This is a genomic window from Aeromonas enterica (assembly GCF_054052465.1).
Window position 1 is genome coordinate 282,632 of the sequence record NZ_JBSTYL010000003.1, and the last position, 101,229, is coordinate 383,860.

Below are 101,229 nucleotides of genomic sequence, written 5' to 3' on the forward strand. Positions count from 1 at the left end.
ATGCCTGCTGGTAATAGGAGAGCGCCTTGGCGTGCTCGCCGGCATCGAAGTGACGATTGCCACTCAGGGTCTGCACTTTCCAGTGCACCATGCTGCTCTCCGCGTCGCTCGAACCGACCCACCCCTTCACCCAGGTTCCCGTCATGATCCCCACCACTCAAATGATAATAATTATTATTTAACTTATGTGAGTGCCGAACACAAGGGATACTTGTGCCGGCACCGCCAACAGCCCTGCCCATATGGGTAGGGCTTTTTTGAATCTGTCTGTTTGGTGATCATTTGCACAGATGCAAACATCCCGCTCCGTCATGCTGGTCGGTACTGGCATGAGGCCGGTGGTTGTCGCTGCGGCAACCTTATTCACAAGGATGGACAAGATGAAAAGATGGCTATTGGTGCTGCTGTGTGCCCTGCCCATGCTGGGCCAGGCGGCAGGTTATACCCAGACCCGCTACCCCATAGTGCTGGTGCACGGGCTGTTCGGCTTCGACAGGTTGCTCGGGGTTGATTACTTCTACGGGATCCCCCAGGCGCTGACCCGGGATGGTGCCCGGGTCTACGTGGCGCAGGTCTCCGCCACCGAGAGCTCGGAGCTACGCGGTGAACAGCTGCTCAAGCAGGTGCAGCAGGTACTCGCCATCACGGGTGCCGACAAGGTCAACCTCATCGGCCACTCCCACGGCGGCCCCACCATACGCTACGTCGCCTCGGTCGCCCCCGAGCTGGTCGCCTCCGCCACCAGCGTGGGAGGGGTCAACTATGGCTCGGAGATCGCCGATCTGGTGCGCGCCAGGGTGGTGCCGGGCTCGGTAGCCGAGAAGCTGGCGGTGGCCGCCGCCTCGGCGCTGTCCGGCGTCATCTCATTGCTCTCCGGCGGCAGCCAGCTGCCGCAGGATCCCCTCGCCGCCCTCGATGCCCTGACCAGTTCGGGGGCCCAGCGCTTCAACCAGCGCTACCCCGAGGGATTGCCCACCCAGTATTGCGGTGAAGGGCCGCTGCAGGCCGCCAACGGTGTCTACTACTTCTCCTGGAGCGGGCGTGGCAACATGACCAACATACTGGATCCGGTGGATCCCGCGCTGGCCCTCACCGGCACCTTCTTCAGCGAGCCCAACGATGGTCTGGTCGGGGTGTGCAGCAGCCACCTCGGCAAGGTGATCGGCACCGGCTACCGGATGAACCATCTGGACGAGGTGAACCAGTCGTTTGGTATCCACCACCTGTTTGAAACCGATCCTGTAACCCTCTATCGCCAGCACGCCAATCGCTTGCAGGGGCTGGGACTATGAAAAGATCCCTGCTGATCGCCGTGCCCCTGGGGGCGGCTTTGCTGCTGGGGGCCGTCCTGTTCTGGCCCGACCCACCGCCAGATCTGACGGCAGCCCCCGAACAGGGGGCCCTGCGCCATCAGCTGGCCCAGCGTCTGGAACGGGGAGAGACGAACACGGAGGACGAGCTGCTGGCTCGCTACCAGAGCTTTCTGGCGGCGGAGGGCAGCCTGACGGTGCCGGCGGATCCCGGCCTCGCCAGCCTGCAGGTACTGTTCGACGAGCGTGAGCAGTTGCGCCAGCAGAGCTTCACCCCGGCCGAACAGGATCAGCTGTTTACCGAGGAGCGGCTGATGGAGCAGTGGACCCTGCGCCGCAAGGCGCTGGCGGAGGCTGACGATGCCGACAAGCCGCTGCTGGCGAGCGAGATCGAACTCTGGTTGGTGGAGCAACCCCAGTGGTTTCGGGACGCCGAGGCCAACAGCCGCCTGCTCGGTGATCTGCAGAGCCTGGACCAGCTGCCCCCGACCGAGCGCGACGCCGTACTGCGTGAGCAGCTGGGGCCCGAGGCGGCGGACCGGCTGCATCAGCTGGAGCAGGGCCGGCAAGGGTTCGAGCGGCAGCTGGCGGGCTATCTGGCCGAACTAAAACCCCTGCCCGCCCTTGATCGGGCCGAGCAGCAGCAGGAGATACTGGCTCGCTGGTTTCCCGCCGAGCAATGGCGGCGGGTGGAGGCGCTGACCCGGCTGCAATTCGGGGAATAACCATAAACAGCAAGGGGGCCCCGACGGCCCCCTTGCTTCATGCTGACCGCGCTTATTGCGGCTTGTTTGTCCCGGGCAGTGGCTGCCAGGTGAGGCGGGTCACTTGCGTGCCCTGCACCTCGCACTTGAGGCAGAGATCCTGCCACCCCTTGTCCTGGCGCAGGGACACTTCCCCCTCTACACCCTGTTCGGCAATCTTCAGCTTTGCCTGCTCGAAGATCACCTTGTCCCCTCTGGCGAGATCCATCAGCTTGCCATTGCAGAGCCAGTGGGCGAGATCCACCCCCTTCAGCTTGACGCCCCCCTTGGCCGCCTTCTGCTCGGCCGGGCTCTGGGCAAACAGTTTGGCCAGCTCGGCGGCCCGCTTGGTGAGCCAGGCTTCGCGCTGCTGCATGCTCATCTTGCTGACGAACTCGGCCGGCTGGCCCTTGTCATCCAGCCACTGGGTGAGCGTCCCCTTGTCATCGAAGGCAAACTGGGCCGCCGGCTCCTTTACCCCGAACAGCTTGCCGCCCTTGAAGTAGTAACGACTCTCTCCTTCGAGCTTGCCCTGCTCGTTCATGATGGGCACGGCTATGATGACGGGAGAACCATCGATCCAGGCCTTGATGTCGACGCCATCGTGGCTGAACAGACGAGTGTCGAGGGCGTTCTCGGCCCCCCGCTCCATCAGGGTGAACTGCTCTGCGAGGGAAGCAGCCATGGAAGGCAGGGAACAGAGCCCCAGCCCCAAGCCCAGACTCAAGGCGATCACGGTATTGCGCATAAGTGTCCTGTGATTGGCCGCAAGGCCAAGGTTAACTTTCTATCAACCAGGCCCGCAGCCCCTCCCGGTGGCGATCGCTCAGAGGGATGGACTGGCGGGTCTGGTAGTCAAAATGGATCAGGGTGGTTTCGGCGGTCACCGCCAGCTCGTCCCCTTGCCAGGCTTCCTGCCAAAGCGTGAAGGAGCTGGAGCCGATGCGGCGGACCCCGGTTTTGATCGATACCTGCTGGCCATAAAACAGCTCCCGTTTGAACTGCACCGTGTAGCCCGCGATGATCAGGTGCCAGTTGTGCACATCCAGCTCGGGGGAGAAGATGCGAAACAGGGGATCCCGGGCCGCTTCGAACCAGACCGCCGGCACCGTATTGTTGATGTGGCCGAGGGCATCAGTCTCTTGAAAACGGGGTTGGATCTGCATTTCCAGCATGGATATCGACTCCTTGTCGTTGGACCGCGCTCAGGCTAACGCGGCCCGCGTCAGGACTCAAGCTCCCCTGTCTCGGGGCGGGAGCTGCCGCCCGCTTTGCCCGCCTCGCTCCCGGCCAGCTCTGGCCTCAGCCAGGCACTGCGAAAATCGAACCAGCCGAGCGCCGTCATGCGCACCCCGTGTACGCCGGCCCGGCTCTCCAGCTCCAACCAGTGGTGGAACAGGGGCACGAACCAGCCCTGTTGCTGCACTCGGGCCAGCAGGGCGCGCGGGCCCGGCTCCTCGCCGCTGGCGCGCCACTGCGTCAGACCCTGCCACAGGGACCGCTGGCTTGCCCACACTTGGCGCAGCAGCGGCGTGCCCAGCAGCCAGGCATAGGGGGCGAAGGCGTGCTCGTGTTCCAGGTTGAGGGTGCCGAGCCAGAGATCCACGTCCTCATCCGCCCCGCTCACCCAGCGACCGTAATCAAGAGTGCGCACCTCCAGCTCAATTCCCTGCGACCCTAGCAGACTGGTCATGGCCCCGGCGCACTCGTTGAACTCCAGATGCTGGTTGAAACAGGCGAGCACCAGTGTCGTCGGCAACTGCGCCGGCTTTGGCAACGGCGCGGGCAAGGCCTCGCGCCAGTGGGGCAAGAGGCCCAGCGCGCTGGTCCAGCCCCGCTGCAACTCGGGGGCGACCCTCGCCATCAGGGCAATGGGGTTGAGCAGGTGGGCCAGCCACTGACGCAGGGCGGGATCCTGCAAGGATCCGGATCTGTCGTCCTGCAGCAGGAAGTAGCAGCCCGACTCCAGCTCGGACTCGCCACGCATGGTGCCGAGTTCGGGGCTGTCGCGTCCCAGCTGCAGGTGGCTCTCCAGCCGATCCGCCAGCTCAGGCAGCATCCAGATGTCGATCTCGTCGAGCAGGGCACGCAGGCCGAAGTAGTCGTCAAACGCCGCCAGACAAAGCTGCAGGGGATCGTTGGCAACCACCTTGTAAGGGCCGGTTCCTACCGGCTGCAGGGCAAAGCCCACCTCCCCCTTGAGCTCGCGCGGCAAGATGGCGGCCACCGGCTCTGCCAGCAGCTGGGGCAGCAGAGGATCCGGGCTGTCGAGATGAAGATCCAGGGTGCGCGGCCAGGGGCTCTCCAGCCGCGTCAGATGGGCGAACAGCGGGCGATCCCGCAGGGCCAGCAGGCTCTCCATCACATCTTCTGCCACCAGCTCGCGACCGTGGTGAAAACGCACCGCCGGGCGCAGGTAGAAGCGCCAGTGACAGGGGCCCAGACACTCCCAGTGGTGGGCCAGATCCCCCTCGATTTCCCCATTTTCCTCATTTCGCCGGGTCAGACCGTTGAAGATCTGCCGGCTCAGGTGAATTTCGGAGCGGCGCATCGGGCCGGTGGGCAGCAGCTGGGGCAACGGCCGGTAGTAAGGCACACGCAGGATCTGGCGCCCCTCCCGGGTAGCCTGGCCGAGCTGTTCGATCAGCAGCGGGGTGAGCAGATCCAGCCGTCCCTCCGCCAGCCGCACCGCCTGGGCCAGCTGGCCCTGACTCAGCAGATCCCGCAGCCGGCGCCGGGTCAGGCTCTCCTGGCTGTCGAGCAGTACCAACCGGGAGCGCCGCCCCCTGCCTGCCTCGGCCGACCAGCTGAGCCAGCCCTGATCCTGCATGCGCCGCAGCAGCAGGCGCGCGTTGCGCGGGGTGCAGCAGAGCAGATCCGCCACCTCGGCGAGACTTGCCTCCCGCTCATCGCAGCCAAGCTGCTGGGCGAGTCGTTGAAACTGCTGGTAGAGGCGACCGGTCGGCATAAAAGAGGAAATCCTGTTGCTGTAAGTCATCAGTTTTTACTTCCGTATTTTAGCTCAATACTGCTGGCGAACGTGAGAACCACAGCACAGGAGCACCATCATGAGCCAACCCCTCCCCCTCAAACCGAACCGGATCCAGCAGACCCTGCGTCGTTACTTCAAGCGCATCCTGCCCAGGCCGCTGACCCTGATCGAGGATCCCATGAGCCAGCTCAACCGCCTGATGCAGTGGGACATGCACCAGATAGACGATCGGGAGTATCGTCGCCGCCTCTGAGTGTCATCCCTCGCACGGGTCGCTCAAGGGAGATACATATCACCAGCGGCCGCAATTGCTTTGCCGGATTGGGTGGTTTACATCGGCGCTGGGCCTGATAGATTGGACGTCTATCCATCTATAACTGCCACAAGCAACATCCAACAAGGAGTGTGTGATGAAAGATGCGACCCTGGCCCTGCACCACGGCTTTTCCAGCGACCCCACCACCAAGGCCGTTGCCGTACCCATCTACCAGACGGTGGCCTACGAGTTCGAGAGCGCCCAGCACGGGGCGGATCTGTTCAATCTGGCGGTGCCAGGCAACATCTACACCCGCATCATGAACCCCACCAACGATGTGCTGGAGCAGCGGATGGCCGCGCTGGAAGGGGGCATCGCCGGTCTGGTGGTCTCGGCGGGTTCCGCCGCCATCACCTACGCCATTCAGGCGCTGACCGCCGCCGGTGACAACATCGTCTCCACCCCCCAGCTCTATGGCGGCACCTACACCCTGTTCGCCCACATGCTGCCGAGCTTCGGGGTCGAGGTGCGCTTCGCCAAGGATGACAGCGCCGAGGCCATCGCCGCCCTTATCGATGACAAGACCAAGGCGGTCTACTGCGAGAGCATTGGCAACCCGGCAGGCAACATCGTCGACCTGGCCGCCTTCGCCAAGGTGGCCCACGCCCGCGGCGTGCCGCTCATCGTCGACAACACGGTCGCCACCCCTGTGCTGTGCAAGCCTATCGAGCACGGCGCCGATATCGTGGTGCACAGCCTGACCAAATATGTCGGCGGCCACGGCAACTCGCTGGGCGGCGTTATCGTCGATTCGGGCAAATTCCCCTGGGCGGATCACGCCGAGCGCTTCCCCCAACTCACCCAACCCGAGCCCTCCTACCACGGGGTGGTCTATACCGAGGCCTTTGGCCCGGCAGCCTTTATCGGGCGGGTGCGTACCGTGCCGCTGCGTAATACAGGTGCGGCGCTGGCCCCCATGAACGCCTTCCTGCTGCTGCAGGGGCTAGAGACCCTGAGCCTGCGCATGGAGCGCCACGTGGACAACGCCCTGCGGGTCGCCCACCACCTCAAGCATCACCCCAAGGTGGCCTGGGTCAGCTACGCCGGTCTGCCGGGTCACCCGCACTACCTGCTGGCGGAGAAGTACATGGCCGGTCGCCCATCGGCCATCCTCTCGTTTGGCCTGAAAGACGGCTACGAGGCGGGGGTGCGCTTCTACGATGCGCTCAAGATCTTCAAGCGGCTGGTCAACATCGGCGACGCCAAGTCGCTGGCCTGCCATCCCGCCTCCACCACCCATCGCCAGCTGAGCGAAGCCGAGCAAGTCAGGGCCGGGGTCAAGCCGGAAATGATCCGCTTGTCGGTGGGGATCGAAGCGATCGAGGACATTCTGGCAGACCTGGATCAGGCGCTGGAAGCCTGAGTCAGCAAACAGAAGAGCGGGCATCAGCCCGCTCTTTTTTAGCTGCCGGTGAACCAGCCGCCGCACCAACGCGTATACCGACTCCTGCCACCGAATCGAGGTTTCAATGATAATCCTGCACCACCTGAACAAGTCCCGATCCCAGCGCATCATCTGGCTGCTTGAAGAGCTGGGGCTGCCTTACCAGATCAAGGCGTATCAGCGCGACGCCACCACCTTCCTGGCGCCGCCAGAACTCAAGGCCATCCACCCGCTCGGTAAGTCGCCCGTCATCGAGTTCGACGGCCGGGTGCTGGCCGAATCGGGTGCCATCACCGAGTACCTGATTGCCCGATACGCGGCCGACAAGCTGGCACCGGCCCAGGATAGCCCGGAGTACCCCGAGTACCTGCAGTGGCTCCACTTTGCCGAGAGCTCAGGCATATTGCCGCTGCTGCTCGACATGTTCGTGCGCAAGGACGGCAACCCGATGCGTTTCCTGCCGGACTACGCCAAGGCGGAGTGTGCCAAGGTGCTGGGCTACCTCAATGAGGTGCTGGCGACCCGCCACTATCTGGTGGGGGATCGTCTCTCCGGTGCCGACATCATGAACTCCTTCCTGGTGGATCTGCTGGCCCAGGGCGGCCAGCTGGCCCAGTTCCCGCACCTGCAGGCCTACTGGCAGCGACTCAATACCCATCCGGCCCGCCAGAAGGCGGCGACACTGGAGCGCGAGCTGGATCTGGGCGCCTGATCCTCTCTCCCCGGCGCCTCACCCCGGAATGCAAAACGCCCCGACAATCGGGGCGTTCTCTTTTCTGCTCGTCAGCCAGATGCTCAGAGTGCGTGGGGGAGGATCCGCGCCACTATTATTGCCCGGCTTTCTCTGTCGCCCGGAGCTGGCACCCCGGACTTAAAGGGCGTGGGAAAGGATCCTGGCTACCTTGTCCGGATCTATGTCCTGCTGCTCCCCGAGCGCCGTCAGGCCGAAGCGCTTGAGGTTGGAACAGATGCCAGGGATGCAGTTCTCGCTCAGGCCGTAATCGGCGAGACGGGTGCCGACCCCCATCTGCTGGAAGAACTGCTCGGTGCGGATGATCGCCTCCTCGATGCGCAGGGCCTTGTCCTCGCGGCTGGAGTGCCACACCCGCTCGGCGAACTGGGCCAGCTTATCCTGCTTTTGGGCAGCCTGTTCGCGCAGCAGGGAGGGCAGCACCACTGCCAGGCTCTGGGCATGATCCAGCCCATGCAGGGCGGTGAGCTGGTGACCGATGGCATGGGTGGACCAGTCCTGCGGCACACCGCGACCGATGAGACCGTTGAGTGCCAGACTGGCGGCCCACATCAGGTTGGCGCGCACCTGGTAGTTGGTAGGATCACGCAGCGCCCTGGGGCCATTGTCCACCAACACCTGCAGCAGTCCTTCCGCCAGCCTGTCCTGCACCTCGCCCCCTACCGGGAAGGTGAGGTACTGCTCGATGATGTGGACGAAGGCATCCACCACCCCATTGCCGACCTGGCGCGGCGGCAGGCTGTAAGTGGTGGTGGGATCCAGTACCGCAAACACCGGCTGCACCAACGGATTCATGAAGGAGAGCTTGGCCTCCCCCCGGCTCACCACGGCGGCGGGATTGCTCTCCGAGCCGGTGGCCGGCAGGGTCAGCACGCAGCCCAGGGGCAGCGCCGCCCTGATGGGGGCCTTGTGCAGCAATATCTCCCAGGGATCATCCCCCTCGAAGCAGGCTGCGGCGGCCACGAACTTGGTGCCATCCACCACGGATCCGCCACCGACCGCCAGCAGGAAGTCGATACGCTCGCGCTTGACCAAGGCCACCGCCTCCATCAGCTGATCGTACTGGGGATTGGCGCCGATACCGGGGAACTCCTGCCAATCCCTCCCCGCCAACGCCTGGGTCAGCTGCTCATAAACGCCGTTTTGCTTGATGCTGCCACCGCCGTAGAGCACCAGCAGGCGGCTGCCTGCCGGGATGAGATCGGGCAGGCTGGCGATCTGGCCTTCACCGAAACAGACGCGGGTAGGATTGGCATATTGGAAGTTGTACACGGCAGAGCCCTCGGTTGAATGCATGGGGGGAATTGTGCGCCTGTGGCCTCATGAGGTCAAAAAACGGGAGCTGGGTATCAAAACACGCATTGCGATCGAGTCCGGCCGGGTGGCCTGACGTGGCTCTGCTATGGTCTGTCAGGAAGGCGGTGCCATGCCCCATCAGGGCCAGCATGCCCACCCCCCTCTCATCCTCATTTTCCCGTCATAAGGTCTGAAACATGAAATTGAAGCATGCATGGATTGCCGGTCTGCTCTCCCTCTCGACCTGCCTGGTACAAGCCGCCGAGGTGGTCACCGAAGTCGCGACCGCGCCGGGCAAGGCCAACCTGGTGGAAGCCATGACCGCCCAGGCGACGGTGACCGCCATCGACATAGCAAGCCGCAAGGTCAGCCTGAAAAATGCCGCCGGTGAGGCATTTGACATAGTCGCAGGGGAACAGGTTACCAACCTGAAAAACCTCAAGGTCGGCGACACGGTAGCACTGAAATATCTGCAAATGCTGGACCTGGAGCTGCTCAAGGGCACGGCAGGCGTCAGACAGCGCGTCGTCGAGGTGGATGCGGGCAAAGCCGCCGCTGGCCAGAAGCCGGGGGCCGGCATCGGCAGAAAGGTGACCCTGTATGGTGACGTCATTGCCGTCGACAAGGCGCAGCAGACGGTCACCGTCAAAGGCGTGGATCACACCATAGTGCTCAAGGTGCACAATCCGGCGCAGTTTGACCTGATCGCCAAAGGGGACCAGATCAAGGCTGTCCAGACCCAGGCAGTGGGCATCGGCATAGTACCCGAAAAAAAATAGTACCCGAGAAAAAATAGTGCCCGATAAAAAGTGGCAAATCCCCCTGCCAGCACAACCTGAGCCGCGCTAGCAGGCTCGGGTAGATCAAAAAAGGGAGCGGCATCCGCCCTCCCTTTTTACTGCTTGATTTTTGTGGTGCCGATCGGACCATTCAGTGCCGGATATGCCACCCGGCCATGACGCCCAGACAGAGGCAAGTGCTTGCCCCCAGCGACCACGGATTGCCGTTCGAGTCACGCCGGCCATCACTCAGGCGCTCTTGGTCTCTTCCTTTGGCTCGCTCTTCTTGCCGGTGAGGCGATCCATGGCATCCTGCAGCATGGCGTCCCGCTGCTCGTTCAGTGGTTTGCTCTGCTCTGCCCGCTCTTCGGCACTCAGCTGCTTGTTGTCGGCGATCGTCTTGAGCTTATCTTCTATCTCGTTGAACTTCTTGCGATCAAACCCCAGCGCCTTGTCCACCAGTTGCTGCATCATGCCGCCCTTGTCTGAACTGATGTCCAGCGCCGGCGGCAGCTTGCTGTTCTTGGCCAGGTGTTCGTAGGTGAGCACCTGCTGGGCCTGACTGGTCATGCGCTGGGAGGAGAGGCTGACCATCTCCTCCCAGCCACCACCCTGGCCCCCCCCGGCACTGTTGAGGGTGGCCAGGGCGCGATTGTTGGAAGCACTCTGAGCAAGCTGCTGGCTGTAAGGTTTGATATCCATGGGGACTCCAATTCGGTACGCATACCCGGCAACGCGCACTGGCTGATCCGGTCACATGGGGCGTCAGGCCCCACCATTATCAATCAAACCAGCAAGTTACAGGCCAACTTGCCAGATGAGCCGGGATCCCTTATCCAGGCTGGTGCCACGCCCATTCCTCGCCGCAACCAGGCGTCAGAATCATGACTCCTGTGCTGCCCATTCATGACGCTGCGGCACATCTCTCTACACTCAGATGCCTCTGCCAGAGAAAGCCAAGGATTAGCGTGCAGATCACAAAATAAACAACTACAGAAGCATACAATTTTGGCGCACGATAGAACCAGCAAGCAGTGTTATGGATGAAATGTTTGCGGCATCAATGATCGGCAGACCAATCCACCGGCATACTTCACATGCCGCCGTCGGCCTGCGGCAGAGCGCATCCCATCCCACCGCCTGGCTTTCACTCACCGTTACGCTTCGGGCAATCCCATGAAAAAACACACCTTGAGTCTTCTCTCCGCCACCCTGCTCACCCTGCTTGGCACCAGTGCCGACGCCTGTACCGGCCTCATCGTCGGCAAGGGCGCCAGTGCCGATGGCAGCGTGATGATCGCCAGAAACGAGGATTTTGGCGTCAACAACTGGAACAAGTATTTGACCTTCCGACCCGCGCAACAGAACGAGGGCAAAAGCTGGAAACTGGGCAACGGACTGGAAGTGCCGATGCCCAAGGCATTCTTCGCCTACTCCGCCATCCATGACTGGGATGCCACCACCAGCGACCCGGCAGGCAAATATTATGAAGAGCGCGGCATCAACGAGTTCAACGTCGCCATCTCGGCCACCACCAGCGCCGAGGTCAACGACAAGGCCCAGAAAGCCGATCCGCTGATCGAGAAGGGGGTCATCGAGGCCATCATCCCGACCCTAATCCTGCCGCAGGTCAAGACGGCCAAAGAGGGGGTCGCGCTGCTCGGCCGCTATGTGGAGCAATATGGCGCCGGTGAGGGCAACAGCCTCTATCTGGCGGATGTGAACGAGGCCTGGCTGATGGAGATTGGCTCCGGCCACCACTGGATCGCGGTGCGGGTACCGGACGACAGCTACGCCATGGTGGCCAACGGCCTGCGCATCCACGGCGTCGCTCTCGACAGCGCCGATGTGCTGCACTCGCCCAAGCTGCTGGAGTTTGTACGCGAGCACAAACTGCTGGATAACGCCGATCCGAAGGATTTCAACTTCGCCAAGGCGTTTGGGGTGATTGCCGACCCCTACAACGTGGATCGGGAATGGCTCGGCCAGAAAATGCTGACCGCCAGCCAGAAGCAGCCGACCCGGCAGGCGCAATATCCGCTGTTTATGAAGCCGGATACCTCCATCGCCGTGCCGGACGTGGCTAGGGTGCTGAGCGCCACCTATGACGGCACGCCGCTGGCGGGCAAAGCGGAGCGGCCGATCCGCGTCGATCGCCAGCTGGAATCCCACGTTATCCAGCTGCGCAAAGAGATGCCCAAAGAACTGCAGGGGCTGATCTGGCAGAGCTATGGCGTGCTGGCCGAATCTGTAATGGTGCCGCTCTACAACACCCTGGAAAACTACCCCCAGCCCTATCGCAGCGGCAGCGATAGCTACTCCGACGATTCCGCCTACTGGCAGTTCCGCAGCCTGACCGCGCTGGCCAATACCAATCCGGACAAATACCTGCCGCTGCTGCGAAACGTCTGGAGCAAGGAGAGCGCCAAGCTCTACAAGGAGGTCGCCGTGCTCGACAAGAGCCTCAAGCAGACCTACGCCAACGACAAGGCCACCGCCATCGGGCTGGCCGCCGACTACTCCTACGGCCAGTTGGAGCAGGCCTATCAGATGGCCAAAGATCTGCGCTACAAGCTGATGACGGATCTGACCAAGCGCACCGAGAAGAAGTACTCGGAGGAGGAGTTCAAGAAGATCATGAGCCTCTGACCGGCTCTTCAAAGCAAAGAGGCACCCTTGGGTGCCTCTTCTCATTTCGTCAAACGGGAAGCTCAGCGACGGCTGATATTGAGCGGGCCGAAGGTCTGGGCCACCGGCATGATCTCGATGCTGTTGATGTTGACGTGGGCGGGCTGCTGGCTCACCCAGAGCACGGTATTGGCGATATCGTCCGGCTGGATCGCCTCCACCCCCTGATAGACGGAGGCCGCCTTGGCATCGTCACCGTGGAAGCGCACGTTGGAAAACTCGGTGCCACCGCACAGGCCCGGCTCCACGTTGGTGACGCGGATGGCGGTGCCCGCCAGATCGGCACGCAGGTTGAGGCTGAACTGCTTCACGAACGCCTTGGTGGCGCCGTAGACGTTGCCGCCCGGATAGGGGTAGGTACCGGCGATGGAGCCGATGTTGATGACGTGGCCGCGATTGCGCGCCACCATGCCCGGCAGCAGCAGGCGGGTGAGCAGGGTCAGACCGCTGATGTTGGTGGCGATCATCTGCTCCCAATCTTCCAGATCCGCCTTGTGGGCAGGCTCCAACCCCAGCGCCAGACCGGCGTTGTTGACCAGCAGATCCACTTCGCTCCAGGCGGCTGGCAAACCGGCGATCGCGGCGCGGGTGGCCGCCTTGTCCTGCACGTCGAACACCAGTGGCAGGAACTGCTCGCCCAGCTCGTCAGCCAGCGCGGCCAGCCGCTCGGCACGGCGACCGGTGCCGATCACCTTGTAGCCCGCCTGCACCAGCTGGCGGCTGATGGCTTCACCAAAACCGGACGAGGCGCCCGTTACCATCGCAATCATCTGAACCTCCATATCTACACCGATATTGTTATTTATCTGTCTGAATCTATTCAGATTCATTCATCGCTCAATTCACGTCCGGTCGCCTTGCGCCAGACAAATACCACCAGATGGAGCAGCAACAGTCCCGAGCCCCCCAGCGCAAACAGCAGGCCAGTGAGGGCATTGACCGAGGTGTCGGCGCCGCACCACCACCAGACCAGCCAGCCAATCAGGCCGATGACGAAGGTCTGGCCAGCGCAGACCGGGCAGCGCCCCAGCTTGGCCTTGATGGCGGTAGCCAGACAGTCATCACAGCTCATGCCGATCCTCCGGATTCATGGCCGCTCAAGGCGCGGATTTGACGGCGCCGGGCGGCTTGTGCACGGCACTGCGGCGCTGGCGCCTAAGGTTTCGAACCTCGTCGCTCACCAGCGGCAACACCAGCCGGTGGGCATGCTGGTCGCGGCCATAATAGTCCGGCAACCTTTGCTGGGGCCTGAATCCCAACCTCTGATAGAGGGCCTGCGCCTCTTCGTTGGCGTCGTCGACCTCGAGGCGGATCGCCCCCCAGCCAGCCTCGCGCCCCTCCCGGATCACCTGCTCCAGCAGACGACGGGCCCAGCCCTGGCGACGAATGGTCCAGCGGATGGCAAGAGTCTGGATCACCAGTCGATCCCAACCCTTGTGCTCCAGCAGGCTGAGATAACCCATCAGCTGATCCTGCTCATCCAGCACCAGCAGGGTGCGTCCCTTGGCGTGGGCAAGCAAATAGTGCCAGCGGCTGCGGCCAAAGGCGACTTCGGGGGGGAAACAGTAGCGTTCCAGCTTAACGATGGCGCCCAAATCATCGGTTCGGGCCGCTCGTACGGTCAACACGGGGAGTCCTTGTTCGGTTATTTATCTTCAGCACCAAAAATGCGACTTGTATCACAAGTTACCAAAGCGTCATATTAGGCACTGTAACCTCTTGTTTCCCCTCGCGCCATTGTCGTGCTTGTCGGTGCATCGAAGCCCACTGGGGATCCTGCCATTCAAGGCAGTCCTTTCTGTGGAGCCGAAAATATGAGTACCTACGTCATCGTCGAAGAGCCGGGCGACTGGCCCTGCCATGCCGATTATCTGCTGACCGCCCGCACCTATCTGCAACACGGCGTGCCGACTACCGGCGGCCGACCCCGCATCATCAACCTCTGCCGCAATCTGGAGCACCTGAGCGCGGGCTACTACTGCTCCCTGCTGGCCCAGGCCCGTGGCCACCACTGTCTGCCGGGATTGCAGGCCATCAGCGTGCTGCAACCCCAGCAGCCGCCAGCCAAGCTGTGGCGCAAGCTGCAGGGCTGGCTGGCCCAGCAGAGCGAAGATCGCATTCGGGTCCGCGCCATCTTCGGTCAGAGCGAGCAGAGCGAACTGGCGGGGCTGGCACGCTATTACTACGGCCTGAGCCAGCTGCCGTTGCAGGAGCTGACCCTGAAACGCGGCCGCCACGGCTGGTCGGTGCGCCAGCAGCAGAGCCTGTCGCCGCTGGAGTTGAGCCCGAGCGAGAAGGCGCTGATGCTGCACCACGCCCAGGCGCTGGTCGGTGCCGGCGACGAGGAGCACGCAGCCCCGCTCTATCAGCTCGCCATCCTGGTGGATCCTGAAGATGGACGCGCCAGCAGTGACACCCTGGCGCTGGATCGCTTCATCCAGGCCGCCGCCGGCCAGGGGATCCAGGCCGAGAGGCTGGCACCGTCCGCCATCGAGCGGTTGCCGGAGTTCGATACTCTCTGGCTGCGTTCCGAAACGGCGGTCGGCCACTACACCTTTGAATTTGCCCGCCGCGCCGAGCAGCTCAAGATGCCGGTGATCGACAGCTCCCGCGCCATCCTCGCCTGCAGCAACAAGCTCTACCTCTACGAGCTGATGGTGCGCAGCGGCGTGCCCATGCCGCCCACCATGGTGGTGACCCGTCGTGGTCGTCATCAGGTGGACGAGCTGGTGCAGCGGCTCGGCCTGCCGCTGATGGTGAAGGTGCCCGACGGCGCACAGGGGCGAGATCTGGCCATGGCCAGCGACGCGCAGCAGCTGGCTCGCCTGCTGGACGAGGGTCTGGACCGCTCCGCCCTGCTGCTGGTGCAAAGCCGGATCCCCGCCGAATTCGACTGGCGCATCGGCTTTCTCGATGGCTCGCCGCTGTTCGCCTGTCGCCGCTACCGGCCAGAACCCGGCAACCGCATCCGTCGCCGCAAGCATCCCCTCGACATGAGCCGGATAGAGGCACTGCCGCTTAATGAGGTGCCGGAGCGGGTGTTGCAGACCGCCAGACGCGCCGTGCACCAACTCGGCAATGGCCTGTTCGGGGTGGATCTGCGCCAGCAGGATCGCGACTGCGTGCTGCTGGAAATCATCGACAATCCCTGGATACGTGGCGATATTGAGGACAGGGAGGCAAAGGACCTCTACGAGCGCCTGGCCAGGGCCTTCCGGCAACGGCTGGAAAACCGGGGGCAGAGCGCGGCAGGATAACAAGCATCGGCAGCAGAGGTGATTATGATGACAACGGATTGGTGGGACATAGCGCCCCTTGGCTGGGAAAACATCCTGGTCTGCCTGGTGTGCGGCACCTTGGTGGGGCTGGAGCGGCAACTGCGCGGCAAGCCGGTCGGCATTCGCACCTCCTCGCTCATCATACTCGGCACCTACTGCTTTCTCGCCATCGGCGCCGCCGTCAGCCCGGAAAGTGCAGATCGGGCGCGAGTGCTGGGCCAGCTCATCACCGGCATCGGCTTTCTCGGCGCCGGCGTCATGATGACCCGGGATGGTCAGGTGCTGGGGGTCACTTCCGCCGCCACCGTCTGGATGCTGGCCGCCCTCGGCGCCCTCATCGGCATGCAGATGCTGCACCAGGCCGTGCTGCTCACCGGCGTCACCCTGGCCATCCTGGTGGGGGTGGATTATCTCGAAACCAGCTTCAAGAGCCTGCGCCGCGGCGTGCACAACCGGCTGGAGAGCTGGCGCCATGGCAATGGTCACGCCCCGGCCGCCAGCGCCCATCAGGACGAACTGGGCAGTGGCATCGAGAAGTGATCCCACCTCTGTTTGCCAATGAAAAGGGCTCCCGCAGGAGCCCTTTTGCTGTCAGACATCTTATTGCAACAGCAGGAAGCGACCGCTCAGCGGCGGCAAGTCCACCGTCACGCTGCTGCCACCTATGGCCAGGCTCTCGCCACTCTGAAGATCCAGCAGGGCGCTGCCGCTGCGCAGCTTGCCGACCGGCAGAGCATAGCTCTGGGGCGTACTTGAAACGTTGAGCAGGTAGACGATCTGTTCCGCCGCCGTCTGCTTGATGTCCCCATAGACGCTGCCATCGGCCACCAGCTTGACTCGCTCCCCCTGATAGAGGGCGGGATGCTTGTCGCGCAGGGCCAGCAGCTGGCTGAGCCACTGCTTGAGCTCGGCCTGCTCGCCGCTTGGCACGAAGCCGGTGGCAACCGGCACCTTGCCATCGCTGCGGGCCACGTGATCGTCACAGAGCCCCTGCGCCGCACAGTCACCGCTCACCTGCGCAGCAAAACCCGGCACCTCGTCGCCAAACTCCTCGCCGTAATAGAGGGTGATGGGGCCGGAGCGGGCCGCCAGGAAGCTGAAGGCCGCCTTGTGGCGCTGCCAGTAGTCCGCCGGATTGAAGTTGCCGCGCTCCAGCAGATCGCCGAAACGCACCAGATCGTGGTTGCCCAGCATCAGGTTGGGCATGGCGTGATCCGGGTAGTTCTCCACCTTGTTCCAGCTGGCGTCGAACACGCTGGCCCCCTGGCCGCCCTTGCCTGACTCCTCCACCGCCAGCGCCTGCACCAGGCCGTAACGCAGCGGGAAGTCGAACGCCGAGGAGAGCGCCGGATTATCGCTCGGGCCGTAAGCCTCTGCCCGGATCTCATCGGCCCCCTTCCACACCTCGCCCACCATGTATCCGAGCGTGCCCCACTGCTGACCGGCGGCCTTGCGCGTCGCACTGGCCTGCTCGACCTCGCCGCGAATGGCACGCCACTCGTCCAGCCCCAACTGATAGGCCTGATCGAGGCGCCAGCCGTCGATGCCGTACTGCTCGACCCAGTAACGCGCTACCTCCTTGAAGTAGGCCAGGCTCTGGGGCTGGCTGTAATCCACCAGTTGGCCCGGGTAGCCAGCACCGCCGCTCTTGAGGGCAGGCAGGCGCCCTTGAGGTGAAGACTTGCTCACCCCCACCTTGTTGACGTGACCGAACACCCCATCGAGGAAGACGTAGAGGCCACGCTGGTGCGCCGCATCCACCAGTTTTTTGAGCTGGGCATTGCTGCCGAAATTGGGATCCACGGTGAAGAAGTCGCAGGCGAAGTAGCCGGTGGCATCCAGTTTGTCATCTCCGCCCTGCCCCGCGCAGGAGTCGAATACCGGAGTGAGCCAGATGGCGTTGACGTTGAGACTCTTGATGTGATCCAGGCTGTCAATGATCCCCTGCAGATCGCCGTTGTGCTGGGAGGGGCCGTAGCCGACGCCGTAGTTGGCGGCGCTGTCGCCATCGACGAAGGACTCCACCATCACCTGATAGGTACGCAGGTTGCAGGCGGGCTGATCATTGCCGTAGCAAGCACGGCTGGCGGTGGCAGGCGGCGGATTGACCACGGGGGGCTGGGGCTCGCTGCTGGATCCCCCGCCTCCGCTGCCGCAAGCCGTCAGTAACAGGGCGGCCCCGAGCAGGCCGCCATAGCGCAACGTTCCTTGTTTCATTGTTATGTTCCCGCTGTGGTGGTATCGGCGCACAAGGCGCCGCAGTGAGGGCATGATAACGGCCCCGCCAGCACGGGTCTGTGACTGAAAACGTTACCTGCCTCAGTCGGCACACCCTCGTCTAGAGCACGCCGGCGGAGGCGAAACGGTAGTTGAGGGAGAGCCAGACGGCGCGACCCGGCTCCGGGATGCGACCCACCTGTTCATAGCCTAGCCCCGCCTGACTGGCGTGCACCGACTTGGAGAGGTGCTCGTAGTAGAAGGTGTCGAACAGGTTGTCCACCCCGGCCGACAGCTGCCACCCCTCTGCAAACTGCCAGGCACCGCTCAGGTTCAGGGTGAAGAAGCCGGGGGTTTCCCCCTGATCCTGACCGGCGACCGTGCCCGCGCCCACATCTACCCTGTCCTGCGCAGCGACGGCGCGGCCCAGCAGGGTGAGGTTCCACGCCTCGGCCGGCCGCCAGCCCAGCGCCAGCTTGCCATCGAGCGGCGGCATCTGGGCCAGCGGCTGGTTATCGCTCTGGTTTTCGCCATAGACCACCGCCAGGCCGCCATCAAGACGCCACTGCTCGGCAAACTGCCAGCGCCCTTCCAGTTCGCCGCCCCGGGTCTGGGCATCGATGTTGCGAACCTTGTTCGACTTGTTGCTGTAGAGCAGATAGTCCTTGATGTCGGCGCTGAACAAGGAGAGGGTCAAGTCCAGCTCGCGACTGCGCAAAGCCAATCCCGCATCCCACTGACGGCTGCGCTCGGGGTTGAGGGTAAAGGGCACGCTGTCCTTGCTGCGCTCCCAGTAATCCGGTGCCCGTTTCGCCTGACCCCAGGCCAGATAGCTCGACCAGGCCGGCGACCACTGGTATTCGTAGCGGCCAAAACCGCTGTCCAGGGTCAGGGTATCGCTATAGAGGGTTTGATCCCCCGTGCCATAACGGGTGGTCTCGACCCTGTCCTGCCGGTAACCCCCCTTGTAGCTGTGGGCCCCCTGCTGGCGGCCCAGTTCGGCAAAACCGCCCTGCTGCTCGAAGCGCAGGGTGCGCTGGCGCGGCTGGCTGGCGTAATCGACCCCGCTGCGGGCCCTGTGCTGATCCCGGTTGGCATCGAGCCCGGCGGTCAGCAGCCAGTCAGCCGGCAGGACTATGTCATTGGCCCAGCGACCGCCGGTGTTGCGCCGATCCGGGTTGGAGAGCATCTTCATGCCGCTGCTTTGCCGCAAACTGAAGTTGTCCATGATGTGGTCTATGTCGTTGTCCCACAGGGTCAGCTCGCTGCGCCGCCAATGACGGCTGATCTGCTCCTGCCTGAGCTTGATGCCGAAGGACTCCCGATCAAACATGGGGCCATCCATGGTGCGATCCGCATAGGCGGCGCGGGCGTTGCTGCGCTCGGCGGTGAGTTCGAGCCAGGAGTGCTCACTGGGCGTCCAGCCGAGCTGGGCGGTGCCATTCTCGCGCCGGTAGAAGGAGCGCACCTTGTCGCCGTGGCCGTCGCGATAGTCATCGCTGTCGGAGTGGGTGAACTGGCCGCGCAGATACCCCTCGGGGGCACCGACGGTAGCATCCAGCATCTGGTCGTCGCGCCCGAAGCTGCCATAGAGCGCCGAGGCCTCGGCCTTGACGCCGGAGGCGGTGAACTCGGGCCTGTCCCGCTCGAACAGCACGGTTCCCGCTAGGGTCGCGCCCTGCTCGAGGGATTGCGGCCCCTTCAGCACCCGGATCCGGTCGAAGGATTGGGGAAACACATAGGCGGTGGGCGGATCCATGCGGCCGCCGCAGCCACCGGCCAGCATGCCGCCATCCATCTGCACGTTGAGGCGAGACATCCCCATTCCCCGCAACACGGGATCGCCCCCCAGCCCTCCCTTGCGCACCATGCTCATGCCGGTGACGTTCTTCAGATAGCCGGCACCGTCGGCCGCTGGCATGGGTGAGCCCGGTTTCTTGGGATCCAGGGTCACCTCCAGGGTGCTGGCGGGGCGGCTGGCGACCACCACCATGGGCTCCAGCTGCTGGATCTGCTCCTGACCAGCGGCGCCGTGACAGACGAGACCACCCACCAGCAGGGCGAGCGGGGTGCGCATATGACAAGCCATGTTTATTCCTTATCTCTGTTTATTTTTGTTTTTCTCATCTCACCCAACAAACCTTTCAGCTAAGGGAAGGTTTGCCATCCGGCCGCAAAAAAGGCCTGCGGCGGAAAGCGGCAAGCCTTGACGGGCAAAGCTGGGAGAGGGGTTGGCAAAATGTTGCGCAGGTTTTACCCAAATTGGGTAGAGAAGGCAAATGAACAAACATTCCTGCTACAGGAATCTTGGGGTGGCTCACAAAAACAGGGAGTTAGCTGAAAGCTTCCCGCTCATTGATGGGTTTGATCAGGTGATAGACCTCGTGGGCCGACAAGGTGCAGCCGGCAGGCCACTCCAGCTGGTGGTGGCGATTGATGAAGACCCGGGCGCAACACCGCTCCGAATCCAGCGCCGCAAACAGCGGCTGAGTACGCCAGGGGGTCAAATCCAGCGCTCCCGTGGTGCCGTCCGAGAGCACCACAAACAGGCGCCATTCCTGCAAATATTCCACATCGATAAAGACCGGCATCCCTTCGGCTCCGATTGAAAAATTCGGCGTCATTATAAATAAGCTGCCAGCACGGCTTTGCAGGGAGGATCACAGTTTCTCCAGCCGTTTATGCTGTCCTGCCTCCTAGAGGCCCTTATATAAAAGTCATAAATCGTGCCAAAACATCCTTTTAAACGGCACCTATACGCAACCTTTCCCCGGACCCGCTGTCATAACTCAGCAATATAAAAACAATGTGCCCGAGGACGGGTGCAAACAGGCTTGTAGGAACAACAATGACCACTATTAGACAATGGCTGGGACCGTTTTGGCCCATCGCCGTTTTTTCATTGATCGCGCTCGTCTCTCTCTCCGTCAGCCGACTCGGCCTCGGCTTCTGGCAACTGGAACGGGTCGACGCCGTCGCCGGCTGGCAGGAGATGCTGCTGCAAGGGCTGCGAGTCGATTTCGCCACCCTCTGCTGGCTGTGGGGCGTCCCTGCCATGCTGACCCTGCTGCTGGCTGGGCCCCACCCCATAGGTCGGGCCTGGCTGCAGATCATCCGAATCTGGCTGACTCTGGGGCTCTGGCTGATGCTCTTCCTGGAGATCTCCACTCCCTCCTTCGTAACCGAATACGGTGTCAGGCCCAATCGCCTCTATGTGGAGTACCTCATTTATCCGAAGGAGGTACTCTCCATGCTGTGGGCCGGCCGCAAGGGAGAACTGCTGGCCGCCGTGCTGTTCAGCCTGCTGACCCTGGGCGGTGGCTGGTGGCTGAGCGGGCGCCTGCTGCGCGATCTCACCTTCCCCCGCTGGTATCTGCGCCCGGCCTTCGCCCTGCTCATTCTGGCCATAGGCTTTCTCGGCGCCCGTTCCAGCCTGGGCCATCGCGCCCTGAACCCGGCCATGGTGGCGTTTGCCAGCGATCCCCTGATCAATGCACTGACCGTAAACTCCTCTTACTCCCTCTTTTTCGCCATCAAACAGATGGGGGCCGAAGAGGATGCCAGCCAGTTCTACGGCAAGCTGTCCCGCCAGCGCATTCTGGAGCTGGTACGCCAGGAGAGTGGTCGCGAATCCCACGAATTCAGCTCGGAAACCCTGCCCAGCCAGACCTTCAACGAAGCCAGCTATATCGGTAAACCGAAGAATCTGGTGATCCTGCTGCAAGAGAGCCTGGGCGCCCAGTTCGTCGGCTCCCTCGGCGGCCTGCCGCTCACCCCCAACATCGATGCCTTGTCGAAAGAGGGTTGGGCGTTCGAGCAGCTCTACGCCACCGGCACCCGCTCGGTGCGCGGCATCGAGGCGGTGCTGACCGGCTTCACCCCCACCCCGGCCCAGGCCGTGGTCAAGCTTGGCAAGAGCCAGACCAACTTCTTCACCATCGCGGATCTGCTCAAACAGCGCGGCTACGACACCAGCTTCATCTATGGCGGCGAGAGTCACTTCGACAATATGCGCAGCTTCTTCCTCGGCAACGGCTTCACCACCATCGTCGAGCAGAAGGACTTAAAGAACCCCGTGTTCAAGGGATCCTGGGGTGCCTCTGACGAAGATCTGATGGCCAAGGCCGACGAGACCTTCCAGGCGCTCAGCAAGCAGGGCAAACCCTTCTTCAGCCTGGTGTTCAGCTCGAGCAACCACGATCCGTTCGAATTCCCGGACAACCGCATCGCCCTCTATGAGCAGCCCAAGCAGACCCGCAACAACGCGGCCAAGTATGCCGACTACGCCATCGGCGAATTCTTCAAGAAGGCGAAGCAGTCAGCGTACTGGAAGGACACCCTGTTCCTGGTCATCGCCGATCACGACAGCCGGGTCGGCGGCGCCAGCCTGGTGCCCATCCCCCGCTTCCACATTCCCGGCATTATCATCGGTGACGGCATAGCCCCGAAGCAGGATCCCCGCATCGTCAGTCAGATCGACATGGCGCCGACCCTGCTCTCCCTGATGGGGATAAGCGCCGACTACCCCATGCTCGGCAAGGACCTGACCCGGATGCCCGCCGACTGGCCGGGACGCGCCATCATGCAGTACGACAAGAATTTCGCCCTGATGCGGGGCAAGGACGTGGTGATACTGCAACCTGAGCGCCCGGCGGAGGGCTTCATCTACGAGGACGCCACCGAAACCCTCACCCCGGCGGCGCAGCCGGATGCCATGAAGGATGCCGCGCTCGGGCTGGCGCTGTGGGGCAGTCTGGCTTATCAGAAAGGGCTCTACCAGACGGCGCCGGATACCCAGACAGCGCTGAACTGAACCCGCCGCCGCAATAACATAAAACCCGCCGATTGGCGGGTTTTATGTTGGGCGCAACAGGGGATCAGGTGTGGAGGAAACAGGGCAGCGAGCGGCTGAACCTGTGCTCGAACACCAGCGAGGTCTCGAGGTGCACTACCTCTTCGCGGGAGGTGAAGTGATCAAACACGAAATTGCGCAGGTGTTCGGTGTCGGCGACGCACAGATGCACCAGGAAATCATCCTTGCCACCCATGTGAAACAGGCTGATCACCTCAGGCAGCGCCAGTATAGCGTCGCGGAAGGCATCGATGATCTGGCGGCTGTGACGCGCCAGTTGCAGCGATACCATGGCCTGAATATGGCCACCGAGCGCCTGGTGATCCACCTCGCAGTGCGCGCCCTTGAGCACCCCGTCCTGTTGCAACTTGCGCACCCGCTCCAGGCAGGTGGACGGCGCCACACCGACCAACGCAGCCAGATCCTTGTTGGTCATGCCCGCATCGCGAAACAGATGGGCCAGGATATCCAAATCCAGTTGATCCAGGTTTCTCATCTTAACTCCTTGAACCGATCAATTTTTTAGACTCTGCCCGTAAACCGGGCCGAACACAACGCAGATTGACATCGGGGCCGCGCCCCCTATGCTTTGGCGCACTCAGAAACCGGGTCATGCCCGGTTCGCCTCGCCCTTGCTGGCCTCATAAGGACCTTTATGCACCCGTCTCACCCCTTCTGGAGCCAGGAAGTACCCCGCGTCGATGGCCAGCTGCTGCTGACCCCCTGCCCCGGCACCCAGCAGGTGGCGCTGTCACTGGCACTGGATCAGCTCAGGCTGGCGGGTGCCCATGGCGTGCTGACCCTGATGACTGAGGCTGAACTGACCCGGCTGGCACTGAGCCAGCTTGGCCCACGGGTCGAGGCGAGCGGCATGCGCTGGTTCCACCTGCCCATCGAAGACGATCAGGCCCCCGATGCCACCTTCGAGCAGGCCTGGTCACAGGCACTGCCGCAACTGACCGGACTGCTGCGCGAGGGCAAACACCTGGTCATCCACTGCAAGGGGGGCAGCGGCCGCACAGGCCTGATCGCAGCCGCACTGCTTGTCTCCCTCGGCCAGCCACAGCAGGAGGCCATGGCCGCCATCCGGGCCCACAGGCCCAAAGCCTTCACCCTGGCGGTGCATCGCCAGTGGCTCGATGCCCTGACCGCCCGACGGGAACAGGCCGGCTGAGCCCAGCCACTCGGCTCCTTACTTGGGCTGCTGGTAGGTAAACACCTTGCCTATGTCTTCCACCCGATAACTGGTGAGCTGATAGACGTAGTAATTGAGCCAGTTGGAGAACAACAGGTGGCCGTGACTGCGCCAGCTGGCGCGTGGCGGCCGGCCGGGATCGTTGTTCGGGTAGTAGTTGACCGGGATGACCGGCTCAAGCCCGGCGGCCAGATCCCGCCGGTACTCCCCATCCAGGGTCAGCACATCGTATTCAGGGTGACCGGTGACGAACACCTGGCGACAATCCTTGGTCGCCGCCAGATAGACGCCGGCCTCTTCCGATTCGGCAAAGATCTGCAGGTCGGTGTGAGCGCGGATGAGATCCCCGTCGAACGCCGCATAGCGGGAGTGGGGCGCCACGAATTCGTCATCAAAGCCGCGCAGCAGCGGCTCGTGCTCATCAAGCCTGTGGTGGCGATAGACGCCGGAGAGCTTCTCGCCATGGGTCTGCTTCTCCATGCCATACAGGGCTTTCAGCGCCGCCTGCACCGCCCAGCAGAGGAACAGGGTGGAGGTCACGTGCTGATGGGACCACTCGATGATCTCGACGATGCGCGGCCAGTAGACCACCTCCTCGAACTCCACCAGCCCGAGCGGCGCTCCCGTGATGATCATGCCGTCGTAGTTGTTGCCCCGCACCTGTTCGAAGTCGTGATAGAAGTTCTCCAGGTGCGCCTGGGGCGTGTTCTTCGACTCCCGATCGTCGATGCGCAGCAGATCCACGTCCACCTGCAACGGCGAGTTGGAGAGCATCCGCATCAGCTGGATCTCGGTTTCAATCTTCTTGGGCATCAGGTTGAGGATCAACACCCGCAACGGGCGTATGTTCTGGGTGACGGCCCTGGATTCCGTCATCACGAAGATGTTCTCCTGCCCCAGCACTTCGGCGGCGGGTAACTGATCCGGGATCTTGATCGGCATGCTTACTCCCTGTACTGCATCGGTAAATATGTCTGGACATCCAGAAGCCTATAATAAAGCGCCCACCCTGTCATCAGATACCTTTTGTATTCACCCCCACCTTTGACTAGCATACGGCTCAGTGTGTCTCTCGCATCCAAGACAATGACAGGTATCAAGATTTCAGTAGACCGGCTGCAAGTCGGCAATTATGTTTCTCTGCCACTGGGTTGGCGCGAACACCCCTTCCTGTTTTCCAGCTTCAAGCTCAAAAATGAAGAGGAGATCGAGCTGATCCGCCGGCTCGGTCTCAAGCTCGTCACCATCATCCCCGACAAAAGCGATGCGCCGCCCAAGCCGCTGAGCCAGATCCAGTCGCAGCCAACCGAAACGCAGGATGCCTCCCAGCGCCAGACCGAGATGCAGCAGGAGAAAGAGCGCCGCATCGAGCAGTTGCAGCAGTATCGCCGCGATCTGCAGCAGTGCGAGAAGCAGTTCCAGCAGTCGCTGGCGCAGGTGCGCAACGTGATGAGCAAGATCCAGTCCCGCCCCCTCAACGCCATCGGCGAGGCGCAGGAGCTGATCAACGCCATGACGGAGCAGCTGCTGTCGGTGGACGAGATGGTGCTGCATCTGGTCTCCGACAGCGAGGATGGCAACAACCTTTACTTCCACTCCCTCAACGTCAGCGTGCTCAGCATGCTGCTGGCCAAGGAGTGCAACATGTCGGCCGACGAGATCCGCCAGGTCGGCATGGGGGCCCTGTTCCACGACATCGGCAAGCTGAAGATCCCGAGCCAGATCCTGCGCAAGACCGAGCCGCTGACCAAGCCGGAGCAGAACCTGATGGCCCAGCACCCGCGCTATGGGCTGGATCTGCTCAATCTGGCCAAGGATTTTCCGGCCGGGGCCAAAGGAATCGTGCTGCATCACCACGAATACCTGGATGGCAGCGGGCCCGAGGGGCTCAAGAAGGGGCAGCTCGATCCACTCACCCAGATGGTGTCGCTGATCAACGAGTACGACAACCTCTGCCACTTGCAGGCCAAGGTGCCCTACTCGGCCCTGAGCGGCCTCTACAAGCAGCGCAAGGCCCAGTTCAACCCGGAATACCTCAGCATGCTGATCCGGCTGATGGGCATATACCCGCCGGGCAGCGTGGTGCAGCTCTCCAACGGTCAGGTAGGGCTGGTGATGTCGGTGAATGCCTCCCGCCTGCTCTACCCCTCCGTGCTGGTGTACGATCCCCGCATCCCGCGCCAGGAGGCGGCCATCATAGATCTGCAGCAGGCCGAGCTGTCGATCGCCAAGGTGATCCACCCCAAACGACTGCCGCCGGCCGTGTTCGAGTACCTCAATCCGCGTACCCGGATCAGCTACTACTTCGAACACACCAAGCCCTGATTGACCCGGCCACACAGGTGGCCCACCCTAGCCCAGCCGTCAGCCCCGAGGAGCCCCCATGCGTATCGAGATCATCAGCACCGGAGACGAGATAGTGACGGGTCTGGTAGTGGACACCAATGCCGCCTGGCTCAGCGCCCTGCTGCTGGAGCAGGGCTGGCAGGTACGCCGCCGCATCACCGTGGGGGACAACCTCAAGGACTTGAAGGCAGTGCTCGCAGAGAGCAGCGAGCGCGCCGAGGTGGTACTGGTATGCGGCGGGCTCGGCCCCACCGCCGACGATCTCACCGCCCAGGCGGCGGCTGAAGCCTTCGACCAGCCGCTCACCCTGTTCCCAGACTGGCTCGCTACCATCGAAGCGCGCTACGCCAGCCGCGGCAGGTCCATGCCCGCCAGCAACGCCAAGCAGGCCTGGCTGCCACAGGGGTGCGAGATCCTCGACAACCCGGTCGGCACCGCCTGCGGCTTTGTGGTCACCCATCCGGCCAACCATGGCAAGAGCCGGCTCTTCTTCACCCCGGGCGTACCGTTCGAGTTCAAGCAGATGGTGCGCGAACAAATCATGCCACACCTCAAAGCACTGGCTGGCGCACAGATCGATACCGAACTGCGCCGCTGCTACAGCTTCGGCATCTCGGAATCGGCCCTCTCCGACATGCTGGATGCCGCACCTTGGCCCGCCGGCATCGAACTGGGCTACCGCTCCTCCATGCCGCTGATCGAGCTGAAACTCATAGGCCACGGCGCCAGCGCCGCCGACATGGACGCTGCCGAGGCGCGGCTGCTCGCGGCGATCCAGCCCTGGCTGGTGGGACGGGGAGATGAAGAGCCTGCCCGGCAGATCCTGACCCTGCTGGGGGATAGGCCGCTGACGCTGCTGGAGGGGGAGAGCCGGGGTGCTCTGCTCGCCCTCTGCCACGAGTATCCCCAACTTGAGGCCGGTTTTCGCGGCGACGTTGCCAGCCAGCTGGCGCAGTTGGAGGCAAGGAGTGAGGGGCTGAGCCTGACCATAGGCTGGGAAGGACCGGACGGCGTGCCACTGCTGCTCTGCGCCGACGGGCAACAGATCGGCCAGACGCTGAAGGCCAGCCACCCGGATCCCGATAGCCGGCGCAAGATCCTCGCCTTCGCCGCCCTCGACATGCTGCGCCGCCACCTGCAAGGCTTGCCTGTGCTCGGCAACTACCTCACCCTGACCAGAACGGCGCAGCGCGGCAGCTAGGCATCAAACGCCGGTACCCGCAAAATCGGACACCGGCAAACGCCTCAATCCAGACTCTTCTTGAACCTGTGGGCGGCCAGGGTCAGCATCAGCAGCGTGAATCCCATTAGCCAGAGCACGTCCGGCAGCAACTCAGACAGCTCACCACCCCGCAGCACTATGCCCCGGATCAGCCGCATGAAGTGGGTAGCCGGCAACACCTCGGCAATCCACTGGGCTGGCACCGGCATCCCCTCGTAGGGAAACATGAAACCCGATAACAGGATGGATGGCAGCAGGATGAACACCGTCATCTGCATCGCCTGCAGCTGGGTCTGTGCCAGGGTGGAGATGAGCAGCCCCAGGGTCAGACTGGCGGCGATGAACAGCAGGGTCGCCAGCAGCACCTGGCTCAGGGCGCCGTTGATGGGCACATCGAAGATGAGGTGCCCCAAACCGAGTATGATGGCCACCTGGATCAACCCCACCCCGATATAGGGCAAAATCTTGCCCAGCATCAGCTCCATCGAGCTGACCGGGGTGGTGATAAGCAGCTCCAGATTGCCGCGCTCCCGTTCGCGCACTATGGCCGCCGAGGTGAACATGATCATGGTCATGGTGAGGATCACCCCGAGCAGGCCGGGCACTATGTTGACCGCCGAGCGGCGGGCCGGGTTGAAGTAGAGCACCGTCTCGAAGGTGGGCGGCGCGGATTCAAGCCCAGGTTTCAGATCCGACAGCGGCATGTTGCGAAGGCCGAGCAGGGCCCCGGCTATCATGGTGTCCGAACCATCCACCAGCCACTGACCCGCCGTCTCGCCGGCACTGAGCCGGCGGCTCAAGTCGGGAGGCAGCACCAGCACGGCGCGCACCTCGCCCCGGGTCAGCGCCGCTTCGGCCTGCTGCACACCCACGTACTGCTGTTCGATGCGCACCACCTGGCTCGCCTTCACCGCCTCCACCAGCAGCCGTCCCGGCACGCTCTGGCTCATCTCCACCAGCCCCACCGGTATGTGCCGCACATCCGTGTTGATGGCGTAGCCAAACAGCAGCAGCTGGATCAGCGGGATCATGACCACCATGCCGAACGTCAGCCTGTCCCGCGCCAGCTGCCTGAGTTCTTTCTGGGTAATGGCCCAGAGCCGTCGCAGACTGTTCATGCCCTTGGCTCCTGTCCGGTGCAGCTGACGAACACATCCTCCAGGCTGGGTCTGACCAGCGCCATGGCGGCACCGGCCAGCGCCGGGCAGGCCTGCTGCAACCAGGTCACAGGCTCGGCCAGCTCCTTGTCCACCAACACCCGCAAGCGCTGACCGAGCTGGGCGGCGGAGCGCACCGGCGCCAGCTGCACCAGCTGCTGCTTGAGCAGCCGCAAGTCGCTGGCCTGCACCTCGACCACCCGGGTGCTCATGGCATCCATCAGCGCCTGGGGCGAGCCCTGGGCCCGCACCCGCCCCGCCTCCATGATGGCCAGCGCATGACAGCGCTCCGCCTCGTCCATGTAGTGGGTGGTGACCAGAATGGTGGTGCCCCCTTCACTGAGATCGAACAGCTTCTCCCAGAAATCGCGCCGGTTTTGCGGATCAACCGCCGAAGTCGGCTCGTCGAGCAGCAGCAGATCCGGGCAGTGGATCACGGCCGCCGCCAGCGCCAGCCGCTGCTTCTGGCCGCCGCTCATGGCGCCGGCCCGCTGCCGGGACAATGCGGTCAGCTCATAGGTGGCCAGCAGTTCGTGCAGCCGGGCGCCGAGTGCGGCCCCCCCCATGCCGTGAATGCGGCCCATGAATTCCAGGTTTTCCCAGGTCGTCAATTCGTCGTAGAGGGAGAACTTCTGGGTCATGTAGCCGATCCGCCGGCGCAGGGTTTCGGCCTGGCGGGGAATGCTGAGCCCCAGCACCTCCACCTCTCCCGCCGAGGGAGTCAGCAGGCCGGTCAGCATGCGCAGAGTGGTGGATTTGCCGCAGCCGTTGGGGCCGAGAAAGCCGTGGATCTGCCCCCTTGGCACGCAGAGATCCAGCCCGTCCACCGCCAGAAAATCGCCGAAGCGGCGACTCACCCCCTGCGCCCGGATCGCCAGTTCACTCATTGCCTGCCCTCTCATCGCCGGGCTCCGCCTGCAACGGCAGGCCGCTCGGCAGATCCTGCGCCCCGTTCGGCAGATCTATCTCGGCCAGATAGACCAGCCGGGCTCGGTCCTGTTCATTGAGGGCATAGTAGGGGGTAAAGGCGGGCTCTTTCGATATCCAGCGCAACCGCCCCATGAGCGGCTCGGCCACCCCGTCCACTCGCACCTGCACCGGCTGGCCGAGGCGGTAGCTGGCGAGGGAGGGTTCGGGCACATAGACCCGGGCGTAGGGGGCCTGATCCGCCTGAATGGCCGCCAATACGGCACCGACCGATACCCGCTCTCCGAGGTGATAGGGCAGGCTGTCGAGCCGACCGCTGCGAGTCGCTATGATGGAGAGATCCGCCAGCTCCCGCTCGGCCAGCGCCACCTCGGCCCTGGCGGCTTGCAGAGTCGCATCGGCTTCGTCTATCTCTTCGCTGCGCACGCCCCGGGTCAGCTTGTCGAGCTGTTGGCGCGCCCCGTCCTGTTCGGCCAGGGCGCCGTCACGCAGGGCGCGGGCCTTGTCGAGATCGGCCGGGCTCACCAGCTTCTGGCGCACCAGTCGATCGATGCGCACGAAGTTGCGTTCGCTCTCCCTGACATTGGCCTGCGCCTTGTCGAGGTTGGCACGGGCGGCGGCGATATCCTCCGGTCGCTCGCCATTGGTCAGCCGGGCGAGGGCCGCGCGCGCTTGCGCCTCTTGAGCCCGAGCGCGGGCCAGCACCGCCTGCTGACGCCTGTCGTCGAGCCGGGCCAACAGGGTTCCCTCCTCCACCCGGCTACCCTGCGCCACTGGCAGGGTGCGAATGATCTCGCTGGCGGTAGCGGTCAACAGCACCCGATCCCGCTCCAGAGTGCCGAGTGCAATGGTGGACACCTGTGGCTGACAGGCGGTGAGCAGGCCCGTCAGGGCCAGGGGCAGCAGCAAATGACGCAACGTCGACACTCCTCTCGCGGTGGGCCTGTTCGCCCCCAGTGCAACACATACGCCCGGCGGACAGGGACCTTTCCCCTGAGCAAGCCGGCTCATGGTGCCGTCAGCATACTCCCTGTTACTTTTCATTTCCTCGTTCCAGTTCACCCATTTGTGCTTAGCTCATTGACCAAAAAGGAGAAATGTCTGGATACTGCAGACCAGCACTGTGTTGATGATTCGCATTTTTAACAAAATGCCGATTAACTGAAAACAAGCAGCTATTCCGATATGGATGCGGACGAAGGAAGGGAGCCGGGTGTTAAGCAAAGAGTGGTTACTGTTGTCAGCCGATATGGAATACGCCTGCCTGCGCATCGTGCCGGGGCTGACCAAACCCATCTCGGAGAGCGATATCCAGACGCTGCTGCTGGCTTCCAACTGTCGCCGTTATCAGCCGCTGACAGAGGGGATCAAGCAGGCCATCAGTTTGCTCAACACCCTGTTGAGCAACCCGGCCGCCCCCCTGCCCGGCAATCCGGTCCCCGTTGCCCAGCGCCACGATGCCAGCATCCTGTTGGTGGTGGAGAAGGACCGGATGAGTGCCACCGCCCAGATCACCGCCGATTGGGGCGGCAAATACCTCACCAGCGAGCGGTTGGAGCAGGCGATCCAGTCCAGCGAGATCAGTCAGGGCGTGCAGGCGCAACTCATCGCCGCCGCCGTGCTGGCCGCCAAGGAAGCGACGCCGGGCGCCCAGCTCAGGCTGCCGGTGGCGCATGGCAAGGCCGCCGTCAACGGCCAGGACACCCGCTTCGAGCGACTGGTGGAGACCCCGGCCGAGCGCATCCTCAAACCCCAGGAACTGGATCATGGCCGGGTCGACATGCGCGACCTCGGCACCATGCTCACCGTCAAGGCCGGTGCCCAGCTGATGCGCCGCCATCCTGCCACTCAAGGTGTACCCGGCTTCACCGTCACCGGTCAGGAGCTGCCAGCCAAACACGGCAAGGACAGCCCCATGGTCGCCGGTGAAGGCACCTTCGTCTCGCCGGACGATCCCGATCTGCTGCTGGCCAGTCGCCCCGGCCTGCCGCGCCAGGAGAAAAACGGCATGAAGGTGGACGACGTGCTGAGCGTCAAGCAGGTCGACATCCGCCACGGCCACGTCATCTTCGAGGGAGCCCTGATAGTGGCGGGAGATGTCACCCCCGGCATGAAGATAAAGACCAGTGGCGACGTAGTGATCGGTGGCTTCGTCGAGGGGGGCTACATAGAATCGAGCGGCACTATCACGGTGCGCAACGGCATCATAGGCCGCAAGAGCGAGCAGAGTGACGAGTACCTTTGCCACCTCAATGCCCAGGGCGAGATCCACGCCAGCTATGCCCAGTACGCCAAGCTGGAGGCCGGTGGCGACATCCAGATCCAGAGCCAGCTCAGCCACTGTTACAGCCGCAGCGGGCAAGACATCAAGGTGGGCGACAGCGGCATGCGCAAGGGTCATCTGCTGGGGGGCATCAGCATCGCCAATCGCCTCATCATGGCCCCCATCCTGGGGGCCTCGGCCTACAACCAGACCCGGTTGCAGATCCTCGGTGGCTACTTTACCCACAAGGAGCAGGAGCAGGCCCTGCGCCAGCGCAAGCAGGAGTGTCGTGACCAGCTGGACAAGCTGCAGGATCTGCTGCTCAAGCTGTTGCAGCTGCCAGCGGACAGGCGCAATCCCCAGACAGTGCAGAAGATCAAATTGATCCGCACCCAGCATATCGACGAGAGCAAGCTGCTGGATGAACAGCTGGAGGCGGCGCAGGAAGAGCTGCAGAAACTGATGGCGGAGATGGACATCATCGCCACCCAACGCGTCTTCCCCGGAGTCGAGGTGGAGATGGCCCATCACCACTACCGGGTCGACATAGAGCACGGCCCCATCCACTTCGCCATCCGCGAAGATCAGTTGCAGCTGACCCCCTACGAGCCCCACAAGTGACAGCCAGCGAGCCCTGAGGCTTGCTTCCCACCGGCAATATTCCCCCTGCCGGCGCCGCCTCTCGCCGCCAACCCGTGATCCTGGCGGCGAATTTCGCTACACTCGGCCTCCCATTGGCCCCATAGGGCGGGCCAGCCAGACTTCAGGTAGTGAGAGATGTACAAGCTGATCGCATTGGATATGGATGGCACCCTGTTGAACTCCCAGGGCCAGATTTCACCCCGCACCCACGCCGCCATCCAGGCCGCCCGCGCCCGGGGAGTGACTGTGGTGCTGGCGTCAGGCCGCCCGCTGGAAGGGATGAGCCACTACCTGGCCGAGCTCGGCCTCACCGGTCAGGATGACTACGTCATCTGCTACAACGGCGCCCTGGTGCAACAGGTGGCCGATCAGCGCATCATCCGCAGCCAGCTGCTGACTGGCAGCGACGCCAGCGCCATCGCCAGGCTGGCAACCGAGCTGGAGGTGAACGTACACGGCTTCTCTGTCACCCGGGGCCTCATCAGCCCCAGGGTCAGCACCTATACCGAGCACGAATCCCGCCTCATCGGCATGCCCATCAATCTGATCGATTTCGCCACCCTGCCCGCCGACGAGCAGATCCTGAAGGTGATGATGATCGACGAGCCGCCCCAGCTCTCCCGCGCCATCGAACGCCTGCCCGCCGATCTTCATGAACGCTACACAGTGGTGCGCAGCGCCCCCTACTTCCTCGAGTTCATGCACAAGAACAGCAACAAGGGGACCGGCGTCGCCGCCCTGGCCGAACATCTGGGGCTGGACGCCTCCCAGGTGATCGCGGTGGGGGATGCGGGCAACGATCATCACATGATCGAATACGCCGGGCTTGGCGTGGCCATGGGCAACGCCACCGACGAGATCAAGGCGCTGGCCCAGCACACCACGGCGCGCAACGATGAAGACGGGGTCACCCTGGTCATCGAGCGTTTCGTGCTGAACGCCTGAGTCGACAAAGGGGCCTGCGGGCCCCTTCTGCTATCCGGTTACCCCGGTCAGATGTTTAATATATCCACCACAGACCATATCCCTCATCTCGCCAACATCCCCCGCAGGCCCCTTAAGAAGGGACTAAAGACAGCTCTCCGCTTAAAACAGTTAACATTTCAGCATCATTTCGTTTGACATATTGAACGGCCTTGGCAGACTGGGATCAGGATCCAGGCTGTCGTTGCCCAGGCTGACCGACGATTCTGGTACTGCGGCACGACCCTGATCCCATGACCATGCCTTGAGGCATGCCCTTGTCCTTTCAGCGGCAGCAAGGGCCTTCCCAAGGCGCAGGATTGCAAAGGATAGCAAGGTGAATCATGACAACTCGCAACCCCCACACCCCGCGTAAACCCGTCGTACTCATGACCATGGGTGCCCAACCCCGCAATGGTCACGCCTATCAGGTGATGACCCACAAATACATAATGCCGCTGGTGGAGATCAGCGGCTGCGTGCCACTGCTGGTGCCGACCTGCTGTGGCACCGAGGATCTGGCGCAGTATCTGGATCTGGCGGACGGCGTCTATCTGAGCGGCGCCGGATCCAACATAGATCCCGCCCTCTACGGCCAGGAGAACCTGACCCCGGAGAAGCAGCAGGACAGGGACAGGGATCTGTTCGACATCCCGCTGGTGCGCGCCGCCCTCGATCGCGACCTGCCGATCCTCGGGATCTGCCGCGGCATGCAGGAGATCAACGTGGCCCTTGGCGGTGACATTCATCAGAAGGTCTACAACGAGCCGGGGTATGACGATCACAGGGAAGATTCAGACGATCCGGTCGACGAGCAGTACGGGGAGAGTCATCAGGTCGAGCTGGTGCCCGGCAGCTGGTTTGCCGAGCTGATGGGGCAACCGTCCATCCCGGTCAATTCGCTGCATGGACAGGGGATCAAGACGCTGGCCAAAAGGCTGGAACCGCTGGCCCATGCCGAGGATGGGTTGATCGAGGCGCTCCACGCCCCCGCCCTCGCCTCCTTCCTGCTGGCGGTGCAGTGGCACCCGGAGTGGAAGGCGAACGAGAATCCCCACTCCATCAAGATTTTCGAGGCCTTCGGCGACGCCTGCCGGGCCCGCCTGGCCGGCGCCTGACCCGACCGGCTAGTCGCCAAACCCTCGCGCCTTGAGCTTGGGCAAACCACCCCGCTCGGGGCGCAGGGTACGGCACACATCCAACCCCTTGAGCCCGCGCTGGATGTGATCCGGCGTGTGGCCAAACACCATGCCGTTGCTGCGATAGAGGGCGTCATCATCGAGCTCGAACAACTCGCCCCCGATGAGCAGTTGCTCGCGACCATTGACCGTCTTGCCCCGCTTGAGCGGCAGCGTCATGTCGGTCAGCACCTCGCCGGTGGCACAGCCCTCACGCCAGCGGGCCTCGTCGGAGAAGGGGGTGATGGCAATCTCGCGCCAGGAGCCATCGCGAAACTCGACCCGATACTTGTCGGCCAGCTGATCACAACCCACCAGCAACCAGGCCCCTGCGATCCAGACCATCTTGTTTAACTTGCGCACTCCCACCACTCCCTTGTCAGACTGGCGCCCAGCATAAATAAATTGCCCTCACCCCGCACCCATTTACCGGTTCGAAAGCAACTATGCTGGAAATAACCAATGATAAGGGGCTGTTATGTTTAGCGATCACCTCATTGCGCTACCTACCCTGCTGTGGATTGGTGAGCACCCGTTCTGGACCCTGCTGACCCTGTTTTTACTCGCAACCCATTTCTGGCGCTCCCCTGGCCGGCGGCGGGAGCTGCTCTCCGAGCTGGGCTTCGTGATGATAAGTCTGGTGCTGATCCTGCTGATCCAGTTCGAGGGCGGCTGGTTTCGCCTGCCCCTTCCCCATCATTGGCTGGTGGAGATCTCCAGCCTGCTAGCCGGTCTGGTGCTGGTGAAGGTCTGGGGGATACTGTTGTTCCAGTTTCTGCTGCCCCTGTGCCAGATCCGCATCCCGCGCATCATTGCCGACATCGTCATCACGGTCGGCTATATCGGCTGGTGCCTGTTCCGGCTCTACGCCTCCGGCATGGCACTCGGCGAGATAGTCACCACCTCCGCCGTCATCACCGCCGTCATCGCCTTCTCCATGCAGGACACTCTGGGCAATCTGCTGGCCGGGGTCTCCATCCAGCTCGACAACTCCATCGCCATCGGCGACTGGCTGCAGGTCGACACCATCCAGGGCCGGGTGGTGGAGATCAACTGGCGCGCTACCACCATAGAGACCCGCAACTGGGAAACCGTGGTGATCCCCAACAGCCACCTGCTCAAGCAGCGTTTCACCGTGCTGGGACGGCGACAGAACGCCCCCCTGCAGTGGCGGCGCTGGGTCTGGTTCGATATCACCCTGGACACCCTGCCGACCCAGATCATAGCGCTGGTGGAACACTCCCTGCGGGAGACCCGCATCCGCCATGTCTCCGCCAGCCCCCAGCCTGACTGCCTGCTGATGAACGTGGAAAATGGCATCGCCCGCTATGCGGTGCGCTACTGGCTCACCGATCTCGCGGTGGACGATCCCACCGACTCGGCGGTACGCACCCTGATCGATGCCGCCCTGCGCCGCAACGACAGGCGTCTCACCCCTCCCATCTTCAATGTCTTCATGACCACGGATCAGGATCACAAGGATCAGCGCCACAAGCGCCATACCGCCGAACGCACCGACACACTGCGCCGCCTGCCGCTGTTCGCAATGCTACAGGAGGAGGAGCTGCTGCGGTTGGCAGATCAGGTCAAGTTCGCTCCCTTCGTCAACGGCGATCGCATGCTGAGTCAGGGAGAGGTCTCGGGTTGGCTGTTCGTGTTGGTGAAGGGGGATGCCCAGATGCTGGTGGAGGTGGAAGGGCGCGAGCTGCCGCTCGGTACCCTCAATGCCGGCGACTTCTTCGGCGAGCTGAGCCTGCTCACCGGCGAGCCCAGCCCGTTCACCGTGCGGGCCTTGGGGACCGTCGAAACCTATCGCATCAATCAGGCCATGTTCCAGGAGCTGGTGGCCCAGCGCGGATCCCTGCTCGAGCCGCTCTACAAGGTGTTGAGCGCCCGTCAGCTGGAGCAACAGTCACTGCTGGCGCGGGAGGCGGAAGCCATGAAACAGATCGCACCGCCGCGAGATCTGCTGGACAAACTGAAGGCGCTGTTTGGCGGCCGATGACGTAGCATGGCGACTCAGGCTTTCTACCAGAGACCGACTTCATGCTGTTGACCGCACTGGCCCTGAGCGCCACCCTGCAATTTGACTGCCCACCCAGTATCGAGACCCGCCAGCAACTGTTGACTACCCCAGAGGGCTGGCAGGGTCTGAGCCGGGATCCGGAAGGAAAACCGAGTCAAAACCTGAGCCACCGGCTGGCAAACCTGGCGCTGTTTGATGGTGAGCCGGGTGAACGGGTTCAGCTCAAACCGGACAATGGCGACAGCGACGAGATCCACTACTGGAGCCTGCTCGGCAGCCGCCTGCGCCCCCTCTATCTGGTCTGCCACTATCAGGATACCGCCCTCGCCCTGCAGCAGGCGCTGCCCCCCGGCATCAGCTACTGCCGGGTCAATCAGGGCGACTCTTACGATCTGCGCGGGCTGATCTGCCGCAAATAACGCAGTGAAGGGCGGCCAGCAATCGCCGTTAGAGCAGCAAGTCGTCCAGCTCGCCGAGTGCATTGAGCTCCACATCCGGCAACAGTTGCAACCCCTGCCAGGGCTGCTGGCGATCGTTGAGCCAGGCGGCCCGAAAACCGTGCAGGCGGGCGCCCAGCACATCCGTCTGCGGGTGATCCCCCACATGCAGGATCTGGCCGGGTGCCAGCTTGAGGGCCCTCTGCGCCTCTACAAACATGTCCGGCGCCGGCTTCATCATCCTGCCAAGGCCAGCCTTGCAGACCAGGGTGAAGTAATCCGCCAGCCCGGCCTGCACCAGGTCCAGATTGCCGTTGGTGATGACCGCCAGCGGATAGCGCCCGGCCAATCGCGCCAGCAAGTCATGGGTCGCGGCGCTCACCGTTATCCTGGATCGCTCGGCGAGAAAGGCGGCGAATACCTGTTCGGCCTCCCGGCTGGCGGTGGCGGCCGTCATGCCCCCCAGCACCATGGCCTCATGAATGGTGCGCTGACGCGCCAGGCTGACATCCTGGCGCAACTCGGGATGGGCAAGCAGCATGGCGCGCTTGAGTTCCAGCCAGCGCGGCTTGTCCAGCATGGCGGTCGCCAGGTATTCGCTGCGCAGATGGGCCAGCATCCACTGCTCGGCCCGTTCAATGGCAGGGCCGTTGTCGTAGAGGGTGTCGTCAAGGTCGAACGAGATGGCGGCCACCGGCTGCCAGCGGCGATAAAAATGCATTCATGCTCCTTCACGGCGGGGTAACCAGACCCCGTTATTCATCTTCCGGGGTGGCGGGATCCCGCTTCGCCCGCGGGTGGGCGTTGTCATACACCTTGGCCAGATGCTGGAAGTCGAGGTGGGTGTAGATCTGGGTGGTGGAGAGATCGGCGTGGCCCAGCAACTCCTGCACGGCCCGCAGATCGCCGGACGACTCCAGCATGTGGGTGGCAAAGCTGTGGCGCAGCTTGTGAGGATGGATGTGGGCATTGAGCGCCTGCTTGTTGCCCCAGCCATCGAGCCGCTCCTGCACCGAGCGGGCTGACAGCCGTCGCTTGCGCTGGGAGACGAATAGGGCCTCGGCCTCGTCCCCTGCCAGCAAGGGTCGCACCTTGAGCCACTTGTGCAGCCACTCCACCGCCATCCGCCCCATGGGCAGCACCCGCTCCCGCGCGCCCTTGCCGGTCACCTTGAGCTGACGATCATCGAGCTTGATGTCCGTCAGATTGAGCCCCACCAGCTCGGCGAGGCGCAGGCCGGAAGAGTACATCAGTTCCATGATGGCGCGATCCCGCACCGCCAGCGGATCCTGCTCGTCGGTGATGTTGAGCAGCTGGTACATCTCGTCCACATCGAGGTTTTTGGGCAACGGTCGCCCCTGCTTGGGGGTCACTATGCCGCGGGCCGGGTTGGCGGTGAGCCGCCCCTGGCGCACCTGCCAGTCGCAGAAACTGCGCAGGGCCGACAGCTTGGTAGCGAGGGAGCTGGGCACCAGTCCGGCCTTGTGCATCCGGGTCACCAGGCTGCGCACCTGGCTCGCCTCGAGCCGGGCCCAGTCGCTCAGGCCAAGCCTGACCAGCTCGGCGGTCATGATCTCCAGGTGAGAGCGGTAGTTGCTGCGGGTATGAGGGCTGAGCTGACGCTCGACCCTCAGGTATTCGATGAAGGCCGCCAGCTCATCGGCCAGGCTGGCCGGCAGGGGCTCGGCGGCAGGAGACGGTGCCTTAGCCACGAACCAGCTCGGGCAGGCGCAGTTGCAGCAAGCGGCCCAGCTGACCCAGCAGCAGGGTGTCGTTGTGGGGACTGAAGTGGCTGGGATCCGAGCTGGCGAAAGCCAATACGCCGAGATCGCCAAGCCGCATCAGGGCGACGGAGTTGACCAGCACATCGTGGCCAAACAGCGCCTGCTTCTCGCTCTGGTTGAGTCGGCCGAAGTAGTAATCCTGCCCCGGCAGCCGCTGGCCCAGCAACTGATCGAGCTGCTTACCCTCCGCCATGAAGCGCAGCTCTGGGCCGCTCAACTGGAATTTCTTCGGGCTGAGCCAGAGCCGCAGGCCGGTCAGCCGCAGTCGCTGCACGAAGGCCTTGCCCATCACGGCACTCACCTCAAACAGGGTCTGGCAGCCGTAGAGATCGCCGTAGAGATCGGCGTAGACCCGGAAGATCCGCTCGTTCTCGCTGGCAATCCCCATCAACTCGGTGATCTCCTGCTCCAACTGCTCGATGCGCTCGCGCTGCCGGTCCATCTGGCGCTCGACCAGCGAAACCGAGCCTTTGCGCTCGTGGGGAATACGGATCCGATCCAGCATGGCCGCGTGGCGCTGGAAAAACTCGGGATAACGGGCCAGGTACTCCAGCACTGTGGCTTCATCCACCAGTGATTCCTGCCGTTTGAGTTCGCTCATAACTTGGTTGGTCCATTAGAAAAAGGGGCTCAAGGCCCCGACATTAGCGCTTGGCAGAGCGGCGTCATCCCCGCCCCATGCCTACAACTCTATCTGGCCGTCGAACACATGCTCGGCCGGGCCCGTCATATAGACCGGCTGACCCGGTCCCTTCCAGGCGATGGTCAGCTTGCCACCCGGCAGACTGACGGTGACCCGCTCCTTGAGCTTGCCCTGACTGATGCCGATCACCGCCGCCGCACAGGCGCCGGTACCGCAGGCGAGCGTCTCGCCCACCCCGCGCTCGAACACCCGCAGCTTGATCTCGGTGGCGTTGACCATCTCCATGAAGCCGACGTTGACCCGCTCGGGAAAGCGCTCGTGCCGCTCCATGATGGCACCCAGTGTCTCGACCGGCGCCTCGGCCACCGACGGCACTTCAATGACGCAGTGAGGGTTGCCCATGGAGACGACACCACACATCACAGTATGCTCTTGCGCCCGCAACAGATAGGTTTTTTCCGCCTTCTGGGCCCGAAACGGGATCTTGCCCGGTTCAAACTGGGGGACACCCATGTTGACCGTGACCTGATTCTCCCCTTCCAGCTGCAGGGTAATGCGGCCACGGGCCGTGCTGACCGCGATGCGATCCCGGTTGATCAGCCCCTTGAGACGCACGAAACGGGCGAAACAGCGGGCACCGTTGCCGCACTGCTCCACCTCGCTGCCATCGGCATTGAAGATACGGTAGTGAAAATCGAGTTCAGGATCATAGGGCGGCTCCACCAGCAGCAGCTGGTCAAAACCGATCCCGAAGTGGCGATCCGCCAGCTTCTTGATGACGTCATTGCTGAAAAACACCTTCTGGGTGACGCCATCCACCACCATGAAGTCATTGCCCAGCCCGTGCATCTTGGAAAATTCTATCAACATCGTGCGTTCCTGTACCCTTTAGGCAGTAAATGCTCGCGACACCGGCGATCGGTCAACTGCTCGCGCGTTCAACGCACACAGAGACGCGTCTGGACCATCCCATCGCCGTGGTGCCTTCCTGTTTTCAGGGCAGTAGATGCTCACCGCGCCAGAGATCGGCCAACTGCTCGCGCTCTCTGATGAGGAAGGATTGCGTGCCATCCACCAGCACCTCGGCCGCACGCGGACGGGTGTTGTAGTTGGATGACATGGTAAAGCCATAAGCACCGGCGGAGCGAACCGCCAGCAGGGAACCCTCACCTATGGCCAGGGTACGCTCCTTGCCGAGGAAATCACCCGTCTCGCACACGGGGCCGACCACGTCGTACAGCGCCGGCTCATGGGCCGTGCGGCTGTCCACCTCGATGATGTTCATCCAGGCACCGTAGAGAGAGGGGCGCAGCAGATCGTTCATACCGGCGTCGATCAGCGCGAAGTTACGGGTTTCTCCGGGTTTGAGATATTCCACCCGGGTCAGCAGCACGCCGGCGTTGGCGACAATGGCGCGGCCCGGCTCGAACAGCAGGGTCAGATCCCGGCCCGCCAGCTTCTGCTTGAGCGCCTCGGCATATTCGGTGGGGTGCGGTGGCTGCTCGGCGCCATAGTTGACCCCGAGCCCGCCGCCCACGTCCAGGTGATGGATCTGGATGCCTTCCGCCGCCAGCTCGTCGATCAGCCGCAGCAGCTTGTCAGCCGCCTCCATGAAGGGCGTCAATTCGGTGAGCTGGGAGCCGATATGGCAATCCACCCCCTTGATCTCTATGTTGGCCATGGCCGCCGCCTTGCGATAGATGGCGGGCGCCTGCTCGATGGGGATGCCGAATTTGTTCTGCTTGAGGCCGGTGGAGATATAGGGGTGGGTGCCGGCATCTATGTCCGGGTTGACCCGCACCGATACCCGGGCCTTCTTGCCCATGCTGCCCGCTACCCGGTTCAGACGCTCCAGTTCGGCTTCCGACTCCAGGTTGAAGCAGAGGATCTCTTTATCCAGCGCCAGTCGCATCTCGGCTTCGCTCTTGGCCACGCCGGAGAAGACCACCTTGGCCGGATCGCCGCCCGCCGCCAATACTCGCGACAGCTCGCCGCCGGAGACGATGTCAAAACCCGAGCCCAGGCGGGCCAGCAAATTGAGCAGCGCCAGGTTGGAGTTGGCCTTGACTGCGTAGCAGATCAGATGGGGAATATCGCCTGCGGCCTGATCGAAGGCATGCCAGTGGCGTTCAAGGGTCGCGCGGGAATAAACGTACAGCGGGGTGCCGTACTGCTCGGCAAGGAATTGCAGCGAGGTGTGTTCGGCCTGAAGCTGGCCGTCGGCGTCGTAGTTAAAGTGATCCAAGGGGCGGTTCCTTCCTGAATTATTGCGGCGCGGCCTCTGGGGCAGCCTCGGCGGTCGCAGGCGTCTGTGCTTGCGGTGTACTCTGGGTCTGAGGCTGCTCGGGGGGCGGCATGTAGAGCGGCCCCGTCAGGCCACACGCGGCCAAACCAAGAGACAGAAGAGTGGCAACAAGTAGACACTTGGCAAGCTGGGTAATCATAATGGTTCGCTGCGAAAAAATTTTTGGCCCTCTATAATCGCACTCACATTGTTAAAAGCAACAGGATAAACCGATGAAGGATCACGAGTATCACGCCCTGACCGACGCCTTTTTCCAATATGTGGAAGACACTGTCGACGCAGGATATCCGGATATTGATTGTGAACGCGCTGGCGGGGTCTTGACCCTGTCGTTCGAGAACAAGACCAAGGTCATCATCAACAAGCAGGAACCCCTGCATCAGATCTGGGTCGCCACCCGCGAGAACGGTTTCCACTTCGAGCTGCAAGGGGAAACCTGGATCGACAACCGCTTCGGCCATGAGCTCAAGGCCCTGCTGACCAAGGCCTGCACCACCCAGGCGGGTGAGCCAGTGGCATTCCCATGATCGATCTACATCCGCAGGGTGCCCGCCACGCCGTGATCTGGCTGCACGGGCTGGGGGATTCCGGCGCGGGTCTGGCACCGCTGGTGGATGCGCTGGACTTGCCAGCCGACCTGCCGGTGCGCCATCTGCTACCCGATGCCCCCGAGCGCGCCATCACCATCAACATGGGTTACAAGATGCGCGGCTGGTACGACATCAAGAGCTTCGACGACCCGGCGGACCGCGCCGTGGAGTCCCATGTGCGTGAATCCGCCGATCGTATCGCCGCCCTGCTGGATCAGCTGGTGACTGAAGGTTTTGCTCCCGAGCGCATCCTGCTGGCCGGTTTTTCCCAGGGTGGCGTCATCGCCTCCTTCACCGCCCTGCGCCATCCGGCACGGCTGGCCGGGCTGCTCTGCATGTCCACCTATCTGGCGGCGCCTGACGCCCTGCTGGCGGAAATGAGCGAGGCCGCCCGCAGCCTGCCTATCTGCTACATGCACGGCATCTATGACGACGTGGTGAGCCTCTCCATGGGCTGGGACGCCAAGAACCGGCTGGAAGCGGCAGGGCTGACCCTCGAGTGGCACGAGTACCCCATGCGCCACGAGATCTGTCGCCCGCAGCTTGACGACATCCGCAGTTGGCTGCTGGCCCGCCTCGCGGACTGAGCAGGCTCCAGATAGCCAAACGGCCTGCATCTGCAGGCCGTTTTTATTCAACAGGTTAGAGGATCCATGTCAGCAGGCGGGCCTTGTCGGCCACCCCATGCCGGCCCTGGCGCTACCCCGTCGCCGAGCCCAGTTCGCGGGCTGAGCCTGCACTGTCACGCAGCAGCCCCTGACTGCGGTAGGGGATCACCTCCAGCTCGCCATTGACCTGCACTATCTCGTAATACTGGGGCAGGTTGAAGTTGCTGAACTGACCCGCATCGCTGAAACGCTCGTGGCTGGAGGTGTAGAAACGGTTCACCCCCTGCACCAGCTCATCCTTGTTGCCGGCGAAATGCTGGTAGATCTCCACCCGGTTCGCCTCGTCCAGGATATAGATGTTGGTCCCCGCATCCCGGGTATCGAAGAAGAACTGCACCAGCCCTTCGCTGGCGTAGGAGTCGACGATGCCGGGCAGGTGCTGGCTGTGGGTCTTGTCGAGCCGCAGCGGCAGGTGATCCAGCTTGTTGTGGGAGATGTGACGGTAGAAGTCGATGGCGTTTTCCAGTTTCTTGACCGACACCCCGCGCCGCTCGAAGAAGATGCCGTACTTCTCTTTCCCAAGCGCCAGCGTCTTGACCAGCTGCTGCTTGTCACGGGCGAGGCGCAGCTCGATGCACTCGGCCACCAGCTGCTGGAAACGGGTTCGCACCAGGGAGCGGAAGTGCTGGCTGTAGCAGAACACCTCTATCATCTCGGGGGCGGCGGCATCCTGGTGCATCTTGCCGAGTATGGTGGTGAGGGCATCGACTACCGCTTCATCACCCTGGAAGTGCAGGGTGCGGATCTCGCTCCAGGAGTTGCGATAGACCAGATCCACGGATCCTACCAGGCACTCCAGATTGCGGCCGAACGAGAAGACATCGGCGGCATTGGCGTCGAATTCAATCACCTGACCCACCCAGTGGCTGGTCGGGTCGGTCTCCAGATTGAGGAAGATGGAGAGCTGACGGATCTCGCACGGACGGCTGAGAGCCAGGTTGGTGGCGCGGGGATACTTGACCGGGAAGGTACCGGACAGGTCACGACAGAACTGGTGCAGATTGTCGATGTGCAGATCCGAGCCCTGATTGAACAGGTGCACCCGGGACTGGGGCGTCAACAGGCCGTTGAAGTAGGCCCAGGAGACCAGCTTGCTGATGTAGCCGTTATATTCGAGCGGTGCCCGGCCTATGATGTCCGCCGGTTCGAGGGAGTGCTTGTAGAGATACCAGCCGGCGCGATTCAGCCGGCCGTGGGGCACCTGCACCAGGCTGAGATCCGGTTCGCTCAGATCCGGCGCTATGGTCAGATTGATGCGTTGCACCTTGCCCGGCAGGCTCTCGAACGCGGCGTAGAGCTTGCGCGACAGTATGCCGATGTCTTCCGGGTTGATGGACTCGCTGATGTTGTTGCGCCTGGCAAACTGGATCAGGTTGCGATAGCTCTGCATCAGGGCTTCCAGCAGCTCGGCGTGGGCCACCTTGACGTCCTCGACCTTCCACTCCTGGCGGTGATCCAGATGATGCAGCCGCTCCGGACTCCAGCCCCAGTAGCTCACCAACTGGGTCATCTGCTCGCGGCGCCAGGCCGGGGAGTGATCCTCCTTCGGATGGCTGAGGCCGTCACATACCTTGAGATAGAAGCAGCGTCGCACCAGATCCAGCCGCTGCATGTCGCCGATGGACTTGAGGTAATTGGTCACCTTGTCCAACATCAGGCAGTAGTTGTCGAGCCGGTAGTGCATGCCCTCGTTGTGCTGGAACCAGTCGCGGCTGGTGACAGACAGCAGGCGGGTGTCGGGATACTCGTGGGAGTAAGCCTCCATCAGCACCGACTTGAGCACGGCTTTGTAAGGGGAGTCGATACCCTTATAGAGCTGCCACAAGGCGGAGCCAAAATACTCCTCGGCGGGAATGCGGTTGAAACCGCCGAGATCGAGCCAGTCGTCCTGGCTCAGCTTGCCGTGGGCAAACAGGTCGTTCACATACTCGTCGTAACGATCGTCATACTCGGCAGGCACCAGATACCAGAGCAGGCGTTTGCCGGCGATCAGCATGGCGCTGCGGTAGAACTCGTCGAGCAGCAGCAGGTGCTGGGCGCTGCCGCAGCTCTCCCCCTGCATCTGGGCATCGTTGCGCTGGCGGAACTTGTCCTCGGGGATCAGGAAGAAGTTGAGATCCACCCCCCGCTGTTCGGCCCACTTGGAGAGTTGCTGGCACTTGAGATCCAGCAGCTCGAGCCGCTCCTGCGACAAACCGGCCACGTGGCAGACCCAGATATCGAGATCCGAGTGGCAGCACTGGCCGATGGACGAGGTGCTGCCCATGGAATAGAGCCCCTGGATCGACTTGTCGTGAGTCGTGAGGCCGTTCTGGCAGTTGGCGTTCTGGCACAGATCCTGGATGAAGGCCTGCTGGGCCTCGTTGGCGGTAAAACTCCAGATGCCGTGGGGCACATCACCTGCCACATAACCGGGCAACAGGGGATGATTGAAGTGCAGCATGACAGGCAGCAGTTGGAAGACCTGCTGCCCATAGCGACTCATGAGACCTAACGCCCGTTGCGTCTTGAGACGATTGAGTTCGTCGTAGCGCGCCACCAGCGTATCGAGTTTTACCAGCAATGCCCTGCCTATACCGAGATAAGAAATGACGCACCAAAACGGGGAGACGTCAAAAAAGTGTGATCATGTTAACAATGCAAACAGCGGTGGTAAACAAGCCCGCACTGAATCACCGGATTATTTATGACCCGCTGCTGAACAGTATCAACAGAAAGCAATAATAGTCATTAAATTCAATGAATTAATAAATTAATTCAACTTAATGAAAATCATTTTCAGCCCCCCTTTTTGAGCTTGGCCCCGCTTTTGCTGGCTGCGCCATGAAAGCCCCTGCAAAGGGTGGTAAGATCGTTTTCCTTCTAAAGATGAAACAACTGATTGATATGGCAGCCCGAACCCTGAAAATTGCCACTCGCAAGAGCCCCTTGGCCCTGTGGCAGGCCAACTTCGTCAAAGACCGGCTGGAAGCCCTGTACCCCGAGTTGCAGGTCGAGCTGGTACCCATGAGCACTCAGGGTGACAAGATCCTGGATACCCCTCTCGCCAAGGTGGGCGGCAAGGGGTTGTTCGTCAAGGAGCTGGAGACCGCCATGCTGGAGGGGCGTGCCGACATCGCCGTTCACTCCATGAAGGATGTGCCGGTGGAGTTCCCCGAGGGACTGGGCCTGCACACCATCTGTGAGCGCGAAGATCCACGCGATGCCTTTGTGTCCAACCGTTTCAGCCAGATAGAGGTGCTGCCGCAAGGGGCCGTGGTCGGCACCTCCAGCCTGCGCCGTCAATGTCAGTTGCGGGCCGCACGCCCGGATCTGGTGATTCGTGACCTGCGCGGCAACGTCAATACCCGTCTCGCCAAGCTGGATGCCGGTGAGTACGACGCCATCATCCTCGCCGCCGCCGGCCTGAAACGGCTGGAGATGGTGCACCGCATCACCGCTTTCCTCGAACCGGAACAGAGCCTGCCCGCCAACGGCCAGGGGGCAGTCGGTATCGAGTGCCGGCTCGATGATGAGGAGCTTCACGCCCTGCTGGCTCCCCTCGAACACGCAGAGACCCGGATCAGGGTGCTGACCGAGCGCGCCATGAACCGCGCCCTGCAAGGGGGCTGTCAGGTGCCTATCGGTGCCTATGCACTGGTACAGGGCGATGAGGTCTGGTTGCGCGGCCTGGTGGGTAGCCCGGATGGCAGTCAGGTGATCCGCGACGAGATCCGCGGCCCGCTGGCCGACGGCGAGGCGCTCGGTCACACCCTGGCCCAGCGCCTGCTGGCGGCGGGCGCCGACGTCATCCTGGCCGAGGTCTACCGGGCATGAGTGCGGGTCGTGCCGGGTCATGGCCACAACCACTGAGCGCTGCCTGATGGTCCCGCTGGTGGTACGCCCGGCCACTCAGGCCACCGAGCTGGTGCAGCTGTTACGCCGGCACGGCCACGCACCTCTCTGCTGTCCGCTGCTGGAAACCGTAGCGGGCAGCGAACTCTCTCGCCTGCCCGAACTGCTGCCCCAGGCGGATATAGTCATCGCCGTCAGCATGCATGCAGTTCATTTTACTCATCATTTTCTGTTGCAAACTGGTCTGACCTGGCCACATATTGACTACTTTGCGGTCGGTCATGCCAGTGCGGACGCCTTCGCCGATGCAGGCATAACGGCGAGCTGTCCGGACGACCCGCGCAGCGAAGGACTGCTGGCCCTGCCCGCCCTGCAACAGGTGAGCGGCAGGCGGGTGCTGATCCTGCGCGGCAACGGCGGTCGGGATCTCATCGCCCGGACGCTGGCCTCACGCGGTGCTCTGGTGCACTATTGTGCGGCCTATGAGCGCCACTACCCCGAGCTCGACGGGGACGCATTGACACGCCACTGGCAAGCGGCCGGGCTCGACAGCCTGCTCATCACCAGTGGCGAATTGTTGCAGCGGCTGCTGGAACTGGTGCCCGACCAGCAGCAGCCCTGGCTATATGACCGCCTGTTGGTGGTGCCCAGCCCCCGCGTGGCCGAGATGGCCGAGGCGGCGGGCTTTACCCGAATCACGATTGCCCAAGGTGCATCCAACCAGGCCCTGACGGCCGCTCTGGAACTGAGGAAGATGGAATGACTGAACAACAAGAAACCCAGGTCAAGCCCCAGCCGACCGCCGTGGTCGACAGCGGCAAGAGCCGTTCCGGCGCCCTGCTGGGTGGCGTGGCCATACTGCTGGCCCTCGGCCTGACCGGCGGTCTCTATCTGCATGGCCACCAGAGTGCGGTGGCCCAGCAGGACGAGCTGAACCAGCTCAAGCTGCAACTGGCCGAGACCATGAGCAAACTGGATCAGCGCAACAGCAAGGACAGTGAACAGCTGGCAGCCTTTGGCAAGCAGCAGCAACTGTTGCAAGATGAGCTCAAGGGCCTGCAGAACCGGGTGCTGGACCTCAACGACAAGCGTCCCAACGACTGGATGCTGGCCGAATCCGAATACCTGGTACGCATGGCCGGTCGCAAACTGTGGCTGGAGCATGACCTCATCTCCGCCATCACGCTGCTCGGCAATGCCGACGAGCGCATCAAGGCGCTCAACGATCCCAGCCTGATGCCCATCCGCAAGGCGCTGGCCGAAGATATCGCCCAGCTCAAGGGGATGCCGCGCATCGACCGTGAAGGGTTGACCCTGAAGCTGGCCGCCCTCTCCGATCAGATCGAGCTGCTGCCACTCTCCACCGTCAGCATGCCGGAAGCGAAAATCGAACCGGATCAGGCCGTCAGCACCAACCCGGACGAGTGGGAAAGCAATCTGAAGAAGAACTGGGTCAAATTCACCGAGAACTTCATCACCATCCGCCGTCGCGACGGCGCGGTGGAAGCTCTGCTCTCCCCACAACAGGAGATCTTCCTGCGCGAGAACCTCAAGACCAAGCTGCTGCAAGCCCAGCTCGCCGTCTACCGCGAGCAGCAGGCCATCTATGACGACAGCCTGGAGAAGGCGCAACGCTGGCTGACCCAGTATTTCGACACTGACAACAGCGCGACCCACTACATGCAGTCCGAACTGGACAAGCTCAAGGGTGAGCAGATCCAGTTCGACTATCCGGATCGCTTCAAGACCCAAGCCATGCTGGAAGAGGTGCTGACCGAGCGCCTGCAACGCATTCTGGCCAGCAACTGAGGAGGGCACCATGATTCGTCTGATTGTTCTGGTGGCCGTGATGGTGGCGGGGCTGATATTCGGCCCGCAAGCCTCCGGCAACAAGGGGTATGTGCTGATCGCCCTGGGTAACTACACAGTGGAGTCCTCGGTCACCAGTGCTGTGATCCTGGCCGTGCTCTTCTATGGCGCCCTGCTCATTGTCGAGTGGGTGCTGGGCCGGGTGTTCGGACTGCGTCGCAAGACGCTGGGCTGGTACGGTTCCCGTCGACGCCGCAAGGCCAACCAGCAGACGGTGGCCGCCACCCTGGCCATGGCCGAAGGTCACTACAGCCAGGCCGAGAAGCTGATGCTCAAGGGCGCCAGCAACAGCGACACACCGCTACTCAACTACCTGAGCGCTGCCAAGGCGGCCCAGGCCCGTGGCGATGACGTGCGCCGGGATCAATACCTGCAAAAAGCGCAGGAGGAGAACCCCAAGGCCGAGCTGGCGCTGACCCTGACCCAGACCCAGTTGCAGATTGAGCAGGGCCAGTATGACACCGCGCTGGCCATGCTGGAGTCCGTCTACGCCCTCAACCCGCGCCATCCCATGGTGCTGGACCAACTGCGCCAAGTACATCTGGCCCGCGAGGACTGGGTGGCCCTCATCGACCTCATCCCCACCCTGCACAAGGTGGGCAAACTGACCCCCAAACAGGAAGAGGATCTGCTGCATCAGGCCTGGCGTGGCCGCCTGAACGCCGCCAGTGGCGCCCTCGATACCCTGCGCCCGGTCTGGCAGGAGCTGCCGCGCAAACTGCGCCAGGATCCGGACCTGCTGGCCGCCTATGGCGATCGGCTGCGTCAGCTGGGGGCCGACAATGAAGCCGCCGAGCTGTGGCTGGATGCGCTGCGCAAGCAGGTCTCCCCCCAGTTGCTGACCCGTCTGCCGAGGCTCAAGCTCGACAACTACCAGCCCATGCTGACACTGTTGCAGAAGATCCAGGATCAACCGGGCGCCGACGCGGCGCTGGCCCAGGTCTACCTGCTGGCCGGCCAGCTGGACGATGCCCAGCGCCTGCTGGAGCAGGCGGTGGAGAAGGCACCGACTGCCGCCGTCTACCACGCCCTCGGCCAGGTGATGGACAAGCGCCGGCTCACCAACAAAGCCAATGAGTACTATCGGCAAGCCCTGCAACTGGCCGACGTCTGATCCTGGTCCCTGCGCCAAAGGCACCAACAAGAGAGGCCGCAATTGCGGCCTCTCTTTTATCTGTTCTGCTCTGATTGTACGCCGCAGCCCGCTTATGCCGTCAGCCGCTCCAGCTCACCGATGAGCCAGACGGCCTCCTCCCTGTGAGAGCCGCACACATCCGGCATGGGTCTAAAACCGCTGCACACCAGAGGGCGATCCGGCTGGTCGAAGATCTTGCAGCCCAGCCGTACATCGAGCTGGACGCAGGGCACCCCGGCCGGTTTGCCGGCGGGCATGCCCGGAATGGCACTGCTGATACTGGGGGCAATGCAACAGGCTCCACAACCTTGACGACATTCCATGTAACGCTTTCCTGTGCGTGGCGAACCAGTCTATCAAAGGGCCGCGATTCCCCTTAGCCTTATCCCCCGCGCCCGTGAAATAGTGGCCAGTCAGAGGGTGGTGTCAGCCCGCAGACAACAAAAAGCCCGACGGCGGCAGCGGTCGGGCTCTTCATGTTGCAACAGCAGGTTCAACGCACTCTCATCAGAGAATGATGTCGCGCACCACGCTGTCCTTGCGATCCAGGAAGTGAATCGACTTGATGCGACGGACATAGTGCGGGACTTGCCGCCACATCACTCATCCCCATTACAGGATGATGTCGCGCACCACACTGTCTTTGCGATCCAGGAAATGGATCGACTTGATACGACGAATGGTGCGTGACTTGCCACGGATCAGCAGGGTTTCCGTGGTCGCCATGACGCCATCACTGGTGATACCATCCAGCAGATCACCCTTGGTGATGCCGGTGGCCGAGAAGATGACGTTGTCATTCTTGGCCAGGTCTTCCAGCTTGAGCACCTTGCTCACGTCTATGCCGAGCGCCTCGCAGCGGGCAATTTCCTGCTCGCCCAACGCACGCACTTCCGGGCTATCACCCTTGACCTTGTGACGGGGCACCAGACGAGCCTGCATGTCACCATCCAGCGCGCGGATCACCGCCGCCGAGATCACCCCTTCCGGCGCGCCGCCGATGCCATACAGCATGTCGACTTCGCTGTCAGGCAGACAGGTGAGGATGGAAGCTGCCACGTCGCCATCAGGAATGGCAAACACCCGCACGCCCAGCCCCTGCATCTCCTTGATCGCCTTGTCGTGACGTGGCTTGGCCAGGGTAATCACGGTCAGGCGGGAGAGCGGCTTGCCGAGCGCCTTGGCCACGGCCTTGAGGTTCAGCTCGAGGGCCTGATCCAGGTCGATGGCACCCTTGGCCTTGGGACCCACGATCAGTTTTTCCATGTACATGTCAGGCGCCTTGAGGAAGGAGCCCTTGTCGCCGACTGCCAGCACGGCCAAGGCGTTGGCCTGGCCCATGGCGGTCATGCGAGTACCTTCGATCGGATCGACCGCGATATCCACGGCATCGCCCAGACCCGTGCCCACCTTCTCGCCGATGTAGAGCATGGGGGCTTCGTCAATTTCACCTTCACCGATCACAATCTCACCATCGATCTGGATCTGATTGAGAATATGGCGCATGGCCGCTACGGCCGCCCCATCGGCGATATTCTTGTCACCACGTCCGAGCCACTTGTAGCCAGCCAGTGCAGCCGCTTCCGTCACTCGGGAAAACTCGATTGCCAGTTCACGTCTCATCGCATATCCAACCTTTGGAGCTCGAAAACGGGCGGCATTCTATCACAAGGGCAAACCTTTGCGCGCAAAAGTGGCGGATCGTCACACAAATCACGGCCCTTCACCAAACTGACATCAAATCGCCACCGACACGTCACTTGAGTGTCACCCCGCTGTCATCCCCCTCGCCTAGCATGGCCCCGTCTTTAAAACAAAAGCTTGCAACACAAGGGATTAAGATGAAAAAGCTGACTGTAGTGGCACTGGCTCTCACCGCGGCCTTCCAGGCACAAGCCGTTGAAGTTTATAAAAATGACACCACCACCCTGGATCTGTACGGTCGCATCTACGCCGGCCAGTTCTTCGGTGACAAGAAGGAAGGGGTCGACAGCACCCATCCGAACGGCACCCAGGAGTACAGCGACAAGCAGGGCGCCAACCAGTTTGTCCGCTTCGGCGCCAAGGTGGATAGCCAGATCAACAGCCAACTGAAGGCGCTGGCCCAGTACGAAGTGCAGATGTACATCAACGACAGCGAGAAGACCATCAGCGAAAACTCGGACAACCTGCGCACCCGTCTGGCGTTCGCGGGTGTCGGCGCCGACTGGGGCAACATCACCTTCGGTCGCCAGAAGGGGGCCCCCGGCTTCCTGGCCGACTGGACTGACGTCTCCCTCTCCGATGGCTATGGCAACGACGCCCTCGGTGCCAAGACTGATACCTTCGCCACCAACCGTGCCGGTTCCGTGCTGAAATACTCGGGTCTGTTCAACGGCTTCCAGGTAGATACCAGCTACAAGTTCGATGGCGGTGACACCGAAGAGACCACCAGCAAGGACAGCGATGCCGCCTACGGCGCCGCCGTGGCCTACACCTTCCCGTTCAACCTGGCGCTGGGTACGGCCTACAACGTGGGTATCCGTGACAAGAGCGGGGAAGAGGATGCCAAGCTGTGGCTGCTCTCCGCCAAGTACGACAACAAGGCCGTCTACGCTGCGCTGAGCTATGCCGACGGCACCGACTTCCTGGCCACCGGCAAGGATCACACAGGTTGGGAAGGTGCGCTCGGTTACAACTTCGAGAACGGCTTCGGCCTGATGGCACTGTGGAACAAGCAGAAGGTGGAGCAGGAAGGCAAGAGCGATTACGACTCCATCGACTACTACACCCTGGGCGCCCAGTACAAGTTCAACAAGAACCTGCGGGTCATCGGCGAGTACCGCATCAATAACCTGGACAGCCAGGATAACGGCCAACTCAACGTCAAGGATGACTTCCAGCTGGCAGCCCGTTACGACTTCTAAGTCCGGCTCCAGACAAAACGGCGCGCAGATCCCTCTGCGCGCCGTTTTTATTGTGCCCATGAAAACCGGGCACTCAGCTCAACAGAGCGGCTTTTGCACCGACACCAGCAGCAGCATGGGACGCTCGGCCTCCTCCGCCAGAGCCGGGTTGGCGGCAATCTGACCGGCGCTCGGTCCCCACTCCTCCACGTGGCGGATCTGGAAACCCGCCCCAATCAGGGCATTGAGATAGCTCCCCAGAGTGCGGTGATACTTGACTACCCCGTCAGCCAGCCAGTTGCTGATCCGCTTGCCCTCGGCCTGATAGCCGTTGACGGACCAGGAACGGCGCCCCTCGCCATCCAGCAGCCAGCCCTGTGGCTGCGGGCAGGTAAAGGTAGGGTGTTCCACCGAGAACACCAGCCAGCCCCCGGCCACCAGAGCACGATGAATTTCGGCAAACAGCGGCGCCACCTCGGGCAGGTAGTGCAGCGCCAGGGAGCTGTAGATCAGATCGAAGGGCTTGTCCGGCAACTCGAGCCCGTCCAGATCGCCCTGCCGGTAGCAGATGGCCTCATCCTGGGTCAGCTCGGCGGCGCGGGCCAGCATCCTGGCGGAGAGATCGATCCCGAGCACCTCGGCGGCCCCCAGTTCTCGGGCGGCCCGGCAGAACCAACCATAACCGCAGCCCAGATCCAGCACCCGCTTGCCTGCCAGCGGCGGCAACATGGCCTGCAGAGCCGGCCACTCGGGTGCCCCAGCCAACCCCTGCAGCGAGCGTGGCAACTGGGCGTAACCCTCGAAAAAACCTTGATCATCATAGATATTTTGCGACATTTCACGCTTCCTCATTCGAATCAGAGCGACCCGGCAGCGGCGTTCTCCTAGAGCTTCTTCTGCCAGAACAGGGCCCGGCCCACCTCGGGTCTGAGCTCATAGCCTTCGAAACCGCTGGCACGATAGGCAGCCTGCGCCACCTTGTTGCCCTCCAGTACCTCCAGGGTCAGCTTGCAGCAATCGAGCTCGCGGGCGAGCCGCTCCACTGCGGCCAGCAACTGCTTGCCGATGCCACGGCCGCGATGGGCTGGGTGCACCGCGATATCATGGATATTGAGCAGGGGTCGGCAGGCAAAGGTCGAGAACCCCTCGAAGCAGGTGACCACCCCGACCGGCTGGTCATCCACCCACGCCAGCAGCACATGGGCATAGCTCCGCGCGGCCAGGGCCTGCACCAGATTGAGCTTCACGTCGTCAGGCAGAGCGGCCCCGCCGCCCATCTCGTCCCTGGCATATTGGTCGAGCAGCGAGACCAGCGCCTCGCCATGATGCCGGTTATGAAGATCTGCCCTGATAATCTCTGCCATGTCCCTCTCCCTTACTGTTCCATGAATGGAGCGCAACGGGCGCGCTGTCGCGATGGTAACCCTGCCGCTCACCGATACCAAGACTCGTCCGATCCAGAGCGTTCGCCCGGCGGGTGCCGTCTGACTGCACCGCCACATTGATGCAATTTTCTTACATCTTTCTCTTGCAAGGTAAATGAAAATCAATATCATTGCCGCCTTCTCGGCATGAGATAGCAAAATAATTACAAATAAATCAATAAGTTCAGACCATCAGGTCGCTTCTTCAAGAGTCAACACGCAACATGCACACACCTCACCACCCGCGCACTCTGTTGAGTGTCGCCCTGCTGGCCTGCTGTGCCGGCGCACACGCCGAAGACGAGACCATGACAGTGGTCGGCAAACGCAGCCAACATGAAGAGGTCGCCACCGCGACCCGTACCAGCACCCCGGCCAAGCTGGTGCCGCAGGCCATCGACAGCGTCAAGGCAAGCGAGCTGACCGCCTTTGGCCAGCCCACCCTGAGCGAAGCCCTGACCGGCATCCCCGGCGTCAACGCCAGCGGTGACACCCGCTTCGACGGGGTCAACATCCGCGGCTTCAGTGCCAGCAACGACTTCTATCTGGACGGTTTTCGCGACGACATGCAGTACACCCGCGACCTTGGCAACACCGAGCGGGTCGAAGTGCTCAAGGGGCCGGCTGCGGTGCTCTACGGCCGCGGCAGCACCGGCGGCATCGTCAACCGGGTCAGCAAGAAGCCGCAGAAGGGGCTGGAGTCCAGCGTCAGCGCCCAGGTCGGCAGCTTCGACAGCAGTCGACTGGCCGCCGACCTCAACGGTGAAGCGGGTGAGCAGGTGCAGATGCGCCTCAACCTGGCTCAGGAGGACAAGGACAGTTTCCGCAATGGCGTGACCAGCAAACGCACCCTGCTGGCCCCCTCCGTCAACTGGGAGATCAACGACAAGCTGAACTGGCTGCTGCAGTACGAGCGCAACGAGCACGACCGCACCCCGGATCGCGGCATCCCCGGCGTCAACGGCCGCCCGGCCGACGTGCCGAAGGAGTATGTCTACAGCGATACCCGCCGCGACTTCATCGACGACGTGGCCCAGTCCACCCGCTCGCGCCTTACCTGGGACATCAACGATCAGTGGCAACTGCGCCAGCAGTTGGGCTACACCAGCCTCGACAGCCAGTTCGACAACACCTATGTCACCAGCGTGAAGGGGGATCAGGTGACCCGCTCCCGCTGGCAGCAGGATCTCAAGGCCAACAGCCTGATCAGCAACACCGAGGCCGAAGGCCAGCTGCAGACCGGCCCCGTCGAGCACCGTCTGCTGGTGGGCTTTGAGCAGAACTGGCAGGAGCGCACCCCCAAGCTCTACCAGAACGCCACCGCGATCCCGGCCGGCAACCTCTATGATCCGGGCTCCCTGCCCACCTACGACGGCGCCATGAAGCTCTCCAGCGACGCCAACCACAAGGTGCGCGGCTACGGCCTCTATGTGCAGGATCAGCTCAGCCTGGGCGACTGGCACCTGCTGGCGGGTCTGCGCCGCGACGACTTCACCGTCACCAGCCGCCGCAACGACCTCAACAAGGAGGAGACCGTCTCGGTCAGCAGCCTGAGCCCGCGCCTGGGCCTGGTGTGGAACCCGATCGAGGAGCACGCCTTCTACGCCTCCTACAACAAGACCTTCACCCCGGTGGGTGGCGAGCTGATCGGCATCACCCCGGGCGACAAGAACAACAACCTGGATCCCCAGCACACCCGGCTGTACGAGACCGGCGTGAAGAGCGACTGGCTGGATGGCCGCCTGGCGACCACCCTCTCGCTCTACCGGCTGGAGATGTACAACAAGCGCAGCAAGGATCCGCTGGATCCCACCAAGGTGATCCTCACCGGTCTGCAGCGCACCGAGGGGATCGAGCTGAGTGCCCGCGCCCAACTGAGCGACGAGCTCTACCTGCGCGGCGGCATCGCCATCCAGGATGCCGAGCAGGTCAAGGCGGACGCGGATCTGCAAGGCAAGCGGCCGATGAACGTTTCTCGCCAGAACGGCGAGCTGTTCGCCGGCTATCAGAGTGGCAAGCAGGGCTGGTTCGGCGAGACCGGGATGACCGCGGTGGGCGATCGCTTCGCCGACAACGCCAACACCACCACCCTGCCCGGTTACGCCCGCTTCGACGCCCGTGCCGGCTACCGCTGGCAACAGTGGGAAACCCAGCTGAGCGTGGAGAACCTGACCGACCACGACTACTTCGTCAGCGCCACCAGCGCCGCCCAGATCATGCCGGGCACACCCCGTCAGCTGCATCTGAGCGCCGCCTACCGCTTCTGATCCCCGCCTTTTTCCCGACCCCTCTGGCCAGCGTTCGCTGGCCAGATTTTTATGAAGCACCGAGCGATGAAACGCAGAAAACTCCCCCTGCACAACAACAAGTGGGTGCGCCGCATCCACGCCTGGGCCGGCTTTGCCACCCTTACCCTGATGCTGCTCTACGGCCTCACCGGCCTCTGGCTACAACACAGGGCCGTGCTGCCGCTGCCCGGCCCCCACACCGAGAAATCCAGCGAAGAGATAGTGCTGAGCGCGCCGCTGACCAGCCCGGATGAGCTGAAAAGCCTGCTGCAGCAACGCTATGCAGAAGGGTTCGAGGAGGGGCGCGTCCAGCTCACCCCGCCCCAGACTCTGCCCACCCCCGACGGCCCGCTCACCCTGCCGGCGCGCTGGGAGATGCGCGGCGTCACCCTCAGCCAGAGCGTGGCTGCCAGCTATGTGGCGGGCACCCTGCTGGTGCGCACCGAACTGCAGCAGGCCAACTTCGCCGCCAGCCTCAACCGGCTGCACCGTGGCATGGGCACCGGCCTGCCGTGGCAGTTGGTGGGGGATCTGGCGGCGCTGGCCATGCTGCTGCTGGCCCTCACCAGTATGCTGATGTGGAACAAGCTGCACGGCCCGGCCGCGCGCGGCATCGCCCTGCTGCTGCTGGGCGCCCTGGTCACCGTGCTGGTGGCCCTGCTCTAGCGCATTTACCGACGGCAAAACGGGATCTGTCTCTCGGCGGCGGTAACCTTGCCCTCACCTCGGGTAACAAAGGGTAACCGGTCGCCGATGGGGGTCACAGTTGCCGGCCTGGCGGCTGGATGAAGATCGCCTGCGGCTGCTAGGGTGCGCCCTCAACCCAAGCGGCAAGAGGCAGCATGCGCATCTCCAGCATCGAATGCGGACGGGTGGTGGCCATCATGGCGGTGATGGCCATTCACCTCTCCCCCTTCAGCAACCCCTTCGATCCCACCCTGTGGGACGGCACCCTCTACTTCTGGCTCGGGGGTGTCATCAACCAGCTCTGCCGCTTCGCAGTACCGCTGTTCTTCCTGTGCGCCGGCTACTTTCTGCAACCCGCCCTCGCCGCAGGCCACCCCCTGACGGTGACGCTGCGCTACTGCCGCCCGCTGCTGGGGCTCTGGCTGGTGTGGAGCCTGCTCTACGTGCTGATACCCTTCAACCCGCTCGCGGCGGTGAGCGAGGGCTACCTGCCGGCCATGGCTAGCCAGTGGCAGATGCAGCTGGGGGATCCCCTCAACGCCTGGTGGGTGGGCGGCATGATCCACCTCTGGTTCCTGCCCGCCCTGATGCTGGCGGTGCTGATCCTGGCGCTCTGCCAGCAGGCCCGTCTGCCAAGGCGGGCCCTGCTGCTGGGCGTCCTGCTCTACGGGCTGGCCCTGCTCGGCGGCTCCTATGGCCCGCCGCTGCTGGGGGGCGAATGGGCCCTGCTGACCCGCAACGGCCCCTTCTTCTCGCTCTTGTTCGTGGCGCTGGGCGCCGAGCTGCGCCTGCGCGCCTGGCAGCCGGATGCCAGGCGCTGCGCCCTGCTGATGGTGGCCGGGATGGGGCTCTACGCCCTGGAGGCCGCAGGCCTGCTGCACTTTGCCGCCGTGCCCCTCAACCGCCACGACTTCCTGCTCGGCTCCCTGCCCTGGGCGCTGGGGCTGTTCGGCCTGCTGCTGGCCAACCCGGGCTGGGGCAAGAACAGCTGGCTGGAACGCCAGGCTCCGAAAGTACTGGGCCTCTACTGTCTGCACATGATGCTGGTGGTGTGGCTGATGATCTTTGGCCCGCAGGGTAAGCAGGTATGGTGGGAGCTGCTGAAGGTGCCGGCGCTGCTGGCGCTCTCCCTGCTCGCCTACCGGCTGCTGGCGGCAACCCCAGCCAGCCGCTGGCTGCTGCGGGCCCGCTGAGGGGAACAGGGGGTGGGAGGGAGGCCGATCCCTCCCCACTCAAGGCTGAATGGGGGGTTCAATTTTTATTCATCGCGGATAGATAAACTCCGGGACTCCTTGACGCGAAACCCAAGCAGGAGTCATAACCGCATGACGTTGTTCACCAAGACGCTGTTCACCAGGCAATCCGGCATTGTTCTCGTTCTGCTCGCCGCCAGCGGCTCTCTCAGCGCCGCCGAGATCGCCAACAACAACATCACCGAGGCCGAGATCAAGGCCGCGCAGGATGCCTGGGGCAAGGCCCTGATCCAGATCAGCGATGACTACCGCAGCGGTGGCATAGCGAAGGCCAAAACGACGGCCACTGCCGTGCTCGACAGCGCCTACGGCTACAACCATGGCCCTGTCCTGTTCAAGCCCACCCTGGCCGGGGGCGAACAGACCTTCCGCCTCAATCAGGAGGGGGCGCTGGCCTACTTCGTCGGCAACAATCAGGCCTATCCCGCCGACACCGGCTTCGCCCTCAAGAACTGGAAAAGTTACAACTACGACAACGCCGCCGTCTATATCAACGGCGACATGGCCCTCACCATGGGCAAGGTTCACCTGATAGACAGGGACAACAAGGAGACCACGGTCGACAAAACCTGGGGCTTCAAGAAGGGGGACGACGGCAAGGTGCGCATAGTGCTGCATCACTCCTCCCTCCCCTACGCAGGTTAAGCGGCAACAGGCGACCCGCGGGTCGCCTGTTTTGTTATGGGGGCGCCACTTTGGCCAACCGTCGGATGACGGCCAGGCTGGCGCTGTTACCATGCCCCCTCTTGTAACGCATCCAGACGAGACACCCATGCAGATCCGCCCCTTCACCCCGGCCGACACCGAGGCCGTCCTCGCCATCTGGCTGGAGGCCTCCCTGCAGGCCCACCACTTCATCGAGCCCGCCTACTGGCACGCCAATCTGACGCCGATGCGAGAACGCTACCTGCCCGCCGCCGACTCTTATGTGCTCTGGCAAGATGGCACTGCGCTGGGTTTTTATTCCCTGTATGAAGAGACTCTGGCCGCCATCTTCGTTACCCCGGCGCAACAGGGACGCGGCTATGGCAAGGCCCTGCTCGAGCACGCCAAACAGCAGTTGCCGACTCTGCGACTGCAGGTCTATCAGCAGAACCTGGCCGCGTGCCACTTCTATCGCGTGCAAGGATTTCAGGTGGCGGCCGAGGGCGTGGATCCCCACACCGGCTGCGCAGAGTGGGTGATGGTCTGGCCGGCGCGGGATTAACTGGGCTCGCCGAGATGGGGTTCGTCGCGGGCCGCCCCCGCTTCGCTCTGCGCCAGCAGATCGCTGTAGCTCAGCGCAAAGTCATGCATCTGCTGGAGCAGGGGGAGCAGGGCGATACCAAGCGGGCTCAGGCTGTACTCCACCCGGGGCGGCACGTCGGGGTAGAGAGTGCGGATGACGACGCCGTCGCTCTCCAGCTCCTTGAGCTGGGCCGTGAGCACCTTCTGACTCACCTCGGGCAGGCTGCGGCGCAGGTCGCCAAAGCGCAGAGTCTGCGCACGCAGATGAAACAGGATGGCCGGCTTCCATTTACCGGCCAGCAGGCGCAGCACCCGGTAGGCGGGACAGGGCAGTGAGGACAAGGGATGGCTCGCGAGTGGTTACTTTGCGGTAACTATGCCACGAAAATGTGCCTTCTTGCAGCCAAGATGCCGGCTTCCTATGATGCGGGCTCCGTCATTCAACGCCCACGAGAGGTTCACCATGCCCAGCCTGCTGCAGATCCATTTCAACTTCCCCACCGAGATGATGGGACCGGCCATGCCGCTGGCCGAGTCCATCACCAAGGAGCCTGGCTTCATCTCCAAGATCTGGACCGAAAACCCGCGCACCGGCGAGGCGGGTGGCATCTATCTGTTCGAGGATGAGGCGAGCGCCCTCGCCTACGCCACCATGCACGAGCAACGGGTGCTCGCCATGGGTGCCAGCGCGGTGCAGTTCAAGCTGTTCGACGTCAACGAGCCCCTTAGCCGGCTCACCCGCGGCATTGCCTGACATGGCACGTCACAGGGCTGGCATCAAAACCTCAGGGTCAGGCCGATATTGGCTTGCCACTGGGTCACCAGCTCGCCGCGCACCTTGAACACGCAGTTATCCGGGTTGCAGAGGAACTGGCTGTTGTCGTTGACCAGGGTGCCGTAGCCGCGCACCTCGGCCCGCAGCGCCAGATGCTCGGTCAGGCGCGGCTGCACCCCGAGCGCCAGCGACATGGAGGGGGCTACCTCGCTGTCGTAGGCGGCGAAGCGCGTCACCCCTATGCCGGCGCCTATGTAGGGAGTCATCAGGTTGTCCGACAGGGTGAGCGCCCCGGCGAAGTGCAATGTGTCCACCGTCAGGCGATCCGATTGATCTGGAGAGAGGCGGGTGGATTGGTGGCTGTAGAGCAGCTCTATCATACCGGGGTCATCCACTTCCTTGCTGATGAACAGGCCCCAGCTGCCGGAGCCCTCCCCCTGCAAGGATTCCAGCTGGGTGGAGACAGGCATGGGTTGCAGGTCATCGTTCGCCTCGAAGTCGATGGACGAGCTGTAGCCGAAAAACGGCGTCACCTGCCAGCCAGGCCCAGCCTCGCCGTCGGCGCTCCAGGCCTGCCCCAGCGGCAGCAAGAGCCCCATCATCATGATCCCTGCTCGTTTCATCGCAATCCCTCTGCTTGTGCACCAGTGCCCACCAAGCATATCAGAGCCTCCTGACCCCCATCCTAAACCCAGCCTGTATCAGCCCATTTTCGCAGAGAGGATCACACTCTGCCGCCGCGATCGCATCCGGCAACCACGCGGCACATCGCCGTCTACCGTTATTCATCCCGGATTAACCTCTGCCACGTATGCTGACGCCCAACCGGATCATGGTGATCCGGTTCAACTCATCAGAAGGACATCCGGGAATGGTTGCCGCGCAACTCAAAGACCCACAACACAAGCTCTCCGACACTCTGCGGGCGACTGCCCACGCCATCGAGGAGAGCCATATCAGCCTGCGCCAGATGCTGGCTCTGGTCGGCGAGCAGGGCATGCTGCTGTTTTGCGTGCTGCTCACAGTGCCCTTCCTGCTGCCGGTCTCCATCCCCGGCGTCAGTACCCCGTTTGGCCTGCTGATCCTGTTTATCGGCATCGGCATCACCCTCAACCGAGTACCCTGGCTGCCCGCCATCCTGATGGAGCGCCGCTTCGCTGCCGACCAGCTCAAGCCGACTCTGCACAAGGGCGCTGACCTGCTGGCACGCATCGATCGCTTCATCCGCCCGCGCCTGCTGCTGCTGACCGGCAACAGCACCATCAACCGCTGCAACGGTCTGCTGATCATGCTGGCGGCCTTGCTGCTGATGCTGCCGCTCGGGGCCATCCCCTTTACCAACGCCATGCCGGCCTGGGCCATCTTGCTGCTGGCCATCGGCATGTTGCAGCGGGACGGCCTGTTCGTCGCCAGCGGCTACCTGCTGGTCAGTGCGACCCTGGTCTGGTTCAGCGCGCTGGCCATCGGCCTGCTGATGGCGGGGCAGAGCGTTTCCACCCTGCTGAGCTGACGGTGCAGGCATGAAAAAGGGGCGACCAAGTGGTCGCCCCTGTTGTTTTGTGCAGCCTCTCGCTCGTCAGAGCAGATCGTAGATAAGGGCCGAGATGGCGAGCAGTCCCACCACCATCACGAACAGCGTGCTGGGTCCGCGATAGCGCTTGAGCGCCGGCAGGCGATAGATGGAGCAGGCCGGCAGCAGGAACAGGATCACCGCAATCAGCGGTCCGCTCACCTTCTCTATGATGTCCAGCACATTGGGGTTCAGATAGGTGATGATCCCGGTCACGACAAACAGGATGACGGATGAGACCCGGGCTATGGTGACCTCCCTGAGGGAGAGCCCCAGCCCCTGACAGGCACCGCTCACCATGCTCACTGTCCCCTCGCTCACCCCCATGGAGGTGCCGAGGAAGGATTTGGACATGGCCAGAATGGCGATAAGCGGCCCCACATAGGCGATCAGCGGATTGGAAAACTTGTTCGCCAGCGCCGACAGCACGGAAATGTTGTCGGTGCGGGCCAGCGCCATTTCCGCCTGACTCAGGCTCATCACGCAACTGATGACAAAAAACAGCACGCTGCCGCAGATCAGCAGGCTGCTGCATTTGATGATGCGCTTGCTGCGCACATCGGCGCTCACATGACAGCGCTTCTTCTGGGCGGCGGTAAAAGAGGAGATGATGGGGGCATGGCTGAACGAGAAAACCATCACGGGCACGATCAGCCAGAGGGATTTCCAGAAGGCGGGATCGCGCCACTCCACCGCCTGACTCTCGGTGAAATAGGAGAGGCTCCACTGGGGCAGCAGATAAACGGAGATACCCAGCAGGAAGGCGACCATCGGCAGCGCCAGCACGCTGATGGCCGACACCACCACCTGTTTGCCGGTCAGCAGGATCAGATGCAGACCCAGCATCACCGCCAGCACCAGCCAGCCACGGCTCAGCACTGTGCCCCCCAGCTGATGCACCATGAAGCTCTCGATGGCATTGGTGATGGAGATGCTGTAGACCAGAATGATGGGGTAGAAGGCCATCAGATAGACCAGCATCAGCAGCTTGCCCGCCTTGGCACCGAAGTGCTCCTCCACCACATGGGTAATATCACCTTCCCGATGGGAGCTGGATAATACCAGGCGACTCAGCGCCCGGTGGGAATAATAAGAGAGCGGGAATGCCATCAATAATATAAACAGCAAAATAACCGGGGAATTACTGCCCACGGTAATAGGGAGAAAGAGTGTACCGGCACCGACTGCTGTGGCATATAATCCCATAGTCCATACCGAATCACTTTTCTCCCATTTCAACTTTGAAGCTGGGTTATTCTTTTCAGCAATAGCAATACTCATTGCGATATACACCTTATTTGTCTGTCATCTTTGTTATTTTATTAGCCCGTGTAATAGGCAGGTGATATGTCTGTGCACATCACCAGATTGTAGAAAAAGCAAACCCGCCAGCGGTCAATAAGACAGCCAATATGAAACGGGAATGTCACGCTACCATCGTTGAAATCGCCATAAAGGTCAAGGTTAATAATTCATGGCCGTTTGAATGGAATTGTTTCAAAAGACAATGAGATGTATCATTTTGGTCTCAATATGACCAGTTCATTCCCGGCTGATAACATAAGACAAGACCTCTGCGCGTTGTCCAACAACATGAATAAAATCAGCAATCAGGCCGATAATATTAGCACCATCAAACCGGGAATATCAGCGGAATAAGCGAGTCATATTTCGACCCAATTGACATCGGTGTCATTGATGGATTTTACCGATATAAATCAACTTGTTTCATGCAACAAGGACAGTCCCCGTCATCAGGTTGTCGGGCAATGAGCAACCCGGTTGCGCCCCGCCCGCTTGGCCCGATACAACCACTCATCGGCACGCGCCAATGCCAGGTTGATTTCTTCCCCCGGCGTCACCAGAGTCGTGCCCAGACTGACGGTGAAGGCCACTGGATCAGGCGCCAGAGCCTCCACGGCGGCACGGATCCGCTCCGCTATCATGCATAGCTCTGACTCACCCAGCTTTGGCAACAAGATCAGAAATTCTTCGCCACCACTGCGCACAAACAGGTCTTCGCTCCGCAACTGGGCCGCCACGCACTCGCAGAAACGCTGCAACGCCCTGTCACCCTGCTGATGGCCGAAGCGATCGTTGATCTGCTTGAAGTGATCTATATCCAGCATGATGAGGCCACTGCACTCGGGGTTCACCCTTTGCTGCTGGCAGTGTTCAAAGAAGAAGCGGCGGTTGTAGAGGCCGGTGAGCTGGTCGGTCTCGCTCTGCAGCTTGAGCCGCTGCTGCAGCTCGTACTGGCGGGTGATGCTGCGGGTCACCCAGGCCACCGCCCGCTTGCCATCGTAACGAGATGGCAGCGGGGCTATCTTGCCCTCGAACCTCTGCTCCCCCTGCGGCCCCACCGAGGAATCGATCCCCGCCACCTCCACCGCCGCCAAGCCGTACTCCACCACCTGCACCTGGCCCGAGCTCAAGGCCAGGGCAACTTGCTCCATCACCCACTGCGCCATGTCGGCGGGCAGCACATCGGCCAGCCGCTTGCCCGCCAGCGGATTGCCATCCTGATAGGATTGCTGCTCCATGCCGCCTATGTATTCGATGTAGTAACCATCCTCGCTCAGGATGAAGACAGGATCAGGCAGCTGGGCCATCACTTCGTATAGTTGTTTGACCGAGAGAGCCATACCATTTCCTTAATCCGATTGCCGAGAGGCGAGCGCCAGACTTGCCGCCTGATCCCGATTATCGTCCCGAGGCTGGCTCTGGGCCAATAACGGATCCTGTCATTAATAGATATTAATCAATACATTCAAGAAAATAAGATGCGCAGTCCGCTTGGGTCGGATGAAAAACAGGCAACAAGCCAGACTCGTCGGCTACGGCACGCGGATATTCAAGCCACCTCACAGGCCGTGCGTGCGCAGATTGTTTCCCACCCTCGCTTCCATTAGGCTGGCCTTCCTGAGTCTGTCGTTGCTGTCTGTCCAGACTCACCATTTCATGCTCATCGCCTTGGCGAAACAGGATTGTGGGCAAGCGGAGAGAGGATATCCAGATGAAGAAGACCATAGTGACCGCCAAGTTCGAAGCCGTGAGCATCGAAGGCGAACAAGTGACCCTGAAAATTGCAATCAAGGCGCCGGAGCCGGACCCCAAATCCGCCAGTGGCGACTGGCGCTGCAAGGTGAAGCTGGAGGGGCTGAGCGACAAGACCTTCATCTATGGCGTCGATGCCCTGCAGGCCCTGAGTCTGGCCCTGAAATTCGTCGAAAATGAGCTGCGTGCCTTCGCCGACGCCGGCTGGCAATTCTACCTGCCCGGTTGCCCCGATCAGCCCGTGGATATCGCCGCCTGCTATTTCCCCGAGATTTGACGAGCCCCCGGTAGCAAAGACGTTATCTGATCATCGAAACAGGTCACCGGAAATAGCTGATGTCCGGTTCTGTGGTCAGATGCCTTGACCAGATTGAGTCCAAACCTTATTTATTGAGACTCTTTTCATGGACCTGGAGCCAATATGCGACTGACCCCACCCCTACCGCCACAGGATGAGGAGCTCGATGCCCTGCGGATCGGCCTGTCTGGCTACAACGCTGACAAGGCGGGCACCTATCTGCGAGAACGGATCGCCAGCTTTATCAAAGATGAACAAGGCAAGGTGCTGGGCGGCATAGTCGCCGATATCAAGTGGGGCTGGTTGCACGTGGACTGGCTCTGGATCGACGAGCGCATCCGCAAGGATGGCTGGGGTGCCCGCCTGCTCGGCGCCATGGAGCAATATGCCCAAAGCAAGGGCATCACCCACTATCATCTGGAAACCACCAGCTTCCAGGCGCTGCCCTTCTACCAGAAACAGGGCTACACCGTCTTTGGCGAACTGCCGGATATGCCGCCGGGGCATATCACCTATTTTCTGAAGAAGATGGGTGCCTAGCCCATGCCATCGGACCTGGAATGAGAAGAGGGTTGAGTGCACAGGCACTCAACCCTCTTTTTGATCAGTGACTGGCGGAGCGGCTGCCGTTCCAGAGCAGTTCGCCACTGCGCAGCTCCATCAGGCTCATGGTGAGCCGATAGCGACTCCCCTCGGCCACCAGATCCCCGTAGAGCATGTAACCTGCCCCTGTCTGGCGGCCTAGCCGTACCAGAGATGCCGGGTTCATGCCCCCTTGCTGATACTCGAGCTGCCCCGTGATGGCGGCGACCTGACCGGGATCGACGAAGCGAAAACCACTCCTGGACTGGATCCGCTTGCTCATGGCCGCCGCCATGGCGCGGGTATCCACCGGCTCACCGGTACCGTTTTGGGGCAGGGTGAGCAGCAGCACGGGATTGCCACTTTGCGCCAGCTCCCGTACCTCGGGGGCCTGCACGAAGGCATCCGCCATGGCCAGCGCCAGCCCGGTCGGGGCCACCGGCTTGGGTAGCGGCGCCCCGGTATCCGGCTTGGTAACCGGTTTGTCCGGCTGGCTCACTGGCTGGTCCGGTTCACTGACTGGCGCCGGGGTGCCGCCATCAGGATTGATCGCACAACCGCCCAGCAGCAGGGCGCTCAGCACGAGCAGGTGACGCATCTTCATCTTGTTCTCTCCGCCAAAAGTCCGTAGTGGCGGAGCCCAAGCCCCGCATTCCTTCCATGCTAGAGACAAACCCGCCCTGGGTCGATACGCCAGATGACACGGGACGACAGAGACTGGCCAACTCGCACCCGGCCAGTGATGCACCACAAAAAGGTGGCAGGCCGTCATCAAATTCCTTTACGGTATTGTGCTGACAGATTCGAAAGGAGAGCATCTTGCACGGACCCGATCCCGCCAACCCCCACCCCATGAAGGGCTTCCCCCAGGTGTGCTTTATCAAGAACACCATCAAGGGGCCCAATATCGAGGTGGGCGATTACAGCTATTACGACGACCCGGAAGACTCGGCAGGCTTTGAGCGCAACGTCCTCTATCACTTCCCCTTCATCGGCGACAAGCTGATCATCGGCAAGTTCTGCGCCATCGCTCGTGGGGTCAAGTTCATCATGAACGGTGCCAACCACCAGACCTCCGGCTTCTCCACCTACCCCTTCTTTATCTTCGGCAACGGCTGGGAGAGCGCCGCCCCCGCACCGGGCACACTTCCTTACAAGGGAGATACCGTTATCGGCAACGATGTCTGGATTGGCTATGAGGCCCTGCTCATGCCGGGTGTCAGGGTCGGCAACGGCGCCATCATCGCCGCCCGCTCCGTGGTCACCGGCGACGTGCCCGACTACGCCGTGGTCGGCGGCAACCCAGCCAAGGTGATCCGCTACCGCTTTGACGATGACACCATCGAGCGCCTCAACGCCCTCGCCTGGTGGAATTGGCCGGTGGAGCAAATCAGCCGGAGTTTGCCGTTGATCAGCGGCGGAGATATTACGGAATTGGAGAAGGTGGGTTTATAGCAGTCCATCTGGAGGCGTCGGGGAGAGCCTCCCCATCTGATCGCAGTACAACCTTGGGGAGAACACATCAATCCCCCAGACCATTGTGATATATGCGAACTTAATTCAGGCTCTACATGGAGTTACCCGAATGACCTTACCAACACCCGCTTTCACTGTCGTCCTCTCAACGCCGCCCGTCGAAACCTATCGCTATCTTCGAACAGCAGCGGGACTTAGCTCGAAGACTATTGAGGCCGCAGAACGTGGCCTGCCCAATACGCTGTTTGCCGTCCAGATATTTTGCGGCCAGACCGCAATCGGCATGGGCCGCGTTATCGGAGATGGCGGGACATTTTATCAAGTCGTTGATATTGCAGTCCTGCCTGAATATCAGGGTCAAGGTGTAGGCAAAAAGATCATGGCGGAGATCGCGGACTATATCGCCCGCGAAGTGCCGGAGTCAGGCTATGTCAGCTTGCTGGCAGATGGGCAGGCTCAGCGACTCTATCAACAATTCGGTTTCTCGCTCACGGCTCCTGCCAGTGTTGGCATGTGGCTTAAGCAGGTTGCCGTCGAAAAGGCCTAACCATTCATCCACATGAAAAAGCAGGACAACCCATGACATTCCAGCCACTTGCCAATGCCAACCTCGTTATTCGCCCCTTCGAACCGGGCGATGCCGATGAATTTGTCCGCGCGGCACACGAATCCATCGAAACGGTCGGCATCTGGATGAGCTGGTGCTCCCACTCATTCACTCGGGACAGCGCGCTGGAATGGTTTACCACCTGCGATCAGGATCGCGAGGCGGGACGCGCCTTTGACATGGGTCTCTTCTGTACCGCCACCGGCCAGCTCTTGGGTGGCGCCGGCATCAACCAGCTGGCAGCTCATCATCGCTACGGCAACATCGGCTATTGGGTGAGGCAATCCAGACAAGGCCAAGGCATCGCCCAACAGGCAGTCGCCCTGCTCAGTGACTTTGGTTTTCAACAGTTAGGTCTATTTCGGCTGGAAATCGTGATGGGAGTTGGCAACACCGCCAGCGAAGCGGTTGCCATCGCAGCCGGTGCCACCTTTGAGTGCCGGGCAAGTAATCGCATCTTCCTTCATGACCAGCCCCTTGATGCGAATATCTATTCGATTATTCGTCACTCCTGAATCCGGGATCCGTAACAGGATGCCAGAAATATCTGCCTCAACCTCACACTTTCAATAAAAACAGCTTCATACAAAACCAATCAAAATGTAACATCCTTTATTATCAATAAAATCAAAAGCATATAAAATGCTCAATTTAAACTCCCCTTATAATATTAGAAATAACTTTCATTTATATATAAGACTTTCAACAGGTATTTTCTATATTTTTAAAATTGAACTTAAGTAACTAAAAGGAGTGGTGATGGAATTATTAAATTTAGATAACAGTCATTTTTGGACTGCTCTCCAACAGCGTACAGATTTAGCGGCACATGGTAATTTAAATGCGGCGCTTTATGCCATTGAACTACATGGAAGTGTGGGAGATATAACAAGCATTGCACCTGACATCATAACCGAGGGGGGAGATGATGAGAATATAGATATTCTTTTTGTTGATGAAGATTCTTCAAGAATATATGTAATCCAATCATTTCAATCACCAACTTTTAGAAGTCAGGGAGCTCGCCCTAACAAAGCTAGAGACAGTAGCTATGCTGTCACCGCCTTATTTTCAATGAATATTGACGACATACCAAACAGGATTAAAAATCAAGTAATAAAAGCACGAGAGTGCATTCATCTAGACAAAATAAAAACCATTCACATCTGGTTTGTTCATAATTGTCCACAGACTGCGGAATGTAAAAGAATTATGGATGGGATTGGTGCACAAGCAACAACAACCTTAAGAGGGCAAGGAAAAGGAAATATTATCATTGACTCCGCTGAGATTGGCCTCGAGAATTTAGACCTTTTTTACCTCTCTCAACAAAATGCTATTTTAATTAGCGATATAATAAATGCTGAAAATAATCCTGGATTTATAGAATCAAGTAATGCCGGATGGAAAGCATTCAGTACCAGCATTAGTGCTTCATTCTTAAAACAACTCTATGATAAATACGGAGAGGATAAACTTTTCAGTGCAAATGTCCGTTCATATATGGGCAGCAATAACAAAGATCAAGCAATAAATGGTCAAATTAAAAAGAGTGCTTTAGAAACCCCTTCTGACTTTTTTGTTTGTAATAATGGTATAACGGCTCTGGTGCATGACTTTGATGTTATAAACATTAATGAAAAAGATGAACTTCTTGGAAGATTAAATACAATTACAGGTATTTCGATCGTTAACGGTGCTCAGACAACAGGTTGCTTATCAACAATTGAGCAAGAACTTGATTTGAACATTAAAGTCGGCATTCGATTTATTAAAGTTAATGACGATGATAAAATAAGAAAAATAACTCTTGCAAACAATTCCCAGAATAAAGTGTTAGCGTCTGATTTTAGGTCTGGTGATGAAATTCAAACTCGCTTGCGTGCTGAATTTGAAACAATCACAGATGTTTACTATAGCGGGGGGCTTAGAAAAAACCTATCTGCCGCGCAAAAGCGCATATTGATTGACCCAGAATCGCTAGCGCAAATATTAATGGCGTTTCATGGTCATCCTACAAGTAGTTATCATCAGAAAACTGAAATTTGGGAGAAAGATGAACTTTATGGGGTTTCATTCAACAAAACCATAACTTCAAGGCATGTTATTTTCATTTACAGTCTGTACGAAGCTATTCTTAAAATAAAATCAGAAATCGCTTACTTAAATCGCCACAACACTCTGTTAGAACAAGATAGACCTAAAGCCGAGTTTCTTAGCAGACCGGGCGTAAATTTCATAATCATACATGCCATATCCTCTATTATAGAGATGATTACCAATAAACCAATACCAAATAGATACTCTATTTCATTTCAAGAAAACATTACTAGGGCTCAGGCTATAAGCCTATGGGAACCAGTAATAAAACAAATAATAAAGCGGACAGGGCGACTTTTACCTGCGACTGAAAACAGATTGTCACAACGAGTAAAAATAACAGAAACCATTGAGGGCTTTAGAGAAGATATGGATATGTTTCGCGATAACTTCCCTGACTGGTTCCCTGAATTCATACGCGCAATGAAGATATAGCTACATCCATCTTGGTGGCATAATTGGATTTGTGCCGTCGGGTGTAGTTAACGATGGAACTGCACCCTACAATTCTCCTGAATTTATGGCGGGCACAATCTTGATCACCCCCTCTTATTCGCTGAGGCGAGCCCGTTTGTCCAGACCGCGAGACAGGATGTCGAGCGAGCGGCGCCGGGCCATGGATGGCCCGTCGGCGCGTGCCGTCGGACAAGCGGGTGAGCCGAAGGAACCCGACCAAGTCGGGCGAATAAGCGGGGGAGAAAACCTTTGGTGACTTTGGGTCTTTCCAAAGTCACTCGCCCAAGCCCGAAGGGCGGGCGAAACCCCTTCGAGGCCAGCGGCCTCGCGTCCTGCACGGCAAGGCCGTGCCACCACACAACGGCTCCTGCCGACAACACCATTCCTCGGAACGGACGATTACGCCTACCGGCTAATCGACCCTACGATTGCACGGCGCAGCCGTGCCTGCTTGCCACAGGCACGGAGTCTGGCTGGACGCACGGGAGCCACCGGCAAAGGGGGGCCTGGCCGCCCCTATCGGCCCAAAAACGCCTCCCAGTCCTTGAACACCGGCTGCAACCCAGCCTGCCGGACGGCATCGGCCACCTCACCGAGAGATCGGTCGTCGTGGATGGCGAACTGCTCCAGCTCCTCCTTGTCCCCTTCCGCATAGCCGCCCGGCTGGGTGCGCGACTCCGCAGACATCTGGGTGATGCCGAGGCGCAAGGCGCCATTGCGAAACGCAGGCGACTCTCGGGTCGACAGCGACAACTCCAGCGTTGGCGAGAAGAGGCGCCAGGCGCAGATAAGTTGCACCAGCTGCCTGTCCGACATCACCACCTCGGGCTGCAGGCCGCCGGTGCAGGGGCGCAGGCGCGGGAAGGAGAGCGAATAGCGGCTCTGCCAGTGGTGGCGCTCGAGCCAGCTCAGGTGCTCGGCCACGAAATAGCTGTCGGCGCGCCAATCAGATGAGAGGCCGATCAGCGCCCCCAACCCTATCTTGTCGATGCCAGCACTGCCCAGCCGCTCCGGGGTGGCGAGCCGCCAGTCGATATCCTGCTTGTTGCCGCGCAGGTGATGACGGGCGTAACTGGGGGCGTGATAGGTCTCCTGATAGACCATGACGGCATCCAGCCCCAAGGTCTTGAGCTCGGCGTAATCGGCCTGCGACAGGGGCTGCACCTCCATCGCCAACGCGCTGAAATGGCGGCGGATCTGCGGCAAGTGTTCACGAAAATAGGCCATGCCCACCTTGCTCTCGTGCTCGCCGGTCACCAGCAGCACGCTGTCGAAGCCGCGCGCCTTGATGGCCAGACATTCCCGCTCAATTTCCTCTGCATCCAGCGTCTTGCGCTTCAAGCGATTGCTCATGGAGAAGCCGCAGTAGGAGCAGTCGTTGGCACAGAGGTTCGACAGATAGAGGGGGACATAGAAGCCCACCGTATTGCCGAAACGCTGGCGAGTGAGACTCTCTGCCAACTGGGCCATCTGGGGTAGATAAGCCTCGGCGGCCGGGGAGATCAGCGCCATAAAGTCGGCCAAGGTGCGGCGTGGATTGGCCAGCGCCCGCTCGACATCCCGGGTCGTCTTGGCGCGGATCTGCATGCCGATATCGTCCCACTCCAGCTCGCGCCAACGCTCGACAAAGCTTGCTTCCTTTGTCTCAGCCGCGGCCCTCACCCCCTCTCCCACAGGCAGAGGGGAGCGGATCCCATCCATCTCGGGAATCGGGGCGAGAGAGGCCATCGCCACCGAGTCTTGCCCAGTGCTCAGGCTCATAAGGCCTCCAGAAAATCGGTGAGCGGGCTGGAGGCGCTGGCTTGCAGGCCGCGCGCGCCGAGGCCCGCCTCATAGGCGCTGCGACCGGCCTCGCAGGCCAGCGCGAAAGCGCGGCCCATGGCGACCGGATCCCGGCTCACGGCGATGGCGGTGTTGACCAGCACGGCATCGGCACCCAGCTCAAAGGCAGCGGCGGCATGGCTTGGCGCCCCTATCCCCGCATCCACCACCACGGGCACCCGCGCCTGTTCGATGATGATGGCGAGGAAATCCCGGGTCACCAGCCCCTGGTTGGAGCCGATGGGGGCGCCGAGCGGCATGACGGCGGCGCAGCCCACCTCTTCCAGTCGCTTGCAGAGCACGGGATCGGCCCCGCAATAGGGCAGCACCACGAAACCCTCTTTCACCAGCTGTTCGGCCGCTTTCAGCGTCTCTATGGGATCGGGCAGCAGGTACTTGGGGTCGGGGTGGATCTCCAGCTTCAGCCAGTTCGTCCCCAGCGCCTCCCGGGCCAGATGGGCGGCAAATACCGCCTCGGCGGCCGTCTTGGCGCCCGAGGTGTTGGGCAGCAACTTGACCCCGAGCTTGAGCAGCGGGGTGAGGATGTCGTCGTGGCGCTTGCCGGGGTCCAGGCGCTTGATGGCCATGGTCACCAGCCGGGAGCCGCTTGCTTCGATGGCGGCCGCCATCAGATCCGGGCGGGCAAACTTGCCGGTGCCGGTAAAGAGGCGGGACGAAAATTCATGGTCGGCTATGGTCAGCATCTCAGCCTCCGGCGATGGCAGTGAAAAGGTGGATCTGGTCCCCGTCATTGAGTCGGGTGTCTGGCCAGCGGCTGCGGGGCAGCACGGCGCCGTTGAGGGCCACCGCCACCCCCTGCGGGGCTACCTCGCGGGCCGCCAGCAGCTCGGCCACGCTGATCTGGTTATCCGGGCTGGTCGTCAGCACCAGCTCGCTGTCGTTCAATCGGATCTTCATTGCGCATCCTCCATGGGCTGGGCAAGGGTGACGCCGCCACACACTGGGCAGGCGGGATCGGGGGACAACCCCAGGGTCTGCCACTCGTGGGTCAGGGCATCGAAACGGCGCAGGGTGCCCGCCACCGGGCTGGGTTTGCCCAGCAGCAGATGCAGGGCTTCCAGCGCCTGCAAGGCGCCCATCACGCCGACCAGAGGGCCTGTGACGCCGCTGCTCTGGCAGCTTTCCGTGATGCGGGTGTCCGGCGGATAGAGGCAGGCATAGCAGGCCTGTTCGGGGGCGGCTCGCGCCATCAGCTGACCCTGCCAGCCGACGGCGGCGGCCGAGATCCAGGGCTTGTTATGAGCCACGCAGGCGGCGTTGATGGCGTGGCGGCTGGCGAGGTTGTCGCAGCAGTCGACAACCAGATCCACCTCGGCCACGAAGGCTGGCAGGCTCTGCTCATCGAGCCGCTGATTGATGGCAATCAGCTCCACATGGGGGTTGTGGGCCGCCAACCGCTCGCGGGCCAGCTCGGCCTTGGAGCGATTGACTGCCTCGGAATCGAACAGGATCTGGCGCGGCAGGTTGCTGGAATCCACCACGTCGCCGTCGGCGAGCCACAAGGTGCCCACCCCGGCTCCGGCCAGATAGAGCGCCAGCGGCGAGCCGAGCCCACCGAGGCCGATGATCAGCACGGATGCCTCTTTCAGCCTCGCCTGCCCCGCTTCGCCGATTTCGCTCAGCATCAGTTGCCTGCCGTAGCGCAGGTATTCAGCATCAGAGAGCATGATCGGCCTCCTGCTGCGTGATGGCCTGATGGGTAAGCGCAGAGCAGGGCTCATCCCCCGCCCCCACGGCCGCCAGCAGTCGGGCGGTGGCCCCCTGCCAGTCGTCGCTGGCCGTGATGGCAGACACTAGAGCAATGCTGCCCACCCCGCTTGCCTGCACCGCAGCAATGCGATCCTCGCCGATGCCGCCGATGGCGACCGTCGGCCAGTCGCACATGAGTGCCCGATAGCGTTGCAGCCGCACCAGCCCCTGCGGGCGGGACGGCATCTGCTTGGTGTTGGTGGGGAAGATATGACCCAGCGCGATATAGGAGGGCACCAGCTCCCGGGCCCGCATCAGCTCGAAGTAGCCGTGGGTGGAGAGACCGAGGCGCAGGCCGGCGGCCTGGATGGCGGCGAGATCTGCCGTCTCCATGTCCTCCTGCCCCAGATGCACGCCGTAGGCACCGGCGGCTATGGCCTGCTGCCAATAGTCGTTGATAAAGAGCCGCGCACCAAAGCGGCGACCGAGCGCCACCGCCTCGGCTATCGCTGGCGTAACCTGGGCGGCGGGCAGGTTCTTGATGCGCAGCTGGATGGTCTTGACCCCCTGCCCCAGCAGGCGCCTGAGCCACTTGACCGAGTCCACCACAGGATAGAGGCCGAGCCGATGCTCTGTCCGGGCGAAGGGGCCATCGGGCAGGCGAGCCTCGCTAGGGGGATAGAGACCAAAGCGGCGATCCAGGCTCGACCCCGCCAATACGGCGCGGGGGAAGTGCGCGAGGCTGGTCGGCCAGCCGAGATGGGCTATGGGGCCAGGGCCGGCCCCCACCCCTTGTGCCCCCGCCAAGCCTTGCTGCAGGTAGGCGCGCGCCAGCGTGATGGCGTCATCGACCGGGTGATCCTGCGCCACCACGGCGGCGATGGCGCTGGCGTAGCAGCAGCCGGTGCCGTGGCCGTGGCGGGTGTCGAGGCGTGGCGCCCCTAGCCAGAACTCGCGGTGCTCGTCCTGGTAGTAATCGAGGCAGAGCTCGTCGCTCCAGCCCAGATGGCCGCCCTTGACCAGCACGGCGCGGGCGCCCAGTTCGCGCAGTCGCGCCGCCCCCGCCCGCACCAGCTCAGGGCTGCTGGCGGGAATGCCGGTCAGCGCCTCCAGCTCGGGGCCGTTGGGAGTGATGAGGGAGAGACGCGGCAGCAGCTGCTCACGCACCGCCGCCAGCATGTTGGCTTCGGCCATGGGGGTGCCCGTGCTGGCAATCGCCACCGGGTCGTAGACCACAAAAGGCGCCGCCAGAGTATCGAGCCGCCGGGCCAGCACCTCCACATGGAGCCGGGTCGGCAGCAGGCCTATCTTGATGGCCGCCGGCGGCAGATCGACGCCGAGGGCGTCGATCTGGGCGCAGAAGGTCTGCATCAGCACGGGGTCGACCATCTTCACCGCCACCGAATTCTGGGCCGTGATGGCGGAGATGACGGAGCAACCGTGCACACCCAGGCTGTGCATGCTGTGCAGATCGGCCTGAATGCCGGCGCCGCCCCCCGAGTCGGAACCGGCTATGGTCCAGACGATGGGTCGGCTGTTCATGCCTCCTCCCGTGCCGGTTTGAGGGCCGCCGCCTGATGGTAGAGTTCGCTCCCCTTCTCCTTGAAGGTCTCCGCCATCTGCGCCATGCCGCTTTCGACCTGGGCCACCACCCGCTCCTGCTGGCCATCCATGCCCACCAGCTTCACCTCGACCGCTTCCAGGCTGGCCGCGTAGTCGCGCACGTCCTGGGTGATCTTCATGGAGCAGAACTTGGGGCCGCACATGGAGCAGAAGTGCGCCACCTTGCCTGACTCCTGAGGCAGGGTTTCGTCGTGGTAGGCGCGGGCGGTCTCGGGATCCAGCGCCAGGTTGAACTGATCCTCCCAGCGGAACTCGAAGCGCGCCTTGGACATGGCGTTGTCGCGGATCTGGGCACCCGGATGCCCCTTGGCAAGATCCGCGGCATGGGCGGCGATCTTGTAGGTGATGAGACCCTGCTTCACGTCCTCCTTGTTCGGCAGCCCCAAGTGCTCCTTGGGGGTGACATAGCAGAGCATGGCGCAGCCATACCAGCCGATCATGGCGGCGCCTATGCCGGAGGTGAAGTGATCGTAACCCGGCGCGATATCGGTGGTGAGCGGGCCCAGCGTGTAGAAAGGCGCCTCGTGGCAGTGCTCCAGCTGCTCGGTCATGTTGCGCTCTATCATGTGCATCGGTACGTGGCCCGGCCCCTCGATCATCACCTGCACGTCGTACTCCCAGGCGATTTTGGTGAGCTCGCCCAGGGTGTGCAGCTCGGCGAACTGGGCTTCGTCGTTGGCGTCATAGACAGAGCCGGGACGCAGGCCATCCCCAAGCGACAGGGCCACGTCATAGGCGGCGCACAGCTCGCAGATCTCGCGAAAATGCTGGTAGAGGAAATTCTCCTTGTGGTGCGACAGGCACCACTTGGCCATGATGCTGCCACCACGGGAGACGATGCCGGTGAGGCGCTTGGCGGTCATGGGCACGTAGCGCAGCAAGACGCCGGCATGGATGGTGAAGTAGTCCACCCCTTGCTCGGCCTGTTCGAGCAGGGTGTCGCGGAACAGCTCCCAGGTGAGGTCTTCGGCGATGCCGTTGGTCTTCTCCAGCGCCTGATAGATGGGCACGGTACCGATGGGCACCGGGCTGTTGCGCAGGATCCACTCGCGGGTCTCGTGAATGTTGCGACCGGTGGAGAGATCCATGACGGTGTCGGCGCCCCAGCGGGTCGACCACACCAGCTTCTCCACCTCCTCTTCGATGCTGGAGCTGACCGCCGAGTTGCCTATGTTGGCGTTGATCTTCACCAGGAAGTTGCGACCTATGATCATGGGCTCGGTTTCCGGGTGGTTGACGTTGTTGGGGATGATGGCGCGGCCGGCGGCCACCTCATCGCGCACGAACTCGGGGGTGATGTTCTCGGGCAGGCGGGCGCCGAAACCCTGACCCGGATGCTGGCGCAGCAGCAGCTCTGAGCGCACCCGTTCGCGGCCCATGTTCTCGCGGATGGCGATAAATTCCATCTCTGGGGTGACCAGCCCCTGACGGGCATAGTGCAGCTGGGTTACCCGGCGGCCCGGCTTGGCGCGGCGGGGCTTGGGCAAGTTATCGAAACGCAGGTGATCCAGCCCCTCGTCGGCGAGGCGCTCCTGAGTGAAAGCGGAGCTGAGACCATCGAGTTCCTCGGTATCCCCCCGCTCCAGCACCCAGCCTTGCCGCAGGCGTGGCAGACCGAGACGCACGTCGATGACCGCATGCTCATCGCCATAGGCACCCGAGGTGTCATAGACGGGGACCGGCTCGTTGGCTTCGAACTGCGGGTTCTCCTTGCTGCCGCCGACCAGGGTGTCGGCCAGGGCGATTTCACGCAGCCCCACCCGGATATCGGGGCGAGAACCTTCGATGAAGATGCGGCTGGAGTTGGGGTGGGCCATCCCCTTGAGGTTGTCGATAAAGCGCTGGGCGCTGGCGCGCTGCTCGCGACGGCTGGGGGCTGGCTTGCGCTGTTCGGAAACAGCCTGCTCGGATACGGCCTGTTCAGTGGCGGATGATACGGAAGTAGACATAGCAAAACTCTCATTAACTGGTTGAAGTTATGGGTGTTTGCTTGTCTGGAGTTCGAGGAGAAGATGAACTTGCGGCGGGGTGTTCACGTCAGGAGGGAGAGTGCGGGATGGATCTCCGCTGTGCTGTTCTGCCGCTTTCCTGTTGTCCTGCTTTGGGCAAGATGCTCCAAGGATGGACAACCGGACGGGACAGACTCCCTCCTGTGCGCCCTGACCCATCTCGGGTGATCCCTTCGATGAGCGGGAGAGGCTTGTCCCTTCCCCCGGCGCGGCAACCCGCAAGTTACCCTTGTTTCCCTTCGCAGGTGCTAGCCTGATCAGGTTCCACGGATCCCGAATTAACGGTCTCAGCCTCGCGTCGTTCGACGGTCGGCACTCCGACAAGATGGCGCCAGTATATACGGCCTGTTTATTTACTCAACCATGAATTTTTCACTACACTTGGGCGGTTCATTAACACAGGGATGGTGTTCATTATGCGCATAAAAAAATCATTTTTGCTCAGCCTTATCTTTCTCGGGCTGTACGGTTGCAATGGCAGTAGTGACAACAGAAAAACACTGGCTGAACAGCTCAGTTATGATCCTGCAACCCAAGTTGTTGAAAATGACATGCATGACTCCGTTTTTATTTCGGCACTGGATCTGTCCGGGTTGGACAGCAGCAAAATACAAAAAATCTCGTTCACCATCAGACCAAAAGATGGCAATTATGCCAAACCAGTAACAGCCACTTATGATTGGCAATATCTTGTAGCAAATGGCCTGTACGATGCTGCTAACAACAGGATCCAGCTCCCCATCTTTGGTTTATATAGTGCTTATCCCAATGAAGTAAAAGTCAATATTCAGTTTATTGATACCAGTAGCTACGCATTTCAAAAGACGATGATAACTGCAGACTATATAGACAGCATAGGTATTTATGACAGCGTTGGTATTAGCATCAAGCCGAGCTCGACTCCTAGCTACAGTTATTTTTATCTAAAAGGGTCAAAAAAATCGCCCATCATAATGGATGTAGATGGTGAGGTTCGTTGGGATGCTGATATAAAAATGGCTTCAGGCTCATCTGTTTTCATGGACAATAACTTCCTGACTGGCAGTACAAAAAGCAAAGCTATAGATGTCTTATCCCTCTATGGAAAAACAGATTCATTCACTGTTGATGGAACATCAATGGGTAGTGATGCCTATTTTCACCATAATATTGACCAAGGAAAAGTGGGTGTATTGATTGAACTGGATGGCACTGCCGGAGGAGCATTTAAAATAGAATCATTTTTAAGTGAAATAGACAGCAAGGGCGAAATAATAAAAGAATGGGATCTCGGTAAGATATTCTCTGAATATATGCTGCAGGAAGGAGATGACCCTAGCAATTTTGTCCGAGATGGCGTGGATTGGTTCCATATAAACGCAGCGACTTACGATCCTGCCGATGACACCTTATTAGTCTCCAGCCGCGAAAATTTTGTCGTTAAGCTGGATTACAACACAGGAAAAATCATCTGGTTGCTGGGGGATGAAACCAAACACTGGTACTCCTACCCCTCCCTGCAAAAGCTGGCCTTGTCACTCTCCTCCGGGCAGACGCCGATAGGACAACATGCCATCTCCATGACCAAAGATGGAAAACTGATGTTGTTCAACAATGGGAGAAGAAGTTTCAACAATCCTGCAGGCACCCCGACTGGCATAGACCTCGTCACCAGCCAAACCGCCATTTTCGATATCGACAACCAGAACAAGACGGCTCAGGTGGCCTGGAGTTTCGATGACGGTATCTATTCCGACATCTGTTCCAGCATCTACGAAGACAAGTTGTCTGCCCAAGGTGACTTTCTGATCAACTATGCCGCTGCCGACAACAGAAGCCGCGTCATCATTCAGGGGCTCAATAAGGATAAACAGAAACTGTTCGAGTTCACCTATCCAAGCCCGACTCCCTGCGCTACATCCTGGAATGCCATCCAGATCCCTCTGGAAAACATTCACTTCCAGTGACAGGAAGAGCAGCGCTCCCCGATGGCGCTGCTCTATCTATTCATCTTCCGGATTGGGGATCAGGATCTCGATCACCCGGCCCGTTTCATCGCGGCTCAGCACCAGTTGGCGACCCGGTTGCAGATCGGCGGGACCGCCGTTGAGCCAGCGGGTACCGGCATCGAATATGATTGTGCCCAACCCCTGCAATTGCAGCGAGTGACCGGCCACCGCGAGCAAAGGGGCCTCTGCCCGTCGCCAGTGGCTGGCCGACGCGGACTCTAGCGCAATATCCGTGAGGCGAATATGCTCGGCAACGCCGTTGCGACTCAGGATGGCAAGCCGCATGCCGGGGCTGAGCTCCCCTGTGTGGCGAACCCCGCTCAGACTTGCACTGCCCAGCTCCAGCTCGGCGCCCTGAAACTGCAGGCGAATGCCGTCGTTGTGTTCCAGTTCCACCAGCCAGAGCTCGCCATCGGCGGCCAGGGTGCAGAGCGGCAGTGCCAGCAACAGAAGGGAGGTGCGCGTCATAGCAATAAGCCCATGGTCAAACTCATGTGGAGGTTTAACTATGGATCTGAGCAGGCCATTTTGCCGGTAGACAAATGACGCTTATGTTCAGTCGTCCTCGCGGCAGCGACTCAACCGCATGCCGTCAAACTTGCACTCCAGCTCCAGCCAGCGGCCTTCGAAGGGGGCCAGGCTGTCATCCGAGGTGACATATCCCCAGATACGTCCCTGTGCGACCGGCCCTTCCAGCTCCATCTCATCGTTCTCCTCCAGAGCTTCCACCTCACGGATCACCCTCAGCCCGCCCTCTATCACCCCTTCCAGATCGACCCAGGTGCCACCGAGACCATCCTCGTTCAACCCGTCCTTGAAGCGGGTCCCTTCATCGAGCGTGAAGGGAATGCCGTTGACCATCAGCTGGCCCAGCTGCCAGGTGGTGCGACCGGTCAACTTGAACTCGGCCGACTGCGCGGTGCCAAGCGGCAACAAGATAAACAGCAAGAGCGCGCAGAGAGACTTCTTCATCGGGGATCCTCGGGGTTACACTGCCACACAGGATGGCTTGTCCAGTGTGAGACGAGCGTGAAATGCCGGTCAAAACCAGGAGATCAAAACATGAAAATACTGGTGGTGGAAGACAATCCCCAGGTGGCGGAAACCATCATGGATTACCTGGAGCTGGCGGGGCACAAGATGGACTGTGCCTATCACGGTCAGGCCGCACTGCAACTGCTGGCGCAGCAGCGTTTCGACGTCATCATCATGGATGTCATGATGCCGCGCCTGGATGGCCTGCGCACGGTAGAGCAGCTGAGAGCCGACGGGGTCGCCACCCCAGTGCTGTTTCTCACTGCCCGCGACAGTCTGGATGACAAGCTGGCGGGCTTCCGGGCCGGTGGTGACGACTATCTGGTCAAGCCCTTCGCCATGGAAGAGCTGGAGGTGCGGCTGCAGGCGCTGGCCCTGCGTGGCCCCCGCAGCGACATGGGGGCCCTCAGCGTGGGCGAGCTGACGCTGGATCCCGCCAGTGGCCGCGCCACCCGCGCGGGGGTCGAGCTCAAGCTCGGCAAGATCCCGTTCCAGATCCTCACCCTGCTGGCCCGCCGGGCCCCCGCGCTGGTCACTCGGCAAGAGGTGCTCGACACCGTCTGGGGCGATGAGGAGCCGGACTCCGACGCCCTGCGCAGCCATATCTACGCCCTGCGCAATGCCCTCGACAAGCCCTTTGCCACCCCCATGCTGGAGACTCTGCACGGCCAGGGTTATCGGCTGGTGACGCCATGATGGACGTCCTGCAGATCCTTGGCCTGCACGCAGGGAGTCAGTCATGAGTCTGCCCAGACTGCGCCGTCGCCTGATCCTGACCCTGAGCGGGGCCGGCATGCTGCTGCTGATCATCATCAGCCTGCTGATGGTGGTGGCTGAAGACAAGATGGAGGAGCTGAGCTTGCGTCACTGGCTGGAAGCCGAGGTGACCCGCTACAACGACGACTGGCTGCGGCTCGGCATGGCGGCCCCCGCCCCCAGCCCGCGTCAGTTCTCCAGCTACTGGACCCAGGCCGGCCGGCTGCCCGCCTGGCTCAAGCCCTATCAGAGCCCGGGCTTCTACGAACATGTGCTGGGGGATGAAGACAAACATTTCCTGGTACGGCCCCATCCGTCCGGCGAGGGGCTGCTCTATCTGGTATTCAACGACGACGCAGACGACTACCTTGACCCTTACGAAGACCAACTGCATCTGGCGACCCGACTGATTGGGCTGGCCCTGCTGCTCGCGTGCATCGGTTTCGGCATCTGGCTGGTGCGCCACATCACGCGCCCCCTTGAGCGATTGCGTCAACGGGTGGCTCATCTCACGCCGGATCAGGCGGATTTCGTGCCCGACGCCCCCTGGCAGGAGCTGCGGGACATAGAGCTGGCGCTGCTGACCGGCAAGCACGAGGTGGCCGCCGTGTTCGCTCGCGAACAGGAGTTCAGCCGCTTCGCCAGCCACGAGCTGCGCACCCCCAACATGGTGATCCAGGGATCAGCCGCCCTGCTCGGCAAGGTGACGGACCTGCCCGCCCCCGCCGCGCGCGCCACCCTGCGCATCCGCGCCGCCGCCGATGAGATGGCGCTGCTCACCGAGACCTTCCTGCTGCTGGGCCGCAAGGAGGCGGTGGAGCGCCCCCCCCAGCAGGTAGCACCGCTCATCCGCCGGGAGCTCGAGCGCCTGGCACCGCTGTTGCGGCGGGAGACACTGGATATCCGGCTGCACCTCGATGAGGAGAGCGGGGTGAACGCCCCCCTCTCATTGCTCGCCATTGCGCTCGGCAACCTGCTCAAGAATGCCCTGAGCTATGCCGAGGGGCATATCGAGATCACGCTCGCGGAGCAGATCCTCACCATCAGCAACCCGACCGCGGCAGCGCCGGATCAGATCCTGGGCTACGGCTGCGGCCTCACCATCATACAGCGCATCTGCGAGAAGCTGGGCTGGCAGATAGAGACCCGGCTGGAGGATGGCGTGTTCAGCGCCAGACTGGCGATGAGAGGGTAACGCGGCACAGGGCAGATCCCGTGTGCATAAAGCAATGATGCCACCTCATTCCCACCCCAGCGTCCCAAGGGAAAAGAAAACACCTTCCCGCTTGAGCCCAAAAGGGCAAAGCCCAGAAACGACAAGGCGCCCGAAGGCGCCTTGTGTTGATACCACGCTGCAAGCCGTCAATGGCTCATTCGGCAGGCTTGTTTTTGCGGCTCGCCTTGAGTTCGAGAAACTCGATGATCTTGCCCGCCACATCCTTGCCGGAGGCCGCCTCCACCCCTTGCAGGCCAGGGGAGGAGTTCACCTCCAGCACCAGCGGGCCACGGGCAGAACGCAGAATATCCACCCCGGCCACATCCAGCCCCATGATCTTGGCAGCCTGTACGGCGGTCGCCCGCTCTTCCGGGCTTATCTTGATCGCCTCGGCGGTGCCGCCACGGTGCAGGTTGGAACGAAACTCCCCCGGCTGGGCCTGACGACGCATGGCCGCCACCACCTTGCCATTGACCACCAGGCAACGAATGTCGGCACCGTTGGCCTCGCGGATATACTCCTGCACCAGGATATTGTTGTTGGTCTGGATAAAGGCCTCGATCACGCTCTCGGCGGCTTTCTGGGTCTCACACAGCACAACGCCGATCCCCTGGGTCCCTTCCAGCAGTTTCACCACCAGGGGAGCCCCCCCCACCATGGTAATGAGATCCGGCACATCGTAGGTGCTGTGGGCATAACCCGTGATGGGCAGACCTATACCGTGGCGCGACAGCAGCTGCATGGCTCGCAGCTTGTCGCGGGAACGGGAGATGGCCACCGAGCTGTTGAGGGCCATGGTGTTCATCATCTCGAACTGGCGCAGCACGGCGGTGCCGTAAAAGGTAATGCTGGCGCCGATACGCGGGATCACTGCGTCGTAACTCTCCAGCTCTCGCCCTTCGTAATGAATGGAGGGGCTGTGGGAGGCGATATTCATGTAGCAGCGCAGGGTGTCGAGCACCTCTACCTGATGACCGCGCGCCTGTGCCACCTCGACCAGACGGCGGGTGGAATAGTTTCTGGGCTCACGGGATAAAATAGCAATCTTCATGAAAATGACAGACCTGATAATCGGGCTGGAGAGTATAAGGTGCCACGGACTGCTGACAACGCCAATCCTTTCCCCTTACCATTCGACCTTTTGCAAGATCCCGTCAACGAGATTCAATGAGGACCGCGCAACTGCTGTTGCAAGGTCAGCAACAGTCTAACCTCCTGCAGACGACGGGCGGTCGTCCCCTGCCATCCCCCGACGGGAATGGGCGCCAGCAGGGTATCGGCGAGGCAGTCCCGATAGAGTAACCCCAGGTGATGCCAGCGATGTACCACGCCGTGGTCGTGATAATGCAGCCACTCCTGATTGCCGCTGCGAAATAGCTCTATGTGGCGACCATCAAAGAGATTTATACAGACCCCCTTTTTCTCGACCCCAGGCCCGGCATACTTGTCGAGCCAGAGTGTCAACGGCACACCGGCCGCCTCGCCCCTCAAGCAGGCTCGTCCTTCGGCGCTATCCAGATCACCATAGGAGATGGACTGACCCAGCCGATCGGCCACTCCCTCTGCTACCAGCATCAGTCGGTCGTCCCCGCCGAGTGCCACCAGCAGCTCACGGAGCATCGCCAACAGATGGGTGCCGATATCGAGGATGACCCCGTCAGGGTGGCGCAGGATCCGCTGATCCGGCTCACCGGTGGCAAAATTGAGCGCATAAGGATGCCCCTCGTCATCGATGCCGCACGGCTCCAGCAAAAAGCCCTCGACCGAGGCGACCTCCGCCAGCGTGACTGGTGTGATGGTTCTCGCCGGTTGAGACTGCAGTTGCCAGCTGGCATCCAGTCCGCCATTGAGCAACCGCTGGACGGCGTTGCGAGCCATCCAGTGATCCAGCGCCAGCACCCGCGCGGCGATCTGCGGCTCGGACAACAGCCGCTGCAGGCGAGCTTGCTGGGCCAGAGTCGCCACCACGGGCTTCTCCACCAGAATGAGGGGGACGTCGCTCGCCAGCGCCTGTTCAAGCACCGGCAGATGGAGCAGGGATGGCGTGGCGATGACCAGCCGATCGAGGGACTGCGCCAGCAGGGCCTCCAGGGTTGGCAGCGAGCTCACTCCCGACAAGCTGCGGGCGGGGTCGAATCCCCACAAGGCGGCATCGGGAGCCAGGCTTTGCAGTGCTGGGAGATAGGCCGTCTCGACGACGGCCCCCAGGCCAACGAATCCAATCTTCATAGCACCTCAGCTTGCTTGGGTCCGTTCAGACCTGGATCTGCTCCGTCGCGGCGGGATCAATTCAGATTCGGCCCCAACCAGCGCTCGGCTTCCACCAGCGTCATCCCCTTGCGGGCGGCGTAATCTTCCACCTGATCCTGCTGGATCTGCGCCACCGCGAAGTATTTGCTGTCGGGGTGTGAGAAGTACCAGCCCGACACGGCCGCTCCCGGCCACATGGCGTAGGATTCGGTCAGCTTCATGCCGATGGCCTGCTCGACACCCAACAGCTCCCAGATGCTGCCTTTTTCGGTGTGCTCCGGACAGGCCGGGTAACCAGGGGCCGGACGTATGCCGCGATAGTTTTCGCGAATGAGATCCTCGTTGCTGAGGTCCTCGTCAGGGGCATAGCCCCAGTGCCGCTTTCGCACCTGCTCGTGCAGGTACTCGGCGAAGGCCTCGGCGAGGCGGTCGCACACCGCCTGGATGAGGATGGCGTTGTAGTCGTCGTGATCCGCCTTGTAAGCTTGCGCTATGGCCTCCTCACCGATGCCGCCGGTCACCGCGAAGGCACCAATCCAGTCCGGCTTGCCGCTCTCTTTCGGCGCCACATAATCCGCCAGACAGTAGTTGGGGAAGCCCTGCTTCTCGCTCTGCTGGCGCAAATGGTGCAGCACCTTGCGCACTTCGCTGCGCGACTCGTCGGTGTAGACCTCTATGCTGTCGCCCACCCCGTTGGCCGGGAACAACCCTATGATACCGGCGCAGCGCACGCTCTGATCCTGCTCCAGCTGATCCAGCATGGCGTTGGCATCGGCAAACAGCTTGGTCGCCTCCTCACCGATGATCTCGTCCTCCAGGATGCGCGGATACTTGCCCGCCAGCTCCCAGCTGAGGAAAAACGGCGTCCAGTCGATGTAGGGACGCAGCACGGAGACGGACACGTTTTCGAACGTCTGCACGCCGGGCTCACGGGGGGCTGGCGGTTGATAATTCACCCAGTCCAGCTGCTGCCGGTTGGCGCGGGCGTGGGCCAGGGAAACCGGCTTGGAACGAGGCTGCTTGCGGGCATGCTGATCCCGGGCTACCTCGTACTCCTTGTCGATGCGGGCGACAAACGCAGGCTTGAGTTCCGGGTTGAGCAGGCTCTGGGCCACCCCGACGGCGCGCGAGGCGTTGGAGACATAGACCACGGGTTCCGAGTAGTTCTGCTCTATCTTGACCGCCGTGTGCGCCTTGGAGGTGGTGGCGCCGCCGATCAAGAGCGGCAGCTTGAAGCCCTGGCGCTCCATCTCCTTGGCCACGTGCACCATCTCGTCGAGAGACGGAGTGATAAGGCCCGAGAGGCCGATGATATCCGCCCCCACTTCCCGCGCCGTCTTGAGAATTGTCTCGCAGGAGACCATGACCCCGAGATCGACGATCTCGTAGTTGTTGCACTGCAGCACCACCCCGACGATGTTCTTGCCGATGTCGTGCACATCCCCCTTCACGGTGGCGAGCACTATCTTGCCGTTGCTGTAGCCGCCCTGTTTTTCGGCTTCGATGTAGGGTTGCAGATAGGCCACCGCCCGCTTCATCACCCGCGCAGACTTCACCACCTGGGGCAGGAACATCTTGCCCGCACCAAACAGATCGCCGACCACGTTCATGCCGTCCATCAGCGGCCCTTCGATCACGTGCAGCGGCTTCTCGGCGCCGGCCCGCGCCTCCTCGGTATCCTCTTCAATAAAATCCGTGATCCCCTTGACCAGGGCGTGCTCCAGCCGCTTGCCCACCGGCCAGCTGCGCCACTCCTGATCTCGCGGATCCTCCGCCTGGGCACCGGCGCCACGATACTTCTCGGCAATGGCCAGCAGATCCTCGGTGGCACTGTCACTCAAGTTGAGCACCACCGCCTCGACCTTAGCCTTCAGTTCGGCAGGAATGTCTTCATAGATGGCGAGCTGACCGGCATTGACTATCCCCATGTCCATGCCGTTCTGGATGGCGTGGTAGAGGAAGACGGCGTGAATGGCTTCGCGCACCGGTTCGTTGCCACGAAACGAGAAGGAGACGTTGGAGACGCCGCCCGAGATCATGGCGTGGGGCAGATGGGTCTTGATGTCCTTCACCGCCTCGATGAAGTCCACCGCGTAGTTGTTGTGCTCGTCGATGCCGGTCGCCACCGCGAAGATGTTGGGATCGAAGATGATGTCTTCCGGCGGGAAGCCCACCTGATCCACCAGGATCCGGTAGGCGCGCTGACAGATCTCGAACTTGCGGGCACGGGTATCGGCCTGACCCACCTCGTCGAACGCCATCACTATGACGGCGGCGCCATAGCGACGCAGCAGCTTGGCCTGGGCGATGAATTTCTCCTCCCCCTCCTTCATGGAGATGGAGTTGACCACCGGCTTGCCCTGCACGCACTTGAGGCCCGCCTCCAGCACCTCCCACTTGGAGGAGTCGATCATCACGGGCACCCGGGCTATGTCCGGCTCGCCAGCGATCAGGTTCAGGAAGCGCACCATGGCCGCCTCGGCGTCCAGCATCCCCTCGTCCATGTTGATGTCGATGATCTGGGCGCCGCTCTCCACCTGCTGCTTGGCGACATCCAGCGCCTCGTCGTAGAGCCCCTCCTTGATCAGCCTCTTGAACTTGGCCGAGCCGGTGACGTTGGTACGCTCCCCCACGTTCACGAACATGGAGTCCGCCGTGATGATAAGGGGCTCGAGGCCCGACAGCCGGCAGGCTACCAGCAGTTCGGGCAGAACGCGCGGCTTGAGGCCTGCCACGGCATCGGCCATGGCGCGAATATGGGTCGGGGTGGTACCACAGCAGCCCCCCACCAGATTGAGGAAGCCGCTCGAAGCCCACTCGCGGATATGCTCCGCCATCTCGCCCGCGTCCAGATCGTACTCGCCAAACGCATTGGGTAGGCCGGCGTTGGGGTGGGCACTGACACAGGCTTCGCTGATGCGCGACAGCTCTTCCACGTACTGGCGCAGCTCGTCGGGGCCGAGCGCGCAGTTGAGGCCAAACGAGATGGGCTTGACGTGGCGAAGCGAATGATAGAAGGCTTCCGTGGTCTGGCCGGAGAGGGTACGGCCGGAGGCATCCGTGATGGTGCCGGAGATCATCACCGGCAGGGCGTAGCCCAGCTCCTCGAACACCAGATCCACCGCGAAGGCGGCGGCCTTGGCGTTGAGGGTATCGAAGATGGTCTCGATCAGAATGAGGTCAGCCCCCCCCTCGATGAGGGCGTGGGTCGACTCCGTGTACGCAGCCACCAGCTGGTCATAGGTGACGTTGCGCTTGCCGGGATCGTTCACGTCCGGCGAGATGGAACAGGTGCGGTTGGTCGGGCCCAAGACCCCGGCCACGAAACGCGGCTTGGCCGGGTCTTTGGCCGTCCACTCATCGGCGACGGCGCGGGCCAGCCTCGCAGCCTCACGGTTGATCTCGGCGGAGAAATCTTCCATCTCGTAATCGGCCATGGCGATACGGGTGGCGTTGAAGGTGTTAGTCTCGAGGATGTCGGCCCCGGCAGCGCAATACTGATCGTGGATCTCGCGTATCACCGCAGGCCGGGTCAATACCAGCAGATCATTGTTGCCCTTGATGTCGGTATGCCAGTCGGCAAAGCGCTCACCCCGATAGTCCGCCTCACCCAGCTTGTAGCCCTGGATCATGGTGCCCATGGCCCCGTCGATGATCAGGATCCGCTCCTTGAGACAGGATTCCAGCTTCTTCTTTATGTCCGACTTTTTATTCGACTCTATGCTCGACACCGCTCGTTCCTCTTACATCCATGCAACTGCGTGAAGTTCATCCTAGCAGCAAACAAATCAAATAGAAATCTAGCCGTCTATCTGTCCGTAATTGCGGCCCATATACTCATAAATAGGTAATGAGTAACATGTGACCCCAGAGTACCCTATGCCCGTCCTCAATAGGGATACGTGCTTGCTGTTTACAAAAGAGAAAAATAACTATGAGCGTCTACTACACACTCTGCTTCCTGGCAGCGTTGGCGATCTTCATCGCCTTTGCCAATCAGTATGTTGTGAAGATCCAGACCACCATCGCCATCACCGCCGGATCCATGCTGATCTCCGCGCTGCTGGTGCTGTTCGGTAAGCTGGGCTGGTTCAATCTCGAACCCCTGGCCGTCAAAACCATGGAAAGCATCGACTTCCAGAATTTCCTGCTGAAGGGGATCCTGGGCTTCCTGCTGTTCGCCGGTGGTCTCGGCATCAATCTGAAGGCATTGCGTAGCCAGAAGTGGGAGATCACCATTCTCTCCATCGTGGCGACCCTGCTCTCCACCTTCATCATCGGCTACGGCTTCTGGTTCATCGCCAGGCTGCTGGGCTGGGAATTGCCGCTGGTCTACTGCATGTTGTTCGGGGCCCTGATCTCCCCCACCGACCCCATCGCCGTGCTGGCCATCGTCAAGAAGATGAAGGCGCCACCCCAGATCGCCATCCAGATCGAAGGGGAATCCCTGTTCAACGACGGTGTCGGTCTGGTGATCTTCGCCACCGTGTTTGCCGTCGCCTTTGGCGGGGTGGACCCCACCTTCGGCAGTGTGGCCGGCCTGTTCCTGCATGAGGCCCTCGGCGGCATCTTGTTCGGCGCCGTGCTGGGCCTCATCGCCCACGTGATGATCAGCGCCACCGATGACGGCTCCCTGGAGCTGCTGCTGACCCTCTGCATCCCGACCGCTGGCTTTGCGCTGGCCAACATGGTCGGCGTCTCAGGCGCCCTGGCCATGGTGGTCACCGGCATCATGATCGGCAACTGGACACGCCATTCGGGTTTCTCCGAGCAGAGCAGCCATCACCTGGATCACTTCTGGGAGTTGATGGACCAGTTCCTCAACGCCCTGTTGTTCCTGCTGATCGGTCTGGCACTGGTGTTGCTGGAACTCGCCTGGCAAGACTGGATCCTGCTGGTCATCGCGGTTCCCCTCTGTCTGGCCGCCCGCTTCATCAGCGTGTCGCTGCCCTACATGGCCTTCCGCCGCTATCGCAGCTACAACAAGTTCTCGGTGCGGATCCTCACCTGGGGCGGTCTGCGCGGCGGTCTGGCCATGGCCATGGCGCTGGCGTTGCCCTCCGGTGTCATGATGTTGCCGGAACACGGCGTCGATCTGCGGGAAGTGATCCTGGTGATGACCTACTCGGTGGTGATGTTCTCCATCGTGGTGCAGGGCATGACCATCACCCCCATGATCACCGCCGCCAAGAAGGCCAGCGGCGACTACTGAGTCACCCGCTGACCCCGGTTGGCACCATGCAAAAGGGCTCCCGACGGGAGCCCTTTTTGTGGCTGGCGATACTGAAAAAAACGGATTTGATACAAAACCACCAAATAATTGTTTGCTTTTTATTCATATCGAGGAGAGAATGCGCACCGGCTAGTTAATCAGCCCTGTTTATGTTTACCCTGCAATGCTTCACCTCACGATGAATCCTGTCAGTATCCGCATAACCTTCTTCTGATTTACTCGCCTCGAGAACCGTCAGGCTGTCTGCCTGCGTTGCCCGGCTCTCACGGCGCAGACCCGTTCTGCCCACCCAATTTGATTTATGCATCAGCATATTCCTTGACAGTGCAGACGCCCGTGACTCGGGCTGGGTATTCCTGCGCGCTTGTCGACCCTGGCGGTTGACCGCGCCCATTAACCTGAAATTTGCAAAACAAGGAGCAAACACTTAATTTATATAGAGAAATACCATGATGAAAGCCATACATACACACAAGCCCCTGCGTCGCAGCAAACCCATCAACCTGCCTCCACAAGAGCAGGATTCCGATGCGTTCCTGATCCAGTTCAGCACCCGCTTCAGCGGCGGTTTCGCCATCTCCTGTGATGGTATCGCTGGCGAGTTCTCCATCGAAGACCTCAACTGATCCTGCCTGCCAACCGGCAGCGCCCGATGCAGACAGGCCGCAACTCACGGCGGCCTCTTTGTTTCACCTCTTGAACTTAATTTCTCCCGCACCAGCGCGACTCACAGCGCCTTCCATCACAGACTGTCAGCCACGTCTCGCCGTTGCACGCTTCAGACTGGACAGGTTTGAGTTCCGACCGCCTCCAGCAGCAGACACTCGTCAGCATCCTCGCTCAACTTGACCAGACGACTGCGCACCAGCCCCAGCTTGGCCAGCAGTGCCACCGATCGCTCGTTGCCCGGCGTGACGATGGCGATCACCCGCACAATCCCCAGCCTTTCCCGACCATCCTGCAGCGCCGCCTGCGCCGCTTCTATGCCGTAACCCTGACCCCGATAGGCGGGCAGGAAGGCATAACCTATGTCTTCGCAAGGCAAGGTATCGCGCTTGATAAGACCGCAGATGCCGAGCTTGGCCTCATCACTCCTGCGCGCGACCAGATAGAGACCGTGGCCATGGAGGGCATAGCTGACGGCAGGCCCCTGCTGGATGTAGTTTTCGGCGTCGAACAGGGTGCGAATACCCCGATCCCCTATGTAGCGGTGAAAATCGGGATCGTTGAGCAGTTCGAGAATGAAGGGGGCATCGGCTATGGTCAGTTCGCGCAGCAGCAGGCGCTCGGAGAGGATCATGGCAAGGACTCTTTCAGCAAAAACAGGCCCTCAAGACTGCCCCTGCTCCGCCTCGTTGGCAAGGCAAACTCCATGAAAAAGGGCCGCAGTGCGGCCCCGATAACAGGATGAGCAGGCTCAGGCCGCCAGCAGACCCGCATAGCCATTGCCCTGCTCGCGCAAGGCCATGAACACGGCGGCACAATCCGGCCAGGCCAGGCCGAGTCGCTCGGCCACCTGCGTGGGCCACTCGGGTGGCGCCTCCTCCCCTACATCCGACTGCGCCGCCAGCACTATGCCCAGGTGGATCAATGCAGCCTCGGCAGAGAACTCCTTGGCCAGCAAGGGGTTGTAATGATACTCCACCGCATGGCAGATGCTGAGAGGGAATTGCCAGCGCCTGGCCATCTCGGCCCCTGTCTGGGCATAGTTGAAGCCGACCACCAGCTCCTCGGCCTTGGCGCGCCCCTTGCTGGGCTCCAGATCCTTGATATGGTTCACCATGTTCTCCGGCAACCCCACATGCATGATGAGCCGCCCCATGTCGTAGAGCAGGGCGCAGGTGAACACTTCTTCCCCCTTCATGCCCTTGAGCTTGGCGAGTCGCCTGGCCAGCTCGGCCACGTCGAACACCTTGCCCCAGAAGTGTTTGAGGTCGATGCCGGGCACCGCATTGATGGAGCCTGTCAGACCACAGGCCAGCACCATGTTGCGCACCACATCGACCCCGAGTCGCACCACCGCCTCGTTGACGGTGGCGACCTGGCGACTGCCGCCAAACTTGGCGGAATTGGCCAGCCGCAGCAGCTTGGCCGAAATGACGGGATCCTTGTTGATCTTCTTGGCGATCAACAGGATATCCGGTTCCTTCTCACTGAAGGTCTGCACCAGATCGCGCATGACTTCGGGCACATTGGGCAGATTTTGGGGCTTGGATAACAGCGAGTCTATGGTGGGCATCTTGATATCCGTCCATGCAATTTTATGATGGTTTTCGTTTGCCGACAGCAAACCCACAATAAGTATGGGTAACAAAAAGCAGCCTCACAGAAATGTTTTTATCGACATATTTCAATGTGTTAATGCCATTGTGGCTATACTGGCACCCTTTATGACATGACGAGGAAGTTGAGCATGAGCGAATCCACCGAGTTCTTTGACGAACAGACCCTGCTGGAGATGGTCGACAACCAGCTGATCGACGGCCACCCATTGCAGGTCAAGGCGACCCTGATGCGGCTGGTGATGAAGGGCACCCCACGGGAAGAGGCGCTGCAATACATTGCCTGCGCACTCGGCGCCGAACTGATGGCGATGGAGGCCGAACAGGGACCCTTCAACCTTGAGCGTTACGCTCAGTTTCTGGACTCCCTGCCCGAGATGCCCTGGGCCGAGTAAGCGCTCTTGCCAGCGATTATCATGGCTGCCATTGCACGCGCGGGGGCAGAATTGCCGTGATAGCAACCCGGGCTGAAGCACTTCCCCCCGTTCCTGCGCCACCACACCCGCCCAGTTCAACCAAGAAGTGAGGCCACCATGTCCCATCAGGATGGTGGTCCCCATCATGTTGGCGGGATGAAGCAACCACTTCGACCTCACGGATGCCTTCACCCGCAGTTTCACGACGTCGCCCTGCGCTACAACGACGACAAGGGCGAGCGGGAGTCCAACCGCGACTAGACGGTGGCGGGCAGCAGGTCGGTGAAGACGAAGCCATCCCGCTCCACCGTCTCCCCCACCCGGATGGCCAGCGGCCGCTGGAACATGGGGCCGTCCCAGGCCAGGGTATGAAACTCGCCATTCTCGCCGCAGGGATCTACCCCGTCGGGCAGGGCCGCCAGCAGGGCCACGTCAAACTCATGCCCGCCGAGGGTAGCGGGCAGTTTGCGCGGATCCAGGGTGCTGATCCTGGCTCGGAGCCCTGCCGCCATCATCTCGCCTGCCAGCTCGTCGGTCTTGCTGCCCCACAGCGGAAACAGCGGCGTGATCCCCGTCCCCACCAGCTGCCGCTCCCGATAGGCGCGCACATCCTCGAGGAAGAGATCACCAAACGCCATGTGGTGGATCCCCTCTGCCACCACACCTGCGATGAAGTCGGTCATGATGCGGGCGTAATCCTCATTGGTGCAGGGCCAGGGTAGATCGAGGGTGGTCAGCGGCAAGCCAACGCACTCGGCTTGCTGCATCAGCAACTGCTTGCGCACCCCGTGCATGGCCACCCGCTCGAAGGCCTGATTGAGGGTAGTAAACAGACCCACTACCTCAATGGCCGGATCCTGTCGCAATGTGTGCAACGCCCAGGCACTGTCTTTGCCGCTGCTCCAGGAGAGCAGCACCTTGGTTTTCGTCATGATTTCTTCCGCTGTCTTGTGCCCGGAAACCGACGCGTTTCTGGGCATAGTCGTTGTCATTCGCCCCGGGAGCAGACTCCCGGATGTGGATCCTGTACCACCCACCTCACTGCACCAAAAAGCTGCAAGACAGTATTGCAAATACTGCGATTTACATAACAGGATGCAAAAGCATACCCTCGGTAATGAGCGTGTCCCCTGCAAGGATGGGGAACAATAACTAAAAAAACGATGGGAAACATAAGGATATGACGACAGTCACACAAGCTTACGACCACAGCCGTCCCCTCAACCGACAGGATTACAAGACCCTGAGCCTGGCCGCCCTCGGCGGTGCTCTCGAATTCTACGACTTTATCATCTTCGTCTTCTTCGCCGTGGTGATTGGCGAGCTGTTCTTCCCGGCTGACATTCCCGAATGGCTGCGCCAGTTCCAGACCTTCGGCATCTTCGCCGCCGGTTATCTGGCCCGCCCCCTCGGCGGTATCATCATGGCTCACTTCGGTGATCTCATCGGCCGCAAACGCATGTTCACCCTCAGCATCCTGCTGATGGCGCTGCCCACCCTGCTGATCGGCCTGCTGCCAACCTACGCCACTCTCGGTATCGCAGCCCCTCTGCTGTTGCTGCTGCTGCGGATCCTGCAAGGAGCCGCCATCGGGGGCGAAGTACCGGGTGCCTGGGTATTCGTGGCGGAGCACGTCCCCGCCCGCCGGGTTGGCGTTGCCTGCGGCACCCTGACCGCCGGGCTGACGGCCGGCATACTGCTCGGCTCCCTGGTAGCCACCGCCATCAACCGTGGTATGAGCCCGGCCGAGGTGAGTGACTGGGGCTGGCGTCTGGCCTTCGTGCTCGGCGGGGGATTCGGCATCGTCGCCATGTACTTGCGCCGCTGGCTGCACGAAACCCCGGTCTTTGCCGAGATGCAGGCCAACAAGGCACTGGCGGAAGAGCTGCCGCTCAAGACAGTGCTGCGCAGCCACAAGGGCAGCGTAGTAATATCCATGCTACTCACCTGGCTGCTCTCCGCTGGTATCGTGGTGGTGATCCTGATGACCCCCACCTACCTGCAGAAGGTGCATGGCATCAGCCCGGCCGATGCACTGACCGCCAACTCGCTGGCCATTCTTGCCCTGACGCTGGGCTGTATCGTCTATGGCCGGCTGATCGATGCCATCGGCAGCGGTCCCACCTTCATGTTCGGTTCCCTGCTGCTGGCAGGTGCCAGCTATGCCTTTTATCACGGCTTGATCGCGGGCACCGACCAACTGTTACCGCTCTACACGCTGGCGGGCTTCGCGGTCGGGATCGTCGGTGCCGTCCCCTATGTCATGGTGAACGCCTTCCCGGCAGTGGTGCGCTTCTCCGGCCTCTCCTTCTCCTACAACGTGGCCTACGCCATCTTTGGCGGACTGACCCCCATGCTGGTCACCCTCTGGATGGCAAGCGATGTGCTGGCTCCTTCCCACTATGTGGTAAGCCTGTCGGTGCTGGGCTTTGCCATCGGTATGCGGCTCTGGCTACAACAACGCAAGCCACGCCATTCCCCTCCCCAAACAGCCTGACCAATCAAAAAGCCCTGACCATGTCAGGGCTTTTTGATACTGCTTATGTTCAGCTTGGCAGACATAAGATAGCCTCCCTCCTGGGCCTTGCGACTGACCGGCCCGGGACTGTTCCCTTCCACTTCTGTTATCCGAGGCTCAAGATGTTCTTTCAGGTCGTATTTATCGCCTTGCTTGCCCTGCTGCCCATGGTCAATCCCCCCACCACGGCCACCCTGCTACTGGGGCTGAGCAAGGGCATGTCCCGTGAACACGTGCGTCGCCAGATCAATCTGGCCGCCATCTATCTCTTCTGCACCCTCTGTGTCAGCTTCTTCATCGGCTCCTCCATTTTGGATCTGTTCGGGATCTCGATTCCCGGCCTGCGCCTGGCAGGGGGGCTCATTATCGCCTTCATCGGCTTTCGCATGCTGTTTCCGGCCCCGAGCCAGGCGACTGGCGTCGATATCAACCAGAGCATCGCTTTCGTGCCGCTGACCATGCCCAGCATGTGCGGACCGGGCACCATGGCACTGGTGATCAGCGGCGCCGCCCAGATCGCCGAGCTGCCCGGCGAGTACAACCGCTTCACCGTCTATGCCGCCATGGTGACCGCCTTTGCCCTGATTAGTGCACTCAGCTGGGGTGTGCTCAAGCTGGCGGATCCGGTCTGCAAGATCCTCGGCGCCACCGGCATCGACGCCATAACCCGAATCATGGGCTTCCTGCTGGTGTGCATGGGTATGCAATTCTGCATCAACGGCATCAAGGAAGTGGCGCAGGATCCGGTGTTCCATGGCGCCTCTGCGGTGCAAACGGCACCTGCATTGCCACATGTGTCTGGTGCACTTGAACAGTTGGAAGATGCCCGCCAGCACTGACTGAAAACGATGTCATAAAACCTCAACGATCGTTACTGATCTTGCGCCTGATCATGTTACTGACACACAAATGAGTTAGTGTGATTTTTATACAGATTCAATTCAGAGTGTGCTTGATAGGTTTGTAGATGGGGACACCCACTCACTGCAGGAGACGTGCAAATGGAAAAGATGCTGACCGAGATTGGAAGCTACAGCCTGTTTCATGAATATCTGAATGTGGTCGGTGCCGCCAGCCCCGCCCTGACACGGATCAAAACACGATGGGAATACAAACAGAGCGATCGTCTGGTTGCCCAGATCAGGGTCGATCCACAAGGTAATGCGCGATTCTACATAGACGCCAGAGCCATATCGGTCAACTGACCCAGTTACCCGTATCAACCAGCCCCGGCCACGCTCCGGGGCTTTTTGTTGGCCGTCCATCAGCCCCAGACCCTCATCCACTTCACCAGCGCCACCCAGCCCCCGTCGATATCACCAAGGAGGAATTTTAATGACTTAAAAACAAAAATAAATGGAATAATTAATTATGCGACATTGATCTCATAATAGAAATCAAAAATCGATAATCATGCCTGTCATCAAGAGGGATGTTTTACGCCGGGACTGGCGATGACCTGAAGTAGAGGAAACGATGACCATTGACCTATCAAGCATGATTACCGAGACCCGCAACCCGGCCAGCGGCGAGATCGACCAGCTGCCGACCCTGGAGATGCTGCGCGTCATCAATCAGGAGGATCAGCAGGTAGCGCTGGCGGTCAGCCAGTTGCTGCCCGAGATCACCCACGCGGTCGATGCCATCGCGGCGGCATTCGACAAGGGGGGCCGGCTGGTCTACATCGGCGCCGGCACCTCGGGCCGGCTCGGCATTCTCGATGCCAGCGAGTGCCCGCCCACCTACGGCGTCTCTGCCGAGCAGGTGATCGGTCTGATCGCCGGCGGCCACAAGGCCATACTGCAGGCGGTCGAAAACGCCGAAGATGACGCCGAGCTCGGCGCCCAGGACCTGAAAAACATCCAGTTCTGCGCCGACGACGTGCTGGTAGGCATCGCCGCCAGCGGCAGAACCCCTTATGTACTGGGCGCCATGGCCCACGCCAGAACGGTGGGAGCCACGGTATGCAGCATCAGCTGCAACCCGGGCAGCCCGCTGGCCAAGGCTGCCGATATCAGCATGGTGGCGGTGGTCGGCCCCGAGATTGTGACCGGCTCCTCCCGCATGAAGGCGGGTACGGCGCAGAAGCTGATCCTCAACATGCTCTCCACCGGCGCCATGATCCGCACCGGCAAGGTCTACGGCAACCTGATGGTGGACGTGGAGGCCACCAACGCCAAGCTGGTGGAGCGGCAGAAGCGCATCGTGGTGGAGGCCACCGACTGCGACCGCGCCACGGCGGAGCGGGCGCTGACCGAGGCGGACAACCACTGCAAAACCGCCATAGTGATGATCCTGGCCGGGCTTTCGGCCGACGAGGCCCGCACCCGTCTGCAAAGCAGCAACGGCTTCATCAGCCAGTGTACCCGCTGATCGGCCAACCGCACATTGGCCGGGCCAGGGATGGCAATACCACAACAAAAACGGGGTGCTCAGGCACCCTCATGACACAACAGACTGACTGGGTTCTTTATGGCAAAAATAACTGACTCCATGATTGGCCAGATCATCCAGGCCATCGGCGGCCGGGATAACATCACCAACTGTGGCCACTGCATGACCCGGCTGCGGCTGAGCCTGGCGGACAGCCTGCATGCCGACCGCGATACCATCAAACGGATCGCCGGGGTGATGGGGGTGATTGAAAGCGACAACCAGTTCCAGATCGTGCTTGGCCCGGGCAAGGCCCAGACAGCCTGCGAGATGATGAACGGCATGCTGAGCGCTGATGCGGGCACCCTGACCGCCCCTCGCCCGCAATCAACGGATCTTAGCGACATCGCCGCCGCCAACAAACAGGCGCTGAAACAGAAACAGAGCAGCGCGGCACATCGCTTCCTGGCCAAGTTTGCCACCATTTTTACCCCGCTTATTCCCGGCTTTATCGCAGCGGGGCTACTGCTCGGCTGTGCCACGCTGATCGAGCAGACCCTGTTGCTGGAAGGGCAGCAGACAGGGGGGGGGCTGGCCGAATTCGTCGGCTACATGAAACTGTTCAGCAAGGGATTGTTCAGCTTCCTCAGCATTCTGATCGGCTACAACGCCCAGAAAGCATTTGGCGGATCCGGGGTCAACGGCGCCATCCTCGCCTCCCTGTTTGTCATGGGGTATGACCCCCAGGCCAGCAGCGGGATCTACTCAGGCATCAGCGACTTCTTCGGCCACCAGATCGATCCGCGCGGCAACATCATCGGCGTGCTGATCGCCTGCATCATCGGTGCCTCGGTGGAGCGTCAGGTTCGCCGCTTCATGCCGGACAGTCTGGATATGATCCTCACCTCCTGCATCACCCTGCTGATCATGGGGGCCGTCACCTTTATCCTGATCATGCCCCTCGGCGTACAACTCTACAACGGCATGTCCTGGCTCTTCATCAACCTCAATGGCAACCCGTTCGGTACCGCCATTCTGGCCGGCCTGTTCCTCATCTCGGTAATGTTCGGTATCCACCAGGGGTTCGTACCCGTTTACTTTGCGCTGATGGATGCCCAGGGCTTCAACTCTCTGTTCCCCATCCTGGCGCTGGCCGGTGCCGGACAGGTAGGGGCTGCATTGGCGCTCTACAGCCGGGCAGGCAAGGATTCACTGCTGCGCACTCAGGTGAAGGGCACCATCATCCCGGGCATTCTGGGGGTCGGTGAGCCGCTGATATACGGCGTCACCCTGCCACGGGTCAAACCCTTCATCACCGCCTGCTGCGGTGGTTCGCTGGGCGGCTTCGTGGTTGGCCTAATCTCCTGGATGGGTCTGCCGGTCGGTCTCAACACCGTCTTTGGCCCCTCCGGCATCGTCGCCCTGCCGCTGATGACCTCTGCCCAGGGGATCTTCCCCGGCATGATGGTCTATGCCGTCGGCCTCGCCGTCGCCTACCTCGGCGGCTACCTCTTCACCCTGATGTTCGGCTGCAAGAACGTCGATCTGAGTTAATCCCTCCTCCGGATTGATAGCCAAGGTCTGGCCCCGAGCAATCGGGGTCATGGCCAAACTCATCCCGGCTCTGGCGCAGAGCCCATACAGGAACGATAAAAAAATGAAAAAATCCATGCTTGCTCTGGTTCTTCCCGCTCTGTTCGGCGCAGGTTCCGCCCATGCGGCCGTCATCTATCAGGCTGACGATGGCTCCAACGTCGATCTCTACGGCCGTCTTGGTTTCAACATTTCCGACAAGAAGAGCGGCAATGATCGGGGTGACTTCGATGGCCGTATCGGCTTTACCGCCCGTCAGACCGTCAACGAAGATGTGGCAGTGATCGGCATGGCGCAATATCAGGTCAATGCGGCCGAATACGCCAACAACGTGCAGCAGAACAGCAGCGATCTCACCGCCCGTTACGTCTGGGCAGGGATTGATGGCGGCCAATGGGGCAAGGTGACCGGCGGGCGCGTCTCTTCCGGCCTCATCATGTTCACCGACATCGGCGACGTGTTTGCTGCCTCCGATGTCTCCATGGCGCGCCAGGCCAGCAAGGTGGACTCCACCGCGGTACAGGTGTTCCGTCAGGACGGCACCCTGCAATACCAGAACAGCCTCGGCAACCTGGACTTGTCGCTGGCCTACATCCTCGGCAACGGCACCTCGGATCTTGACTACGGCTACAACGGTGCCCTGCGCTACACCTTCGATCTCGGCGCGGTGGGCAAGCTGGCCCCGGTCATCGCCTACCAGCAGAGCAAGGCAGCCCAGACCGGCGCCAGCAAGGTGGACCCCAACGCCGACGAGTACCGCTTCAGCGGTATCGGTACCCGCTACACCCTGGGCCCGCTGATGCTGGGTGCCCTCTACGCCAAGGATCAGGTGAGCTATCTCAACGGCCAGGCGGACAGCGAAGACAAGGTGTGGGAGCTGACAGCCGTCTACGATATCAACCCGAAGTGGGCGGCCCGCGCCGGCTACCGCCACCTCGACAACGACGGGGGAGACGGTATGAGCCTGCGCGATACCACTCTGGAGCTGCAGTACAAGCTCACCCCGCGTTCCTCCCTCTACAGCGCCTACGTGTTCCGGGGCGGCGAAGACGGGCTGGCCGGCAGCACGGTCACCAGTTTTGGCGGCAGCAGCAACAGCGAGGATTTCTACCACCTCGGCCTGCGCTACGAATTCTGATCTTGTTGCCGGCTTGCGGGCCGGCACCTTTATGGAGTCTTATGATGGCACGATCCTCTCTGCTCTCTCCCTTGCTGTTATCTCCCCTGCTTGCCCTGTTGCTCAGCGTGCCTGTACAGGCAGCCCGGCTGGAACTGGCAGACAACCTCACCCTGCTCGCCTCGCCACAGGGCAAGCCCTCGGCCTTTACCCGGGCCATTGATCTTCCGGCAGGGGAGACACGACTGCTGGTGCGCTTTGACAGCCCAAGCGACCCTCGCTCCACCAACGAGAGCCAGGGACGCGTTACCTCGGCGCCCCTGCTGGTCACCCTCCAGATCCCGTCACAAGGGTCGCTGCAACTGACCACACCCGTGCTGACCAACCCCCAGGCCATTCGCCGCTTTGCCGCAAGCCCCACCCTGCAGCTGGCAACCCCTGACGGCACCCACCCCTTGCTGGCCACCGTACTGCCGCGCAGCCAGGACAGCCTGCTGACCGACTATCAGGCGCTGCTGGCCCGTTACGACGGGTCGGTCGGCGAGACCATCGCCCCGCAGCCCGCCACAGCATCCCACGATGCAGTGCCCGTCGACCCCGAGCTGCAACGGCGCTACCTCGCCGCTGACGCAGCGCAACGCAAGGCCTTCCTGCGCTGGGCCCTCGCCCTCTGAGCCTGCACAGTGCCCATAAAAAAACCACCCGCATGCGGGTGGTTTTTTTAGGCTCTGTCCCAATTACGTGTTGAAAAGCTAATCTTGAAGTAGGCCATCTCCTTGAGGTCTACCATCATGGATACCCCTGCCTTTCAACA

At 61.5% G+C, this 101,229-nt stretch carries 98 protein-coding genes, 1 pseudogene and 1 riboswitch (1 of these 100 running past the window's edge); of the genes and pseudogenes, 51 read left to right on the top strand and 48 right to left on the bottom strand.

Going from position 1 to position 101,229, the window contains the following annotated elements:
• On the bottom strand, positions 1-91 hold the beginning of the coding sequence (locus ACW5XD_RS05395; protein WP_456494070.1) for a hypothetical protein. 335 nt of this gene lie to the left of the window's left edge; only the first 91 of its 426 coding nucleotides appear in the window; the start codon lies at positions 89-91; the stop codon falls past the left edge of the window.
• Between the two features lie 289 nt (positions 92-380).
• On the opposite strand from ACW5XD_RS05395, the gene ACW5XD_RS05400 reads away from it, so the two are divergent.
• Together ACW5XD_RS05400 and ACW5XD_RS05405 are read left to right on the top strand one after the other, a co-directional pair.
• Positions 381-1,292, top strand: a complete 912-nt coding sequence (locus ACW5XD_RS05400; protein WP_456493973.1) for a lipase family alpha/beta hydrolase — start codon at positions 381-383, stop codon at positions 1,290-1,292.
• On the top strand, positions 1,289-2,035 hold the full coding sequence (locus ACW5XD_RS05405; protein WP_456493974.1) for a lipase secretion chaperone: 747 nt from the start codon (positions 1,289-1,291) through the stop codon (positions 2,033-2,035). Before ACW5XD_RS05400 ends, ACW5XD_RS05405 begins: the two co-directional genes overlap by 4 nt.
• Before the next feature lie 52 nt (positions 2,036-2,087).
• Here the strand turns inward: ACW5XD_RS05405 and ACW5XD_RS05410 are convergent, their stop codons facing one another.
• The 3 genes from ACW5XD_RS05410 to sgrR are packed head-to-tail and all read right to left on the bottom strand — an operon-like array spanning position 2,088 to position 5,021.
• On the bottom strand, positions 2,088-2,801 hold the full coding sequence (locus ACW5XD_RS05410; protein ID WP_456493975.1) for a hypothetical protein: 714 nt from the start codon (positions 2,799-2,801) through the stop codon (positions 2,088-2,090).
• A gap of 31 nt (positions 2,802-2,832) precedes the next feature.
• Positions 2,833-3,228, bottom strand: coding sequence for an acyl-CoA thioesterase (locus ACW5XD_RS05415; RefSeq protein WP_456493976.1), 396 nt, complete (start codon positions 3,226-3,228; stop codon positions 2,833-2,835).
• Positions 3,229-3,278: 50 nt separating this feature from the next.
• Complete coding sequence (gene sgrR, locus ACW5XD_RS05420) at positions 3,279-5,021, bottom strand: HTH-type transcriptional regulator SgrR (protein WP_456493977.1); 1,743 nt, start codon at positions 5,019-5,021, stop codon at positions 3,279-3,281.
• A gap of 100 nt (positions 5,022-5,121) precedes the next feature.
• On the opposite strand from sgrR, the gene ACW5XD_RS05425 reads away from it, so the two are divergent.
• From ACW5XD_RS05425 to ACW5XD_RS05435, 3 genes are all read left to right on the top strand, one after another.
• The gene (locus tag ACW5XD_RS05425; RefSeq protein WP_456493978.1) at positions 5,122-5,298 is read left to right on the top strand and encodes a hypothetical protein; all 177 of its coding nucleotides are present in this window, start codon (positions 5,122-5,124) and stop codon (positions 5,296-5,298) included.
• A 157-nt stretch (positions 5,299-5,455) separates the two neighbouring features.
• Positions 5,456-6,724, top strand: a complete 1,269-nt coding sequence (locus ACW5XD_RS05430; RefSeq protein WP_456493979.1) for an O-acetylhomoserine aminocarboxypropyltransferase/cysteine synthase family protein — start codon at positions 5,456-5,458, stop codon at positions 6,722-6,724.
• A gap of 106 nt (positions 6,725-6,830) precedes the next feature.
• Positions 6,831-7,457 carry a glutathione S-transferase family protein gene (locus ACW5XD_RS05435; RefSeq protein WP_456493980.1) on the top strand — a complete coding sequence of 209 codons (627 nt, stop codon included), beginning with the start codon at positions 6,831-6,833 and terminating at the stop codon, positions 7,455-7,457.
• A gap of 159 nt (positions 7,458-7,616) precedes the next feature.
• Here the strand turns inward: ACW5XD_RS05435 and ACW5XD_RS05440 are convergent, their stop codons facing one another.
• Positions 7,617-8,792 (bottom strand): iron-containing alcohol dehydrogenase, encoded by a 1,176-nt coding sequence (locus ACW5XD_RS05440; RefSeq protein ID WP_456493981.1) that lies wholly within the window; start codon positions 8,790-8,792, stop codon positions 7,617-7,619.
• A 197-nt stretch (positions 8,793-8,989) separates the two neighbouring features.
• Here ACW5XD_RS05440 and ACW5XD_RS05445 point away from each other — a divergent pair, with 197 nt between their 5' ends.
• On the top strand, positions 8,990-9,571 hold the full coding sequence (locus ACW5XD_RS05445; RefSeq protein ID WP_456493982.1) for a hypothetical protein: 582 nt from the start codon (positions 8,990-8,992) through the stop codon (positions 9,569-9,571).
• Positions 9,572-9,820: 249 nt separating this feature from the next.
• Here ACW5XD_RS05445 and ACW5XD_RS05450 read toward each other — a convergent pair whose 3' ends face one another.
• The gene (locus tag ACW5XD_RS05450; protein ID WP_456493983.1) at positions 9,821-10,273 is read right to left on the bottom strand and encodes a hypothetical protein; all 453 of its coding nucleotides are present in this window, start codon (positions 10,271-10,273) and stop codon (positions 9,821-9,823) included.
• 474 nt (positions 10,274-10,747) lie between these two features.
• Here ACW5XD_RS05450 and ACW5XD_RS05455 point away from each other — a divergent pair, with 474 nt between their 5' ends.
• Positions 10,748-12,220, top strand: a complete 1,473-nt coding sequence (locus ACW5XD_RS05455; RefSeq protein ID WP_456493984.1) for a C69 family dipeptidase — start codon at positions 10,748-10,750, stop codon at positions 12,218-12,220.
• Positions 12,221-12,282: 62 nt separating this feature from the next.
• Here the strand turns inward: ACW5XD_RS05455 and ACW5XD_RS05460 are convergent, their stop codons facing one another.
• The 3 genes from ACW5XD_RS05460 to ACW5XD_RS05470 are packed head-to-tail and all read right to left on the bottom strand — an operon-like array spanning position 12,283 to position 13,887.
• On the bottom strand, positions 12,283-13,029 hold the full coding sequence (locus ACW5XD_RS05460; protein ID WP_213392787.1) for an SDR family oxidoreductase: 747 nt from the start codon (positions 13,027-13,029) through the stop codon (positions 12,283-12,285).
• A gap of 56 nt (positions 13,030-13,085) precedes the next feature.
• Entirely contained in the window at positions 13,086-13,331 is a 246-nt protein-coding gene (locus tag ACW5XD_RS05465) for a DUF3624 domain-containing protein (protein ID WP_456493985.1), read from the bottom strand.
• A 25-nt stretch (positions 13,332-13,356) separates the two neighbouring features.
• Positions 13,357-13,887 carry an N-acetyltransferase family protein gene (locus ACW5XD_RS05470; RefSeq protein ID WP_456493986.1) on the bottom strand — a complete coding sequence of 177 codons (531 nt, stop codon included), beginning with the start codon at positions 13,885-13,887 and terminating at the stop codon, positions 13,357-13,359.
• A gap of 186 nt (positions 13,888-14,073) precedes the next feature.
• On the opposite strand from ACW5XD_RS05470, the gene ACW5XD_RS05475 reads away from it, so the two are divergent.
• Positions 14,074-15,516 carry a RimK family protein gene (locus tag ACW5XD_RS05475; RefSeq protein ID WP_456493987.1) on the top strand — a complete coding sequence of 481 codons (1,443 nt, stop codon included), beginning with the start codon at positions 14,074-14,076 and terminating at the stop codon, positions 15,514-15,516.
• A 24-nt stretch (positions 15,517-15,540) separates the two neighbouring features.
• Positions 15,541-16,077: an MgtC/SapB family protein gene (locus tag ACW5XD_RS05480; protein WP_456493988.1), complete on the top strand. Its 537-nt coding sequence runs from the start codon at positions 15,541-15,543 to the stop codon at positions 16,075-16,077.
• Positions 16,078-16,137: 60 nt separating this feature from the next.
• Here the strand turns inward: ACW5XD_RS05480 and ACW5XD_RS05485 are convergent, their stop codons facing one another.
• The 3 genes from ACW5XD_RS05485 to ACW5XD_RS05495 all read right to left on the bottom strand — a co-directional run bounded on the left by ACW5XD_RS05485 (position 16,138) and on the right by ACW5XD_RS05495 (position 20,345).
• Positions 16,138-17,754 (bottom strand): alpha-amylase family glycosyl hydrolase, encoded by a 1,617-nt coding sequence (locus ACW5XD_RS05485; protein WP_456493989.1) that lies wholly within the window; start codon positions 17,752-17,754, stop codon positions 16,138-16,140.
• Between the two features lie 121 nt (positions 17,755-17,875).
• Positions 17,876-19,843, bottom strand: a complete 1,968-nt coding sequence (locus tag ACW5XD_RS05490; RefSeq protein WP_456493990.1) for a TonB-dependent copper receptor — start codon at positions 19,841-19,843, stop codon at positions 17,876-17,878.
• Between the two features lie 244 nt (positions 19,844-20,087).
• Complete coding sequence (locus ACW5XD_RS05495; protein ID WP_456493991.1) at positions 20,088-20,345, bottom strand: DUF2442 domain-containing protein; 258 nt, start codon at positions 20,343-20,345, stop codon at positions 20,088-20,090.
• Positions 20,346-20,602: 257 nt separating this feature from the next.
• On the opposite strand from ACW5XD_RS05495, the gene ACW5XD_RS05500 reads away from it, so the two are divergent.
• Positions 20,603-22,567: an LTA synthase family protein gene (locus ACW5XD_RS05500; protein ID WP_456493992.1), complete on the top strand. Its 1,965-nt coding sequence runs from the start codon at positions 20,603-20,605 to the stop codon at positions 22,565-22,567.
• A 64-nt stretch (positions 22,568-22,631) separates the two neighbouring features.
• On the opposite strand, the gene ACW5XD_RS05505 is transcribed toward ACW5XD_RS05500, so the two are convergent.
• Positions 22,632-23,102, bottom strand: a complete 471-nt coding sequence (locus tag ACW5XD_RS05505; protein ID WP_456493993.1) for an Lrp/AsnC family transcriptional regulator — start codon at positions 23,100-23,102, stop codon at positions 22,632-22,634.
• Between the two features lie 159 nt (positions 23,103-23,261).
• Here ACW5XD_RS05505 and ACW5XD_RS05510 point away from each other — a divergent pair, with 159 nt between their 5' ends.
• Positions 23,262-23,780: a cyclin-dependent kinase inhibitor 3 family protein gene (locus ACW5XD_RS05510; protein ID WP_456493994.1), complete on the top strand. Its 519-nt coding sequence runs from the start codon at positions 23,262-23,264 to the stop codon at positions 23,778-23,780.
• A gap of 18 nt (positions 23,781-23,798) precedes the next feature.
• Here ACW5XD_RS05510 and metA read toward each other — a convergent pair whose 3' ends face one another.
• Entirely contained in the window at positions 23,799-24,743 is a 945-nt protein-coding gene (metA, locus tag ACW5XD_RS05515; protein WP_456493995.1) for a homoserine O-succinyltransferase MetA, read from the bottom strand.
• A 144-nt stretch (positions 24,744-24,887) separates the two neighbouring features.
• Between metA and ACW5XD_RS05520 the strand changes: the two genes are divergently transcribed.
• Positions 24,888-26,126 (top strand): HD-GYP domain-containing protein, encoded by a 1,239-nt coding sequence (locus tag ACW5XD_RS05520; RefSeq protein ID WP_456493996.1) that lies wholly within the window; start codon positions 24,888-24,890, stop codon positions 26,124-26,126.
• 58 nt (positions 26,127-26,184) lie between these two features.
• Positions 26,185-27,348, top strand: coding sequence for a competence/damage-inducible protein A (locus tag ACW5XD_RS05525; protein WP_456493997.1), 1,164 nt, complete (start codon positions 26,185-26,187; stop codon positions 27,346-27,348).
• Between the two features lie 44 nt (positions 27,349-27,392).
• Here ACW5XD_RS05525 and ACW5XD_RS05530 read toward each other — a convergent pair whose 3' ends face one another.
• Genes ACW5XD_RS05530 through ACW5XD_RS05540 form a run of 3 tightly spaced genes read right to left on the bottom strand, consistent with a single transcriptional unit; the run spans position 27,393 to position 30,380 of the window.
• Positions 27,393-28,487: an ABC transporter permease gene (locus ACW5XD_RS05530; protein ID WP_456493998.1), complete on the bottom strand. Its 1,095-nt coding sequence runs from the start codon at positions 28,485-28,487 to the stop codon at positions 27,393-27,395.
• Positions 28,484-29,413: an ABC transporter ATP-binding protein gene (locus tag ACW5XD_RS05535; RefSeq protein WP_456493999.1), complete on the bottom strand. Its 930-nt coding sequence runs from the start codon at positions 29,411-29,413 to the stop codon at positions 28,484-28,486. The genes ACW5XD_RS05530 and ACW5XD_RS05535 overlap by 4 nt, the downstream gene beginning before the upstream one ends.
• Positions 29,406-30,380, bottom strand: coding sequence for an HlyD family secretion protein (locus ACW5XD_RS05540; protein WP_456494000.1), 975 nt, complete (start codon positions 30,378-30,380; stop codon positions 29,406-29,408). The genes ACW5XD_RS05535 and ACW5XD_RS05540 overlap by 8 nt, the downstream gene beginning before the upstream one ends.
• A 286-nt stretch (positions 30,381-30,666) precedes the next feature.
• Here ACW5XD_RS05540 and ACW5XD_RS05545 point away from each other — a divergent pair, with 286 nt between their 5' ends.
• The 3 genes from ACW5XD_RS05545 to ACW5XD_RS05555 all read left to right on the top strand — a co-directional run bounded on the left by ACW5XD_RS05545 (position 30,667) and on the right by ACW5XD_RS05555 (position 34,439).
• Entirely contained in the window at positions 30,667-32,337 is a 1,671-nt protein-coding gene (locus ACW5XD_RS05545; protein ID WP_456494001.1) for a DUF342 domain-containing protein, read from the top strand.
• A 156-nt stretch (positions 32,338-32,493) separates the two neighbouring features.
• Positions 32,494-33,303 (top strand): sugar-phosphatase, encoded by an 810-nt coding sequence (gene yidA, locus ACW5XD_RS05550; RefSeq protein ID WP_456494002.1) that lies wholly within the window; start codon positions 32,494-32,496, stop codon positions 33,301-33,303.
• Positions 33,304-33,665: 362 nt separating this feature from the next.
• Entirely contained in the window at positions 33,666-34,439 is a 774-nt protein-coding gene (locus ACW5XD_RS05555) for a gamma-glutamyl-gamma-aminobutyrate hydrolase family protein (protein WP_456494003.1), read from the top strand.
• A 9-nt stretch (positions 34,440-34,448) separates the two neighbouring features.
• Here the strand turns inward: ACW5XD_RS05555 and ACW5XD_RS05560 are convergent, their stop codons facing one another.
• Positions 34,449-34,862, bottom strand: a complete 414-nt coding sequence (locus tag ACW5XD_RS05560) for a hypothetical protein (protein WP_456494004.1) — start codon at positions 34,860-34,862, stop codon at positions 34,449-34,451.
• 115 nt (positions 34,863-34,977) lie between these two features.
• Between ACW5XD_RS05560 and ACW5XD_RS05565 the strand changes: the two genes are divergently transcribed.
• Positions 34,978-36,504, top strand: coding sequence for a mechanosensitive ion channel domain-containing protein (locus ACW5XD_RS05565; RefSeq protein WP_456494005.1), 1,527 nt, complete (start codon positions 34,978-34,980; stop codon positions 36,502-36,504).
• A gap of 41 nt (positions 36,505-36,545) precedes the next feature.
• On the top strand, positions 36,546-36,944 hold the full coding sequence (locus ACW5XD_RS05570; RefSeq protein ID WP_456494006.1) for an STY0301 family protein: 399 nt from the start codon (positions 36,546-36,548) through the stop codon (positions 36,942-36,944).
• A gap of 28 nt (positions 36,945-36,972) precedes the next feature.
• Here the strand turns inward: ACW5XD_RS05570 and ACW5XD_RS05575 are convergent, their stop codons facing one another.
• From ACW5XD_RS05575 to lptM, 6 genes are all read right to left on the bottom strand, one after another.
• Positions 36,973-37,683 (bottom strand): HAD-IA family hydrolase, encoded by a 711-nt coding sequence (locus ACW5XD_RS05575; RefSeq protein WP_456494007.1) that lies wholly within the window; start codon positions 37,681-37,683, stop codon positions 36,973-36,975.
• A 34-nt stretch (positions 37,684-37,717) separates the two neighbouring features.
• On the bottom strand, positions 37,718-38,674 hold the full coding sequence (gene xerC, locus ACW5XD_RS05580; protein ID WP_456494008.1) for a tyrosine recombinase XerC: 957 nt from the start codon (positions 38,672-38,674) through the stop codon (positions 37,718-37,720).
• A complete protein-coding gene (locus ACW5XD_RS05585; protein ID WP_456494009.1) occupies positions 38,667-39,347 on the bottom strand; it encodes a DUF484 family protein in 681 nt (226 codons plus the stop codon). The genes xerC and ACW5XD_RS05585 overlap by 8 nt, the downstream gene beginning before the upstream one ends.
• Before the next feature lie 81 nt (positions 39,348-39,428).
• Positions 39,429-40,259, bottom strand: a complete 831-nt coding sequence (dapF, locus tag ACW5XD_RS05590; RefSeq protein ID WP_456494010.1) for a diaminopimelate epimerase — start codon at positions 40,257-40,259, stop codon at positions 39,429-39,431.
• A 124-nt stretch (positions 40,260-40,383) separates the two neighbouring features.
• Positions 40,384-41,634 carry a diaminopimelate decarboxylase gene (lysA, locus tag ACW5XD_RS05595; RefSeq protein WP_456494011.1) on the bottom strand — a complete coding sequence of 417 codons (1,251 nt, stop codon included), beginning with the start codon at positions 41,632-41,634 and terminating at the stop codon, positions 40,384-40,386.
• Positions 41,635-41,653: 19 nt separating this feature from the next.
• On the bottom strand, positions 41,654-41,833 hold the full coding sequence (gene lptM / locus ACW5XD_RS05600) for an LPS translocon maturation chaperone LptM (RefSeq protein WP_456494012.1): 180 nt from the start codon (positions 41,831-41,833) through the stop codon (positions 41,654-41,656).
• Between the two features lie 73 nt (positions 41,834-41,906).
• On the opposite strand from lptM, the gene cyaY reads away from it, so the two are divergent.
• Positions 41,907-42,221, top strand: a complete 315-nt coding sequence (gene cyaY, locus ACW5XD_RS05605) for an iron donor protein CyaY (RefSeq protein WP_456494013.1) — start codon at positions 41,907-41,909, stop codon at positions 42,219-42,221.
• Complete coding sequence (locus tag ACW5XD_RS05610) at positions 42,218-42,871, top strand: alpha/beta hydrolase (RefSeq protein ID WP_456494014.1); 654 nt, start codon at positions 42,218-42,220, stop codon at positions 42,869-42,871. Before cyaY ends, ACW5XD_RS05610 begins: the two co-directional genes overlap by 4 nt.
• Positions 42,872-42,983: 112 nt before the next feature.
• Here ACW5XD_RS05610 and ACW5XD_RS05615 read toward each other — a convergent pair whose 3' ends face one another.
• The gene (locus ACW5XD_RS05615) at positions 42,984-45,515 is read right to left on the bottom strand and encodes a class I adenylate cyclase (RefSeq protein WP_456494015.1); all 2,532 of its coding nucleotides are present in this window, start codon (positions 45,513-45,515) and stop codon (positions 42,984-42,986) included.
• Positions 45,516-45,838: 323 nt separating this feature from the next.
• On the opposite strand from ACW5XD_RS05615, the gene hemC reads away from it, so the two are divergent.
• From hemC to ACW5XD_RS05635, 4 genes are read left to right on the top strand one after another with little or no spacing between them, the layout of a single operon-like run.
• Positions 45,839-46,768 carry a hydroxymethylbilane synthase gene (hemC, locus tag ACW5XD_RS05620; protein ID WP_456494016.1) on the top strand — a complete coding sequence of 310 codons (930 nt, stop codon included), beginning with the start codon at positions 45,839-45,841 and terminating at the stop codon, positions 46,766-46,768.
• 46 nt (positions 46,769-46,814) lie between these two features.
• On the top strand, positions 46,815-47,549 hold the full coding sequence (locus ACW5XD_RS05625; RefSeq protein WP_456494071.1) for a uroporphyrinogen-III synthase: 735 nt from the start codon (positions 46,815-46,817) through the stop codon (positions 47,547-47,549).
• The gene (locus ACW5XD_RS05630; RefSeq protein ID WP_456494017.1) at positions 47,546-48,595 is read left to right on the top strand and encodes a uroporphyrinogen-III C-methyltransferase; all 1,050 of its coding nucleotides are present in this window, start codon (positions 47,546-47,548) and stop codon (positions 48,593-48,595) included. Before ACW5XD_RS05625 ends, ACW5XD_RS05630 begins: the two co-directional genes overlap by 4 nt.
• Positions 48,596-48,605: 10 nt before the next feature.
• Positions 48,606-49,769, top strand: a complete 1,164-nt coding sequence (locus ACW5XD_RS05635) for a heme biosynthesis HemY N-terminal domain-containing protein (RefSeq protein WP_456494018.1) — start codon at positions 48,606-48,608, stop codon at positions 49,767-49,769.
• Positions 49,770-49,861: 92 nt separating this feature from the next.
• On the opposite strand, the gene ACW5XD_RS05640 is transcribed toward ACW5XD_RS05635, so the two are convergent.
• Together ACW5XD_RS05640 and glpX are read right to left on the bottom strand one after the other, a co-directional pair.
• Positions 49,862-50,113 (bottom strand): YkgJ family cysteine cluster protein, encoded by a 252-nt coding sequence (locus tag ACW5XD_RS05640; protein ID WP_456494019.1) that lies wholly within the window; start codon positions 50,111-50,113, stop codon positions 49,862-49,864.
• A gap of 289 nt (positions 50,114-50,402) precedes the next feature.
• Positions 50,403-51,413, bottom strand: a complete 1,011-nt coding sequence (gene glpX, locus ACW5XD_RS05645) for a class II fructose-bisphosphatase (RefSeq protein WP_456494020.1) — start codon at positions 51,411-51,413, stop codon at positions 50,403-50,405.
• Positions 51,414-51,631: 218 nt separating this feature from the next.
• Here glpX and ACW5XD_RS05650 point away from each other — a divergent pair, with 218 nt between their 5' ends.
• Complete coding sequence (locus ACW5XD_RS05650) at positions 51,632-52,696, top strand: porin (protein ID WP_456494021.1); 1,065 nt, start codon at positions 51,632-51,634, stop codon at positions 52,694-52,696.
• Between the two features lie 78 nt (positions 52,697-52,774).
• Here ACW5XD_RS05650 and ACW5XD_RS05655 read toward each other — a convergent pair whose 3' ends face one another.
• Positions 52,775-53,512, bottom strand: coding sequence for a class I SAM-dependent methyltransferase (locus tag ACW5XD_RS05655; RefSeq protein ID WP_456494022.1), 738 nt, complete (start codon positions 53,510-53,512; stop codon positions 52,775-52,777).
• Between the two features lie 47 nt (positions 53,513-53,559).
• Entirely contained in the window at positions 53,560-54,039 is a 480-nt protein-coding gene (locus tag ACW5XD_RS05660; RefSeq protein ID WP_456494023.1) for a GNAT family N-acetyltransferase, read from the bottom strand.
• A 284-nt stretch (positions 54,040-54,323) separates the two neighbouring features.
• On the opposite strand from ACW5XD_RS05660, the gene ACW5XD_RS05665 reads away from it, so the two are divergent.
• From ACW5XD_RS05665 to ACW5XD_RS05685, 5 genes and pseudogenes are all read left to right on the top strand, one after another.
• Positions 54,324-56,366, top strand: a complete 2,043-nt coding sequence (locus ACW5XD_RS05665) for a TonB-dependent receptor (RefSeq protein WP_456494024.1) — start codon at positions 54,324-54,326, stop codon at positions 56,364-56,366.
• A 36-nt stretch (positions 56,367-56,402) separates the two neighbouring features.
• A pseudogene (locus ACW5XD_RS05670) lies at positions 56,403-57,053 on the top strand (PepSY-associated TM helix domain-containing protein); the annotation flags it as partial.
• A gap of 176 nt (positions 57,054-57,229) precedes the next feature.
• Positions 57,230-58,267: an acyltransferase gene (locus tag ACW5XD_RS05675; protein WP_456494025.1), complete on the top strand. Its 1,038-nt coding sequence runs from the start codon at positions 57,230-57,232 to the stop codon at positions 58,265-58,267.
• 132 nt (positions 58,268-58,399) lie between these two features.
• Entirely contained in the window at positions 58,400-58,972 is a 573-nt protein-coding gene (locus tag ACW5XD_RS05680; protein WP_456494026.1) for a hypothetical protein, read from the top strand.
• 127 nt (positions 58,973-59,099) lie between these two features.
• The gene (locus tag ACW5XD_RS05685) at positions 59,100-59,534 is read left to right on the top strand and encodes an N-acetyltransferase (protein WP_456494027.1); all 435 of its coding nucleotides are present in this window, start codon (positions 59,100-59,102) and stop codon (positions 59,532-59,534) included.
• Here ACW5XD_RS05685 and ACW5XD_RS05690 read toward each other — a convergent pair.
• Positions 59,531-59,896, bottom strand: a complete 366-nt coding sequence (locus ACW5XD_RS05690) for a winged helix-turn-helix transcriptional regulator (RefSeq protein WP_456494028.1) — start codon at positions 59,894-59,896, stop codon at positions 59,531-59,533. The two genes, ACW5XD_RS05685 and ACW5XD_RS05690, sit on opposite strands and share 4 nt — an antisense overlap.
• 121 nt (positions 59,897-60,017) lie before the next feature.
• On the opposite strand from ACW5XD_RS05690, the gene ACW5XD_RS05695 reads away from it, so the two are divergent.
• Positions 60,018-60,308 carry a monooxygenase gene (locus ACW5XD_RS05695; RefSeq protein WP_456494029.1) on the top strand — a complete coding sequence of 97 codons (291 nt, stop codon included), beginning with the start codon at positions 60,018-60,020 and terminating at the stop codon, positions 60,306-60,308.
• Positions 60,309-60,331: 23 nt separating this feature from the next.
• Here the strand turns inward: ACW5XD_RS05695 and ACW5XD_RS05700 are convergent, their stop codons facing one another.
• Positions 60,332-60,952 carry an outer membrane beta-barrel protein gene (locus tag ACW5XD_RS05700; protein WP_456494030.1) on the bottom strand — a complete coding sequence of 207 codons (621 nt, stop codon included), beginning with the start codon at positions 60,950-60,952 and terminating at the stop codon, positions 60,332-60,334.
• A 248-nt stretch (positions 60,953-61,200) separates the two neighbouring features.
• Here ACW5XD_RS05700 and ACW5XD_RS05705 point away from each other — a divergent pair, with 248 nt between their 5' ends.
• The gene (locus ACW5XD_RS05705) at positions 61,201-61,839 is read left to right on the top strand and encodes an exopolysaccharide biosynthesis protein (protein WP_456494031.1); all 639 of its coding nucleotides are present in this window, start codon (positions 61,201-61,203) and stop codon (positions 61,837-61,839) included.
• A 66-nt stretch (positions 61,840-61,905) separates the two neighbouring features.
• On the opposite strand, the gene ACW5XD_RS05710 is transcribed toward ACW5XD_RS05705, so the two are convergent.
• Both ACW5XD_RS05710 and ACW5XD_RS05715 read right to left on the bottom strand, forming a co-directional pair.
• Positions 61,906-63,009: an amino acid permease gene (locus tag ACW5XD_RS05710; RefSeq protein ID WP_456494032.1), complete on the bottom strand. Its 1,104-nt coding sequence runs from the start codon at positions 63,007-63,009 to the stop codon at positions 61,906-61,908.
• Positions 63,010-63,653: 644 nt separating this feature from the next.
• Entirely contained in the window at positions 63,654-64,544 is an 891-nt protein-coding gene (locus tag ACW5XD_RS05715) for a diguanylate cyclase (protein WP_456494033.1), read from the bottom strand.
• Positions 64,545-64,915: 371 nt separating this feature from the next.
• Between ACW5XD_RS05715 and ACW5XD_RS05720 the strand changes: the two genes are divergently transcribed.
• Together ACW5XD_RS05720 and ACW5XD_RS05725 are read left to right on the top strand one after the other, a co-directional pair.
• A complete protein-coding gene (locus ACW5XD_RS05720; protein WP_456494034.1) occupies positions 64,916-65,233 on the top strand; it encodes a DUF6968 family protein in 318 nt (105 codons plus the stop codon).
• Positions 65,234-65,377: 144 nt separating this feature from the next.
• Positions 65,378-65,794 (top strand): GNAT family N-acetyltransferase, encoded by a 417-nt coding sequence (locus ACW5XD_RS05725; protein ID WP_456494035.1) that lies wholly within the window; start codon positions 65,378-65,380, stop codon positions 65,792-65,794.
• Between the two features lie 64 nt (positions 65,795-65,858).
• On the opposite strand, the gene ACW5XD_RS05730 is transcribed toward ACW5XD_RS05725, so the two are convergent.
• Positions 65,859-66,440 (bottom strand): penicillin-binding protein activator LpoB, encoded by a 582-nt coding sequence (locus ACW5XD_RS05730; protein WP_456494036.1) that lies wholly within the window; start codon positions 66,438-66,440, stop codon positions 65,859-65,861.
• A 212-nt stretch (positions 66,441-66,652) separates the two neighbouring features.
• Between ACW5XD_RS05730 and ACW5XD_RS05735 the strand changes: the two genes are divergently transcribed.
• The 4 genes from ACW5XD_RS05735 (at position 66,653) to ACW5XD_RS05750 (ending at position 70,454) form a co-directional block, all read left to right on the top strand.
• The gene (locus tag ACW5XD_RS05735) at positions 66,653-67,291 is read left to right on the top strand and encodes a Vat family streptogramin A O-acetyltransferase (protein WP_456494072.1); all 639 of its coding nucleotides are present in this window, start codon (positions 66,653-66,655) and stop codon (positions 67,289-67,291) included.
• Between the two features lie 130 nt (positions 67,292-67,421).
• Entirely contained in the window at positions 67,422-67,859 is a 438-nt protein-coding gene (locus ACW5XD_RS05740) for a GNAT family N-acetyltransferase (RefSeq protein WP_456494037.1), read from the top strand.
• 32 nt (positions 67,860-67,891) lie between these two features.
• Positions 67,892-68,434 (top strand): GNAT family N-acetyltransferase, encoded by a 543-nt coding sequence (locus ACW5XD_RS05745; protein WP_456494038.1) that lies wholly within the window; start codon positions 67,892-67,894, stop codon positions 68,432-68,434.
• A 244-nt stretch (positions 68,435-68,678) separates the two neighbouring features.
• Positions 68,679-70,454, top strand: coding sequence for an AIPR family protein (locus tag ACW5XD_RS05750; protein WP_456494039.1), 1,776 nt, complete (start codon positions 68,679-68,681; stop codon positions 70,452-70,454).
• Positions 70,455-70,991: 537 nt separating this feature from the next.
• Here the strand turns inward: ACW5XD_RS05750 and thiH are convergent.
• The 6 genes from thiH to thiC are packed head-to-tail and all read right to left on the bottom strand — an operon-like array spanning position 70,992 to position 77,578.
• Positions 70,992-72,176 carry a 2-iminoacetate synthase ThiH gene (gene thiH / locus ACW5XD_RS05755; protein WP_456494073.1) on the bottom strand — a complete coding sequence of 395 codons (1,185 nt, stop codon included), beginning with the start codon at positions 72,174-72,176 and terminating at the stop codon, positions 70,992-70,994.
• 56 nt (positions 72,177-72,232) lie between these two features.
• Entirely contained in the window at positions 72,233-73,000 is a 768-nt protein-coding gene (locus ACW5XD_RS05760; RefSeq protein WP_098980942.1) for a thiazole synthase, read from the bottom strand.
• 1 nt (position 73,001) lies between these two features.
• Complete coding sequence (gene thiS / locus ACW5XD_RS05765) at positions 73,002-73,214, bottom strand: sulfur carrier protein ThiS (RefSeq protein ID WP_098980943.1); 213 nt, start codon at positions 73,212-73,214, stop codon at positions 73,002-73,004.
• Positions 73,211-73,984 carry a HesA/MoeB/ThiF family protein gene (locus ACW5XD_RS05770; protein ID WP_456494040.1) on the bottom strand — a complete coding sequence of 258 codons (774 nt, stop codon included), beginning with the start codon at positions 73,982-73,984 and terminating at the stop codon, positions 73,211-73,213. Before ACW5XD_RS05770 ends, thiS begins: the two co-directional genes overlap by 4 nt.
• The gene (gene thiE, locus ACW5XD_RS05775; RefSeq protein WP_456494041.1) at positions 73,974-75,548 is read right to left on the bottom strand and encodes a thiamine phosphate synthase; all 1,575 of its coding nucleotides are present in this window, start codon (positions 75,546-75,548) and stop codon (positions 73,974-73,976) included. Before thiE ends, ACW5XD_RS05770 begins: the two co-directional genes overlap by 11 nt.
• Positions 75,545-77,578: a phosphomethylpyrimidine synthase ThiC gene (gene thiC / locus ACW5XD_RS05780; RefSeq protein WP_456494042.1), complete on the bottom strand. Its 2,034-nt coding sequence runs from the start codon at positions 77,576-77,578 to the stop codon at positions 75,545-75,547. The genes thiE and thiC overlap by 4 nt, the downstream gene beginning before the upstream one ends.
• A 276-nt stretch (positions 77,579-77,854) precedes the next feature.
• A riboswitch (TPP riboswitch) is annotated at positions 77,855-77,968 on the bottom strand.
• 86 nt (positions 77,969-78,054) lie between these two features.
• Here thiC and ACW5XD_RS05785 point away from each other — a divergent pair.
• The gene (locus tag ACW5XD_RS05785; protein WP_456494043.1) at positions 78,055-79,584 is read left to right on the top strand and encodes an aryl-sulfate sulfotransferase; all 1,530 of its coding nucleotides are present in this window, start codon (positions 78,055-78,057) and stop codon (positions 79,582-79,584) included.
• Positions 79,585-79,620: 36 nt separating this feature from the next.
• On the opposite strand, the gene ACW5XD_RS05790 is transcribed toward ACW5XD_RS05785, so the two are convergent.
• Both ACW5XD_RS05790 and ACW5XD_RS05795 read right to left on the bottom strand, forming a co-directional pair.
• Positions 79,621-80,094: a hypothetical protein gene (locus ACW5XD_RS05790; RefSeq protein WP_456494044.1), complete on the bottom strand. Its 474-nt coding sequence runs from the start codon at positions 80,092-80,094 to the stop codon at positions 79,621-79,623.
• Between the two features lie 87 nt (positions 80,095-80,181).
• Positions 80,182-80,598 (bottom strand): hypothetical protein, encoded by a 417-nt coding sequence (locus ACW5XD_RS05795; protein ID WP_456494045.1) that lies wholly within the window; start codon positions 80,596-80,598, stop codon positions 80,182-80,184.
• A 90-nt stretch (positions 80,599-80,688) separates the two neighbouring features.
• Between ACW5XD_RS05795 and ACW5XD_RS05800 the strand changes: the two genes are divergently transcribed.
• Together ACW5XD_RS05800 and ACW5XD_RS05805 are read left to right on the top strand one after the other, a co-directional pair.
• The gene (locus ACW5XD_RS05800) at positions 80,689-81,357 is read left to right on the top strand and encodes a response regulator transcription factor (RefSeq protein WP_456494046.1); all 669 of its coding nucleotides are present in this window, start codon (positions 80,689-80,691) and stop codon (positions 81,355-81,357) included.
• A 43-nt stretch (positions 81,358-81,400) separates the two neighbouring features.
• A complete protein-coding gene (locus tag ACW5XD_RS05805) occupies positions 81,401-82,612 on the top strand; it encodes a sensor histidine kinase (protein ID WP_456494047.1) in 1,212 nt (403 codons plus the stop codon).
• Between the two features lie 175 nt (positions 82,613-82,787).
• Here the strand turns inward: ACW5XD_RS05805 and rimK are convergent, their stop codons facing one another.
• The 3 genes from rimK to metH form a co-directional block, all read right to left on the bottom strand.
• Complete coding sequence (gene rimK / locus ACW5XD_RS05810; RefSeq protein WP_456494048.1) at positions 82,788-83,684, bottom strand: 30S ribosomal protein S6--L-glutamate ligase; 897 nt, start codon at positions 83,682-83,684, stop codon at positions 82,788-82,790.
• A gap of 113 nt (positions 83,685-83,797) precedes the next feature.
• Positions 83,798-84,862, bottom strand: a complete 1,065-nt coding sequence (locus ACW5XD_RS05815) for a Gfo/Idh/MocA family oxidoreductase (RefSeq protein WP_456494049.1) — start codon at positions 84,860-84,862, stop codon at positions 83,798-83,800.
• Positions 84,863-84,918: 56 nt separating this feature from the next.
• Positions 84,919-88,614 (bottom strand): methionine synthase, encoded by a 3,696-nt coding sequence (gene metH, locus ACW5XD_RS05820; RefSeq protein WP_456494050.1) that lies wholly within the window; start codon positions 88,612-88,614, stop codon positions 84,919-84,921.
• 203 nt (positions 88,615-88,817) lie between these two features.
• Between metH and ACW5XD_RS05825 the strand changes: the two genes are divergently transcribed.
• Together ACW5XD_RS05825 and ACW5XD_RS05830 are read left to right on the top strand one after the other, a co-directional pair.
• On the top strand, positions 88,818-90,095 hold the full coding sequence (locus ACW5XD_RS05825) for a cation:proton antiporter (protein WP_456494051.1): 1,278 nt from the start codon (positions 88,818-88,820) through the stop codon (positions 90,093-90,095).
• Between the two features lie 470 nt (positions 90,096-90,565).
• Positions 90,566-90,742, top strand: coding sequence for a hypothetical protein (locus ACW5XD_RS05830; RefSeq protein ID WP_098980954.1), 177 nt, complete (start codon positions 90,566-90,568; stop codon positions 90,740-90,742).
• A gap of 152 nt (positions 90,743-90,894) precedes the next feature.
• On the opposite strand, the gene ACW5XD_RS05835 is transcribed toward ACW5XD_RS05830, so the two are convergent.
• Together ACW5XD_RS05835 and ACW5XD_RS05840 are read right to left on the bottom strand one after the other, a co-directional pair.
• Positions 90,895-91,416 carry a GNAT family N-acetyltransferase gene (locus tag ACW5XD_RS05835; protein WP_456494052.1) on the bottom strand — a complete coding sequence of 174 codons (522 nt, stop codon included), beginning with the start codon at positions 91,414-91,416 and terminating at the stop codon, positions 90,895-90,897.
• 117 nt (positions 91,417-91,533) lie between these two features.
• Positions 91,534-92,355: an HDOD domain-containing protein gene (locus tag ACW5XD_RS05840; protein WP_456494053.1), complete on the bottom strand. Its 822-nt coding sequence runs from the start codon at positions 92,353-92,355 to the stop codon at positions 91,534-91,536.
• A gap of 174 nt (positions 92,356-92,529) precedes the next feature.
• Between ACW5XD_RS05840 and ACW5XD_RS05845 the strand changes: the two genes are divergently transcribed.
• The gene (locus ACW5XD_RS05845; RefSeq protein WP_005316314.1) at positions 92,530-92,793 is read left to right on the top strand and encodes a hypothetical protein; all 264 of its coding nucleotides are present in this window, start codon (positions 92,530-92,532) and stop codon (positions 92,791-92,793) included.
• Positions 92,794-93,071: 278 nt separating this feature from the next.
• On the opposite strand, the gene ACW5XD_RS05850 is transcribed toward ACW5XD_RS05845, so the two are convergent.
• Entirely contained in the window at positions 93,072-93,746 is a 675-nt protein-coding gene (locus tag ACW5XD_RS05850; protein ID WP_456494054.1) for a Dph6-related ATP pyrophosphatase, read from the bottom strand.
• 248 nt (positions 93,747-93,994) lie between these two features.
• Here ACW5XD_RS05850 and ACW5XD_RS05855 point away from each other — a divergent pair, with 248 nt between their 5' ends.
• The 7 genes from ACW5XD_RS05855 (at position 93,995) to ACW5XD_RS05885 (ending at position 101,089) form a co-directional block, all read left to right on the top strand.
• Positions 93,995-95,311, top strand: coding sequence for an MFS transporter (locus ACW5XD_RS05855; protein WP_456494055.1), 1,317 nt, complete (start codon positions 93,995-93,997; stop codon positions 95,309-95,311).
• 143 nt (positions 95,312-95,454) lie between these two features.
• A complete protein-coding gene (locus tag ACW5XD_RS05860) occupies positions 95,455-96,171 on the top strand; it encodes a MarC family NAAT transporter (protein ID WP_456494056.1) in 717 nt (238 codons plus the stop codon).
• Between the two features lie 162 nt (positions 96,172-96,333).
• Positions 96,334-96,537 carry a hypothetical protein gene (locus ACW5XD_RS05865; RefSeq protein ID WP_456494057.1) on the top strand — a complete coding sequence of 68 codons (204 nt, stop codon included), beginning with the start codon at positions 96,334-96,336 and terminating at the stop codon, positions 96,535-96,537.
• A gap of 271 nt (positions 96,538-96,808) precedes the next feature.
• The gene (murQ, locus tag ACW5XD_RS05870) at positions 96,809-97,705 is read left to right on the top strand and encodes an N-acetylmuramic acid 6-phosphate etherase (RefSeq protein WP_456494058.1); all 897 of its coding nucleotides are present in this window, start codon (positions 96,809-96,811) and stop codon (positions 97,703-97,705) included.
• Between the two features lie 99 nt (positions 97,706-97,804).
• Positions 97,805-99,259, top strand: coding sequence for a PTS N-acetylmuramic acid transporter subunit IIBC (murP, locus tag ACW5XD_RS05875; RefSeq protein WP_456494059.1), 1,455 nt, complete (start codon positions 97,805-97,807; stop codon positions 99,257-99,259).
• Between the two features lie 103 nt (positions 99,260-99,362).
• Positions 99,363-100,436: a porin gene (locus ACW5XD_RS05880; protein ID WP_456494060.1), complete on the top strand. Its 1,074-nt coding sequence runs from the start codon at positions 99,363-99,365 to the stop codon at positions 100,434-100,436.
• A gap of 44 nt (positions 100,437-100,480) precedes the next feature.
• Complete coding sequence (locus ACW5XD_RS05885; protein WP_456494061.1) at positions 100,481-101,089, top strand: DUF2057 family protein; 609 nt, start codon at positions 100,481-100,483, stop codon at positions 101,087-101,089.
• Positions 101,090-101,229 lie beyond the last annotated feature (140 nt).

Coding starts and splice junctions, on each gene's coding strand:
- metA (WP_456493995.1), bottom strand. CDS start 24,743: ATGCCGATCAAGATCCCGGATCAGTTACCCGCCGCCGAAGTGCTGGGG.
- thiC (WP_456494042.1), bottom strand. CDS start 77,578: ATGTCTACTTCCGTATCATCCGCCACTGAACAGGCCGTATCCGAGCAG.
- ACW5XD_RS05745 (WP_456494038.1), top strand. CDS start 67,892: ATGACATTCCAGCCACTTGCCAATGCCAACCTCGTTATTCGCCCCTTC.
- glpX (WP_456494020.1), bottom strand. CDS start 51,413: ATGAGACGTGAACTGGCAATCGAGTTTTCCCGAGTGACGGAAGCGGCT.
- ACW5XD_RS05750 (WP_456494039.1), top strand. CDS start 68,679: ATGGAATTATTAAATTTAGATAACAGTCATTTTTGGACTGCTCTCCAA.
- ACW5XD_RS05435 (WP_456493980.1), top strand. CDS start 6,831: ATGATAATCCTGCACCACCTGAACAAGTCCCGATCCCAGCGCATCATC.
- ACW5XD_RS05535 (WP_456493999.1), bottom strand. CDS start 29,413: ATGAGTGAACTGGCGATCCGGGCGCAGGGGGTGAGTCGCCGCTTCGGC.
- ACW5XD_RS05530 (WP_456493998.1), bottom strand. CDS start 28,487: ATGAACAGTCTGCGACGGCTCTGGGCCATTACCCAGAAAGAACTCAGG.
- ACW5XD_RS05770 (WP_456494040.1), bottom strand. CDS start 73,984: ATGCTCTCTGATGCTGAATACCTGCGCTACGGCAGGCAACTGATGCTG.
- ACW5XD_RS05825 (WP_456494051.1), top strand. CDS start 88,818: ATGAGCGTCTACTACACACTCTGCTTCCTGGCAGCGTTGGCGATCTTC.
- ACW5XD_RS05665 (WP_456494024.1), top strand. CDS start 54,324: ATGCACACACCTCACCACCCGCGCACTCTGTTGAGTGTCGCCCTGCTG.
- ACW5XD_RS05485 (WP_456493989.1), bottom strand. CDS start 17,754: ATGAAACAAGGAACGTTGCGCTATGGCGGCCTGCTCGGGGCCGCCCTG.
- ACW5XD_RS05860 (WP_456494056.1), top strand. CDS start 95,455: ATGTTCTTTCAGGTCGTATTTATCGCCTTGCTTGCCCTGCTGCCCATG.
- ACW5XD_RS05510 (WP_456493994.1), top strand. CDS start 23,262: ATGCACCCGTCTCACCCCTTCTGGAGCCAGGAAGTACCCCGCGTCGAT.
- ACW5XD_RS05675 (WP_456494025.1), top strand. CDS start 57,230: ATGCGCATCTCCAGCATCGAATGCGGACGGGTGGTGGCCATCATGGCG.
- ACW5XD_RS05660 (WP_456494023.1), bottom strand. CDS start 54,039: ATGGCAGAGATTATCAGGGCAGATCTTCATAACCGGCATCATGGCGAG.
- ACW5XD_RS05430 (WP_456493979.1), top strand. CDS start 5,456: ATGAAAGATGCGACCCTGGCCCTGCACCACGGCTTTTCCAGCGACCCC.
- ACW5XD_RS05845 (WP_005316314.1), top strand. CDS start 92,530: ATGAGCGAATCCACCGAGTTCTTTGACGAACAGACCCTGCTGGAGATG.
- ACW5XD_RS05730 (WP_456494036.1), bottom strand. CDS start 66,440: ATGAAGATGCGTCACCTGCTCGTGCTGAGCGCCCTGCTGCTGGGCGGT.
- hemC (WP_456494016.1), top strand. CDS start 45,839: ATGGCAGCCCGAACCCTGAAAATTGCCACTCGCAAGAGCCCCTTGGCC.
- ACW5XD_RS05400 (WP_456493973.1), top strand. CDS start 381: ATGAAAAGATGGCTATTGGTGCTGCTGTGTGCCCTGCCCATGCTGGGC.
- ACW5XD_RS05705 (WP_456494031.1), top strand. CDS start 61,201: ATGGTTGCCGCGCAACTCAAAGACCCACAACACAAGCTCTCCGACACT.
- ACW5XD_RS05795 (WP_456494045.1), bottom strand. CDS start 80,598: ATGAAGAAGTCTCTCTGCGCGCTCTTGCTGTTTATCTTGTTGCCGCTT.
- yidA (WP_456494002.1), top strand. CDS start 32,494: ATGTACAAGCTGATCGCATTGGATATGGATGGCACCCTGTTGAACTCC.
- dapF (WP_456494010.1), bottom strand. CDS start 40,259: ATGTTGATAGAATTTTCCAAGATGCACGGGCTGGGCAATGACTTCATG.
- ACW5XD_RS05855 (WP_456494055.1), top strand. CDS start 93,995: ATGACGACAGTCACACAAGCTTACGACCACAGCCGTCCCCTCAACCGA.
- ACW5XD_RS05760 (WP_098980942.1), bottom strand. CDS start 73,000: ATGCTGACCATAGCCGACCATGAATTTTCGTCCCGCCTCTTTACCGGC.
- ACW5XD_RS05505 (WP_456493993.1), bottom strand. CDS start 23,102: ATGAGAAACCTGGATCAACTGGATTTGGATATCCTGGCCCATCTGTTT.
- ACW5XD_RS05625 (WP_456494071.1), top strand. CDS start 46,815: ATGGTCCCGCTGGTGGTACGCCCGGCCACTCAGGCCACCGAGCTGGTG.
- ACW5XD_RS05525 (WP_456493997.1), top strand. CDS start 26,185: ATGCGTATCGAGATCATCAGCACCGGAGACGAGATAGTGACGGGTCTG.
- ACW5XD_RS05575 (WP_456494007.1), bottom strand. CDS start 37,683: ATGCATTTTTATCGCCGCTGGCAGCCGGTGGCCGCCATCTCGTTCGAC.
- ACW5XD_RS05490 (WP_456493990.1), bottom strand. CDS start 19,843: ATGGCTTGTCATATGCGCACCCCGCTCGCCCTGCTGGTGGGTGGTCTC.
- thiE (WP_456494041.1), bottom strand. CDS start 75,548: ATGAACAGCCGACCCATCGTCTGGACCATAGCCGGTTCCGACTCGGGG.
- ACW5XD_RS05685 (WP_456494027.1), top strand. CDS start 59,100: ATGCAGATCCGCCCCTTCACCCCGGCCGACACCGAGGCCGTCCTCGCC.
- murP (WP_456494059.1), top strand. CDS start 97,805: ATGGCAAAAATAACTGACTCCATGATTGGCCAGATCATCCAGGCCATC.
- ACW5XD_RS05885 (WP_456494061.1), top strand. CDS start 100,481: ATGGCACGATCCTCTCTGCTCTCTCCCTTGCTGTTATCTCCCCTGCTT.
- ACW5XD_RS05680 (WP_456494026.1), top strand. CDS start 58,400: ATGACGTTGTTCACCAAGACGCTGTTCACCAGGCAATCCGGCATTGTT.
- ACW5XD_RS05465 (WP_456493985.1), bottom strand. CDS start 13,331: ATGAGCTGTGATGACTGTCTGGCTACCGCCATCAAGGCCAAGCTGGGG.
- ACW5XD_RS05740 (WP_456494037.1), top strand. CDS start 67,422: ATGACCTTACCAACACCCGCTTTCACTGTCGTCCTCTCAACGCCGCCC.
- ACW5XD_RS05655 (WP_456494022.1), bottom strand. CDS start 53,512: ATGTCGCAAAATATCTATGATGATCAAGGTTTTTTCGAGGGTTACGCC.
- ACW5XD_RS05410 (WP_456493975.1), bottom strand. CDS start 2,801: ATGCGCAATACCGTGATCGCCTTGAGTCTGGGCTTGGGGCTGGGGCTC.
- ACW5XD_RS05710 (WP_456494032.1), bottom strand. CDS start 63,009: ATGGCATTCCCGCTCTCTTATTATTCCCACCGGGCGCTGAGTCGCCTG.
- ACW5XD_RS05610 (WP_456494014.1), top strand. CDS start 42,218: ATGATCGATCTACATCCGCAGGGTGCCCGCCACGCCGTGATCTGGCTG.
- ACW5XD_RS05715 (WP_456494033.1), bottom strand. CDS start 64,544: ATGGCTCTCTCGGTCAAACAACTATACGAAGTGATGGCCCAGCTGCCT.
- ACW5XD_RS05570 (WP_456494006.1), top strand. CDS start 36,546: ATGCTGTTGACCGCACTGGCCCTGAGCGCCACCCTGCAATTTGACTGC.
- ACW5XD_RS05720 (WP_456494034.1), top strand. CDS start 64,916: ATGAAGAAGACCATAGTGACCGCCAAGTTCGAAGCCGTGAGCATCGAA.
- ACW5XD_RS05800 (WP_456494046.1), top strand. CDS start 80,689: ATGAAAATACTGGTGGTGGAAGACAATCCCCAGGTGGCGGAAACCATC.
- rimK (WP_456494048.1), bottom strand. CDS start 83,684: ATGAAGATTGCTATTTTATCCCGTGAGCCCAGAAACTATTCCACCCGC.
- cyaY (WP_456494013.1), top strand. CDS start 41,907: ATGAAGGATCACGAGTATCACGCCCTGACCGACGCCTTTTTCCAATAT.
- ACW5XD_RS05445 (WP_456493982.1), top strand. CDS start 8,990: ATGAAATTGAAGCATGCATGGATTGCCGGTCTGCTCTCCCTCTCGACC.
- ACW5XD_RS05635 (WP_456494018.1), top strand. CDS start 48,606: ATGATTCGTCTGATTGTTCTGGTGGCCGTGATGGTGGCGGGGCTGATA.
- ACW5XD_RS05480 (WP_456493988.1), top strand. CDS start 15,541: ATGATGACAACGGATTGGTGGGACATAGCGCCCCTTGGCTGGGAAAAC.
- ACW5XD_RS05880 (WP_456494060.1), top strand. CDS start 99,363: ATGAAAAAATCCATGCTTGCTCTGGTTCTTCCCGCTCTGTTCGGCGCA.
- ACW5XD_RS05475 (WP_456493987.1), top strand. CDS start 14,074: ATGAGTACCTACGTCATCGTCGAAGAGCCGGGCGACTGGCCCTGCCAT.
- ACW5XD_RS05555 (WP_456494003.1), top strand. CDS start 33,666: ATGACAACTCGCAACCCCCACACCCCGCGTAAACCCGTCGTACTCATG.
- ACW5XD_RS05640 (WP_456494019.1), bottom strand. CDS start 50,113: ATGGAATGTCGTCAAGGTTGTGGAGCCTGTTGCATTGCCCCCAGTATC.
- ACW5XD_RS05725 (WP_456494035.1), top strand. CDS start 65,378: ATGCGACTGACCCCACCCCTACCGCCACAGGATGAGGAGCTCGATGCC.
- ACW5XD_RS05695 (WP_456494029.1), top strand. CDS start 60,018: ATGCCCAGCCTGCTGCAGATCCATTTCAACTTCCCCACCGAGATGATG.
- ACW5XD_RS05455 (WP_456493984.1), top strand. CDS start 10,748: ATGAAAAAACACACCTTGAGTCTTCTCTCCGCCACCCTGCTCACCCTG.
- ACW5XD_RS05840 (WP_456494053.1), bottom strand. CDS start 92,355: ATGCCCACCATAGACTCGCTGTTATCCAAGCCCCAAAATCTGCCCAAT.
- murQ (WP_456494058.1), top strand. CDS start 96,809: ATGACCATTGACCTATCAAGCATGATTACCGAGACCCGCAACCCGGCC.
- ACW5XD_RS05805 (WP_456494047.1), top strand. CDS start 81,401: ATGAGTCTGCCCAGACTGCGCCGTCGCCTGATCCTGACCCTGAGCGGG.
- ACW5XD_RS05830 (WP_098980954.1), top strand. CDS start 90,566: ATGATGAAAGCCATACATACACACAAGCCCCTGCGTCGCAGCAAACCC.
- ACW5XD_RS05835 (WP_456494052.1), bottom strand. CDS start 91,416: ATGATCCTCTCCGAGCGCCTGCTGCTGCGCGAACTGACCATAGCCGAT.
- thiH (WP_456494073.1), bottom strand. CDS start 72,176: ATGGATGGGATCCGCTCCCCTCTGCCTGTGGGAGAGGGGGTGAGGGCC.
- ACW5XD_RS05500 (WP_456493992.1), top strand. CDS start 20,603: ATGACCACTATTAGACAATGGCTGGGACCGTTTTGGCCCATCGCCGTT.
- lptM (WP_456494012.1), bottom strand. CDS start 41,833: ATGATTACCCAGCTTGCCAAGTGTCTACTTGTTGCCACTCTTCTGTCT.
- ACW5XD_RS05495 (WP_456493991.1), bottom strand. CDS start 20,345: ATGCCGGTCTTTATCGATGTGGAATATTTGCAGGAATGGCGCCTGTTT.
- ACW5XD_RS05425 (WP_456493978.1), top strand. CDS start 5,122: ATGAGCCAACCCCTCCCCCTCAAACCGAACCGGATCCAGCAGACCCTG.
- sgrR (WP_456493977.1), bottom strand. CDS start 5,021: ATGCCGACCGGTCGCCTCTACCAGCAGTTTCAACGACTCGCCCAGCAG.
- ACW5XD_RS05440 (WP_456493981.1), bottom strand. CDS start 8,792: ATGCATTCAACCGAGGGCTCTGCCGTGTACAACTTCCAATATGCCAAT.
- ACW5XD_RS05405 (WP_456493974.1), top strand. CDS start 1,289: ATGAAAAGATCCCTGCTGATCGCCGTGCCCCTGGGGGCGGCTTTGCTG.
- ACW5XD_RS05450 (WP_456493983.1), bottom strand. CDS start 10,273: ATGGATATCAAACCTTACAGCCAGCAGCTTGCTCAGAGTGCTTCCAAC.
- ACW5XD_RS05630 (WP_456494017.1), top strand. CDS start 47,546: ATGACTGAACAACAAGAAACCCAGGTCAAGCCCCAGCCGACCGCCGTG.
- ACW5XD_RS05850 (WP_456494054.1), bottom strand. CDS start 93,746: ATGACGAAAACCAAGGTGCTGCTCTCCTGGAGCAGCGGCAAAGACAGT.
- ACW5XD_RS05700 (WP_456494030.1), bottom strand. CDS start 60,952: ATGAAACGAGCAGGGATCATGATGATGGGGCTCTTGCTGCCGCTGGGG.
- ACW5XD_RS05790 (WP_456494044.1), bottom strand. CDS start 80,094: ATGACGCGCACCTCCCTTCTGTTGCTGGCACTGCCGCTCTGCACCCTG.
- ACW5XD_RS05565 (WP_456494005.1), top strand. CDS start 34,978: ATGTTTAGCGATCACCTCATTGCGCTACCTACCCTGCTGTGGATTGGT.
- ACW5XD_RS05815 (WP_456494049.1), bottom strand. CDS start 84,862: ATGAAGATTGGATTCGTTGGCCTGGGGGCCGTCGTCGAGACGGCCTAT.
- thiS (WP_098980943.1), bottom strand. CDS start 73,214: ATGAAGATCCGATTGAACGACAGCGAGCTGGTGCTGACGACCAGCCCG.
- ACW5XD_RS05865 (WP_456494057.1), top strand. CDS start 96,334: ATGGAAAAGATGCTGACCGAGATTGGAAGCTACAGCCTGTTTCATGAA.
- ACW5XD_RS05585 (WP_456494009.1), bottom strand. CDS start 39,347: ATGAGCGAACTCAAACGGCAGGAATCACTGGTGGATGAAGCCACAGTG.
- ACW5XD_RS05460 (WP_213392787.1), bottom strand. CDS start 13,029: ATGATTGCGATGGTAACGGGCGCCTCGTCCGGTTTTGGTGAAGCCATC.
- ACW5XD_RS05415 (WP_456493976.1), bottom strand. CDS start 3,228: ATGCTGGAAATGCAGATCCAACCCCGTTTTCAAGAGACTGATGCCCTC.
- ACW5XD_RS05650 (WP_456494021.1), top strand. CDS start 51,632: ATGAAAAAGCTGACTGTAGTGGCACTGGCTCTCACCGCGGCCTTCCAG.
- ACW5XD_RS05520 (WP_456493996.1), top strand. CDS start 24,888: ATGACAGGTATCAAGATTTCAGTAGACCGGCTGCAAGTCGGCAATTAT.
- ACW5XD_RS05785 (WP_456494043.1), top strand. CDS start 78,055: ATGCGCATAAAAAAATCATTTTTGCTCAGCCTTATCTTTCTCGGGCTG.